The following is a 114,051-nucleotide window of genomic DNA, read 5'->3' on the forward strand; positions in this document are numbered from 1 at the left end:
GGAGAGTAGGACGCCGCCGAACAATTTTTAGCCTCAACCCCCGGACCTTGTCCGGGGGTTGAGGCATTTTTGCGTTCCGGGCCGGGCCGGCGCCCCCTGTGCATCGGGGTGTTGTGGCTGAGGGTAAGGTCAGGGGGCATCGTCCGTACGTTCCCAGCAGGAGGCCCCCGGGTGGAGGTCCAGGAGACTCGCGTTCAGACCGACCGGGTCCTCACCATCCCCAACATTCTCAGCATGGCGCGCCTTGCCGGCGTGCCGCTGTTTCTGTGGTTGATTCTCCGTCCGGAGTTCGGTGGCCCCAACAGTGACGGCTGGGCGCTTCTCGTCCTGATGCTCAGTGGCGTCAGCGACTATCTCGACGGCAAACTGGCACGGCGCTGGAACCAGATCAGCAACCTCGGCCGGCTGCTCGATCCCGCCGCCGACCGGCTGTACATCCTGTCCACTCTCGTGGGCCTCACCTGGCGCGAGATCCTGCCCTGGTGGCTGACAGCCGCCCTCCTGGCGCGCGAAGGCATGCTCCTGGTGATGGTGGCAATCCTTCGCCGGCACGGATACCCGCCGCCGCAGGTGAACTTCCTCGGCAAAGCTGCGACTTTCAACTTGATGTACGCGTTCCCGTTGCTGCTTCTCAGTGACGGAACGGGCTGGCTTTCGTCACTCGCTGAAGTTTTCGGGTGGGCCTTCGCCGGATGGGGTACAACTCTGTATTGGTGGGCAGGGATCCTCTACGTGGTCCAGGTCCGTCGACTCGTGAAGGCGGATACCGCGGCCGATTGAGCCCGTCCGTCCTGTGCCGAGCAGCGTCGCCGGCAACATCGAGGACGTCCGAGGGCCACTGAGCGGACAGGTGAAGTCGGCAGGACCGTCGTCTCTTCAAGGAGGACGCTTCCGACATGAAGGCCGTCGTGATGGCCGGTGGCGAAGGAACCCGACTTCGCCCCATGACCTCGAGCATGCCCAAGCCTCTACTGCCGGTGGTGAACCGGCCGATCATGGAGCACGTCCTACGACTGCTCAAGAGGCACGGTCTCAACGAGACCGTCGTCACCGTGCAGTTTCTCGCCTCCCTCGTCAGGAACTACTTCGGCGACGGCGAGGAGCTCGGGATGGAGCTCACGTATGCCAATGAGGAGAAGCCACTCGGTACAGCGGGAAGTGTGAAGAACGCCGAGGAAGCGTTGAAGGACGACGCCTTTCTCGTGATCTCGGGAGATGCGCTCACCGATTTCGATCTCACCGATCTCATCGCCTTCCACAAGGAGAAGGGCGCCCTCGTCACGGTCTGTCTCACGCGAGTGCCGAATCCGCTGGAATTCGGAATCACGATCGTCGACGAAGAGGGCAAGGTCGAGCGCTTCCTGGAGAAACCCACCTGGGGCCAGGTCTTCTCCGACACCGTCAACACGGGCATCTACGTGATGGAGCCCGAAGTCTTCGACTACGTCCAGGCAGACGCCTCGGTGGACTGGTCGGGTGATGTCTTTCCGCAGTTGATGAAGGAAGGCAAGCCGATCTACGGCTATATCGCCGAGGGCTACTGGGAGGACGTGGGCACCCACGAGAGTTATGTGAAGGCCCAGGCGGACGTCCTCGAGGGCAAGGTCCAGGTCGACATCGACGGCTTCGAGATCTCGCCGGGCGTGTGGGTCGCCGAAGGCGCCGAGGTGCACCCCGACGCCGTGCTGCGGGGACCGCTCTTCATCGGTGACTACGCGAAGGTCGAGGCCGGTGCCGAGATCCGTGAGCACACCGTCGTCGGCTCGAACGTCGTCGTGAAGAGCGGTGCCTTCCTGCACAAGGCCGTCGTCCACGACAACGTCTACGTCGGGCAGCAGAGCAATCTGCGCGGCTGTGTGATCGGGAAGAACACCGACATCATGCGGGCCGCCCGGATCGAGGACGGGGCCGTCATCGGGGACGAGTGCCTGATCGGTGAGGAATCGATCGTGCAGGGCAACGTCCGGGTCTACCCGTTCAAGACGATCGAGGCCGGCGCCTTCGTCAACACCTCGGTCATCTGGGAGTCCCGTGGGCAGGCCCATCTCTTCGGGGCCCGAGGGGTGTCCGGCATCCTCAACGTGGAGATCACCCCTGAACTGGCCGTCCGGCTGGCGGGGGCGTACGCCACGACCCTGAAGAAGGGCGCGACCGTCACCACGGCTCGTGACCACTCCCGCGGTGCGCGGGCGCTGAAACGGGCGGTGATCTCGGCGCTGCAGGCCAGCGCCATCGACGTAAGGGACCTGGAGAACGTGCCGCTGCCGGTGGCACGGCAGCAGACCGCACGGGGAAGCGCCGGCGGCATCATGGTGCGGACCTCGCCCGGAGTGCCCGACTCCGTGGACATCATGTTCTTCGACGAGCGTGGCGCCGACCTGTCGCAGGGCGGGCAGCGCAAGCTCGACCGGGTGTTCGCGCGACAGGAGTACCGTCGTGCGTTCCCCGGAGAGATCGGTGACCTCTCCTTCCCGGCGAGCGTCTTCGACTCGTACACCGGCTCCCTGCTGCGGAACGTCGACACCTCCGGGATCGCGGAGGCCGGGTTGAAGGTCGTCGTGGACGCGTCCAACGGCAGCGCCGGGCTCGTACTGCCCAGCCTCCTCGGGCGGCTCCAGGTCGATGCGCTGACGATCAACCCGGGGCTCGACGAGTCCAGACCCACCGAGTCGGTCGAGAGCCGGCGGGCCGGGCTCGTACGCCTCGGGGAGATCGTGGCCTCGGCGCGGGCCGCGTTCGGGGTGCGGTTCGACCCGGTCGGCGAGCGCCTTTCGCTCGTGGACGAGCGGGGGCGGATCATCGAGGACGACCGGGCGCTCCTGGTGATGCTGGACCTGGTGGCCGCCGAGCGGCGCTCGGGCCGGGTCGCGCTGCCGGTGACGACCACACGGATCGCCGAGCAGGTGGCCGCGTACCACGGCACGCAGGTGGAGTGGACGACGACCTCGCCGGACGACCTCACGAGGGTCGGGCGCGAGGAGTCGACGATCTTCGGCGGTGACGGGCGCGGCGGGTTCATCGTGCCCGAGTTCAGCAGCGTCTTCGACGGGGCGGCCGCCTTCGTGCGGCTCATCGGTCTCGTCGCGCGGACGCAGCTCACGCTGAGCCAGATCGACGCGCGGATTCCGCGGGCGCACGTCCTCAGGAGGGACATCGCGACGCCGTGGGCCGTGAAGGGGCTCGTGATGCGCCGGGTGGTGGAGGCGGCGGGCAGCCGCTCCGTGGACACCACCGACGGCGTGCGGGTGGTCGAGGCCGACGGGCGGTGGGTGATGGTGCTGCCCGACCCCGCCGAGGCCGTCACCCATCTGTGGGCCGAGGGTCCCGACGACGCCTCCGCCCAGGCCCTGCTCGACGAATGGGCCGAAGTGGTCGACAGCGCAGGTAGCTGAGCGGATCGGACCGGCCGGCGGGGAGCACCTCCGAGGTGCCTCCCCGCCGGCTGGAGGGGCCATTCGGCGGTAGGCCGTGCGACGTGCGACGATGTGCGGCATGTCGCAGCAGCCCCCCGTTCGGAGCACCGGATCACCGCCGGCGCGCCCGGACGCGTCGATGTCGCTGCTGAACAACGTGATAGACCACGCGCTCGACGACGGTTACGCGGAGGCGACCGCCCGGCGTGCCGCCGAGGGCGGTGGGCTGCCCCGTAGCCTGCGGGCCAAGCTGGGTGTCGCCGCGGGACTGGTGCTCGCCGCCGCCCTGGTCACCGTGGGCGCGGCCGAGGCACGGATCTCCGCGCCCGTCGTCGCCAAGGAGCGGCAGGAGCTGATCGACCGGATCGAGGCGGAGACGTCCTCGGCCGAACAGCTGGAGCAGGACGTCGAGCGGATCCGGTCCGAGGTCGGCGAACGCCAGCGGCAGGCGCTCCAGCAGCACGGCGGTGACCAGGCCGAGCTCGTGGGGCTGCTCTCGGGTGCGACACCCGTGCACGGCCCGGGCGTGAAGCTCGTCGTCAACGACGCCAAGAACACGGAAACCGGGGGAGGCGGGCCGCGGGAGAGCAGCGGCTTCGCCGACACGGGCCGGGTACGCGACCGGGACATGCAGCGCGTCATCAACGGGCTCTGGGAGTCCGGCGCCGAGGCCGTCGCCATCAACGGTCAGCGGCTTACCTCGCTGTCCGCGATCCGGGCAGCGGGCGACGCCATACTGGTCGACAACAAGCCGCTGGTGCCGCCGTACACCATCCTCGCGATCGGGGACGGGCAGCGGCTGAGCACCGCGTTCCAGGACAGCGCCGACGGGCAGTATCTGCACGCGCTGGTGGAGAACTTCGGGATCAGGAGCGGGATCACGGCCGAGGGCGACGTAAGCCTGCCCGCCGCGCCGAGCCTGACCGTACGTACCGCAGAGCCGAGGGGGGCCGGGGCGGCGACGCCGTCCGGTCGGGCCACGGCCGACACAGGGAAGGGCACATCGTGATCGCCGTACTGGGCCTGATCGTCGGAGTCGTGGTCGGACTGTTGGTCCGCCCCGAGGTTCCGGCGGTGGTCGAGCCCTATCTTCCGATCGCCGTGGTCGCCGCCCTCGACGCGGTCTTCGGCGGCCTGAGGGCCATGCTCGACGGGATCTTCGTCGACAAGGTCTTCGTGGTCTCGTTCCTCTCCAATGTGGTCGTGGCCGCCCTGATCGTCTTCCTCGGCGACAAGCTGGGCGTGGGCGCACAGCTGTCGACCGGTGTGGTCGTCGTGCTGGGCATCCGGATCTTCTCCAACGCGGCTGCCATCCGGCGCCATGTCTTCCGGGCGTGAGGCCGATGAGCGAGAACCCGCAGAACCCTGAGAACACCGGGAATCCCCGGAACCCCCAGAACCCCCAGAACTCCGCAGACTCTGAGCACTCTGAGCACTCTGAGAACTCCGCGGACGAGCGGGGTCCCGGGAGCCTCCGGAAGCCGGAGAGTGCCGGCAGGGCGGAGAGCGTCGGGAAGCCGGAGAGCGTGGGCGAGCCCGCGCGCGGCGGTGCGGCGGGAGAGCACGAGGCGCCCTCGGATTCCGTCCACGACACGACCGCGGACCACGACGTCCGCGTGCCCGTGCCGCCGGTCGCCCCTGCGGCCGAGCCGAGCGGGCGGCGGCGGCTTGCCTCCGCGCTGTGGCCGCCCCGGGTGACCCGGGCTCAACTCGTCGTCGCGCTGCTGCTGTTCGTCCTCGGTCTCGGCCTGGCCATCCAGGTCTCCTCGACCAGCGACAACAGCGCCCTGCGTGGGGCGCGCCAGGAGGACCTGGTCCGGATCCTCGACGAGCTCGACGACCGTACGCAGCGCCTGGAGGACGAGAAGTCCCGCCTGGAGAAGCAGCGCACCGAGCTGGAGTCCAGCTCGGACCAGGCCGAGGAGGCGCGCAAGCAGACCCAGGAGAAGGAGCAGCAGCTCGGGATCCTGGCCGGCACCGTCGCGGCCGAGGGGCCCGGCATCACGCTGACCATCGGCGACCCGACCGGAGCCGTCGAGTCGGACATGCTGCTCGACGCCATCCAGGAGCTGCGCGCCGCCGGTGCCGAGGCGATCCAGGTCAACGGTGTCCGGGTGGTCGCGGACAGTTATTTCACCGGTAGCGGTGATGACATGCGGATCGATGGAACGAAGGTGGCCGCTCCGTACGTCTTCAAGGTCATCGGCAAGCCGGAGGATCTCGAGCCCGCGCTCAACATCCCCGGCGGTGTCGTGCAGACCCTGGAGAAGGAGCAGGCCACAGCCTCGGTGGAGCGGTCGACGAAGATCATCGTCGATGCCTTGCGACCCGCGAAGCGGCCTGACTACGCTCAGTCGTCCTCGCAGTGAGAGGGAGACACAGGGGGTCCCGCGACAAGGGCAAGACGTTGCGGGGGGTCGGCGCACCACATCGGTGGTGCGTGGTGGAAACTGTCCGGAGGATACGGACGTTGTGAAGGTGTCCGGGTCGGCAGGTGTGATGGATCTCGGTTCGTCCTGCCCCACGGGCGGGTCTGTTTCGGTCAAGGGGAATCGCCCGTGAGTTTTTTTGCGAAGTTGTTCGGCAAGAGCGGACGCGAGGACGGCGGTAACGCCAAGCACCGCGCGTCGCGCCATGCCCAGAGCGAGGAGCAGGGCGGCGAACGCCCGCTCTTCCGCGATGAGGTCGGCGGCCAGGGCGGTGACGCTCCGGGCGCGTACGGCGCGTCGTCTGTTGACCCCGCCGGGGCTGCCCGCATAGGTTTCGGAGAACCATCAACCTCAAGTACGGGTGGAGGGTTTACCCCCGATCCGTACGCGACACAGACCTCGGCGGGGCAGCCGCGGCAGGAGGGTGCGTCCATGCCGGTGTGTACGAGGTGCGGTCACCGCAACGCGGCCGACAGCCGTTTCTGCTCCCACTGCGGCACGCCGCTGCGGGGCGGAGTCGCTCCCGAGCGGGCTTCCGAGACGACGTCCACGATCTCCATCTCGGGCCTCGAGGCCTACGACGCGGAGGTCACCGGCCAGACCCAGCTGCCCTCGCTCTCTCCCGAGGCGCTGGCGGCCGTCGAGGCCCTGCCGTCCGGTTCCGCGCTCCTCGTGGTGCGTCGTGGGCCGAACTCCGGCAGCCGCTTCCTGCTCGACGGTGAGCTGACGACGGCCGGACGCCACCCGCAGAGCGACATCTTCCTGGACGACTTCACGGTCTCCCGGCGCCATGTCGAGTTCCGGCGGGCCCAGGACGGCAGCTTCACCGTCGCCGACGTCGGCAGCCTCAACGGCACGTACGTCAACCGCGAGCCGATCGACTCGGTCGTTCTGTCCAACGGCGACGAGGTGCAGATCGGTAAGTACCGCCTGGTCTTCTACTCGAGCCAGCGGGGCATGTAGCGCCTCGGAGAAGCCTTCAGGGAAGGTCCATGCTGCGAACACCGACGGGCGGTGCCGGCTCCGGCACCGCCACCGCGGGCGACCGGCTGGTCAGCATCGGAACGGTGCTGAACCAGCTGCGCGACGAATTTCCCGAAGTGACCATCTCCAAGATCCGATTCCTGGAGGCCGAGGGGCTCGTGGAGCCCCGGCGTACGGCCTCCGGGTACCGGAAGTTCAGCCCGCAGGACGTCGAGCGGCTCGCTCAGATCCTGCGGATGCAGCGGGACCACTACCTTCCGCTGAAGGTCATCCGTGAGCACCTCGACGCCCTCGCCAGGGGAGAGCAGATCAAGCTCCCGGCCCCCGGGCGTCGGCGGGACCTGCTCGAAGGAGCCTGGGAGCAGGACTCCGAGCCCCCCACCGCCGCGCGGATCGGGCGGGCCGAACTGCTGGCCGCGGCCGAGGTCACCGAGACGGAGCTCCTCGAGTGGGAGTCGTACGGTCTGGTCTCCGAGACGGACGGCGGCGGCTACGACCCCGAGACCGTGACCGTCGCGCGGCTCGTCGCCGATCTGGGGCGCTTCGGACTCGAACCCCGGCACCTGAGGGCCGTCAAGGCCGCCGCGGACCGCGAGGCCGGACTGATCGAGCAGGTCGTCGCGCCGCTGCGCCGGCACCGTAACCCGCAGACCAGAGCCCATGCGGAGGCCACCGCCCAGGAGCTCGCCGCGCAGTCGGTGCGGCTGCACGCCGCACTCGTACAGACCGCGCTCGGGATTCGGCTGTAATGAGGCCGTGAGGGGCCTTCGGGGGCGGGTTCGCGCCCGTGTTCCTGTCGTATTCCTGCCGGGTTCGTGCCGAGTTCGAGGTGTGTCGGGGGTGGGCTTGGGAGGGCCCGACTATCCAAACCGGTCGGGCACGTCCTAGGGTTGCTGTGTGAACGAGCTCGACGTTGTGGGTGTCCGGGTGGAAATGCCCTCCAACCAGCCGATCGTGCTCCTGCGTGAAGTGGGAGGCGATCGGTACCTCCCCATCTGGATCGGACCGGGTGAGGCGACCGCGATCGCCTTCGCCCAGCAGGGGATGGCCCCTCCGCGGCCGCTGACGCACGACCTGTTCAAGGACGTGCTGGAGGCCGTGGGACAGGAACTCACCGAAGTCCGCATCACGGATCTGCGTGACGGGGTCTTCTACGCCGAGCTGGTCTTCGCCAGCGGCGTCGAGGTGAGCGCGCGGCCTTCGGACGCGATAGCACTGGCCCTCCGGACCGGAACGCCGATCTACGGCAGTGACGGTGTGCTGGACGACGCCGGCATCGCGATTCCGGACGAGCAGGAGGACGAGGTGGAGAAGTTCCGCGAGTTCCTCGACCAGATCTCACCGGAGGATTTCGGGACCAACAGCCAGTGAGTCGAAGCGGCGCGGCCGCAGGCCGTTCGCGGGGTGCTGTCAGAGCATTCGAGTAGCCTTTCCCCGGCGAGAGAGACGGGAAACCACTCTCAGGGTGATTATCACTCGGCGTGCCGAGTGTGGCGATCGTTGACGCACCCCGAGTGACTGCCTACCTTCGTGTGGGCAGGTCAAGGACGGAGGGTCGGCGTGATGAGCAGCGCGGACGGTACGGCAGGGAGCTCGCTCGGACGCGTGTCCGGAGAGAGCGGTCCGTATCCGCTTCACGGCAGTGTGGGCGACTTCGGGACGGGAACGGGTACGGACGCCGGTGCGGCGGGCGGCGCGGCCGCGGGGCCCGGGGGTGCTTCCGGTGCCGGTGTGGCGGGCGAGACGGTCGGCTATCGCGGCCCCACGGCCTGTGCCGCGGCCGGGATCACCTATCGTCAGCTGGACTACTGGGCGCGTACGGGGCTCGTGGAGCCGAGCGTGCGGCCCGCGTACGGGTCGGGGACCCAGCGGCTCTACAGCTTCCGCGACGTCGTCGTGTTGAAGATCGTCAAGCGTTTCCTCGACACCGGGGTCGCCCTCCAGAACATCCGGGCCGCCGTGCAGCACCTGCGCGCGCGGGGCTTCCGCGATCTGGAGCGGATGACGCTCATGAGCGACGGGGCCACGGTGTACGAGTGCTCCTCGCCGGACGAGGTCGTCGACCTGCTCCAGGGCGGGCAGGGTGTCTTCGGCATCGCCGTCGGGGTGGTCTGGCGGGACGTCGAGGCGGCGCTCTCGCAGCTGCACGGGGAGCGGGTCGACACGGGCGAGACGCTCGTGGGGCACAACCCGGGGGACGAGCTGGCGCGGAGGCGGCGGGACAGGGCGGTCTGAGGGGCGGCTCCCTTGGGCTCTCGTGGGCCTTGGGCCGTGGGGCTTGGGCTAGGGCTCGGCTTGGGCTTGGGCTTGGGCTTGGGCTGTGGGGCCGTGGACCGTGGGGCTCGGGCTCGGCTTGGGGACGTGGGCCCTGGGCTTGGGATGTGGCTTCGGCGCGTGGCTTGGGGCAGGGGTTTTGGCGTTTGCCTTGTGGGTCGGCCAGGGCTTGCGTCGTGCGGTGTGGTGGGGCTTGTTGTCAGTGGTGTGAGGCAGCATCGGACGTGTGAGAGCCGCGCCCACCATCCTGCATCTCGACATGGATGCCTTTTTCGCCGCCGCCGAGCAGGCGTCGAAGCCCAGCCTGCGCGGAAAGCCCGTGGTCGTCGGTGGCCTGGGACCCCGTGGCGTGGTCGCCACCGCCTCGTACGAGGCGCGCCGCTTCGGAGTCCACTCGGCCATGCCCATGGGCCAGGCGCGGCGGCTCGCGCCGAACGCGGCCTATCTCGTACCCCGCTTCTCGTTCTACCGGTCGATCAGCGAGCAGGTCATGGAGCTGCTCGGACGGCTCTCCCCGCTCGTGGAGCCGCTCAGCCTCGACGAGGCCTTCGTGGACCTCGAGGCCGGGGGTGTGGCCGACGACAGCGCGAGCGCGCGTGTGGCCGGTGAGCGGTTGCGGGTCGACATCCTGGCGACGACGGGGCTCACGGGGTCCGTGGGGCTCGCCGGATCCAAGATGATCGCGAAGATCGCCTCCGAGGAGGCGAAGCCCGACGGCCTTGTGCTGATCGAACCCGGGACCGAGCGGGAGCTTCTCGCGCCCCGCTCGGTACGGATCCTGCCCGGTGTCGGGCCGGCGACGGGGGAGCACCTCCGGCGTGCCGGGATGACCACCGTGTCCGACCTCGCTGAAGCGGGCGAGGACGAGCTCGTACGGCTCCTGGGGCGGGCGCACGGGGCCTCGCTGTACCTGATGGCCCAGGGGTACGACGATCGGCCCGTGGTGGCCGAGCGGGACGCGAAGTCGGTCTCGGTCGAGGACACGTTCGACGTCGACCTGCACGACCGGGTCCGGATCAGGTTGGAGGTCGAACGGCTCGCGGAGCGGTGCGTGGGGAGGCTGCGGGCTTCCGGGCACTCCGGGCGGACCATCGTCCTGAAGGTGCGGCGCTTCGACTTCTCGACGCTCACGCGGTCCGAGACGCTCCGGGGGCCCACGGACGATCCGAGTGTGGTGCGGGAGGCTGCGGGGCGGCTGCTCGAGGCGGTGGACACGACCGGGGGTGTGCGGTTGCTGGGTGTCGGGGTGAGTGGGCTCGCGGACTATACGCAGGAGGATCTGTTCGCTCAGGCGGAGGCGGAGGCGGAGGGTGCGGCGGCCTCGGCGGCCGCGGCTGCGGCCGCGTCGGCGTCCGCGTCGGCGTCCGTTTCGGGTTCGGGTTCGGCTTCGGTGGTGGGAGCGGGGGGTGATGCGGCCGCGACCGGCGCGTCGGTTGTGGCCTCTGTTGAGCCTGAGGTCCCTGAGCCCGTGGAGCGGCACTGGGCGCCCGGGCATGACGTGCGGCATGCCGTGTACGGCGCGGGGTGGGTGCAGGGGAGCGGGGTCGGGCGCGTGACGGTGCGGTTCGAGGAGCCGGGGTCGGAGCCGGGTCGGGTGCGGACCTTTGCGGTGGATGATCCGGAGCTTGAGCCGGGGGAGGCGTTGCCGTTGGTGGGGCGGGGGTGAGTGGGGGTCCCCGTGGTGGCGGTGGCTGGGCTGCGGGCTGCGGGCTGCGGGCTGCGGGCTGCGGGTGGGCGCGGGGCCTGTGGCTGCGGCCGGGCGTGGGTTCCCACCCGCACCACCCGTGCGAGTCGGTGGGCAGAGGTGCGGGAGTTCCCGTGGGGGGTTCGGGGGCGTTGGCGGCTGCCGGGTGGGGTGGGGGTGTGCCCGGCCTGGCGGCCGGGCTTGTGTTCCCACCCGCACCACCCGTGCTGCTGAGCCGGCAGAGGTGCCGGTTTTCCTGTGGGGTGGTAGCGCCGTTGGCGGCTGCGGCTGAGCGGGGGGTGGCTGCGGCGGGGTCGGGGCCGGTGGCCCCCGGCCTGGCTGTGGGGCGGAGCCCTGTCCGCCTCGGGCGGGCTGCCTCCCGTTGGCCGGTGGCCTTCTGCTCGGCTGCGCCGGTGGCCCTGTCTGGCTGCGGGGCGGTGGCCTTCCGCTTCGTCGGGTGGTCGCCTGACCGGCTGCGCGCCGGTGGTTCCGTCCGGGGTGGGCTCGTGACCCCGTCCGTGCTTGGGCGGGCGGGGCCCGGCCGGTGGCTTTCTGCTCGGCTGCGCGCCAGTGGCCCTGTATCGCTGCGGGGCGGTGGCCTTCCGCATCGTCGGGTGGTCGCCTGACCGGCTGCGCGCCGGTGGTTCCGTCCGGGGTGGGCTCGTAGTTCCGTCCGGCCTTGGGCTGGTGGCCCCCGGCTGGTGGCCCCCTGCCCGGCTGCGCGCCGGTGGCCTCGCCTGGTCGGTCGGACGGTCTCCCGCCTGCGGCGGGTGCGCCGTCCGCCTGTGGGGCGGGCGGCCACCGGCCGGTGGCCCGCCCTGCCGCTAAGCGTCGGTGGCCCTGTCTGGTCGGTCGGGTGGTCTCCCGCCTGCGGCTGGTGCCTCATCCGGCTGCGGGCGGGCGGCCACCCGGTCGGTGGCCACGCCCTGCTGCGCGCCGGTGGCCCTGTCCGGCTGCGGGGCGGTGGCCTTCCGCATCGTCGGATGGCCGCCTGTCCGGCTGTGGGCGGGTGGCCTTCTGTTGATCTGTGGGCTCTGCCTGGCTTCCGTCTGGGACCGGTGCTCTGGCCTTCCGCCCGGCCGTGGCTCACCGCCCGGCGTGCCCTCGTGGTGGCCGCGGGTCGGCGGGTGTGGTGCTACTGGCCTGCCAGGTGGCCGAAGTCTGTGTCCGGGGTGTCTGTGGGGGGCGGGGGGAGAGCCAGGCTGTAGTGGCGGTAGAGCTGGAGCTCTTGTTCCGGGGAGAGGTGGCGGCCCACGCCGAAGTCGGGGGCGTCCTTGATCAGGGCGCGCTCGTACGGGATGTGGAGGCCGTTGTCGATGAGTTCGCTCGGCTCCAGGGGGACGAAGGCGTCCCGGCTGAACAGGCCCGTGCGGACCGCCGCCCATTCCGGGATGCCGGTCGCGTCGTCCAGGTACACCTCGTCCACGGTTCCGATCTTGTGTCCGTTCCGGTCGTACGCCTTGCGGCCGATCAGGCTGCGCGGATCGATATCGGTCTGCACGGTCCCTCCAACTGGTCGCAACTGCTCTACACCCCTACGAAAGTGCACAACTGGGATGTCGGCCACTTGAGCGAAGGAAGTCGCAACCTCGCTGGTAGGCTGGCTGTGGCTGTCGACCCTGTGCGGGAGAGTCCCCCGGAGAAACCTTCCGGTGGGCGCCGAAGGAGCAAATCCTCCCCGGAATCTCTCAGGCCCCTGTACCGCGCGGACGAGGTCACTCTGGAAAGCAGAGCGGTGTCCGACGGCATGCGCTCTCACCGACGGTGAAAGCCGGCGTGCCGTGAGGCCTGCCGGTGAAACTCTCAGGTTGAGATGACAGAGGGGGAGGCCGTCCGGGTACCCGCGCCGTGGTGCCCCTCGCAGGTCGTGACGACCAGGAGGCCTCCGTACATGACCGCCAACCGCATTCCGCTCTCCGAACTCGAACAGGGCATCCCGTTCGAGCAGCGGCACATCGGGCCCGACGCCGAGGCGCGCGCCAAGATGCTCGCCCAGGTCGGTTACGGCTCCCTCGACGAGCTCACGGCCGCCGCGGTGCCGGACGTGATCAAGAACACCGAGGCGCTGGGCCTGCCGGCCGCGCGCACGGAGGCCGAGGTGCTCGCCGAGCTGCGCACGCTCGCCGACCGCAACCAGGTCCTCGCGCCCATGATCGGTCTCGGCTACTACGGGACCTTCACGCCGCCGGTGATCCTCCGGAACGTGATGGAGAACCCCGCCTGGTACACGGCGTACACCCCGTACCAGCCGGAGATCTCGCAGGGTCGCCTCGAGGCCCTGCTGAACTTCCAGACCGTCGTCGCCGACCTGACCGGGCTGCCCACCTCCGGTGCCTCGCTGCTCGACGAGGGCACCGCCGCCGCCGAGGCCATGGCGCTCTCCCGGCGCGTCGGCAAGGTCAAGAACGGTGTCTTCCTCATCGACGCCGACGCCCTGCCGCAGACGATCGCCGTCATCGAGACCCGCGCCGAGCCGACCGGTGTCGAGGTCGTCGTCGCCGACCTGAGCGAGGGGATTCCCGCCGAGGTCGCCGAGCGCGGTGTCTTCGGTGTGCTCATCCAGTACCCCGGCGCCTCCGGTGCCGTCCGCGACATCAAGCCGCTGATCGACGCCGCTCACGAGCTCGGTGCGATCGTCACCGTCGCCGCCGATCTGCTCGCGCTCACCCTGCTCACCTCGCCCGGTGAGCTCGGGGCCGACATCGCCGTCGGTACGACGCAGCGCTTCGGCGTTCCCATGGGCTTCGGCGGTCCCCACGCCGGTTACATGGCCGTCCAGGACAAGCACGCCCGCTCCCTGCCCGGCCGTCTCGTGGGTGTCTCGGTCGACGCCGACGGGAACCGCGCGTACCGCCTGGCCCTGCAGACCCGCGAGCAGCACATCCGCCGCGAGAAGGCCACCAGCAACATCTGTACCGCTCAGGTGCTGCTCGCCGTCATGGCCGGCATGTACGCCGTCTACCACGGTCCCGAGGGCCTCCAGGGCATCGCGCGCCGTACCCACCGGTACGCCGCGATCCTGGCCGCCGGCCTCACCGCCGGGGGCGTGGAGCTCACCCAGGGTGCCTTCTTCGACACCCTCACCGCCCGTGTGCCCGGCAAGGCCGACGATGTCGTGGCCGCCGCCCGCGAGGCCGGTGTGAACCTCTACCGCGTCGACGCGGACCACGTGTCCATGTCGTGCGACGAGACCACCGGGCGCGCCCAGCTCGCCGCCGTGTGGGGTGCCTTCGGTGTGACCGCCGACATCGAGGCCCTGGACGCCACCACCGAGGACACGCTGCCCGCCGGGCTGCTGCGCTCCGACGCGTACATGACCCACCCGGTCTTCCACGCGCACCGCTCCGAGACCTCGATGCTGCGCTACCTGCGCAAGCTCGCCGACCGCGACTACGCGCTCGACCGCGGCATGATCCCGCTCGGCTCCTGCACGATGAAGCTGAACGCGACGACCGAGATGGAGGCGGTGACCTGGCCCGAGTTCGGTCAGATGCACCCCTTCGCCCCGGTCGAGCAGGCGCAGGGCTACCTCACGCTCATCACCGAGCTGGAGGAGCGTCTCGCCGAGGTCACGGGCTACGACAAGGTCTCGATCCAGCCGAACGCCGGTTCGCAGGGCGAGCTGGCCGGCCTCCTCGCCGTCCGCGCCTACCACCGTGCCAACGGTGACGAGCAGCGCACCGTCTGCCTCATCCCGTCCTCCGCGCACGGCACCAACGCCGCCTCCGCGGTGATGGCCGGCATGAAGGTCGTCGTCGTCAAGACCGCCGACGACGGCGAGGTCGACGTCGCGGACCTGCGCGCCAAGATCGAGCAGTACCGTGACGAGCTGTCCGTGCTGATGATCACCTACCCGTCGACGCACGGCGTCTTCGAGGAGCACGTCGCCGACATCTGTGCCGAGGTCCACGAGGCCGGTGGCCAGGTCTACGTCGACGGTGCCAACCTCAACGCGCTCGTCGGTCTCGCCAAGCCGGGGCACTTCGGCGGCGATGTCTCGCACCTGAACCTGCACAAGACCTTCTGCATCCCGCACGGCGGTGGCGGCCCGGGTGTCGGCCCGGTCGGTGTGCGCGCGCACCTCGCCCCGTACCTGCCGAACCACCCGCTCCAGCCCGCCGCGGGCCCGGAGACCGGCGTCGGCCCGATCTCGGCCGCCCCGTGGGGCTCCGCGGGCATCCTGCCGATCTCGTGGTCGTACGTGCGCCTGATGGGCGGCGAGGGCCTCAAGCGCGCCACCCAGGTCGCCGTCCTCGCGGCGAACTACATCGCCAAGCGCCTCGAGCCGCACTTCCCGGTGCTTTACACCGGCCCGGCTGGTCTGGTCGCCCACGAGTGCATCGTGGACCTGCGCCCGCTGTCCAAGGCGACGGGTGTCACGGTCGACGACATCGCGAAGCGCCTGATCGACTACGGCTTCCACGCGCCGACGATGTCGTTCCCGGTGGTCGGCACGCTGATGATCGAGCCGACCGAGTCCGAGGACCTGACCGAGCTCGACCGTTTCTGCGACACGATGATCGCGATCCGGGCCGAGATCGAGAAGGTCTCCTCGGGCCAGTGGCCCGCCGACGACAACCCGCTGCGCAACGCCCCGCACACCGCGGCCGCGCTCGGCGGCGAGTGGAACCACGCGTACACGCGGGACGAGGCCGTCTTCCCGGCCGGTGTCTCGGCCGCCGACAAGTACTGGCCGCCGGTGCGCCGCATCGACGGTGCCTTCGGCGACCGGAACCTGGTCTGCTCCTGCCCGCCGCTGGACGAGTACGACAACTGAGCATGACGTCGGCCGCGTACGACGGTCGAGCGTGATTCGAGGGCCGGTTCGGAGGATGTCTCCGGGCCGGCCCTCGGCGTGTGCGCGCCGTCAGGCGGCGGTCGTCACCTGGCCCGCCGACAACGGCCGGTGCGGGGCGATGATCTGCCCGTCCGGCAGCAGTTCCCCGGTGTCCTCGAAGAGCAGGACGCCGTTGCACAGCAGGCTCCAGCCCTGCTCCGGGTGGTGTGCCGTCAGTCGGGCCGCCTCACGGTCGGCGGAGTCGGCGGTGGGACAGGCAGGCTGGTGCTGGCACATGGGTGGGTTCTTTCGCTGCGTCGTAGTGGATGTCCTGCGGCTCTTCGCGCTCATCGCCGCCCCCGTCGGTCGGTTCGGTTCCTATCCCAGTCTTGCCCCATGGACGGTCTTCCGCAGGGATTTCGCGGCAGCTCGTCCTTTCCTGGGAAGACGCATCACCCGCAGGGGCGGTTCAGGTCAACTGCACCGTCTCTTTGGGTGGTTCGGAGTGGTCCCAGTGGGCTAGTCCGTCCGGGAGGGGTGTTCGGGCGAGGCGTTCGGGCCGGGTTCTCGGACAGCAGTGCGCCCCGTGACCCTGGCGGGTCACGGGGCGGACGCTCGTGCGGTGGATCAGGCGGGCGCCGCCGAGCCCAGGAGGGGCGGCGGCGCGAGACGCGTACTGAGCACGGGCAGGAGGTCGGCGACCTGGTACGGGCGGTGGGCCGCGATCCCCGGCGGGGCGGGCGCCAGCGGCACCATCAGATCCGCCGCGGCCGGAGTGGTGGTGGCACCGTCCGCCTCCGGCTCGGCGTGCAGCCAGAGGGTCAGCATGTAGAGCTCCGGTACGGAGAGCAGCCGCGGCTGGTACGGGCCTGGCAGTGCCTCGGCCTGGAGCAGCGCCCGCTCCGTCGCGGTGACGTACGGCCCTTCGAAGAAGTGCGAGAAGGACCAGCCGTCCGGGGTCAGCATGGTGTCCGCCGCGGCGATGGCCCGGCCCCCGTTCCTGATCAGGAAGCGCCAGCCGGCGAGGCGGGTGCGGGGGGCCTGCCCGGGTGCCCCGGCGACGCCGAGGACATGTACGGGCAGGGGGAGTTCGGGGCTCAGTGGTCCCTGCGCGGCCCGCAGGGCGGGGGTTCGCGCCTCGCGGACGGCGGTCGGGGAGCCGAGGGCCGCGAGGACACTGCGGAGGGCCGGCGCAGGGGCCGGGGAGGGTCGGAGCATGGTGGGTCGCCTCTCACTCAGGAGACACGGTGATGCGTGGGCAGGTACGACGGCGCTGTCGGCGGCGGGGCCAGAGGAGGGCCATGAGGCCATGACCGGGCGCCAACACTCTGCCTCGTCCGCGGAGTTTATACGACACGTGTTCACGGAGTGTTTCCGCTAGACGCCGCCGATATTCCTGACAAGGCGTCATCAGGCCGTAAAACAAGGGTCGTAGAAGCGGAATCCGGGGGTGGCGGTGCTCCCACCTGCGTATTCCTCGCAGAGCCGGACGGCTGAATTCACGCCCCCGGTTCCGGGACAATAGGACATTGGTATATGTCGATTGTTCCATGCCCTGGGGATGTGACGGCGGGGCACAGCATCCAGCCTATCCTCCGACAGCCCTGCTTCGCAGGCGTTGTCGATCAGCCGGGTGGGCATCATCGTCCGTGACGCGCGGCCGTCCTGGCGGCCGTCCATTCGCGGAGGGACGCTTCGATGGGGGAGAAGGTCGTGGCCGACGGGTTCGGCCCGTCCGACCGGCAGCAGTACCGGAGAAAGCTCCAGCAGTGTCTCGCGGGGCTCGCGAGGCTTCTGGCGGAGAAGAGGTTCGACCGTCCCCGCAATCTCATGGGCGTGGAGATCGAACTCAATCTGGCCGGTGCCGACGGACTGCCCCGCATGCTGAACGGGCCGGTTCTCGAAAAGATCGCCAGCTCCGATTTCCAGACGGAACTCGGAATGTTCAATCTCGAAGTGAACATCGCGCCCCACCAGCTCGACGGGCGCGTTTTCGACCGGCTCGCGGAGGAGATCGGCACCGGAATCGGATACGCCGACCGCAAGGCCGCGGAACTCGACGCGGGCGTCGTCATGATCGGCATACTGCCGACCCTCACCCAGGACGACCTGGTCCCCGAGAACCTCTCCTCCGCGGACCGCTACACGCTCCTCAACGACCAGATCCTCGCCGCCAGGGGCGAGGACTTCACGCTCGACATCCATGGGGTGGAACGGCTCCTCTGCACCTCGGAGTCGATCGTTCCGGAGGCGGCCTGCACCTCGGTGCAGCTCCACCTCCAGGTCACGCCGGCCCGCTTCGCCGCCGTGTGGAACGCGGCGCAGGCGGTGTCGGGCGTCCAGATCGCGCTCGGCGCCAACGCCCCCTTCGTCTTCGGCCGTGAACTGTGGCGCGAGTCCCGGCCGCCGCTCTTCACGCAGGCCACCGACACCCGGCCGCCCGAACTCCAGGCCCAGGGCGTCCGCCCGCGCACCTGGTTCGGGGAGCGGTGGGTGGACTCCGTGTACGACCTCTTCGAGGAGAACCTGCGCTACTTCCCCGCGCTGCTGCCGATCTGCGACGAGGAGGACCCGCTCCTCGTCCTCGACCAGGGCGGGGTGCCGCGCCTCCAGGAGCTCGTCCTGCACAACGGCACGGTCTACCGCTGGAACCGGCCCGTGTACGGCTGGGTCGACGGCGTCCCGCACCTGCGCGTCGAGAACCGGGTCCTGCCGGCCGGGCCGACCGTCACCGACGTCATCGCCAACGCGGCCTTCTACTACGGACTCGTCCGTTCCCTCGCCGACGACCCCCGGCCCGTCTGGAAGCGGATGGCCTTCGAGGACGCGGAGGCCAATTTCGACACGGCCTGCCGGCACGGCATCGAGGCGGAGCTGCGCTGGCCCCGTTCCGGCCGGGCCGGCGGCATCGCGACCGTCCCCGCGGTACGGCTCGTCCTCGACGAGCTGCTGCCGCTCGCCGCGGCCGGGCTCGACGCCTGGCACATCGAACCCGCCGACCGGGACTTCTATCTCGGCGTGATCGAACAGCGCTGTCTGCGGAAGGTGAACGGCGCCTCCTGGCAGGCCGACACCTTCCACAAGGCGCTGGAGGCGGGGCTGGACCGCGAGGCGGCGCTCGCGGCGACCACCCGCCGCTACCGGAGCCTCATGCATGCGGGGGAGCCGGTGCACACCTGGCCGGTCGGGATCGACTGAGCGCGGCTCCCGGGGTCGCGGACGGGGGCGGTGGCCGATCATGGCACAGTGATCGGGATGCCGCCGGAACGGCGTCCGTCCGCGACCGGGAAGTGGAGACAGGTGTGGTGTCGGACCAACGAGTGAGTGACGCTTCCCTGCCTCCCGACGGGCTGTCGCGCCGGGTCCTGCGCAACGAGACGCTCATCGTCCTCGCGCTCTCGCTCGGGGCGAGCGCCGTATCGTCCCTCATCAGCTTCATCGGCTCGCTCACCAGGTCCGGGGCGCTGAAGGAGCAGGCGGCCACGCTCAACGGCTCGTACGCGCCGGGGCGGCCCTGGCTCGACCTGTCCTGGCAGCTCTTCGGCATCGCCTCGGCCCTCGTGCCGGTCCTGCTGGTCGCCCATCTGCTGCTGCGCGAGGGTTCGGGGCTGAAGGCCATCGGCTTCGACCGGACCCGTCCCTGGACCGACCTCGGGCGCGGGGCGCTGGTCGCGGCGGGCATCGGCAGCGCGGGGCTCGCCTTCTACCTGGCGGCTCGGGCGACCGGCTTCAACCTCACCGTGGTGCCCGAGTCGCTGCCCGAGGTGTGGTGGAAGTACCCGGTGCTGATCCTCTCGGCGATCCAGAACTCCGTTCTGGAGGAGGTCATCGTCGTCGGGTATCTGCTGCGCAGACTCGGGCAGTTGGGGTGGACACCGATGGCCGCGCTGGTGGCGAGCTCGGTGCTGCGCGGTTCGTACCACCTCTACCAGGGGATCGGCGGGTTCCTCGGCAATGTGGTGATGGGCGTGGTCTTCGTCCTGCTGTACCGGCGCTGGGGGCGGGTCGGGCCGCTGGTCGTGGCGCACGCGCTGCTCGACATCGTGGCCTTCGTCGGATACGGGCTGCTCGCGGGCAAGGTGGGGTGGCTGCCGACCGCGTGAGGCCTTGGCCTCGGTGAGCGTGAGCAAGGGGGGTACGGGTTCTCCGTACCCCCCTTCTTCATTCCGCGGCTGCGGGATCAGGCGTGCAGGTCGCCCTCGATGACCGTGACCGCGTGACCGTTCAGGAGGGTGCGGTCGCCGCGCAGCCGCGTACGGACGATGCCGGTGCGGGCGCCGCCCTGCAGGCCGACCAGGTCGTCGCGGCCGAACCGGGCCGACCAGTAGGGGGCGAGTGCGGTGTGGGCGCTGCCGGTCACCGGGTCCTCGTCGATGCCGACGGCGGGGAAGAAGCCGCGGGAGACGAAGTCGTAGCCGCCGTCCGGGTTCCGGGCGGCGGCGGTGGCGATGACGCCGCGGGTCGAGAGGGCCTTCAGGGCGGCGTGGTCCGGCGCGAGCGCGCGCACGGTGGGCTCGTCGCGCAGCTCGACGAGGAGGTCGCCGATGTGGTCGGCCGTGTCGTGGACGGCGACGACCTCGGCGCCGAGCGCCTCCTCCAGGCCGTCGGGGACGGGGGCCGGGGTGAGGGAGGAGGTCGGGAAGTCCATCGTGATCGTGCCGTCGGCCTCGGCGGTGGCGCCGAGGACGCCGCAGCGGGCCGCGAAGCGGACGGGACCGCTCGCCGTACCGGTGGAGTGCAGGACGTGGGCCGTGGCCAGCGTGGCGTGGCCGCACATGTCGACCTCGGTGGTGGGGGTGAACCAGCGCAGGGCCCAGTCGGCCTCGCCGCCGGCGGGCAGCGGGTGGGCGAAGGCCGTCTCGGAGAGGTTGACCTCCGCGGCGACCCGCTGGAGCCAGGCGTCGTCCGGGAAGGAGTCCAGGAGCAGGACTCCGGCCGGGTTGCCGGAGAAGGGCTGGTCGGTGAAGGCGTCGACGATGCGGATCCTCATGGCGCCGACCGTACCGGGGGCGGAATCGGGCGGGCCAAGGCCAATCGCGGAGAACTGGACCGGGTGGGCCCACACCGGCACTCCTTCGGCGGGGGCCGGTGACCTGGGCGGATGAGCTGCGTGGATCCCACGTCCGGCAGGCGGGGACATGGCCACGCCCTGCATCATCCTGCGCGCAGGTCGGCGGCAGGGCTGCAGCGGTGCAGTCGGCATCCTTGCTCGCCGAACAGTTCCGATATATCGTTGAGGCATCGCGACAGTTCAGAGAATGAAACCCGATGGAAGGAGCGTTGCGATGCGTTCACATGGACACGAGTACGGAAACGGACACGGAGCCGGCCGTGGAGGCTGCGGCCCCGGGCCTCGCGGTGACTTCGAGGGGCGGCGCGCGGCGTTCGGGCCCTTCGGGCCGGGCTTCGGTGGTGGCGGCCCCTTCGGGGGTGGGCCCTTCGGCGGCGGACGCGGTCACGGGGGCGGCCGGGGACGGGCGCGGCGCGGCGACGTGCGTGCCTCGATCCTGGCGCTCCTCAAGGACCGCCCGATGCACGGCTACGAGATGATCAGGGAGATCGGCGAGCGCAGCGACGGGGCCTGGCGGCCCAGTCCCGGCTCGGTCTACCCCACCCTCCAGATGCTGGAGGACGAGGGCCTGATCACCAGCGCGAGCGAGGGTGGCAAGAAGCTGTTCACGCTCACCGACACCGGACGCGCCGAGGCCGAAGAGGGCCCCGACGCACCCTGGGAGGACGCCGGGCGCGGCGTCGACTGGGAGGCCATGAACGAGATCCGGCAGGCCGGTTTCGGTCTGATGGAGGCGTTCGGGCAGGTCTGGAAGGCCGGCAGCGCCGAGCAGCGGAAGAAGGCGGTCGGCGTGATCAACGAGGCCCGCAAGAAGCTGTACCTGATCCTGGCCGACGAGCACTGAGCCCGCGCCCGTGAAGGGCCGGGAGGATCGAAGGGCCCCGTGGCGGTCGCCACGGGGCCCTTTCGTCCGCCTGGATCACGCCGTCGGTCGTCTGCCGGCTCAGGCCATCAGTCGTCTGCCCGGCTCAGGCCGCCGGTCGTCTGCCCGGCTCAGGCCACCAGTCATCCGCCCGGCTCAGGCCACCAGTCGTCTGCCCGGCTCAGGCCACCAGGCCCGAGAGCTTGCGCAGCGACTCGGTCAGGGCCGCCGTCGCCGAGTCCTTGAGCTTGCCCGCCATCAGGGAGACCGCCGCGCCGGTGAACTCGCCGTCGATCCGTACGGTCGTGGCGTCCCCGTCCGCCGCCAGCGAGTAGCGGGTGGTGACGAGCACGCCCATCGGGCCCTTGCCCTTGATGGCGAAGGCGCGCTCGGCCTCCAGCTCCTCGACCGTCCAGAGCACCTCGGCGGGGAAGCCCATCAGCTTCATGTTCTCCGTGAAGGTGGCACCCGCCTCGAGGGTTGCCGGGCCGCCGTTCGGGAAGTTGGTGTGGGTGGCGTTCCACTCGCCGTACGAGGGGAAGTCCACGAGCTGCGCCCAGACCTTTCCGGCCGGTGCCTCGATCCGTGCCTCCGCGCTGACTTCGGCCATGAGACCACCCCTTCACGCGTACTTACTGGGTTCCGGTGTCGCGGAACGTAGCCGGGTGGCCGTGAACATTCAATACTGATGAACCGTCAGTTCTGCGGCGGCCGGTCCCGCCCCGTCACCGATCCACCAGATCTCGGACGCGTCGAAGCTGTCGGAGGCGCGGGGTGCCCCGTCCTCCTCGTGACAGTGGAAGGCCGCCCAGAACAGATCGGCCGGCAGCGCCTCCCGGGGCGCGTACACCCGGTAGACGTACTGCCGCCCGTCGCGCGCGAGCAGAGCCACCATCCAGAACACGATCGGAAGACGTAAGGGGCAGGGCCTGTGGTTGCGTCGGGGGCGCAAAGCAAGGCGGCGCGCGCCCCGGGAGGGCAACACACGCGATCTCATCCATAAGGAGGAGGAACCGCGCGCGCGTGCCCAACTCCGGTGGGATGCGGACATGCTTCTCCCCGGCGATGCCCCGGCGGGCCGAGCCTGATGAGGTGGGAGGGTGCACCGTCCCGTCCCGATTCCCCAGCAGCCACTCCGGCAGGCCGCCGCCCCGCGCGCGGAACTCACGCCCTTTCTGACGCCGTCCCTCATGACGGTCGTGACGGGCGCGCGCCGCAGAGCCCTCCGGGACGGCGACCGGCAGATCGACACCGCCCACCTCCTGCACTCGCTCATCGAGTCCGACCCCGAGGCCGGCGCCGCCTTCGAGGGCGGTCAGCAGCTCGCCCGCGTCCTCGGCTACCTCGTGCAGCGTTCCATCGGATACGGGCTGCGCTGGCAGCGCTCGGTCGAGGAGTCGGGGGCCGGCCGCCGGATGCCCGCCATGCGCGGGGCCGAGGGGCAGGACGTTCGGGCCTCCGGCTGGTCGCCGGCCGCGACCGCGGCCCTCGAGGAGGCCTTCCGGCGGGCCGCCGAACGCGGGGACACCCAGGCGCGCGGCCTCGACCTCCTCGCCGTCGTCGCCGCCGACCCGGAGAGCCGGGCCGCCGAGGTGCTGCGCCGCGCCGGGGTCGACCCGGCCGCGCTGAGCGCCCGTGCCGGAGCCCCCGCCGGAGCCCGTGCCGACGCCGGTACGGCCGCTCTGGCGGAAGGGTCCGTTCCATGGCGGGACGGGGAACCGTCTCAACAGGTGTAACGGGGGTTACGCCCCTGACCGCGTCCTGTCATCATGGCCCGATGCACGCGTCTCAGGGGAGAAGCGCCGGCCTGGGACTAGCCCTGGCCTCGGCCTTCGCATTCGGTGGTTCAGGAGTGGCGGCCAAGCCGCTCATCGAGGCGGGACTCGACCCGCTCCATGTGGTGTGGCTCCGGGTCGCCGGCGCCGCGCTCGTCATGCTCCCGGTGGCCTGGCGCCACCGGGACCTCCTGCGCCGCAAACCCGCTCTCCTCGTGGGCTTCGGGCTGCTCGCCGTCGCAGGCGTCCAGGCCTTCTACTTCGCCTCGATCTCCCGTATCCCCGTCGGCGTCGCGCTGCTCATCGAGTACCTCGCCCCGGCCCTCGTCCTCGGCTGGGTCCGCTTCGTCCAGCGCCGGCCCGTCACCCGCGCCGCGGCCCTCGGCGTCGTCCTGGCCGTCGGCGGTCTCGCCTGTGTCGTCCAGGTCTGGTCCGGGCTCACCTTCGACCTCGTCGGACTCCTCCTGGCGCTCGCCGCCGCCTGCTGCCAGGTCGGCTACTTCGTCCTCTCCGACCAGGGCTCGGGCGAGGCCGAACAGGCCGACCCGATCGGCGTCATCGCGTACGGGCTGCTCATCGGCGCGCTCGTCCTCACCGTCGTCGCCCGCCCGTGGGGCATGGACTGGGCGCTGCTCGGCGGCAGTGCCGACATGGACGGCACCTCCGTGCCCGCGTGGCTGCTGCTCGGCTGGATCGTGCTGATCGCCACGGTGCTCGCGTACGTCACCGGCGTCGTCTCGGTGCGCCGCCTCTCGCCGCAGGTGGCGGGTGTCGTGGCCTGTCTGGAGGCCGTCATCGCGACCGTGCTCGCCTGGGTGCTGCTCGGGCAGTACCTCGACGCGCCGCAGATCATCGGCGGTGCGGTGGTCCTGGTGGGAGCCTTCATCGCCCAGTCGTCGACGCCGAAGGCGCCTGCGGCGGGACCTGTGGCGGGGTCGGCGGCGGACGCGGGTATGACGGACGCGGCGGGTGTGACGGACGCGGCGGGTGTGACGGACGCGGCCGGTGTAACGGACGCGGCTGTTGTGAGGAACGCGCCTGGTGTGACGGAGGCGGTCGATGCGACGGACCGCGATACCGAGTTGTCCGCCCGGCGCACCGGGGCCTAAGGTGCCGATCATGCATTCGACCGTGCTTCCGCCTCCCGCCGCCTAGCGCGCGGAGACTCTCCTCGACGAAGACCGGGCTCGGCCGGGCGACCTCTCGCCCCCGAGCGGTTCGTCGCTGCCCGCGCGCGGAGCCGAGCGACCACCTTTCCCTCCTGTCTTCCACGGAGAAGTCACGTGTCGAACTCTTCGGAATCCGCCCTGTCCGTCGGGCGGAGCCTCCTCTATCTGATCGTCGCCGGGATCGCCTGGGGCACGGCCGGTGCCGCCGCCTCGCTGATCTTCCGCATCAGCGACATGGGCCCGCTGGCCCTGTCCTTCTGGCGCTGCGTCGGCGGTCTCGTCCTCCTGCTCGGGGCGCTCGCCCTGCGTCCCCGGCGCGGGGTCGCCCGGACGGCCATGGAATCGCGCGGCCGCCGGACGGCCCGCATCCTCGGCACCGGGATCGGGCTGACCGTCTTCCAGAGCGCCTACTTCGCCGCCGTCGAGGCCACCGGCCTGGCGGTCGGCACGGTCGTCACGCTCGGCGCGGGACCCGTCCTCATCGCGGTCGGCGCCCGACTCACCATGGGCGAACGCCTCGGCCGCGGCGGCATCATCGCCGTCACCGGGGCGCTCGCCGGGCTCCTCGTCCTCGTCCTCGGCGGCGGAGCGGCCGAGGTCCGGCCGCTCGGTGTCGTCCTCGCGGTCGTCTCGGCGGCCGGATACGCGGCGATCACCCTGCTCACGCGCTACCTCGGCCGCGACGGCGGCCGCACGGACGCGCTGTCCACCACGACCTGGGCCTTCGCGATCGGGGCGGTCGGTCTGCTGCCCGCGGCGCTCGCGGAGGGGGTCATACCGCACACGGACGCGCCGGTGAGCGTGCTGCTCCTGCTCGTCTACGTCGCCGCCGTGCCGACCGCGCTCGCCTACGCGCTGTACTTCGCAGGGGCGGCGGTCGTCCGGGCCGCCACCGTCTCCGTGATCATGCTCCTGGAGCCGGTGAGCGCGGCCGTGATCGCCGTCTCGCTGCTCGGAGAGCGGCTCACCACCGCCATCGTGCTCGGCACGCTGCTGCTCCTCGCCGCCGTCACGGGCCTCGCGTTCGCCGAGGCGCGGACGGCGACGGCGGAACGGCGGCGGGAGGCCGTGGCGGTGTAGGCGGAGGCGGGGGCGTGCCCCCCCACGGATGTCAGCCGGTGGTGCGGCGGCGCAGTTGGTGGCCCCGCGCCGCCCGGTCGCGGGGGCCGTCGCGCTCGGCCAGCCGCTCGCTGACCCGGTCCTGGACCTCCTGCGGCTTGTTCCCCGCGTACTTGAACTTGGCCCGCACCTCGGTCACCTCCAGGCGCAGCACCCGGATTCCGGAGAGAAGGCGGCCGAACGGGGCCTCGCCGGGGACGGCCGGGGCCGTGCCACCGTCCGGCTGGAAGTGGGCGACCTGACGGTTGAGCAGCTCCGCCTTCTCCGCCGGATCGTCGACCACGTGCGCGGTGCAGCGCAGCTGGACGGAGGCGTAGTAGGAGGTGGGTGTGCCGTGCGCGGTCGGCGTGCCCTGGGGGGCCGTCCATGTGCCCGGTACGAAGACGTAGTCGTCGACCACGCCGAGGAGCACCGTCGGGTTCGCCTCCAGGGCGCGCCACAGGGGGTTCGGGCGGGCCAGATGGGTCAGCACCCGGCCGTACGGGCCGGGCTCGGCCTCGTACCGGAAGTGCATGGGCTGCACCCACGGCGGTTCTCCGGGCAGGCCGTTGACGGCGAGCTGGCCGAAGTCGTGCCGGGAGAGCCAGTCGCGCCACTCGTCCTCGTCGTGGGGGGCGTCCCAGGGGTGGATCAGCATGGTCCGTCCGTCCTCGGCATCGTCCGTCCGTCCCTTCGTCGTTCGTGGCTTCGCCATCCGGGGCTTCGCCGTTCGTGGCTTCTCTAGAGCGCGGCCAGGTAGTCGGGCAGGGCGACGGCCGGGTCGAGGTCGTCGGCCGGGACCGGCGCGCCGTAGCCGCCGCGCACCGGGACCACGCCGGACCAGTGGGGGAGGCCGAGGTCCTCGGCGTCGTCGTTGGGGCCGCCGGTGCGGACCTTCGCCGAGACCTCGTTCAGGTCCAGGCGGATCACGGCCGTGGCGGCGAGCTCCTTGGCGTTCGCGGGGCGGGAGTCGGCGGAGCGGCCGGGAACGACGTGGTCGACCAGGGCGTCGAGGGCGATGCGCAGCTCCTCGGGGTCGGTGACCTGGTGGGCGGTGCCGTGGACCACGACCGAGCGGTAGTTGAGGGAGTGGTGGAAGGCGGAGCGGGCGAGCACGAGGCCGTCGACGTGGGTCACGGTCAGGCAGACGGGCAGACCGGGGGCCGCCACGCCGTCGCCGGCCGCGCGCAGCGGCCGCGAGCCGGTCGAGCCGTGCACGTAGAGACGGTCGTCGACGCGGCCGAAGAGCGTCGGGAGCACGACCGGCGCGCCGTCCCGCACGAACCCGAGGTGGCAGACGTACGCCTCGTCGAGTATCGAGTGGACCAGGGCCTTGTCGTACGACGCGCGCTGGCGGGAGCGGGTCGGGACGGTCCGGTCGGTGGGCGTGTACGTGTCGGCGACGGCAGCGGTCTCGGAGGCCAGGGCGGAGGTCCTGTCGGCGGCCGTGTCGGCGGCGGTGCTCATTGCGTTCTCCATTGCACTAGTGCATACTTGCTTTTGTGCTAGGAGAGTATCGGATCGAAGGTCGTCGCGCATCGGACATCGCCGCGAGCGTGGAGCGGGGGGTGGGGCTCGGGGCTCTTGAGCCAGGGCGACTCCTGCCGCCGATGCGGGAGTTGGCCGGCGTGCTCGGCGTGAACCCGAACACCGTCGCCGCCGCCTACCGCACCCTGCGTGAACGCGGGGTCATCGAGACCGACGGGCGTCGCGGCAGCCGGGTGCGCCCGCGGCCCGCCACGACCGCGCGCGGCTCGATCCGGGTGGAGGCCGCCGCCGGGGTCCGGGACGTCGGCAAGGGCAACCCCGACCCCGTCCTGCTGCCCCCTCTCGGCGAGGCCTTCGCCGAGGTCGCGCGGAGGTACGCCGAACGCCCCGGTATGTACGGAGAGGCTCCCGTCGACGAGGAGTTCGGGCGCCTCGCGCGCGCCGCGTTCGACGCGGACGGGGTGCCGGACGGGCCCATCGGCGTCACGTCCGGGTCCCTCGACGCCATCGAGCGCGTGCTCGCCGTGCACCTCAGGCCCGGCGACGCCGTCGCCGTCGAGGACCCGGGCTGGGGCAGCCTGCTCGACCTGGTGCCCGCGCTCGGGCTGCGGCCCGTGCCGATCGCCGTCGACGACGAGGGGCCGCTTCCCGAGGCGGTCGAGCGCGCGATCAGGAGGGACGGGGCGCGGGCGGTGATCGTGACGGACCGGGCGCAGAACCCGACCGGTGCGTGTGTCACGGAGGCCCGCGCGGGGGAGTTGCGGCGCGTGCTCGCGGAGCATCCCGGTGTGCTGCTCATCGAGGACGACCACGGACACGGGATCGTCGCGCAGCCGCTCCACCCGCTGGCCGGGGGCAACGACCACTGGGTGCTGATCCGCTCGGTCGCCAAGGCCTACGGCCCCGACCTGCGGATCGCCGCCTTCACCGGCGACGCGGAGACCGTCGACCGGGTACTCGGCCGGCAGCGGCTCGGGCCCGGCTGGGTCAGCCGGCTCCTTCAGCGGACCGTCGCGCACCTCTGGGCCACGGATGCGGTGGACCCGGAGGTTGTCGCGCGCTCGTACGGGAAGCGGCGCGACGGACTCGTACGGGCGCTGGCCCGGCGGGGTGTCGAGGCCCACGGGCGCAGTGGCATGAACGTGTGGGTGCCGGTGCCCGACGAGACCGGGGCGGTGGCGGGTCTTGTGGCATCGGGGTGGGCGGTGGCGCCGGGGGCGCGGTTTCGGATGGAGGCGGGGCCGGCGGTGCGGCTCACGGTGTCGGGGCTTGCGGTGGGCGACGTCGAGGCGCTTGCGGAGGCGGTGGCGAGGGCGGTGGGGCCGGTGGTGGCGCGGAGCTATGGGTGAGGCGGGGGCGTGGCGCGGGGCGGGGCCTTGCTTGTGGGGCTGCGGATAGCCCGTGCGGGCCGGGCCTGCGCCGCGGTCGTGCGGGCTGTGCCTGTGCCCTCGCCGGCTCCGTGTGGGCAATCGTCCCGCTGGGCGGGACGGGTGGGCACACGGGACGGCGCGCTTGGCGGCGCCTCCGCCCCTCGTGCCTGGACCCGCACCCACAGTGCACCGTGCACCAGGGTGCGGGTTCAGGCGCGGAAGCCTAGGCCCGGCTGGGGGCGCCGTTCGTTGTGCCCGCGCGTTCCGCCCCTGGGGCCCCCTGGGCGAAGTCCTTGGGGGAGGGGCGAATGCCCGCAACGGGGGGTGAGGGGGGAGTGGTGCGGTTTGACGTGCGGGTTTGGGTGAGGGCTGCGCCCGCCAGGACGATCAGCGCGCCCACCGGAGTGTTCCAGGCGAGTTGTTCGTCCAGGAGGGCCACTCCCGCCGTCGTCGCGATGACCGGGATGAAGTACGTGACCATCGCGGCCGTCGTCGGGCCGACCTCCGCGACCACCCCGTACTGGAGCAGCATCGCGTACCCCGTACCAAGGGCGCCGAGTGCGATTACGGCGAGCAGCGGGAGTACCTCCACCGACTTCGGGACCGAGGTGAACAGCGGGGTGACGACCGCCAGTTGCAAGGTCGCGAGGCCGACCTGGGAGCCCGCGAGCGAGAGGTTCGAGGCGCCCGTGCCGCTCAGTGTCCTGCGGACGTAGATCCAGCCGACCGCGTAGCTGAACGAGGCGAGCAGGGCCAGCGCCGTGCCCGTCACGTCGACGCCCGAGAACCCCTGCCACGCGCCGAGGACCGTGAGCACGCCCATGAAGCCGATGCCCAGGCCTGCCGCGCGGACCCGGGTCGGACGGTCCTCGGAGAGCGCCACGAGGGAGAGCAGCATGCCCCACAGCGGGGTCGTCGCGTTGCAGATGCCCGCGAGCGTCGACGGGATGGTCAGCTCGGCGTACGCGAAGAGGGAGAACGGCAGCGCGTTGAGGAGGAAGGCCGCGACCGTCAGATGGCCCCAGACGCGGGCGCCGCGCGGCAGCCGGTCGCGCTTCACGACCAGGGCGACGGCGAGCACCGCCGTACCGAAGAGGAGCCGCCCGAAGGTCACCTGGAACGGAGCGAAGCCCTCCGTGCCGACCTTGATGAAGACGAAGCTGAAACCCCAGATCAGGGCCAGTACGCCGAAGCGGACGCGCCAGTCCAGCAGGCGTGAGGCGGAGGACGGGGCGGGGGGTGCGGTGGGTGGGGCTGCGGGGCTCATGCCACTCAGGGTGACCGTCCCGACCTCTTAGGACAAGCGAGAATTCCTCGACCCCTTCCCTTAGTATCGCTTACATGTTGAATCTGGAGCGCCTGCGCACCCTCGACGCCGTCGCCCGGCACGGCTCGGTCAGCGGCGCGGCCGACGGACTCCACGTCACCACCTCCGCCGTCTCCCAGCAGCTGTCCAAGCTGGAGCGCGAGGTGGGGCAGCAGCTGCTCGCCAAGAACGGCCGGGGGGTGCGGCTCACCGACGCCGGGCAGCTGCTCGCCGAGCACGCCGCCCGGATCCTCTCCCAGGTCCAGATGGCGCAGGCCGACATCGAGGCCCAGCGCGGCCAGGTCGTGGGCGAGGTGCGGGTCGCCGCCTTCCCGACGGCCGCCCGGGGCCTCTTCCCGGCCGCCCTCGCCGCCCTGCGCGAGGGGCACCCCGACCTCCGGGTCCGTACGACGGAACTGGAGCCGGAGAACGGCGTGCGCGCGGTGCTGCGCGGCGACGCGGACCTCGCGCTCGTCCTGGACTGGAGCAACAAGCGGGCGCCCGTGCCCGGCGGCCTCGAGCGCGCCCATCTGCTCGACGACTCCGCCGACGTGGCCCTGCCCGCCGGGCACCCGCTGGCCGGACGGGAGGAGGTGGACCTGGTGGACTTCGCCGACGAGGAGTGGGTCTCCTGGCCCGAGGGCGAGTTCTGCCACGACTGGCTCATGTTCACGCTGCGCTCGCAGGGCATCGAGCCGCGGATCGGCCACCTGGCGGGGGAGCACCACACGCAGCTGGCGCTCGTCGCGGCGGGACTCGGCGTGTGTGTCACGCCGAGGCTCGGTCGGCCCGTGCCGGAGGGGGTCGTGTTCGTGCCCGTACGACAGCAGGTGCGGCGCCACATCTACGCGACCTGGCGCGCCGACGCGGGCCGCCGGCCCTCCGTGCGTGCGGTCGTCGGCGCGCTGCGGGCGGCGGCCGAGCCGTTGGGGAGCTGACCCGGGGCTCAGGGGCCCGCGAGTTTGCGGAAGTCCCACGATGCGATCGCGTCCGGAGTCAGTCGCATCCAGGCGTGCCTGCCGTCGTGCGGCATCGCGTCCAGGCCGAAGTTCTTGGCGGCGAAGAGCTGCTCGGGCACGTCGAGGTCCGGGCACGGCTCGCCCGTACGCGGGGCCTCGCCGACGAAGGTGACGGTGCCCGACAGCTCCACGCCGCGCAGCTCGCCGTAGTCCTCGCCGTCGTCCACCACGACGGCGATCCTCGGGTCGGCGCGCAGCTCCGCCCAACGGCGGCTGCGCGTCAGCGAGTACAGCCAGAGCGAGGAGCCGTCCCAGGCGAACCAGAGCGCGCTCACGTGCGGGCGGCCGTCGGCGGAGACGGTCGCGACCCGGCAGGTGCGCTGTTCGGCGAGGAAGGAGTCGAGCTCCGCCGGGGTCATCATGATCCGGCGTCCACGGCGCTGTGCGACGGTCATCGTCCGCACCCTTCTGGATTTCTGATGAGACGTCAGAAAGCATGGAGGGCCATTCGCGCGCGTGCAAGGGGAGAGACCATGGAGCAGAGGGCGAGAGAGCGGCTCGGGGAGCGGATCCGGCCGGACGGCGGGGTCGTACTGCTCACCGTCGAGTGTCAGCAGGGGGTCGTCGGGCCGGAGAGCGCGCTGCCCGAACTGGCCGCCGTCGCCCGTGCGTCGGGGGCCCTGCGGAACGTCGCCCGGCTGGTGGCCGCCGCGCACGAGGCGGACGTCCAGGTCATCCACGCCGTCGCCGAACGGCGCCCCGACGGGCGGGGAGCCAACAGCAACGCCCGGCTCTTCCGGGCCGCCGCCCGGCTTCCCGTACAGCAGCACAGCGGGAGCACGGCGGTACGGATCGCCGAACCGATCGAGGTCACCGAGGAGGACCTCGTCGTACGGCGGCTGCACGGGCTCTCGCCGCTCGCCGGGACCGATGTCGACCCGCTGCTCCGCAACCTCGGCTGCCGGACGCTGATCGTCACCGGCGTCTCCGCCAACGTGGCCGTGCCCAACGCCGTCTTCGACGCCGTCAACCTGGGCTACACCGTGGTCGTGCCCGGGGACGCCATCGCGGGGGTGCCGGCCGACTACACCCCCGCGATGATCCGTCACACCCTCGCGCTCGTCGCCACGATCACCACGACCGACGAGATACTCGCCTGCTGGAAGTTCCCCCGGCGGTCCGGGGAAGCGGGGAGCGCGTCGGGCGGAGGAAGCGCCGGGAACGCCGGGAGCTCCGGGAGCGGCGGGGGTGTTGTCAGCCGAGGCTGATCGCGTCGCCGACCACCTGGATCGGTGTCGGCGGCAGGGGGGAGCCGGCCGGGCCGGACTTCACGCTGCCGTCCGACACGTCGAACTGGCTCTGGTGGCACGGGCAGACGATGACGCCGTCCTTGATGCTGCTCACGGCGCAGCCCGCATGGGTGCACTTCGAGGAGAAGGCCTTGAACTCGCCGGGCTTCGGCTGGGTGATGACCACGCCCTTGTCGGCGAGGATCTTCCCGCCGCCCACCGGGATGTCCGCGGTGCGTGCGAGCGTCTCGCCCTCCGCCGCCTCGTCCTTGTCGTCGGTGCCGCCGCCCCCGCAGGCGGCGAGTACCGCTACGAGCCCCGTGCCGCTCGCCGCCGCGACGACCGTCCGGCGTGCCACTCCGCTCATGTGCTGCCCCTCTTCCTCGTGCGTTCGGAGCAGTTGTGCTCCTGCCAGAAGGTACGTCCGTGACCTGTGTCCCGTTCACGGGATCGGGCGTTCGCTTCCTTACAGTTCTTGTCGGAGCGTCTGATCCTGGACATCTGGTGGCGCGGTACGCCAAGTTCGACCGGATCGTCGGCACCGCCCACCGGGACACCGGGCACCCCGTGATTCCCGGGCCGCCGCCCCGTCCGCCGGGGTCCGTATCTGACGGGCCGTGCGACCTGGCAGACTGCGGGCCTCACCGTCGTCTCCCCCGTGTCGTGAGCGGACCACTCCACCGGGGAAGCGGCAAGCGACTCCTGGAGGCCCACCATGGCGCAGCAGCCCGGACAGCCGGCGGTCCGCACGAGCGGACGGCCCCGTCGGCCACCGCACCGGCCCGGGAGCGGGGCGAGCGCCCGATGACGCTGTGCCCCACCCGGCGCGCCGATCCCGGCGCGTTCGTCGTCCGCAGCGCCCCCGCCGTGCCGACCGCGGCCGTGCTGCTGCTCCACGGGGGCCGCGCCGACGGCCCCGAGCCGCCGCCCGCCCTCAACCTGCCCGCGCTGCGCATGCGGCCCTTCGCCGCCGCCGTGAGCCGGGCCGTCCGGGGCCGGGACGTGCTGATCGCCGAGGTGCGCTACCGCCACCGGGGCTGGAACGGGGAGAGCGCCGACGCCGCCAGGGACGCCGAGAGCGCGCTCGTACGCCTCCGGGAACAGGCCGGGCCCGTCCCCGTCGTCCTCGTCGGCCACTCGATGGGCGGCCGCGCGGCACTCGCCGCCGCGGGAGACCCGGCCGTCCGCGGTGTCGTCGCCCTGGCGCCCTGGTGCCCCACCGACGAGCCCGTCGACCATCTGGGCGGCCGGCGCCTCTACCTCCTCCACGACGAGAGCGACCGCGTCACCTCGGCCCGCGCGTCCTGGGACTTCGTCCGCAGGGCCCGTGCCGCGGGCGCGGACGCGGCGGGCATCCCGATGCCGACGGGTGGCCACGCGATGCTGCGGGGCGCCCACCTGTGGCACCGGCGGGCGGCCGAACTCACGGCGGCGCTGCTGTCGCACGGGTGAGGGGGCACGAGCGGCACGACCTGGGCGAGGGCCGGGACCGGCTGGACTCTAGGCGGTGACCAGGCCCGCGCACGCCGCGCGCGTCGCCGCGTGAACCGCGCGGGCGAGGCGGGCGCCCCACAGGGAGCGTGGGCCGGTGAAGGGTTGGGGTTCGGTACCGGTGTCGGCGTGGGGGCCGATGTCGATGCCCGTGCGGGGGCCGGTGGGCGACGGGGCCGCCACGCAGACCGCGTCCGTCGGTGTGCCCGAGGCGTCCGCGCCGAGTTCCACCAGGGCCTGCACCTTGGCCTCGGTGGCGGTGGCCACCGCGTTCACCAGGGCGGCGTCCGTGAGGGGGACCGGCAGCGACACGATGATGTTGATCGTGCCGGGGTGGGGGGTCGTGATGCCACCGGCGCCCGGTGCCGCCGCCCAGCCCCGTACGCCTATCCCCGCGGTGACCACCGCCCGCACACCGCCGTCCTCGGCGTGGCACCGGTCCGCGACCGAGGCGGCCGTCATCAGGCCCACGCCCGCGCCGGTGAGCCCCGCCCCGGCGGCCAGGTCGCGGAGGTGGGCGACGGGATCGAGCCGGTCGTAGCCGGGCGGTACCTGGGCGTTGATCACCCACTCCCGCTCGCCGATGCCGCCACCGAGCACCGCGCTCGACACCATGCGGACGCCCGGCCCCGGCGCCCAGACGAGCAGAGGCCGGTCACGGCCCTGCTCCGTGTGGGTGAGCAGAGCGGCGTCGGCGAGAGACGCGCTGGTCAGGAGGGTTCGCGTAGGCACCCCCGCACCCTAGGGGGTGCCTCGTGGATCAGGCGAGGCCGTCCCAGCCCCAGCGCGGTGTGGGGCCGGGTTCGCCGAGGTCCGTGCCCGGCGCGGAGGCCGAGACGTCCTTGGCGATACGCGTGCCCCAGTCGAAGTACTCCACCACCCGGCGGCGCAGCAGGGCGTCGTCCGGCAGCTCCTTCTCCACGGCCGCAGTCATCAACTCCATCCAGCGCAGCCGCTGTTCCTCCGTGATGCCGAGCCCGAGATGGGCGCGGAGCAGGGCCTGGTGCCCGCCGAGATCCGCCGTGAACTCGGCGGGACCCGAGAACACCTCCGCCAGCCAGACGGCGACGTGCTCCACATGGGCGGCGGTGAAGTCGGCGAAGACGGGTGCGAGGAGGGGGTCGGCCAGGACGCCCTCGTAGAACGTCTCGGAGAGCCGGCGCAGCGCGTCGGCGCCGCCCACGGCCTCGTACAGGGTGTTCGTGTGCTCGGCGGTCATGGAGGGCCTCCGGATCCGGGATGTGGCCTCCCAGCTTTCACACAACACGGCCCGGATCCAAGGATGTTCGCTCTCGGCGGGGCGAGGCGATCCCCTCGGGTTCGCCGGTGACCCAGGTCTCCGGCGGCCAGCGGCGACTCAGATGCCTCAGCTCCACGGAGATGCCCGCCCGCATCAGCTCGCGGGCGTGGTCCAGGGTCAGGGCGCCGCTCAGCCAGCGCGTGCTGAGTCCCTCCGTGAGGGCGGTCATGCGCTCCGCGGACGCCGTGAGTGCCGGCGCGGGAACGGCCGGGCAGGCCTCGGCCAGCAGCGCCGCGACGTCGTGCACCCAGGTCAGGCCGGCTCTGGCGAGCTCGGTGCGCAGCTCCGGGTCGAAGACCGCGCTGGCCCGCAGCTCGCCCCACGCCGTGCTGTTCTCCCGTACCTCGGGAAGGTCCTGGAACTCCAGCAGCAGCGACCGTTCCAGTTCCTGATGGGCGTCCAAGCCTTCGGCGGATCCCTCGTCCGCCGCCGTGTACCGATCGGCCCGGTCGCTGATGAACTCCAGCGTGTGGCGCAGGATGCCCGCCCGGTCCTTGAAGTGGTAGTAGATCAGCGCGGTGGACACCCCGGCCTCGACCGCCAGCTCCTCCACCCGCAGTCCGCGGACCCCGCGCCGCGCGATGACCCGGGCGGCCCCTTCCAGGATCGCCGTTCGGCGGTCTGTGGCCACGTCGTGCCTCCTTGTCGTCGCTCGGAGTATCTCATGCTGACTGAATGTTCAGTTCATGTCGATGGAATGGGGCGACCGCCCCGGCCCGGGGAGGGCCGAGACGGTCGCACCCCGCTCGTGGTGCTCGTGGCACTCGTGGCGCCGCGTGGCGTCAGGCGGCGGGCTTGCCCGGCTGATCGTGGGTGGAGCAGTGGATTCCGCCGCCGCCGGAGGCGATGGTGTCGATCGGGACCATCACGATGTCGCGCTGCGGGAAATGCTCCTGGAGGATGCCCTTGGCGCGGTTGTCGGCCTTCCGGTCGCCAAACTGGGGCAGGAAGACGGCGTCGTTGGCGATGTAGAAGTTGGCGTACGTCGACACGAAGTCGTCGCCCTCGCCGGTGATCCGGTCGAGGTCGGGCTGCGGCAGGTCGATGATCTCGAAGCGGCGGCCGCGCGCGTCGGTGGCCTTGCCGAGCACCGAGCGGGCCTGGTCGGCCGAGCGGGACCAGGAGTCCGGGGGAGTGCCGGGGAACGCCTGGTCCAGGAGGACCACTCCGGGGGCGACGAAGCGGACGAGGCTGTCCACGTGCGCGTCGGTGATGTCCTCGCCGCGGACGCCCGCCAGCCAGACGACCTTCTTCACCCCGAGGGTCTCGATGAGCTCGTCCTCGATCTCGTCCCGGCTCATGCCCCGGTTGCGGTTGTCGTTGACGATCGAGCTCTCGGTGATGAGCAGGGTGCCCTCGCCGTCGGTCTCGAAGGAGCCGCCCTCGGCGACGAGGGGCGCCTCGACGCGGGAGATCCGGTACTTCGTGAGCAGGGTCTCGCCGACCAGGGCGTCGTTCTCGTGCTCCTGCTTGTTGCCCCAGCCGTTGAAGTTGAGGTCGACGCCGACGACCCTGCCCTCCTCCTCGACGAAGACGGGCACCGTGTCGCGGGCCCACAGGTCGTCGACGTCCAGCGGGATGACCTCCACCAGGGATCCGCACGCCCGCTGCGCCGCCTTCAGCTGCGCGGGCCTGGCCATCATGACGACCTCCTCGTACTCCGCGACCTCCCGCGCGATCCGCGCGATGTCCTTCCGTACGTAGGGCAGGTCCTCCATCCAGACCGACTCCAGGGCCGGCCAGGACATGAAGGTACGGGTGTGGCTCTCCCACTCGGCGCCCAGCCGGCGCTCTCGGCCGTTCCCGCCGTCCGGCTTCGCACCGCCGGCGGCGGCAGCGGACACTCCGGGCTCCGCGGGGCCGCATGCGGAAGCGCCGAGGACGAGCGCGCTGATCCCGGCGAAGGAACGGAGGGCGGAGCGTCGGGAGGGGAGAAAGGTCATCGTGGACTCCGATCGTGGACTGGCAGGACGGAGGCATCCGGCCGCGGCGGGGGCACGGAGGGAGGGCGGCAGGGTCGTCACGCGAGTCCTGCTTCAGAGGGTGCATCATCCGCACCGCGTACGCGCGTCACCGCGACAACGGGGACGGCCTCAGATCAAGAACTGTCGCACTGACTGAAATATCAGTCAAATCTCGCGATCGGGGTGCGGAGGCGTGGACGTGTGACGGTGCGCTTGTGTGGCGGTGGAGCGGTGGAGCGGTGGAGCGGTGGAGTGGCGGAGCGGTGGGGCGCCGTCGGGGCCGGCCGCTCACGGTCGCGCGTGCGCCGTCAGGTGTGCGAGTTCCACCTCGATGGCCTCGCCCAGCAGCTCGCGGGCGTGGTCCGGGCGCAGGACGCCGCTCAGCCGACGCGCGCCGAGTCCCTCGCGCAGCGCGGTCAGGCGCTCGGCGGAGGCGGTGCGCTCCTCCGCGCTCGCGGCCGGGCGCGCGAGGGTGAGGAGTCCTGCGACATGCCGGGCCCACGCCGCACCCGCCGTGGCGAGCGCCTCGCGGAGCTCGGGCTCGAAGATCGCGCCGGCGCGTAGCTCGCCCCAGGTCGTGGCGTTCTCGCGCTCCTCGGGGAGGTCCTGGAACTCCAGCTGGAGGGCCATCCCGAGCAGCTCCCCCGGGTCCGCCGGTCCGTCGGCGCCCTGCTGTCCCAGGGAGTGCCGCTTCGCCCGGTCGGTGATGAACTCGAGCGTGTGCCGCAGGATGCCGGCCCGGTCCTTGAAGTGGTAGTAGACCAGCGCGGTCGACACCCCGGCCTCGGCCGCCAGCTCCTCCATGCGGAGCCCGCGTACCCCTCGTCGGGCTATGGTGCGGGCGGCTGCTTCCAGGATCGCGGTTCTGCGGTCCGTCACCATGTGGTCCCTCCGTCCGTCAGGCATCGCCGGTCATGGTCCTCATCGTCTCATATTGACTGAAACTTTAGTTAGGGGCACGATGCGGGGAGCGTCGCTCGTCGCTCCGTTCCACCTGCCGAAAGAGCCACCGCATGTCCGCTCAGCTTCCCGGTGTACAGCCCGCCCACACGGCTCTGGCCTCCGACGACCCCCGCGAGATCGGCGGCTACCGGCTTCACGCACGTCTTGGCGCGGGCGGCATGGGCGTCGTGTACCTGGCGTACACCCCCGGAGGGCGTCCGATCGCCCTGAAGGCGGTGCGGGCCGAGTTCGCCGCGGACCCCGAGTTCCGCGAGCGCTTCGCCCAGGAAGTGGCCAGCGCGCGGCGGATCCACGGCCTGTTCACCGCGCAGGTGGTCGACTACGGCGTGGACGCCCGTACGCCGTGGCTGGCGACGGCGTACGTCCCGGGACCCACCCTCCAGCAGGTGGTCCAGCGGCACGGCCCGCTGCCGGTGCGCACCGTCCTGCTGCTCGTGGCCGGCATCGCCGAGGCGTTGCAGGGGATCCATGGCGTGGGCGTCGTCCACCGGGACCTCAAGCCCGCCAACGTGCTGATCGCCGCCGACGGTCCCCGGGTGATCGACTTCGGGATCGCGCGCGCGGCCGACGCCGCCGCGCTGACCGGGGCGGGACTGCGGATCGGCACCGCCGCGTTCATGGCGCCCGAGCAGGCACTGGGTCTCCAGGCGACGGCGGCGACCGATGTGTTCGCGCTCGGCGCGCTCGCCGTGTACGTCTCGGGCGGAGCGCCGCCCTTCGGGGGCGGGCCGGAATCCGCCGCGCTGTACCGCGTGGTCCACGAGGCGCCCGACCTGGCTCCCGTCCCCGCCGCCCTGCGTGACCTGCTCGGATGCTGCCTGGCCAAGCGCCCGGAGGACCGCCCCTCGACCGCCGAGCTGATCGCGGCCGTCCACGCCCATCCCGCCGTGGGGCCGCGGCCGGAGTTCGCCGACGGCTGGCTGCCCCACCCCGTCAGCGCCGACATCGCGGGGCACGGCACGGGACCGACGCCGCCGCCCCATGTCCAGCCCACCGTCACGGCCACCGCGTTCTCCTCGCGGAGTCCCCACCCGGGAGTCGGCGCGGTGATTGGCTCGCCCGGCGGCACGGGCCCCTCCGCCGGTACGGGCCCCTCCGCCGGTACGGGCCCCTCCGCCGGTCCGGGCTCCGTCGGCGGTTCGGGTAGGGCTCCCACGACTCCTCCCGGAGGACCGGAGGCGCACCCCGCCGGTGCCCGGGCGCACACCCCTTCCTCGCGCAGGGCGCCCCGTCGTGGTGGCCGACTGCTGCTCACGGCCCTCGTGGCGTTCCTCGCACTCGTCGTGGGCGGGGCGGCCGTCTACTATCTCGACCCTCCGCCGGAGGAGGGGACGGATCCGGCCGGCGCCACCGGCGAACCCCCGGTACGGCCGTCCGTCACGGTGCAGCCTTCCAGCGGCGCGCCGAAGCCGTCCGGCGCGACCGCCTACACGGCCGGATACGCGGGCGTCGAGCTCACCTCGCCCGACACCTCGTACGAGTTCGATCTCAAGGCGGGCAAGGTCGTTCCCGAGTCGACCGCCGCCTGGTATCTCGCCCGTACGGACAAGGGATTCGTCCTGCCCGAGGAGAGCGACGCCTTCATCGCGACCGGGGACGAGCTGAGTCCGGCCGACTGCGTCCGCGGGATCGAGTCGGAACCGGTGACGACGCTGCCGTTCGCCGAACTCGCCGACCAACGGCCCTTCTGCCTGCGCAGCGCGGACCAGAAGGAGGTGGTGATCGCGCGCCTGGTCGAAGTCGCCGAGGACGGCGGGTCCGTGACCGTCGTCGTCGACCACCATCGGCGCGACGGATGACGTGGGGATCCGTGTCCTTCGTCGCCAACAGTGCGCAGGTCGGCGGCCGGTCGGCCGCCCATGGGCCGCGGGACCGGCCGGATCACCGGCGGGTAGGGTTCGGGCATGGCATCTCGTAGTACTCAGATCCTCGAAGCGGCAGCGCGGGTCATCGCCCGTCGTGGGATCCGCGGGCTGCGGGTGGAAGAGCTCGCGGCGGAGGCCGGCGTCTCCACGGCCCTGATCTACTACTACTTCAAGGACCGCTCCGGGATCCTGCGGCACACGCTGGAGTTCATCAGCCAGCGCGCCGAGCGCTACACGAGCGACCGCGACCCGGACGCCCCGCCGCTGAGCCCCCGCGAGGAACTCGAGGGCACACTCCTCCTGGAGCTCCAGGACACCGTCGAGGTACGGGAGAACAGCGCGGCCTGGGGTGAGTTGAGGGCGAGTGCCGTCTTCGACGAGCTGCTGCGCGAGGACCTCGCCCGGGCCACCCTGATGTGGGCCCAGGACGTGGCCGTGCTGCTCGGCCAGGTGCAGCCCATGGCGTCCGCGTCGGCGCTCGCCGCCGCGGGGGAGCGGCTCACCGCTCTCCTGGAGGGGCTGAGCATGCGCTGGCTCGGCGGCGGGATCAAGATCGACCACGCGCGCGCGTTGCTGCTCGGCGCCGTCGAGGCGGAGCTGGCCGCGCTCCGCTGAGTCGGGGGGCCCGAACGCGTGCCCCTCCGCGCTTCCACGCGTTCGGTCCGCAACGCCGCAACGCCGCAACGCCGCAACGCCGCAACGCCGCAACGCCGCAACGCCGCAACGCGTCCGCGCCCTTCGTGCCGCCCGTGCCACAGTGGGCCGCCGCAGCCCTTCCCTGCCGTGAACCGCTCCTTCATGTCACCCCTCATCTGCTGAGGAGCGTTTACTCCCAGGCATTGACTGTTTTTTCAGTCAATGCCACAGTGAGGACATCGCCGAGAACGGACTGCTCTCGCATCCGTACCGCCGGCTTCCCTGCCTGCCGAGGTCCTCCTCGGCCCTCGCCGCTCCCGCGGCCTCCGGGGCCGTGACCCGGTCCGGCGCCCAGCGGCGGCCGTGCCGTCCAGGCATCTCGCCCACCTTCCGGAGAAGGAATGAACACCATGATGTCGACCGGCGCATCCGTCGGGATATCGGGTCGGGGGCCGTCATGCCACTGACTCCCACCGAGCGGGACCGCCTGCTGCTCTTCACCACCGCCGAGCTCGCCCGGGCCCGCCACGCGCGCGGTCTGCGGCTGAACGTCCCCGAGGCCACCGCGATCGTCGCGGACACGGTCTGCGAGGCGGCCCGCGACGGCCTGCGCCTCGCCGAGGCGATCGAACGGGGCCGCTCGGTCCTCGGCCCGGACGACGTGCTGCCCGGGGTCGTCGACGTGGTCACCGAGATCCAGGTGGAGGCCGTCTTCGAGGACGGCACCCGGCTCGCCGCCGTCGCCGAGCCGTTCGGCGCCCAGGAGCGCAACGACGGCGCCCCCGGCGCCGTGCTGCCCGCCTCGGACCCCATCGGTGTGCCGCAGCCGGAGCTCACGCTGGCCGTCCGCAACACCGCGGAGGTGCCCGTGAGCGTGACCTCGCACTTCCACTTCTTCGAGGCCAATCCGCGCCTGGACTTCGACCGGGCGGCCGCGTACGGCATGAGGCTCGCCGTGCCCGCCGGGTCGTCGTTCCGCTTCGACCCGGGCGCCGAGGCGGAGGTCGGGCTCGTGCCGATCGGCGGCGCCCGGGTCGCCATCGGCTTCGCGGGCCTGGTCGACGGACCGCTGGACGCGCCCGGTGCCAAGGAGGAGGCCCTGCGACGCGCGGCGGCCTGCGGCTACCGCGGCGTACACGACGAGGCATCCGGCGCCGCCGGTGCCACCGACGCCCTGGAAGGAGCCGTCCTGTGAGCAAGCCGACCAGGCACAGCGATCACTGTGCGCCGGGCGCCAGCAGACATGTCGACCCGTACGAATACGCCACCGTCCACGGTCCCCGGGCCGGTGACCGGGTCCGGCTCGGTGACTCCGGGCTCGTCGTCCGCGTCGAGTCCGACTCGCAGCGGCCGGGGGACGAGTTCCTGGCCGGCTTCGGCAAGACCGCCCGCGACGGGATGCACCTCAAGGCCGCGGCCGTCCGTGAGACCTGTGACGTCGTGATCACCAACGTCCTGGTGATCGACGCCGTCCTCGGCATCCGCAAGGTGTCCATCGGCATCCGCGAGGGCCGGATCCACGCCATCGGGCGGGCCGGGAACCCGGACACGCTCGACGGGGTCGACGTCGTCGTCGGGACGGGGACGACCATGATCCCCGGCGAGGGGCTGATCGCCACCGCAGGAGCCGTCGACACCCATGTCCATCTGCTCTCGCCCCGCATCATGGAGGCCTCGCTCGCGAGCGGCGTCACCACGATCATCGGGCAGGAGATCGGACCGAGTTGGGGCGTCGGGGTCAACTCGGCCTGGGCGCTCCGGCACGCCTTCAACGCCTTCGACGCCTGGCCGGTCAACATCGGCTTTCTGGCCCGGGGTTCGTCCTCGGACCCGGCGCCGCTGGTGGAGGCGCTCGCCGAGGGCGGGGCGTCCGGTTTCAAGGTCCACGAGGACATGGGCGCCCACACGCGTGCGCTCGACACCGCCCTGCGGGTGGCGGAGGAGCACGACGTCCAGGTCGCCCTGCACAGTGACGGCCTGAACGAGTGCCTCTCGGTCGAGGACACCCTGCGGGTCCTGGACGGCCGTACGATCCACGCCTTCCACATCGAGGGCTGCGGCGGCGGGCACGTACCCAACGTCCTGAAGATGGCGGGCGTGCCGAACGTCATCGGCTCCTCCACGAACCCCACGCTCCCCTTCGGCCGCGACGCCGTCGCCGAGCACTACGGGATGATCGTCTCCGTCCACGCGCTCAAGCCGGATCTCCCCGGTGATGCGGCCATGGCGCGTGACCGGATCCGGGCCGGGACGATGGGCGCGGAGGACGTCCTGCACGACCTCGGCGCGATCGGGATCACCTCCTCCGACGCGCAGGGGATGGGCAGAGCGGGGGAGACCGTCCGGCGTACGTTCGCCATGGCCGGGAAGATGAAGGCCGAGCTGGGGCCCATGGAGGGCGACGGGCAGGGCGACGACAACGCGCGCGTGCTCCGCTACATCGCCAAGCTCACCGTCAACCCGGCGATCGCCCACGGCCTCGCCCACGAGATCGGCTCGATCGAGGTCGGCAAGATGGCCGACATCGTGCTGTGGAGGCCGCAGTTCTTCGGCGCCAAGCCGCAGATGGTCATCAAGAACGGCTTCCCCGCCTACGGCGTGACGGGCGACCCCAACGCGGCCACCGACACCTGTGAACCACTCGTCCTCGGCCCCCTGTTCGGCGGACACGGCGCCACCCCCGCCGACCTCTCCGTGGCCTTCGTCAGCCGGGCCGCCGCCGAGTCGGGCAGCTTCGGCCGCCCGTACGACGCCATGGCGACGCGCCGCCGCCGGGTCGCCGTGCGCGGCACGCGGGGCATCGGGCCTGGCGACCTCCTCCTCAACTCCCGGACCGGCGACGTCCAGGTCGACGGCCGAACCGGGCTCGTCACGCTGGACGGGGAACCCCTGCGCTCGGAGCCGGCCCAGGAGGTCTCCCTCAGCCGCCTCTACTTCCTCTGAGCCCCAGCCGTCTCCGCCTCCCCTGATCCGCCCATCCGCTGATCCGTACCGTTCCGCTTCTGCGTGAACGACCCTTGAATTCTCTCTTGACTGAAATTTCAGTCGAGGAGAAGATTCCATCCACCACGTACTCGTCCGTGGCTTGATTCGGCCTTGCGCCGCCCTTCCGCCACCGACCGGTATCTCTGGCGAGAGAAGAGAGTTCTCGAATGACCGCATTCCGTATGCCTGCCGAGTGGGACGAGCACGAGGGCTGCCTGATGGCCTGGCCCACCCGCCCCGACCTCTGGGGCAGTGTGCTGAACGACGTCAAGGAGGAGTACGCGAACGTCGCCCGGGCCATCGCCGAGTTCGAGCCGGTGACGATGGTCGCCCCGCTCGGCCACGGCGACGACGCCCGCGCCCACTGCGGCAGCGGGATCACCGTCGTGGAGCTTCCCCTGGACGACTCCTGGTTCCGTGACTCCGCCCCGCTGTTCGTGCTCGACGGCGACGGGCGCCGCGCCGGCGTCGACTTCCGCTTCAACGCCTGGGGCCGCAAGCACCACCCGTACGACTCCGACGACCGGATCAGCGGTCTGCTCCTGGAGCACCTCGGCGTCGAGCGCATCGCCTCCGACATGATCCTGGAGGGCGGGGCGATCACGGTCGACGGCGAGGGCACGCTCATCACGACCGAGCAGTGCCTGCTGCACCCCAACAGGAACCCCGGCATGAACCGGGACGAGATCGAGGCCGAGCTGAAATCCCGGCTCGGCGTCGCCAAGGTTGTATGGCTGCCGTATGGAGGCCTCCTGGACACGGAGACGGACGGTCACGTCGACGGCGTCTGCGCCTTCGCCGCGCCCGGCAAGGTCGTCGTCTCGCTGCCCGAGGACCCCGCGCACCCCGACTACGCCCGGATGCGCGCCAACCGCGCGGTCCTGGAGGTCACCACCGACGCCCGGGGCCGGTCGCTGGAGATCGTCGACGTGCCGCAGGCGGCGTTCGTCGACGTGGCCGACGGCGAGGTCGAGGTGTCGTACCTGAACTACTACGTCGCCAACGGCGGCGTCGTCGTCCCCGTGGCGGGCCTGCCCCAGGACGACGACGCGCTCGCGGTGATCGCCGAGGCCTATCCCGGCCGCAAGGTGGTCGGCGTGCAGGCGCTCGCGATCGCGTTCGGTGGCGGGGGAGTGCACTGCATCACCCAGCAGATCCCCGTCGCCCGCCCCCTCGCGTAACCCGGACCGGACCGATCGCTCCTGCCGGACCGTCCCCGCGGTCCGGCAGCCTCCCCCATCGCGTACGCACAGCCCGTACGGAAAGAGAGCGCGACGATGACCACACCCGTACCCCGCACCGGCAGACGCGGCAGCGTCTCACGGGGCCGTCCGTCCGGCCGCCGCCGCGCCGCGGCGGCCGCCCTCCTGACGACGGCCGCCCTCGTCGTGTCCTGCTCGGGACCGCCCAAGAACGGGGCGAGCACCGGCGGTGTCACCCTCTCGAAGACCACGCCCGTCGCCAAGGGGGACATCGACTCCTTCACGTGGGCCGTGTACGCCGAGCCGCCGACGCTCGACTACACCGTGGCGTTCGACTACCCGCAGAACACGATCCTCTCCAACGTCTGCGAGAGCCTGATGCGCTGGACGCCGGGCCTCACCCTCGAACCGGGGCTCGCCGAGAAGGCGACCAACCCCGACCCGACCACCTGGGTGTACGACCTGCGGAGCGGGGTGCGCTTCCACGACGGCCGGACCATGAGCGCCGACGACGTCGTCTTCAGCCTCGGCCGGCAGCGGGACCCGGACAACGCGGCGGCCTGGGCGCAGAACTTCGAGAACGTCGCCTCCATACGGAAGACGGGCCCGCTCCAGGTCACCGTCAAGCTCAAGAAGCCCGACTCCCAGTTCCCCCAGTACATGGCGACGGCCGCCGGTGTGATCGCCTCCAAGGCCGGGGTCGAGGCGGCCGGCAAGAACTACGGCACCTCGGGCGGACTCGCCTGCACCGGACCGTTCTCCCTCGGCACCTGGAACAAGGGCCAGTCCGTCGAACTCGACCGCTTCGACGGCTACTGGGGGAAGAAGGCCAAGTCCGGCAAGGTCGTCTTCCGGTTCATGACCGACCCCTCCGCCCGTACGAACGCCATGCTCAGCGGCGAGGCCGACGGCGGCTACCTCATCCCGACGGAGAGCTACGGCCGCCTCAAGGGCAGCGGCGTCGGCACCCTCTACTTCGGCGAGGGCCTCAGCACCGTCAACGTCAACATCACGAACATGAAGGGCCCGCTCGGAGACGTCCGCGTCCGCCGCGCGCTCTCCCTCGCCCTGGACCGCTCCGGTTTCGTGAAGGCGGGACTCGGCGGCGCGGGCACCGTCACGAACTCGCTCACCACCCGCGCCGCCTGGGCGGCCGGCTCGGAGCCGACCAGGAAGAAGGCCCTCGACGGCCTCCCGCGGATCACGCCCGACATCGAGAAGGCCAAGGCGCTGATCAAGGAGGCGGGCGCCACCGGGAAGACCCTCACCGTCGCCACCAGCTCCATCGGCCAGGACGTCTCCCTGCTCGCCACCGCCGTACAGGCCGCAGGTGCCCGGATCGGTCTCGACATCCGGCTCAAGACCATCGCACCCAACGCGTTCACCGCCCTGTTCACCGACCCGGAGGCGCGCGAGGGCATCGACATGTTCCCGCTCACCTACTACGACTCGATCACCGACCCGCTCGACCTGTTGCAGAACTTCAAGACCGGCGCCTACATGAACTTCGCCGGCTACAGCGACAGGACGTACGACGCGGGCGTCGCACGGGCGACCGCCGAGTACGACCCCGACAAGCGCCTGGCGATCGAGTCGGAGCTGCAGAAGCACGCCGTCGAGAACCTGCTGTGGATCCCGGTCGCCGAGTGGCCCACCGCCGTCTTCCTCAACAAGAGGATCACCGGCGCCCCCACCACGATCTCGTACATGTACTACCCGTGGGCCGCCGACGTGGGGGCCGCGCCGTGAACTTCGCGAGATTCGCCGTCCGACGGGTGACGGAGATGGCCGTCACCCTCCTCGTGGCGTCGTTCGTGGTCTTCGGCGCGATGTACCTGGCGCCGGGCAGCCCCGCGAGCTTCCTGCTCTCGGGCCGCTCGGCCTCGCCGGAGGCGCTCGCCGCGATCAACGCCCAGTACCACCTGGACGACCCCTTCCTCGTCCGCTACCTCAGCTGGCTCGGGGACATGGTCCAGGGCGACTTCGGGCGGTCCATCACGTACCGCGTCGACGTGTCCCGGCTCCTCGCCGACCGGCTGCCGACCACGCTGCTGCTGATCGCGATGGCGCTGGTCGTGGTCGTGGTCATCGGCCTGGTGCTCGGCTGGGTCTCCGCCGTACGCGGCGGGGCGACCGACTCCGCCGTCCTGGTCACCACGACGTTCGCCGTCGGCACCCCGTCGTTCGTCGCGGCCGTCCTGCTCCAGGCACTGTTCGCGGTGAAACTCGGCTGGTTCCCGAGCGGCGGCGCCGGCGACGGCTTCCTCGACACGCTCTGGCACCTGACCCTGCCGGCGATCGCGCTCGCGCTCTATCTGATCGGCATGCTCGCCCGGGTCACCCGCTCGGCGATGCTGGAGGCCCTCGACAGCGAGCACGTCACCGTGGCCCGCAGCCGGGGCGTCCCGGAGCGCCAGGTGATCCGCCGCCATGTGTTCCGCAACTCCCTCGGCACCGTCCTGACCACCGGCGGACTGATCGTCTCGACCCTGCTGGTCTGCACGATCCTCGTCGAGACCGCGTTCAGCATCGGTGGTATCGGTCAGCTCCTCGAGCTGTCCACGACCACCAAGGACTTCCCGACCGTCCAGGCCATCTCGCTGATCATCGTCGCCCTGTTCATGATCGTGAACCTCATCGTCGACCTGCTGCTCCCGCTGGTCGACCCGCGGATCACCCTCGGATCGAGGAGCTCCTCCGCATGACCGCCGTCCTCACCCGAAGGCCCGGCCTCGCCAAGATCCGTACGGCCCGGTCGCCGCTCCACCTCGTCTGTCTGGGCTTCGTCGTCCTCGTCGTCGCAGGGGCGCTCCTCGCCTCCTTCGTCGTGCCGTACGACCCCAACGCCGTCGACCTCGGCAACGCGCTCGCCGGCCCCTCCGCCGAGCACCTCCTCGGCGTGGACGCGGCAGGCCGCGACACCTTCTCCCGGCTGCTCCTCGGCGCCCGCACCTCGCTGCTCGGCCCGCTCGGGGTGGTCCTCTTCTCCACCGTCGCCGGTGTCGTGGTCGGCACGGCCGCGGCCTGGCGGGGCGGCTGGCTCGACTCGGTCCTCTCCCGCAGCACCGAACTCGTCTTCGCCTTCCCCGGCATGCTGCTCGCGATCCTGATCATCTCGATCTACGGCGAGGGGCTCCTGGCCCCGGTCATCGCCCTCGCCCTCGCCTACCTGCCCTACGTCAGCAGGCTGACGCGCTCGCTGGTCCTCGCCGAACGCGAGCGTCCGTACGTCAGCGCCTATCTGGTCCAGGGGCACTCGGCGCTCCAGATCTGCCTGCGCCACATCCTCCCCAACATCGCCCCCATCGTCCTCGCCCAGTCCACCATCAACTTCGGCTACGCCCTCATGGACCTCGCCGGCCTCTCCTTCCTCGGCCTGGGCGTACCGGCGCTCACCCCCGACTGGGGTCGGATGGTCTTCGACGGGCAGACGGCCGTCCAGCAGGGCTACCCGCTGTCCGCGATCCTGCCCAGTGTCCTGATCGTGCTCACCGTCGTCGCGTTCAACGTGGTCGGAGAGCGCTGGGCCGACCGCGTCGCCAGGAGAGACCGATGAACACATCCGACAGGCCGGTGAACACGTCCGACGGGCCGGTGAACGCGTCCGACGGGCCGGTGAACCCGTCCGACGGGCCGGCGAGCACGTCCGACAGGCCGGCACTCGACATCCAGGGGCTCCGGATCACCCTGCCCGGCACGGCCCGACCCGTCCTCGACGGGATCGACCTCACCGTCGCCACCGGGGAGACCGTCGCGCTCGTCGGCGAGTCCGGCTCCGGGAAGAGCCTCACCTCACGCAGCGCCCTGCGCCTGCTGCCGCCGGGTGCCGTCACCGAGGGCACCGTCCTCGTCGACGGCCAGGACGTCCTCACCCTCGACGCCGACCGGCTGCGCGCACTGCGCACCGGCGCCGTGGCCATGGTCTTCCAGGACCCGCGGGCGGCCATCAACCCGCTCCGGCGCATCGGCGACTTCCTCACCGAGAGCGTCCGGGCGACCAGGACGATGACCGCCGCGCAGGCGACCGCGCGCGCCGTCGAACTCCTCGAAGCGGTGGGTCTGGACGACACGGCGCTCGCCAAGTACCCCAGCCAGGTGTCCGGCGGCATGCTGCAACGGGTCATGATCGCGGCTGCGTTGATGGGCGACCCGACCCTGCTGCTCGCCGACGAGCCGACCACCGCCCTGGACGTCACCACGCAGGCCGAGGTCATCGCCCTCCTCGGCAGGCTGCGCGAGCGGTTCGGCACCGGGCTGCTGTTCGTCACCCACGATCTCGATCTCGCGGCCGCCATCAGCGACCGCGTGTACGTGATGTACGCCGGGCGGATCGCCGAGAGCGGACCGGCCGAAGAGATCTTCGCGCGGCCCCGCCACCCCTACACGGCCGCTCTCCTGGCCTCCACCCCCCGCCTGGAGAACCCGCGGGGGCGGCTCGCCGCCATCGACGGGCAGCCCCCCGACCTCCGGGTGGCGCTCACCGGCTGCGCCTTCGCCGCCCGCTGCGCGCTCGCCACCGAACTCTGCGACCAGCAGGCCCCGGTGTCGCTGCCCGCCCCGGGCCGGCCGGGACACCAGGCCGCCTGTCACCACAGCGACCGGCTCGAAGGGAGCGCCGTCGATGCCTGAGAACGCCAAGACCGCTGTGAACGCCGAGAACGCCGAGAACGCTGTGACCGCTGTGACCGCTGTGACCGCCGGGACCGCCGCGATGGACGCCGAGGACGCGCGGTACGGCGAGAACGCCGGCGACGTCCTGGTCGTCAGGGGCCTGCGCCGGAGCTACGGAGCCGTACGGGCCGTCGACGACGTGTCCTTCACGCTGCCGCACGGCGGGTCCCTGGGCATCGTGGGGGAGTCCGGCTCGGGCAAGACCACCACGGCCCGGATCGTCGTCGGCCTGGAGAGGGCGGACGAGGGCGAGGTCCACGTACGAGGCCGGTCCCGGACCGTGCGACGCCGCGGCCGCGCGCAGCGCCTCGCCCGCGCCCGCGAGGTCCAGATGGTCTTCCAGGACCCCCTCCAGTCCCTCGATCCGCGAACCAGCGTCGACGCGGCCCTCCGCGAGACGCTACGGCTCCACTTCCCGGGGCGGGACCACGACCGGCGGGTGCGGGAACTGCTCGACCAGGTCGGCCTCGGGACGCGTGCCGCCGACGCGCTGCCCCGCCGGCTCTCGGGCGGCCAGCGGCAGCGCGTGGCCATCGCCCGTGCCCTCGCCGTGGAGCCGGCCGTCCTCGTACTGGACGAGGCGGTCGCCGCGCTCGACGTGTCCGTACAGGCGCAGATCCTCAACCTGCTCGCCGACATCCGGGAGCAGACCTCGATCGGCTACCTCTTCATCACCCATGATCTGGGCGTGGTCCGGTGCGTCACCGACGACGTCATCGTCATGCGTCACGGTGCGGTCGTGGAGGCGGGGCGGACCGCTGAGGTGCTCGCCGCGCCACAACACCCGTACACCCGGCTGCTCCTGGAGTCCGTGCCGCGCCCCGGCTGGGATCCGGAGCGGATCGCGGCCGCCCGCCGGGCGCTCTAGGGGGTGTCCTGCCGATCAGGCCGGGCTCGCCAGGACACCCGCTAGGGCGAGGCCGCCTCAGGCGCCGGCGGCGAGCGTGTGGACCAGGGTCCGGAGGACCGCCCCGGCGTCGACATCGGAGTCCAGGGACTCCACGGCGGCCAGACCGTCGACGGCCGCGGCGACGGCCTCGCCCAGCGGCCGGGGGTCGAGACCGCCACCGCGCTCGTCGGCGAGCACCTGGAACAGGGCGACGAAACAGGCGCGCCAGCGCCGGTACTCCGTCTCCAGGGACTCCCTGACCCGGTCGTCGTTCAACGCGTGCCAGTGCAGCGCGGAGTGGAGGTGGGCGAGGTCCGTCTTCTCCGGCCTGCCGAGCAGGTCGAGCACCCGCTCGGCGCGCTCGGCGAAGGTGCCGGGGGCGGCGACCGCCTCCTCAAGGGGCGAGATCCACTCGGGTCGGATGTCCGCGACGACCGCGAGGACGAGGTCGGTCCTGTCCTGGAAGTGGTAGTGGCACATTCCGTGCGACACCCCGCAGAGCGCGGCCACGTTGCGGGTGGTGAACCGCTCGCTCAACTCGCCCGCGAGCAGCGTGCGGGCGGCCGCGATCAACCGGGCCCGGGTCTGCTCGCCCTTCACCGAGGCCCGTGACCGTGAGGCCGGGCGGGCCGGGGGAGCGATGGGGTTCGGAGAGTCCTTCGCGGATGCTGCCATGGCTTCACTCTAGCCAGGCTCCACCCCTGCCATCTGCGGGTTTCGATGCTTCGTACACCCGGTGGCGGACGAGCTCCAGCGGTTCCGGGCAATGCTGCGCACAATATTGACCGAGCGCTCGGTCAGTTTTACATTTCTGGCCAACCGCGGACCCTCCGCGGGAAGTTGAAGCAGGAGGCACAAGTGAGCCGTCCCGAATCCAGCCGACACGCACGCAGTGGCCTGAGCCGCCGCGGATTCCTCGCCGCGGCCGGTCTGACCGCCGCCGGCGCCGCCCTCGCCACGACCCGCTTCCAGGCCGGGGCCGCCACGGCCGCGGGCACCTTCCGGGTCCCGGTCGAGGACGTCCGCCACACCCGTACGTGGATGGCCTGGCCGGACAGCACGTCAATCTGGGGCAACAAGCTGAGCGGCGTCCAGGCGGACATCGCCCTGATCGCCCGCACCGTCGCGAAGTACGAGCCCGTCGTGATGTGCGCCAACTCCGGCAGCGCCGCCAAGGCCCGCCAGCTGTGCGGCTCCACGGTCACCGTCATCAGCACCATCCCCGTCGACGACTGCTGGATGCGCGACTCCGGGCCCGTGTTCCGTACCGACGGGGCCGGCGGCCTGGACGCGATCGGCCTCAACTTCAACGGCTGGGGCAACAAGCAGACCCACGCCAAGGACGCCCTCGTCGCCGGACGCGTCGCCTCGTACGCGGGCGTGCCGATCACCTACGCCGACCTGGTCGGCGAGGGCGGAGCCATCGAGCAGGACGGCGCCGGCACCCTCATGGCCACCCGCAGCAGCCTCGTGAACCGCAACCGCAACCCCGGGACGACGGAGCGGCAGCTGGAGGCCGCCATGTGCGCGGCGTACGGAGCCTCCAAGGTCATCTGGTTCGACGGCGTCAAGGGCCAGGACATCACCGACGACCACGTCGACGCGACGTCCCGCTTCCTCGCCCCCGGCGAGGCCCTCGTCCAGATGCCGCTCGCGTCCGACAACGACGCCTACGCCCGGGACGCGCGCCAGCAGTTCAGCATCCTGTCCGCCTCGACGACCTCCAACGGCGTCCCGATGGACACGATGCGGCTCCAGGGCCCGGACTACAACAAGATCCGCTCCGCCAACCCGGAGTTCCTCGCCTCGTACGCCAACTTCTACCTCTGCAACGGCGCCGTCATCAGCGCCCACTTCGGCGACACCCGCGCGGACCAGGCGGCGAGGGCGACCCTGCAGAACCTCTACCCCGACCGGGTCATCGAGCAACTGAACATCGACCGCCTCGGCACCGGTGGCGGCGGCATCCACTGCGTCACCCAGCAGCAGCCCGTCCGCTAGCGAGCGGGCACGGCGGCCGAGGGCCGAAGCAGGCCCGCGGAGACCTCTGACGGGAGCTCATGTCGGCGCCCCTTCCTTGCCGGAGGGGCGCCGCTTCCTTGTCGGATCGCACGCGCCGAAGGGCGGATCGAGCAACGGGCTGAAGAGCGGGCGGACAGCGCGGGCGCCGTCGACGCCGTACGGCCGCCCTCAGGCTGCCACGTAGCGGAACTCCGGCCCGTACGCATTCCCACTGCCGTCGGGGAGTGCGCGTCGCATCAGGCTCTGTGCGGGCTCCTGTAGGCCGAACATCTCCCCCACGGCCTTGCCCAGCAGGACCTTCGCCTTCGCCGGAAGGTCCTGCTGCCAGGCCTGTTCCAGGAAGCCCAGCATCGCGCTGTAGGAGGTGTTGAAGCCGTCGAGGAGATTCCTCGTATCGACGTCGACCGCAGTGGGACCTTCCCTCGGCCAGCCCCCACTGGGCACGATTCCCATGGGGAGGGCGTGCGGCATCGGAATCTCCGCCCCCTGGAAGTCCCATTCGTCCGGATCGGTGGACACCTTGATCAGCTTGTGCCCGCGGTAGATCTCCCGGAAGACGTAGTAATGGGCGAGCTCGCCGACCTCGCCCGGGTGCGGGTTCTCCGGCGACGCCGAAGTGCCCTCGCCCTGTTCCTTGATGACCGCGATGGCCGATTCGACGGCGGCCGGCGAGTCGAGGGCCACGACGTCGTTGCCCGAACCGTGGCCCGCAGCCATGATCTTGACGACCTGTCGGGCGCCCGTGATCAGCTCCGGGTGCTCACGGAACACGTCGAGGATCGCGTTGTAGAAGGCACCGATCGACGTGGGTGGCGCCACGGCTTCCGCGAGCGGGTCGTCCGGCTCCTCGATCCGCGAGTACATCTCGAGTGAATCCTTCGTCAGTCCGCTGAGAAAGACGGTGAGTTCAGGCCGTACCCCTCCCGGCAGCGGGCCCGGGTACTTCGGCACCGCCCCCTCGTCGGCGAGACGGGGAGCGCCGCCGATCGTGGTGAGCAGGTTGCAGGCGAGGCCCAGATGCGACATCTCGTCGAAGACGATCGCGTGCACGGCGTCGAAGACGTCTCCGCCGCTCGCGTCGTCGATCGACCACATGCCGCACAAGTACGGGGGAAGGGTGGCGAGTTCCAGCAGAATCGCCTGCTGTACCGCGTCCTTCAACCAGCCGGCGTCACGATGCTGGGCCGGCTGTTCCATCAGTTCGATGATCCGGTTGCTCTCGGTATGCAGAAGCGCGTTCACCGCGTACCTCCTTCCGGGCGAGTTCCACCCGCGGAGCAGCCGCGAGCAGGAGGTCCGGGTGAGGGGTGAGGGGGAGGGAAAGGGGTTCGTTCTGCCGGCCCGCAGGGTGTGCTCGAAAGCGGTCTTCCGGTCTCCACAGTCACTTTCATGATACGGCGGAGGGCCGTTCCGGGCTCGCCGACAACCGTTCCCACCGGTGGCGCACGCAAGTGCTGAGGCGCACGCTGAATCTGGGGCGGAATCGATGGCCATCGTGGCTGGGACTCGGGAACACCAGGAGGAGATCGACATGGCCCAGAACATGATGAAAGGTCAACAGAATGACCTCAGTTCGCTGATGGAGCGCGCTTCGAAGCGTCGTGCGACCGTCGCGTTCGAAGGGTACGTCAGCGATGACGGCAATATTCCGGGCAACATCCTGGTGGTGGAGTCCGATGAATGCGTGTACTCATTCGCCAAGTCCGACATCATGGACCGGGAGAAGGTCGGCGAGGAGCGCGTCAGGGTCTGGGTGAGAGCGGGAGCGAAGGCGTTCCGTCTGAGCCGGATACTGGCCGGTGAATCCCAGGCTCCCTTCACCGTCGCGATGGAGAACATCGCACCTCCGGAACCTGTGGAGCTGCCCGGTATGCCGAGGCGGGCGGGAGGAGCCCCCCGCGTCGAGGAGATGGAGCACATCGCGCCTCCGCGGCCCGTCGAGGCCGCCGGCGCGCCGCGCTACGGGGCGGACTCATCACTGGCGGTCGTTCCCCCGGCCCTGATGCCCCTGCTCTCGTCCGTGGGCAGCCTCTACACCGAGCGATGCGTGGGAGGCGACTCGTACACGAACAACTGCGCGCACTTCCTCTCGGACGCGTTCATCCGTGCCGGCTATACGGAACTCGCCGTGGCCAACCCGCACATCAACGCCCGGTGCGGCACGACGGCCCGTCGCCCCGTCCGGGCACGGGACATGTGGTCGTGGTTCCAGTCCAAGGCGGTACGCACGAGCAACAGGCTGGACCCGTACACCGGGTGGTGGGCTGTCTTCCAGCTCGACGAATCCGTGTACTGGGGCGGTCACGTGGTCCTGTTCGACTCCGATTCGTGGTCGTACTACGGCACCGGATGGCACGGCACCTGGCACCAGTACCTCTACCAGTGGTAGCTCAGGACCGACACCGGCCGGCACCCCTCCCATGACGCCCTCCCATGACGACACTCACTTCGTGCGACGAGGACGCGTTCCGCCAGGCGGTTCTCAGCGGCGGAACGGTGCTGTTCGGCATCGACTGTCCGGCCCTGACGCTGTCGCGGAGTGTCGACATCCCGGCGTCCGTCACCGTCGTCATCGACGCCGGCGGTCACAAGGTCGTTCTCGACGGACGGGGTCTCACACGTCACTTCGTCGTCGACGGCGGTCGGTTGACCCTCAAAGGCGTGACGCTTGCCAACGGCCGTGCGCTCGGTGCCGACGGAGGTGCGGGAGTCGCAGGTGCCCCTGGGGCGGACGGTACGCCGGGAGCGTGGGGCCACGAGGGCGACAGCGGTCTGTGTCTGATCGGTGAGGATGCCGGCGGCCCTGGTGCTGTCGGGATCGCGGGGGCCACCGGCGGATCGGGTACGGCCGGAGGAGACGGCGGCGCGGCCCGGGGCGGCTCCCTCCTCATCAACAGCGGCACGGTCGTTCTCGACCACGTGGTGGTGACGGGCAATCGCGCGCAAGGCGGCGCCGGAGGGCGAGGAGCCTCCGGCGGTGCCGGGGGTGCCGGAGGCGCCGGCGGGGGCGGGGGCCGCGGGGCGGAGGGGCTTGTCCTGCCGCCGGTCAACTGCGCGAAAGGCGGTCCCGGCGGCCCGGGCGGGGACGGGGCCGCCGGGAGTACCGGCGGCGCGGGAGGGGCCGGTGGCCCCGGCGGAGAGGCGAGGGGCGGCGCCATCTGGAACGGCGGAACGCTCACCCTGATCGCCTCGACGGTGCAGCACAACACCGCGGCCGGCGGGGCCGGTGGTCAGGGGGGTGCGGGTGGCCACGGCGGAGCCGGCGGCGCGGGCGGCGACGGAGGCATGGGAGGTAAGGGCGCCGACGGCGATTCCCCTGGAGGGGGTGGCGCGGGGGGACCGAGCGGAAGGGGTCGTGAAGGGGGTGCGGGCGCGCCCGGCCAGAGCGGCGGGCTCGGTGGCGCCGCTCTGGGAGGGGCCGTCTACGACACCGGCACGCTCACCGTCGATGCGACGACCTCCCTCTCGTACAACCATGCGACCGGTGGGGCCGGGGGCCTCAGTGGGACAGGCGGCGCGGGCGGGCAGGGCGGGGCCGGCGGGCACGGCGGCGCCGGAGGCGTGGGCGGAGAGGGCGCGGAGGGGCCCGGGGCAGGCGGTGCGGGAGGGAAGGGGAACGTCGGGGGTACGGGGGGACAGGCCGGCGTGGCGGGGGGTGCGGGGCTCGGCGGTCAAGGGTCAGGAGGAGGTGTCCACAGCACCGGGACGATCATCTGGTCGGCGGCCACGGCCCGCGGCAACTGGGCCGTCGGTGGCAACGGCGGCAGGGGCGCTGCCGGCAACGCGGCGGGCGGCGGGGGTCTCGGAGGGGCAGGGGGGAACGGGGGAGGCTTCGGCAGTGCGGGTGGCGAGGGAGGCGCGGGAGGAGAAGGCGGCCACTCCGGGGCCGGTGGCCCGGGCGGTGCCGGAGGCGGCGGAAGCGGCGGCGGTGTCCGGAGCGGCGAGGCGTTCCACGCGGCGGGTGGAGAGATCGTGGGGAACCAGGCCGCAGGGGGACTCGGAGGGCCCGGCGGATCGGGGGCCGCCGGTAGCGGTGGTGCGAAGGGCGGAGGCGGTGGGACGGGGAGCGACGGTGCTGCCCCGGTCACGGCGGGCAGCGGGGGAGCGGGTGGTCCCAGCGGGTCCGGAGGCCAGGGCGGCAAGGGCGGAGCGGCCGGAAGTGGCGGCGAGGGCGGCGTCGGTGGCAGCGCGCGCGGCGGCGGGATCCATGCGAGCGGAGACCTGACCCTCGCCGCTGTGCGGTGGCAGGACAACGCCGTACAGGCCGGCTCCGGCGGAGGCGGCGGTGCCGGGGCCATGGGCGGCCAGGGCGGCCTGGGCCCCGTCGGCAGTGGCGCAGGCCGAGGCCGGCAGGGCCTCGGGGAAGGGACCGCGGGGGGTGTGGGAGGCGCCGGCGGCGGTGGCGGCGCCGGAGGTGACGGGGGCAGTGGTGCCGAGGGGGCCGGGGGCGGAGCCGGCGGCACGGGAGGCGGCGGCGCCCTCTTCACCTGGGGGGAGGCGACTGCCACGGACAACACCTTCGCGAACGACCGCGTGATGGGCGGGCAGGGCGGCGAGGGGGGCCGGGGCGGCGACGGAGGCTACGGCGGCCAAGGCTACGCGGCCGCGCCGTCCGGCTCGGGAGGCAGCGGCGGCGCAGGGCTCCCCGGTACACCCGGGGGCGGCGGAACAGGAGGCACGAGTGGCGACGGCGGGACAGGCGGTTCGGGCGGCCGGGGTGCTCCCGGCGGCACCGGCGGCCCGGGCGGGGACGGAGGCATCGCGACAGGCGGTGCGATCGTCAACGGCGCGAAGGCGAGTCTGCGGATCGACGGTGGCTGGTTCCACGCTGCCTCGGCTCGCGGCGGCCAGGGAAGCAGAGGCGGGGCCGGGGGATCGGGCGGGCAGGGCGGCCCGGCGGGAGCCGGCGGCAGCTCCGGTATCGCCGGCTACGGGGGCATGGGGGACGGCCAGCCACCCGGAGCAGGCGGCGCCGGCGGCGACCCCGGGACGGGAGGCCGCGGAGGGTCGGGCGGGACCGCCGGCCACGGTCAGACGGGGGGAGCCGGAGGCGCGGGCGGCAACGCGCTGGGGGGAGCCGTCCACAACGCCGGTGAGCTGTACGTCGACGGAACCATCACGTGGGCCTACAGCCAGGCCGCGGGGGGAGGAGGGGGCCAGGGCGGCTCCGGGGGCAGAGGAGGGACGGGAGGGCAGGGCGCGGGCGGTGGTCAGGGCGGCGGGGGCGGCATCGGAGGCAGGGCGGGGAGCGCCGACCGGGTCAACGGCAACGGCGGCCGAGGCGGCGGCGGTGGGGCCGGCGGGAGTGGAGGCTCGGGGGGCAACGGCGGCAGCGCCGGTACCGGTGGCAAGGGTGGCAGCGCCTATGGGGGCGCGATCCACAACCAGGCCGCATTCAGCCTGACGGGTGCCTCGTTCCGTCACGGCACGGTGAGCGGAGGCTCTGGCCAAGGCGGCGGTTCAGGGGGAGCCGGAGGGCCGGGCCAAGGCGGTGGTGCAGGGGGTGCGGGCGGACACGGCGGCGGCTCCGTGGGGCCGCTCGGTGCGGGCGGCTCCGGCGGGGGCGGAGGCAACGGGGGGAGCGGCGGTCAGGGCGGTGAGGGAGGAAGCGGTCGCGACGGCGGCCGAGGCGGTCGTGGCGGGGATGCCTCGTGCGGTGCCTACTTCACGACGCAGCCGCTCCTCGTCCAGTCCGGCAACACCTTCGCGTCGAGCACGGCCACAGTCGGCCCGGCAGGCGTGAACTACTGCGCCGCTTACGCCACGGGTTGTCCCGGCGGCGCGGGCGGGGGCGGCTTCGGTGGCCCCGCCGGCGTTCCGGGAACCGGCGGCCAGAACACCGAAGGTGTTCACGCGGCCGACGGCGGGCCCGGCGCTCCGGGCGGGTCCGGAAGCCCTGGTGCCGCAGGCCAGGGCGGACCCGCGGGCGCCCCTGGGGCCATCGGCGACGTCGACCACAACTGAATCACTGGACCGCGACCACGACCGAACCCAGGATCACTGGACCGCGACCACGACCACGATCACTGGACCGCGACCACGACCGAACCCTGGATCAATCACCGGACCGCGACCTAGACCGGTGCCGGCAGGTCTCGACCTCGTCCGAGCGCGCGTGCGATCGCCCGTGAGATCGGCTGACCGGTGTCCTCCTCGTAGTAGCTGAACGCCGGGCTGGGGTTGACCTCGAAGCAGAAGACCTCCCCGTCGTCCGCCAGAATCAGGTCGATGCCCGCGAGAGTGAGCCCCAGCCGGGTGACGAGGACGGAGCACCGGTCCGCGAGCTCATCGGGCAGCTCCCACGGAGTCAGCTCCGTCCGGCCGCCGTACCGGTGGGCGTAGCGGTAGTCCACCTGGTCGGTCTCGACCCGCGTGGCGAACAGCTCTCCGTCCACGGCGTGCACGCGGACGTTGACGCCCCGGACGTAGCGTTGGAACTGCACCGGGCACGAGCGTACGAGCGGAAGCCGATCCATGACCTCGTCGTCGAGGAGCCGGACGATCGACCGCGCGGAACTGATGGACTTGTAGATCACCTCCCCGTGCCGGGACCGGAAGGCGCGGACGAGATCCGGGTCGTTGGTGACCAGCGTCTCCGGGACGCGGAATCCGACCTGGCCGATCAGTTGGGCCTGATAGGGCTTGGACCGGTTCGTCGCCGTCGCCGCGGAGCGGTTCATCACGCACCCCGGCGCGATGTCGATCCAGCTGCCGAGGGCCTCGTGCCACGACTGGCAGTGCCGCACGGTCTCTTCGGATGCCCCGTGCATCTCCGGCAGCACGCGCCAGTCCATGAGCCGGGTGTAGATGCCGGTCACATCGGCGCACTCGATGGACCGGCCGTTGTCCAGCAGGCGCCCGTGGATCCCGGTGCCGTCGACCTCGATGTCGAGCGGGGCGTCCATGAAACGCCGTTGGTGCAGCACGGTGTAGGACAGGCCCAGCTGCCGGAGTTCCTCGGTCACCAGGGCGATCGGCGACTCACTCGCGATGCCGCAGATGATGATCACCGCGACCTCGCAGGCAGGTGGGTGAGGTGCTCGTGCAGCCGGTCGACGAGAGCGTCTCCGCCGATGCGCAGATCAGGCAGCGTCGTCGCCGCCGCGAAGCGGGCCGCATCGCGGGCGTCGGCCTCCAGGTCGATTCCCAGGAGGTCGGTGCCGGCGAGCTTCGCGAGCCGCCTGCAGGCCGGTACGAGTGCGCGCACCGGCTCCGCGCCGAAGACACGCTCGCCGAGGACCACCACGGTGCGGGCCGTCGTGGTCGCCGTCGCGTCGCCGTGGGGTCCCGCGGGGAGGCTGCTGGACAGCGGCAGCGGTGCCACCGGCAGCCCGGCCCTGGCCGCGAGCACGGTCCACTCCGCGGCGGAGCGCCATGCTCCGGACAGGCCACGCGCGCTGGGCCGGTTGACCGTGATCGGGGCGATGCACTCGAGCCAGCTCAGTACGAGCGCGCTCATCTCCTCCATGGCGTAGAGGGTGTCGGCCCGAGAGGTGAAGACGAGATGCTCGACGGGCGCGTAGGCGAGGCGGTTGAGCACACCGTCGATGTCGCCGCTGGCGAGGGCGCGGCCGTCGGGCAGACCGATCTCGAAGCTCGCCCCGTCCTTCTCGACACGGTGCGCTGACCGCTCCGAGCGGGTCAGCGACCGCGGGGCGACGAGCTCGATCGGGGCGAGACCACGCTTCTTCAGGCTCGTGTACGCCCACATCGCCGCCTTGTCCTCAGGCTCACACAGAACGAGCCACATGCCCGTGACCACCGATCGCTCTGCTTCTCGACATGTCCTGGCACCCTTCTCGTCGTGGCATCCTTCGCCTCCTTCTCCTTCGTCGCGTCCTAGCTCGTCTCGTCCTCCGCGGTCAGGGCGCCGGCCGACAGGTCGGGCCGCAGCTCCGGACGGATGAAGTGGACGAGCTTGGAGGCCGCCTCACCGAGGCCCGCCCAACGGTCCGTGACGCCGTGTGTGGCCCAACCGAGGAGCGGGCCCACACCCAAGGGAAAGTCGTCCGGGACCATCTGGAGCTCGTGCGGACTGTCTTTGTTCTCCTTTTCCTTCTGCTCCTTCTCCTTTTCCTTGAACTCCTTTTCCTTTTCCAGCTTCTCCTTCCCGGTCTTCCTGGATCGTGCCAGGTGGAGCGTCCTGTCCTCCGCGTCGCGGGTGTCGCACTTCAACGTGAAATCGATGGCGGGGGGATCCGGTGCGTTGAAGGGGAACGAGGGGATGGGCTCCACCTTGATGACGAGTCTCCCGCAGTCGTTCGGCGGGATGCTGTCGGGCCGCTCGTCCAGGAGGAAGCCGCCGCCCATGTCGGTTCCGGCGGGAGTGATGAAATGCAGCACTCCGGTACCGACGTTGGCGACCCCCACGACGATGTCCGCCATGGGATTGCCGGCCAACGCCGACCGTCCGTGGCTCCTCTCCATGGACAGTCGTGGCTGAAGGGTGTCTTCATCGAGGTCCGACGTCACCCAGACGAAGCCGAGCTCCCGCGATATGGTGTTCGTGATTTGCACGCGCCACATGCGCTCGTTCAGATCGTTGATTTCCAGCCGCACCAGGAAGACGTCGCGGAGTTCGCGGGTCCACGTGGCCGTGCCCACGAGTGTCCCGAACTCGTCGGTGATCGGCGGCGGCGGCTCGTCCTCCGTGGCGGGTGGCACGGTCGTGAGCGCGCCCTTCCCCGCCCGCAGCTCGATCGTCGGGGCCGCCCCGCCGTGCGGTTCGCAGCCCGGCCCCAAGGCGATGAGACGAAGGAACATGGCCGGCTTGGCGGCGCCCACGTCGAAGGGGACCTGGTCGCTCGACGCGCCGGGGGCGAGACGGAGCGGTCCATCCTTGGGGAACATCTCGAATACGGCAGCCATGTTCTCACCCGTTTCGCTCGGTGGGGCCGAGTCGCAGGTCGTCCGTGGGCATCACCACGTGCCCAGAGGGACGATGTCGGCGTAGACGAGCCGTCCGGGCCCGTCGACCGCCGAGCCCGCCTCGCTCGTGGAGGGAGGATGCGTCTCGTACTCCTGGACGACGATGCGCTGGGGCCGTGTCCCGCTGGCAGGAATGTCCAGGTTGCGGATCTCGCCCAGCGCGGCGGTGGTACGGAAGACGGTGGTCCAGCCCGCGCTGCCGAGTTCCGCGGCGTCCGCGGGTGCGTCGGGCGGTTCGTGCCGCGCGGGAGCGTCCGCCGACCGGGCGGCGTCGAGGACCTGGAGCTCGGTGCGGACGACGTTCGTTCGGGGGCCGGACGGCCCGAGACCCTCGACGAGCACGGTGCCGTGCCCCGACGTACGGGTGACGACGAGCTTCCGGTGGGGAGGGAGTTGGATCGGCTCCGTCTGGACCGAAGGGGAGAGCCCCGGCACGCCGGGGACGGTGTGCGACTGATAGCGGGCGAGGCCGAGCCGGACGAACGGGAAATAGGAGGCTGCGACGACCGGCGACAGATCGATGTCGGCGTACCAGCGGTCGCCCTCCTCGTCGAACTGGACGGGGTACGCGATCACGTCCAGCGAGTGCTGCAGTTCAGGCAGGTCCATCAGTCGGCCGGCCGGTGCGTTGACGTGCTCCTGTGTGAGGACCGCCGGCGGGCTGCCGGTGTTCCAGATCGGGTCGCGCCCCGCGACGCTGATGTACCGGAGCGCGTCCCCCGGGGCCGCCGTGTCGGGCCAGGTGAGGACGGCGAGCGCTTCGTCCTCACCGGACGTGAACCAGGGGCGTTCGAGGAAGACCCGCAGACCGCCACCGTGGCGCCACCGGGTGAACGACCGTTGGCCGTCGGTCGTCCGTGTCCAGCGGAACGTCGGCACGGTGTACTGGAGCTTCGGTGCGGGCGGCCGCGCCGAACTCGGCACGTCCGTGGTCTGCAGGACCGCGCGGACGAGACAGGCGTCGGGGTTCGCCGCGGTGGCCCGTGGGAAGCAGTCCTGGAAGCGGGACAAACAGGTCACGGCGTGGGTGACACGGCGACGACGTGTGTCGGCGAACTCCTGACGGATCGTCGGGAGCGCCTCGTGCGACGGCGCGTGCCGGACGTCGTAGGCGCCCACGAACACCTGCCGCTTCCGCAGGATGGGTGGATCGGGCCGGAGGTCCTCGTGATCGGTCCACTCCGCGCGCAGGTCGAGACGTCCGGTGCTGCGGATGTCGAACTGCAGGGCGCCGGTGCCCAGGACGGTGCTGGTGTCCCCGGCGATCCGCTGGGGGGTCAGCCGACCGGTGGGGTCCTTCAGGGGCCGCTGCACGGCATGGACGAGGGTGACCGACCGCGACGGCGTGATGAGCCGGACCCGACCGTTGGTGATGTCCTGGAACGTCGCGGGGTTGCTGGGGTCGACGCCCAGCCAGGCGCCGATTCCGAAGATCTGGACGTCGCGGTTCTTCATACAGGTCGGGATGTCGAGCGTCACCTGCTCGGCGGGACCGAGAGCGACCGTGAGGGTCTCCTGGTTCAGGGATATCGTGCAGCCCGAAGCGGCTTCCACCAGACGCAGCGTGATCGACCGGATGTCCGGCCAGGTCCCCCTCCATACGGCGATCCTGGGCAGGCCGACGACGGTTCCCGGAGTGCCTGTCAACGGGTCGATCGGCCGGGGCCGCGCGTTGAGGACGATGTGCGAGGCGGCCGGGTCCGGCAGCCACGGCGGTACGACGGCGGCCTCGGGGAGAACGATGTAGGGCGGCGGCTCGCCGGCACCGCCTCCCGCCGGCACCGCCCCGGAGACGTCGCGCACATCGAGGTCCGCGCGTGTGGCGACCTTGAAGAGCTTGTTCACCTCGCTCATCGGCGCATGGAGACCCAGCGCCGAGTCGAACCTGGCCGCATGCTGCATCGCCAGTTCGAGCGAGCACTTGGGGGCCAGGAGGTGACGGAGGTCGAACGCCCGATGTCCGTGTGCGGCCGCGTAGGCGCTCACCGATGTGTCGCGGTCGCTCCGGATGACCATGTACTCCTGGGTCTCGCCGTCGGCCAGCACGCGGGTCGGTACGAGTTCCGGTGGCAGCAACGGTTCGAAGCGGTGGTGCGTGAAGATCTCGGACTGTTCCTCGGTGGGACCCGCCTCGTCGAAGCGCAGGCCGCCGCCCGCGAGGTCGGCGATCCGGACGCGCAGCCGGTACTGATGACCGAACCGCAGTTTCGGCAACGAACCCGGCTCGCATTCGACGACCGCTTCGAAGGGCGAGGGGGACGTCTCGGGCATCGTGTCGCCGGTGTCGACGACCCTCTCGGGCCGCTGCGCCACGAGGCTCCAACCGTCCCAGCGCACGACGGCCTGGTGGATGTACAGCGCGTCCTCGTCACCGCCACCCGTGGTCGCCGGATCGGGTCGTACGCACCCCTCTTCGAGCCGACCGCTGCCTGAGGAGTCCTGCCCGATCGACACCCCGCCGATCTTGTAGCGCACCCTCCTCCGGCACAGCGGATACCACCGGTCGGTCTCCACGTCCTGGATGTCCACCCGGTAGCCGCCCAGGAGGGAGTCCGCCGTCAGAGGAGAGGCGGTGAGACCCGCGGACGTCGCGCGCTCCCGAGCCCGCTGCAGCTGACGTTCGTGCTCCTGCTCGCGGTCCCGCTCGACGAGGGCGAATCCCGTGGAACGCAGGGCGGGCAGCGCACCGATGTCGGCCGTGGCCTCGGACGGCGGCTCGGCGCGGTCCGATGCGGCGGCGCCGACCATCCGCAGAGCGGCTCCGTCCACATCGAAGGGCATCACCTCGTACCGCGCGTTGCCGGACGGCGCCACACCGGTCCCCGCCAGGGGGAGCATCCCCTGCTTGAACTCGGTCGCCCCCGGCCTCGCGACGGACGCGCTGACGAAGCGCTTTCCGTCCAGAACGTAGGCCGTCCTCGGGGACAGATCGTCCTGGGCCGCGCCGCTCCAGCCGGTCGGCGGGGCGGAGTCCGGATTCGGCCAACGCGGGACGACACGCAGTTCCTTGCTCGCTCCCTGGGCCAGCTGGGAGGCCGGCACCGCCAGATCGACGAGCAGTCCGAGCGCGCGAAGCAGCAGGGGATGGTCGGCGAGGCGGGCGACGGTCTCGTGGAACTCGCGCTGCGCCGCCTCCGGGGAAGGGGCCGCCAGCGGAGTGAACGTGGACTCGTCGCGCTGGTAGAAGGCGTACGCGGCGGCGATGGCCGACCGGTGGACCGATCCGTTCACCGGTTCGCCGTCCACCGGTTCGCCGTCCAGCGGCGCGAGGCCGGCCTGCCACATCTCGCGGACACGCCTCAGTGCCATCCGAAGGTCGTGGTCGGTCTCCGGTGCGTCGTCGCTGTGCCTCAGGTGCGTGAGGGCCGTGGCCGTGTACGCCTCGCGTACTTCCGAAGCGGCCTCGGAAGCCGGGAACTCACGGACGCCGCGCCCGCCGTAGGAGGTCGGTTCATAGGGGCGTACGGGCATGTCGTCGGTGAACAGAGCCCGCCAGGCGGACAACTGCTCCACCAGGGAGAAGGCGAGTTCCTTCCCGTCGTCGGTGACGTGGGAAACGCGGTGCGAGGAGACCGGCTGCGAGCCGCGGAGGACGTCGAACCGGATCGCGGTCAGTCGCTGCGGCCAGCTCTGCATGCCGAAGTCCCGCACCTTCATGGTCGCCGCGGGACCGAGCAGGCGGGGCGTCAGCAGGACCGACAGCAGAGCCATCGGCTCGGAGTGACCGGTGATCGTCCTGGTCCTCCCGGCAGGGATCGCGGTCCACACGAACTGTCGTTGTGCAGGGGTCACCGGCATGAGTCACTCCCCTGAGAAGGCCCGGCAATAGGTGAGCCACGGGTACGAATCGCCCTGCTGTCCGAGCGCGGCCTCGATGGACGAGGCCTGCAGAGCCGCCGACAGCGCCTGCTCCGGGGCGGAGCCGAGACTGGGGCCGGGGAAGCTCTTGTGGCATTCGAGCGTGACCGAGGTGGACCAGAAGGTGAGGTCCACGGTGATGACGAGCTTGGCCGATCCATGCAGCACATTGGTCTGTACGTCGTAGGTGAGGCTGATCGTCAGCTCCACCGAGACCCTGATCAGCCCCAGGACCGACACGCTGCCGCCGATCCGCAGGTACCCGGTGATCTCGATCGAGCCACCCTGCTTGACGAACACGACACCGCCGAAGACGTGCACCTCTCCGGACGCGATCCCGAAGTTCATGGCGACGGCGGCGCCGAACTCGATGCCGCCCACGAACCTCTGCAGGCCCGCGTCGTCGCCGCCGGCGCTCACACCGAGTTCCAGGTAGCCGCCACCGCCGAATCCGGAGACCGTCACGAGGAACGGCCGTTCCCGTGTGGCGAACGCGAAGTCGATCACGATGGGCCGGTTCTCCAGCGACAGGGCGAGGCCGATCTCCAGGGCGAGGTTCTGGATGGCGAAGATGCCCATGCCGATCGTCGGGACGGCGATCGCGTACGTCGCCTTGATGCGGGTCGCCGACACGTCGATGCGCGGCCCTCCGCGTCCGGCCTGCGGAATGTGATCCGCCAGCGTCTTGACGAAGTTCAGCTTTCCCGCGAGCCGTGCGTCCGTCAGGTCGAACGTGAGGCCGGGACGCTGACCGGAGTGGGCGGTGAACTTCACGCCGCCGAACGTGAGGATGACGAGCGCGGAGGCGCGCGAGGGGATCTCCAGCGTGAAGTTCTTGATCTCACCCGTCGTGCTGAGGGTGGGCTGATTGCCGACGGTCTTCGAGACGACTTCGAGGAACACCGTCGAACTCGCTCCCGGGTAGAAAGGCCCCACGGGGTTGGACAGCGTCTCCGTCCAGGTCAGTGTCGCCGACGGTGCGGCGGGTATGTCGCCCCACACGATCCGCGGACGCGTGGTGATCCGGGAGACCAGGGCGCGGAGGGGGACGACGCCGAACACCTTGGCGTCCGCGTCGAAGAGATCTTCGGGACGCGGAGGGAACGGGCCGCCGGCGATCGGTCCCATGGTCCGCGAGATCTCGTTCACGGTCATGTTCGGCGCTGCCAGCATTCCCGTCCGTGCCCCGGCCGCGCCGAAGTTCAGCGCCTGCGGCTTCAGCAGACGGAACAGCACTTCCGGCGGCTGGGCACCCGGGGCGGTCAGAGTGAACGCCTTCGAGAACTCGGCGGGCACCGTCGACGTGGACCCGAGCAACTGGCGCACCGCCGGCAACGCCATCTCCAGCTGGGTCACCCGAGGGTAGAACCCCACCCCGTTAGGGGCGGGCGCCGCGCCGAGCCCGCCGAAGCTCATCGACAGGACCTCCTGCACGGCGCCCTGGAGGGGCTGGGTCGCCGACTGCATGGCGAGCGGGATCAGGCGTCCGACATCCGACTCCGGGCGCCCCATGTCGCGGTGGATGCCCGAGAGCGGTCCCCGCGCGTAGTCCTCGTCGAGGGATGCGGCGCTGGACGTGCCGGTCGCCGCGTCGTCGACGAACAGCAACGGCAGCCGGAGGTCGACGACTTCGCCGCCCGCCCGCGCGCGGGCGGTGAACTCCACCGTCGCCCCGCCCTGTGTCGGCCAGAAGCTCTTGCTGGCCAGCCAGACCGGTGCGTCCAGTTCCGTGATCTGCCGTGGTTCGATCGTGACGTCCTGGAAGGGGAACACCCGCTCGTGGGAGCCGCCGGCACCGATGCCGTACTGGCGGGCCGGCTCGGTGACGATCAGCACACGCTTCCTGCGCAGAGCCGCTGTCGCAGGAGACTGGTCAAACCTTCGTTCGGTCATCTCGACGTAGGACGCGCGGTGTCCGAAGGGGAACAGCGCACCGCGCGTGAGGACCCGGACGTAGTAGTCCCGACCCATGGAGGCCTGGTGGCTCCAGTCCAGCGTCGGCCAGCTGGCCGACGCCGAGAACCACGCGCCGTACGCACTCAGGATGAGCCGGTCGACCGTCACGGGCCGGTCCGGGTACTGCACCGCGAGCGCGGCTATCGTCGCGACGTACTGCCCCAAGGGGGTCGCCAGCGCGGACTCGTTGGCCAGGGCCTTGGCGGGCTTCACCGCGAAGGTCTCGGCACCTCCGGGTCCCGTGATCCGGCTGTGCCACATTTCGGTCGTGCCGTCGCCGCTCGGCGCGGGCAGGGCGCGGTGCGTGCAGCGCGCACCCGGCGGCAGGGAGAGGAGCAGGCGCCAGGGCAGCTCCAGCGTGCTCGCCGGCTGCCCCGAGGTCGACGGTCCGGCGATCAGGGTCAGGCGTTCCATCGCGCTCAGCACTCCGTCGACGGTGAGCGGGACGGGATCCTGCCCCACGGCGAAGCGCAGACGTGACGGGCCCGCCAGACGGGCCTGGCTGGACGTTCCGGATTCGAGCACCGTCTCGGTGACGTGCTGTGGAGGAAGTTCCACGATCAACTGGGCGCCGGAGTGATCGGCCACGAGCTCGATCACTCCGTCGGAGCGCACGCGTTCCCTGAGACCGGTGCCCGTGACGGTGAGGGCGACGAGGTCCTCGGGGCGCAGAGCGTGGTAGCCCTGCGTGTCGGCCCAGATGTCGACCAGCTGCCAGTCGGACCACACACGATCGAACCACCGGTGCATCAACGCCACGCCTGCCCACACGGCGAACACGTCGGTGCGCTCACCGCCCGAGGACACCGCGGCGAGGTGGGTGGGCGTGCCGCCGTCCGCCGTGAGGTCTCCGCCCAGATCCTCCCAGTTCGGCGGCTCCGTCCCCGAGTTGTGCCACAGACCCTTGCTGCCCACGGTGAAGAGATTCCGGTCCGTCGCGGCGAAGCGGTGGGCCGGCTGCCCGTCCTCGGGTGCCGTTCCGAGCTCGTCCCACTCCGCCGACCAGCCCGCCGCGAAGCGGCGGCGCAGGAAGCGCTGCCGCTGTACGTCGGACACGAGGAGTTCGAACGCGCCGGCCGTCCCGGCTACGGCCTGGAGGGGGCCGGAGGCCCGAAGTCCCGGGCGGAGCAGGCCCGCCCCGCCGTTCATCTGCCAGTGCACGATCTCCGAGCCGTCGCCGTCGTGGAAGAGGACGTGCAGGGCTTCGGGGCCGGTCGCCACGGCCGCGCCACCGTACGGAGCGGAGCGCCCGGTGAGTGTCTCCCGCGGCGTCCACTGCGCCCAGCGCTCGTCGGCGAAGCGCCTGTGCACCAGTTCGCGTCCGCCCGCGACGGCGAACAGCTCGATCCGTCCGGGGCCGGACGACGTGGCGGTCAGCCACGCGGAGCCGTCCGGTGCCCGGGGTGACGACCACGGACGGCCGAGGGGGCGCCACGGCCCCCATACTCCGTCCACTCCGTCGAACGTCTTGTGCCACACGCCGCCGTCGTCGGCACCGAGAAATACGTCGATCCGACCTGGCTCGGAGGAGCAGGCGGCAAGTGCCCGCAGTGCGTGGGTCTTCATCGGTCGTGACCTCGTGCTGAGGTGGCGAGCGTCAGAGGAGACCTGGGCCGGGTCCGCTTCCCTCGGGCTGCTGAAAACGCCACCGACGGCTGCTGCGATACGGATGGCTCTTCCGGCTGATCTCCGGGCGTCTGATCCTCGGGCGTCGACGTGATCGTCGTGCAATGCCGGAAGTGCGACTTGGAAGGCGCTGAATCCCCACTGCCCATTTTCGCGCGCGGTGGTCGAAAGGACAACCCCGGCCCCGAGGCGGGCAGATGTCACATTCCGTGACGCCGCTTTCCGATCGGATCAGACGATGATGAACGGAGGCATGGTCGCGAAGCAGTTGTGGATCATGAAGTTTCCCTGCACCTTCGCGATGTTCTTCATCGCCGCCGTGGTGTTGACACCATTGGTGTAGAACCACCACAGGTAGTTGGTCTCGTAGGCCCAGGCACCGTCGTAGTCCCAGTTCGAGTCCGCGCCGCTGCCCGTGTAGATCGACCAGGACGGGAAGTTGGCGTTGTGCCCCTTGCCTCCCATGTGCCTGGCCTCGTGGAGGAGCGTGGACGCCCGTTCCGCGACCACGGTCGTGTACCAGAAGTCCTTGTAGAGCTCCACCCGGTCGTCGACCAGCGGCCCGTGCTCGGCGTGCGCCGCCGCCGTGCCGTTGCCGCAGAGGGCACGGAGGTCGTCGATGTTCTCCCGTACGTACCTTCGGGCGAAGTTGAGGATCGGGGCGGTGTACGCGTCGTTCTCCCAGTCCGGCGCCGAGTAGGTGAGCGCGTACAGAGCGGTGAACGTACGGGCCAGGGGCAGGTTCGTGTTGTACGGGTCCTCGTATCCCCAGCCGTTGTGCCATGTCGGGGCGGCCGAGGAGTCCTTGAAGCCGTAGGTGTTCCAGAAGAAGTCCACCATCGCCTGACTGGCGATCAGAGGGCCGTAGAAGTCGTCGCCGCTGAGGGCCATGCTCGGTACGGTGGCTCCGCACACTGCCATGTCCGTCACTTCCCAACCTGTGCGGTCGCGGTGGTGAGCACCGCTATCGGGTGCGAACTGCTCTCGCGTGATGCGGATGCGAACCGCTATCGCGTGATGCTCGGCGGCGAGATGTCCTCTCCGGCGCCGGGGTTGTTGACGTAGGTGCCGCCCTCGGGCTGGGGAACGTCCTCGATCCGTAGCCGGCGGATTTCCAGCAGGTCGTGGTCCTCCGGCGCGATGCGCTCCCGGAGCTGCTCCTCGTACGCTCCGCCCAACTCCTGAAGCGCGGCGACGGCTGCTGCTCTGACCGTTCGGTTCTCGTGGCCGACCGCTGCCAGCAGGCTCTCAGCGGCGCCGGCGGAGCCGTCCGCGGCGAGCCGCGCCAGTCCTTCGACGGCCACCATGCGGATGACGACCTCGCGGGCCACGGTGCTGAAGCCGTGGCCGTCGGCGGTCCCGCGTTCCGGTGGCAGTCCGGCCGCCACGACGGCCTGCAGGAAGTCCACCAGCGCGCCGTCGCGGATATCCGTGGCGACCTGGGCCAGCGAGATCCGCTCCAGGTAGGCGTCTTCCGGCAGCTCCCGTGCGGCCTCCGCGAGAGTCCGTGCGACCTCCGCGGCGGGCTGCGAGCGCACCAGGTCGAGCGCCTCCTGGTACGACCTCTCGGCTTGCGGCCCCGACGCCGACATGCGGCTGACGGCGAGGCGCAGGCCATCGGGAACGTCGCCGGTCCCGTTGAGCGGGAACTCGCTGCGGCGTCCTCGTAGGGCGAAGGACGGGTTCTCCACGGGGTATGCCCGACCGGATTGCGGGGGCGGGAATTCTGATCCGTCGGACGGTGTCATAGCGACCCCTGTCTCGAATTCAACATTTCTACAAGCCGGTTCACTCGACATCAGATTGGCATGGGCGGCGGAGGCGCGCACCCGAATGGGCGGTCCGCCGAGATGCCCGGCACCGGGCCGCGCAGTACGCTGGGCGCACTGGGCACTGTGCGCCCAGCGGCGGGGAGACCGGCGGGGGCGAGGGCGCAGGACAGGGCGGCCGTGCGAGACGCGGGCCGATACGCCGGACCGAGCCGACAGGCCGGAACAGGAAGTGCCGCCATGGCTGTACACACCGCTCTTCCCGTTTTCTCGGACTTCGTCGATGCGTTGTACGCGGCCGAGTTCGATACGTACCACTCCCGTCCGGACGCCAAGGTGAGGGATTCCGAGGCGTTCGAGGAAATGCGTCGCCATCTGATCGAGCGGAACGCCGGAATGGGGGCGGTGTACTCCTTCGCGGAATCCGACGGTGACATCGTCGACTGCGTACCCGCCGAGCGGCAGCCCGGCCTGGCGAGGACCGGGGCCGAGCTGCTGGCGACGCCGGCGGATCCGCCCTCCGCACCGCAGGCGTACGCGGATCTCCCGGAGTTCGTGACGGAGCCGCCGCAGTCGCCCCCGCCGCAGTTGAGGGCCGACCGCCGCGACCCCTACGACAACCAGATGCTGTGTCCGGAGGGCACCGTCCCCATTCTGCGGCTCACCTTGGAACAGCTCGTCAGGTTCCCCACGCTGGAGGACTTTCTGCGCGGTGGTCTGCAGGTACGGCGTGACGAGCAGGGAGTGGTGAGCCTGGCAGGGAAGTTCTGGGGAAACGCCTACGACACCCGTGACAACCTCGGCGGCGCCAGCGGGGTCAACGTGTGGGCGCCGTTGGTGTTCGGCGTCGAGTCCTCGGCGTCGCAGCAGTGGTTCACGTCGGGCACCGGCTCGAGCCCGTTCCAGTCCGTGGAGTGCGGCTACCGGCTGGGACCGCCCTTCGACAACAGGCCGCGGCTGTTCGTGTTCTACACGCCGGACACCTACGCCTCCCTCTGCTACAACGACTGGCATCCCGGTACGTGGGTCTACCGGACGGGCGCCTCGCACGTCCTCGGGACGGCGCTCACGGCTTCCCAGCCGGGTGCGCCCGTGCAGTACCGCATGGGCTTCTTCCTGACCGGCGGAGCGTGGTGGTTCAGCATCGGCGGCGACTGGATCGGCTACTACCCGGCCACCCTGTTCGGCTCCGGCACGCTGGCGACCAAGGCGGCAAGCGCCGGTTTCGGCGGCGAGGTGGGCGGGATCGGATCGTTCCCCGCGATGGGCTCGGGCAAGAAGCCGCCCGCGGGCTACGGGCTGGCCGCGTACCAGCACGACGTGATCGTGGCCCGGCCAACGGGCGCCGAGTCCGCCAACCTGGCGCCCGAGCCCACCTCCGCGAACTGCTACGGCGTCGACGTGACGAACCACTCCGGGTCGGCGTGGGGCAGTTACCTCTTCTTCGGTGGCCCGGGCGGACTCAACTGCTGACCCGCGCCGGGTGGTTCCTGCCTCGGACCTCTCCTCAGGGTCCGGACCGCCACGTCAGGGGAGGGCAGGGACGCGGCCCGGGCCGAGTGACTCGATAGCCTGGGGAAATGCTTACCGAAGTGACAGCGACCCGCTATGTCACGCCCTTGCGTGAGGGCGGCTCGCTTCCCGGGATCGTCGAGGCCGACGACCTCGGCACCTATGTCATGAAGTTCACCGGCGCCGGCCAGGGACGCAAGACCCTGGTCGCCGAGGTCATCTGCGGGCAGCTCGCCCGTCGGCTCGGTCTGCGGGTGCCCGAGCTCGTCACCATTCAGCTCGACCCCGTCATCGGACTCTCCGAGCCCGACGAGGAGGTGCAGGAGCTGCTCAAGGCGAGCGGCGGGCTCAATCTGGGCATGGACTACCTCCCCGGCTCGCTGGGCTTCGACCCGCTGGCGTACGAGGTGGACCCCGTCGAGGCCGGCAAGGTCGTCTGGTTCGACGCGGTGATCAACAACGTCGACCGTTCCTGGCGGAACCCGAACATGCTCGTCTGGCACGGCGACCTGTGGCTCATCGACCACGGCGCCACCATGATCTGGCACCACAACTGGCCTGGCGCCCAGGCGTCCGCCGCCAAGCCGTACGACGCCTCCGACCACGTGCTCGCCCGCTACGCGCCGGACATCACCGCCGCGGCCGCCGCACTGGCCCCGCTCGTCACCCGCGAGCTGCTCGACGAGATCGCCGCAGACGTGCCCGACGAGTGGCTCGTCGACGAGCCCGGCTTCGACAGCACGGACGAGGTGCGCGCCGCCTACGTCGCGGCGCTGCTGCCGCGCGCCGCCACCATCCACGAGCGGATCACGCTCGGCCCCCGGACCGAGAGCCGGCCGCAGCAGCCGCCGGGCTGGCTCGCCGAGCGCCTCGCGCCCCGGACGCACTCCACCGAGAAGGACAGCACCCCGTGACCGACCGTGATGTCTTCGAGTACGCGCTGCTGCGCGTGGTGCCGCGGGTCGAGCGCGGTGAGTGCTTCAACGCGGGCGTGGTCGTCTACTGCCGCGCCCGCTCCTACGTGGCCGCCCGTACGCACCTGGACGAGGCGAAGCTGTCGGTGCTGGACCCGGCGGCCGACGTGACCGGGGTGCGGGCAGCCCTGCGCGCGGTCGAGGGGGTCTGCCTGGGGGGTGACGCCGCCGGCCAGGCCGCGGGTGACGACGCCGGACGGCGCTTCCGCTGGCTGATCGCGCCGCGCTCCACGGTCGTCCAGCCGGGGCCGGTCCACACCGGCCTCACCACCGACCCGGAGGCCGAGGTGGAGCGGCTGCTCGACCTCCTCGTGCGCTGAGCGCCCTCGCCGCGCCCGAGAGATCGCCCCGCCTCGCCCGACGGATCGCCCCGTCCCGCCCGGCCGAGCCCGCCCGTGCCGAGCGGCCGGGCGGGCCGCGCGTCTCCGTGCCCGGCGACGGGGAGTGACCGGGTGCACCCGGTGGGCCGTTGACACCGGGTGCCAGGGCTTCTAGCGTCTCGTTCTGCGGACGATACTAAGCGGTCGCTCATGTGCGGGACGCAGGAGCGGGTGACCGGTTCGACCGCGACCAGGGACGATCCAAGGGCGAGGAGAACCAAGCATGTCCACCACCGAGCAGCGCGTAGCCGTCGTCACGGGTGCCGCACGGGGTATCGGGGCCGCCACGGCGCTCCGCCTCGCGGCCGAGGGCCGCGCCGTCGCCGTACTCGACCTCGACGAGGCGGCCTGCAAGGACACCGTCGAGAAGATCACCGCTGCGGGCGGCACCGCCCTCGCGGTCGGCTGCGACGTCTCCGACGGCGCCCAGGTGGAGGCAGCCGTCGCGCGCGTCGCCGCCGAGCTCGGCGCGCCGACGATCCTCGTCAACAACGCGGGTGTGCTCCGCGACAACCTGCTCTTCAAGATGTCGGAGTCCGACTGGGACCTCGTCATGAACGTGCACCTCAAGGGTGCCTTCCTGATGGCGAAGGCCTGCCAGAAGCACATGGTGGACGCGGGCTTCGGCCGGATCGTCTCGCTCTCCTCCTCCTCGGCCCTGGGCAACCGCGGCCAGGCCAACTACTCGGCCGTGAAGGCCGGTCTCCAGGGCCTCACCAAGACCCTCGCCAAGGAGCTCGGCAAGTTCGGCATCACCGCCAACGCCGTCGCCCCGGGCTTCATCGTCACCGAGATGACCGCGCAGACCGCCGAGCGCGTCGGCATGGGCTTCGAGGACTTCCAGGCCGCCGCCGCGTCCATGATCCCGGTGCAGCGGGTCGGCCGCCCCGAGGACGTCGCCAACGCGATCGCCTTCTTCGCCGGCGACGACGCCGGCTTCGTCTCCGGCCAGGTCATGTACGTGGCCGGCGGCCCGCTCAACTGACGACCGGCATCGAGAGGAGCACGGCAGACATGACCGCACAGGAACGGCCGGAACCGTCCGGCAAGGTCGCCCTCGTCACCGGCGCCAGCCGGGGCATCGGCTACGGCATCGCCGAGGCGCTCGTCGCCCGCGGCGACCGGGTCGTCATCACCGGACGCGGCGAGGAGGCCCTCAAGGAGGCCGTGGAGCGCCTCGGCGCCGACCGGGCGATCGGCGTCCCCGGCAAGGCCCACGACGAGGCGCACCAGGCCGCCGCCGTGGAGGCGGCGATGGACGGCTTCGGCCGGGTGGACTTCCTGATCAACAACGCCGGTACGAACCCGGTCTTCGGCCCCATCGCCGACCTGGACCTCGGGGTGGCCCGCAAGGTCTTCGAGACCAACGTGGTCTCCGCGCTCGGCTTCGCCCAGCGGACCTGGCACGCCTGGCAGAAGGAGCACGGCGGGGCGATCGTGAACATCGCCTCGGTCGCCGGTGTCTCCGCCTCGCCCTTCATCGGCGCGTACGGAATCAGCAAGGCCGCGATGATCAACCTGACCATTCAGCTGGCCCATGAATTCGCCCCGCTCGTGCGGGTCAACGCGATTGCCCCGGCGGTCGTGAAGACGAAATTCGCGCAGGCGCTGTACGAGGGCCGGGAGGCGGAGGCCGCCGCCGCCTACCCGCTGGGCCGGCTCGGCGAGCCCGAGGACATCGGTGGCGCGGCCGCCTTCCTCACCTCGTCCCAGTCGGAGTGGATCACCGGCCAGACCCTCGTGGTCGACGGCGGGATTTTCCTGAACGCCGGAGTCGGGTGACCGATAATCGGACACTTTCCGGATTTCGTGTCCGGATTGAACCCGGTTATACGTCGAATGCCTCAAGTGCCCCGTCAGGCTCGAACATTGACCTGACGGGGTGCTGCGGTATCGTCGGCCGACCCGTGGCTGAACGAGGAGCGTGCACGTGTTCAACCGGACCAGTCTGCAGGCCGCTGCAGCCCTTGTGTCCATATCCCTGGTAACCGGATGCAGTGTCTTCTCTGACAGTGATTCGGCCGGGGATCAGAGAATCGTCGTCGGTACGACGAGCTCTCCCACCACGCTTGACCCGGCTGCCGCCTGGGACAATTCCTGGGAGCTCTTCCGGAATGTCTTCCAGACCCTGGTGAGTTTCCCGACGGGCAGCACGACCCCGGATTCCGACGCCGCGGACTGCAAGTTCTCGGACACCTCCAGCCGGGTCTTCGAGTGCAAGCTCCTGGAGGGCCTCACGTTCTCCAATGGGCACAAGCTGGACGCAAAGGCCGTGCAGTACTCGATCGAGCGCATCCGCACGATCAACCACAAGGGCGGCCCGAACGGCATGCTCGGCTCGCTCGACAAGATCGAGACCGTCGGCGACCGGACCATCGTCTTCCGGCTCAACAAGTCGGACGCCACCTTCCCGATGGTCCTCGCCACGCCGGCGATGTCCCTCGTGGACCCGGCCGAGTACCCGGCCGACCGGCTCCGCACGGACGGCAAGCTCACCGGCTCGGGGCCGTACGTCCTCGACTCGTACACCGAGCGCGAGTCGGCGGAGCTGACCAAGAACCCCACGTACAAGGGCTTCGCCGACCGTAAGAACGGCGGCGTGACCATCCGGTACTTCGACGAGTCCGAGGCGATGGTCGCCGCGCTCAAGAAGAAGGAGATCGACGCCACCTACCGCGGCCTCACCGCCGAGGAGGTCATCGAGCTCCAGGACGACAAGCCCGAGAACCAGGGCCTGCAGATCGTCGAGTCGACCGGCGCCGACATCCGCTACCTGGTCTTCAACACCCAGGACCCCACGATCGCCAAGCCCGCGGTCCGCAAGGCCATCGCCCAGGTCGTCGACCGCGACGAACTGGTCAGCAAGGTCTACCAGGGCACCGCCGAGCCCCTGTACTCCATGGTGCCCAAGGGAATCGCCGCCCACACCACCAAGTTCTTCGACCGCTTCGGCGACCCGGACGCCAAGAAGGCCAAGAAGATCCTCCGCGAGGCCGGCATCACCGAGCCCGTCGAGCTGAAGTTCTGGTACACGACGGACCGCTACGGCTCATCGACGGCCGCCGAGTTCAAGGAACTCAAGCGCCAGCTGGAGGAGACCGGCCTCTTCGAGGTCGCCATCGAGGGCAAGCCCTGGAAGGACTTCCAGGCGGGCTACCAGAAGGGCGAGTACCCGGTCTTCGGCCGCGGCTGGTTCCCCGACTTCCCGGACCCGGACAACTTCGTGGCGCCGTTCGTCGGCAAGGAGAACGTCCTCGGTACGCCGTACCTGAGCCCCAGGATCACCGGCGAACTGCTCCCGAAGTCCCGCCGTGAGAGCGATCGCGGGACCGTCACGGACGAGTTCGTGGAGGCCCAGGAGATCATGGTCCAGGACGTCCGGCTGCTGCCCCTGTGGCAGGGCAAGCTGTACATCGCGGCCCGTGACGACATCGGCGGCGGCGAGGGCGCGCTCGACCCGCAGACCGTCATGCAGCTCTGGGAGCTGAGCCGCCGGGCCAGCTGGTAGGACCCGGGGCCGGCGGGGAGCCGGGAGCCTGTGGGGGCCACTGTCAGTGGCCCCCGGTAGGTTCGTGGACGGAGTAACAGGAACGTCCACCGGAGGTTGTTGACCGTGACCGACACCAGCATGCTGCCCGAGTCCTGGCGGGGTGTTCTCGGCGAGGAGCTGCAGAAGCCGTACTTCGCGCAGCTCACCGAGTTCGTCGAGGAGGAGCGCGCCAAGGGACCGGTCTTCCCGCCGAAGGACGAGGTGTTCGCCGCCCTCGACGCCACCCCGTACGACAAGGTGAAGGTCCTGATCCTCGGTCAGGACCCGTACCACGGCGAGGGGCAGGGTCACGGTCTCTGCTTCTCGGTCCGGCCCGGGGTGAAGACCCCGCCCTCCCTGCGGAACATCTACAAGGAGATGCAGGCCGAGCTCGGCCACCCCGTCCCGGACAACGGCTATCTGATGCCGTGGGCCGAGCAGGGCGTCCTCCTGCTCAACGCCGTGCTGACCGTCCGCTCCGGCGAGGCGAACTCGCACAAGGGCAAGGGCTGGGAGAAGTTCACCGACGCGGTGATCACCGCCGTCGCCTCGCGTCCCGACCCCGCCGTCTTCGTCCTCTGGGGCAACTACGCCCAGAAGAAGCTGCCCCTCATCGACGAGGAGCGGCACGTGGTGGTCAAGGGCGCCCACCCCTCGCCGCTCTCGGCGAAGAAGTTCTTCGGATCGAAGCCCTTCACCCAGATCGACGGGGCCGTCGCGGCCCAGGGACACGAGCCGATCGACTGGCGCATCCCCGACCTCGGCTGAGCCTCGGCCCGATCCGGCCCCGGTGCGGCTAGCGTCGGCTCTCCCAGTGGGTGAGCGGGTGGAGGTCGCGGTGACCGAGCAGCAGCAGGTGTCGGACGACGGGGTCATGACCAGGATCGGGCAGGCGATGATGCTGCTCCACGGCGGCGACCGCGAGGAGGCACGCAACCGCTTCGGACTGCTCTGGCAGCAGATCGGCCCGGACGGGGACCCCCTGCACCGGTGCACCCTCGCGCACTACATGGCGGACGCCCAGGACGACCTCGACACCGAGCTGGCCTGGGACCTGCGGGCCCTCAGCGCGGCGGAGGGGCTCGCGGAGGAGCGGCTGGCCGAGCACGGCTCCGCTGTCGCCCTCCGGGCGCTGTACCCCTCGCTCCACCTCAACCTGGCCGCCGACTACGTCAAACTCCAGCGGCCCGACGCCGCGCGGGTCCATCTGGACCGGGCCCGCGCCGCCTCGGACCACCTCGACGACGACGGCTACGGGAACGGTGTGCGGGCCGCGATCGAGCGCCTGGAGCTGCGGCTTCGGGGAATGTGAGGGCCGGGGGTCTGCGCAGGCCGCTCGCCCCGGAGCCTCAGCGGCCGTACGTGCCGTGGCAGATGCGTGACGGGTCGCTGCCGGGCGCCCAGCCGCCGTACCGCTCACCCAGGTCGCAGACGTCCGTCCGGGAGACCGGCAGCTTCTTCGGCAGCTCGGCCGGGCCCGCCGGCAGTCCGGGCAGCGGCGGCCGGGTCTCCGGGCGCGGACGCTCACGCTGCCGCGGTACGGACTCGGGGCGCGGCGCCTCCGGACGGGCTGGAGCCGCTGTCCGCCGGCGCATCTCGGGCGAGGGTGTCGCCCGGGGCGTGGCGGACGGTGGGGGAGCGGGGAGCGCCGCTTCTAAGGCTTCGAGGGCCGGCCCCTCGACGATCTGAGGGGCCACGCCCTGGCCGGGGCGTACGGTCTCCGCGGCGGGCGCGGGGTTGGGCGCCGTCGGCGGGGTGTCCACCGAGACGCAGCCCGCGAGGGCGACCACGGCCGCCCCGACCAGGATCTTCGCTGTTGTTCGGGTTCCATGCACCCGCGCAACTCTGCTGGCCCGGCGGTGATCTTCGCGCCCCTACCGGAGGGGAATGCCCCGCACGGGTGAGCGGCGCGGGACCGGCCTTGACCCCGTCGGCGCGCCGACGGGTATGCGGTCCCGGTCATGCGGTCATGCGGCCGTGCGGCCGTGGGATCACGCGGTCACGCGGTCGCGTGGTCGGATCCCGATCGGTCCGCGGGGCGTGGACGCTCAGTCTCCGGTCGCGCCGTCGATCCGCTCCCGGACGAGGTCCGCGTGGCCGTTGTGCCGGGCGTACTCCTCGATCATGTGCAGATAGATCCAGCGCAGGTTGTACTGCTTCCCGCTGTGGTGCTCGCCCTCGCCCAGGTCGTCGAGACCGCGCGTGGCGGCCACGGTGCGGGCGTGGGCGATCGCCGCCTGCCAGGTCGCGTGGGCCTCCTCGTAGGTGTCCTCGTCGGTGAGGTGGAAGTCCCGGTCGCGGTCCTCCTCGGTCGAGTAGACCCAGCCCGCCTTCTCGCCGGCCAGGACGTTGCGGAACCAGCCGTTCTCGACCTCCGCCATGTGGCGGACGAGGCCGAGCAGGCTGAGCTCCGACGGCGGGGCGGACAGGGTGCGCAGCTGGGTGTCGTCGAGCCCCTCGCACTTCCTCGCGAGGGTCACGCGATGGAAGTCGAGCCACTGCTCCAGCGCCTCGCGCTCGCCCGAGGTGGTGGACGGATCGACGCGGGGGGTGGTGTCGGTGCGTTCGGTGGTCATGCGCGGCATCGTCCCCCACGATCACCGGCCGCGCCAGTGCTTTCCCCGGGCCCCGGGCCGGTACCGCCGCCGAGCATGCCGCGCAGCAACTCGTCGAAGCCGGTGCGCAGTTCCGCGCGGCTCGGCACGGCCGCGTGGAAGGAGCCGGCGGCGCAGGAGAACATCAGCCCCTCGCACCAGGCGATGAGGGAGAGCGCGTGACGCTCGGGCTCGGGCGAGCCGGCCGCCGCCGTCATCGCGACCAGGGGGCCGTGGAAGACGGAACCGGCGGCGTCGAAGAAGGCGCGGAGCTCGGGGCGGCGGGTCGCCTCCAGGGCCAGCTCGTAGCGGGAGACCAGCAGGGCGCGGTGATCGGTGAGATAACGGTGCAGGGCGAGGGAGAGCGCGTCCACGAGGGTGTCGGTGTCGATGGGCACCCCCTCAAGGGCCCCGTCCGGCGCCCCGTCCGGTGCCCTGTCCCGTGTCCCTTCCGTCGCCCCGGGTCCGGCGGCGCCCGGCAGCTCGTCCGGGGTCAGGACCTGGGACTCCAGCTGTACCTGACGTCGTACGGCCGTCTCCAGGAGGGCCTGCCGGGTGCGGGCGTGGTTCGACGTCGATCCCTGTGGCAGTCCCGCCCGTTCGTCCACCGCCCGATGGGTCAGGCCCCGCATGCCGCGCTCCACGAGGAGGTCGAGGGCGGCGTCGCCGATCCGGTCCGCACGGGAGGCGGGGGAGCCGGAGGAACCGGGAGCGCCGGAAGCGCCCGGAGCGCCGGAAGCCCCGGGGGATCCGGCAGCGCCGGGAGGGGCGGCGGAGGGCGTCGCTGAGGTCATGAGGACAACCTACAGCCGGCCACTACCTGCATCACTACATCTGTAGTACGGTCATGCCGACGGATGTACTACACCTGTAGTTCCCCGATCCGAGGAGCAGCCATGGAACAGCACCGTGCCGTCGTCGTCGGCGCCGGCATCGGCGGACTCACCGCCGCCGTCGCCCTCCACCTCGGCGGCTGGCAGGTCACCGTCCTGGAGCGGGCCGCCGACCTCGCCCCCGTCGGCGCCGGCATCGGACTCGCCCCCAACGCCCAGCGCGCCCTGGACGTCATCGGCCTCGGCGACCGCGTCCGCGCCCTCGCCGCCTGGCAGGGAGACGGCGGCATGCGCGCCCCCGACGGCCGCTGGCTCGCCCGTACCAACGCCAAGGCCGCCGCCGCGCGCTTCGGCGGGCCGCTCGTCCTCCTCCACCGGGCGACCCTCGTCGACATCCTCACCTCGGCCCTCCCCGACGGGGCCGTCCGCACCGGAGCGGCCGCCACGCTCGTCGACCCCGGCGACGACCACCGCCCCGCCCGCCTCGCCACCCCCGACGGAGAGATCGAGGCCGCGCTCGTCGTCGCCGCCGACGGCATCCGTTCCGCGGCGCGGCACGCCCTCTTCCCCGGGCACCCCGGCCCCCGGTACGCCGGGTGCACCACCTGGCGAGTCGTCGTCCCGGCCCCCGAGCGGCCGTTCGCGCCGCACGAGACCTGGGGCGCCGGACGCCTGTGGGGGACGCAGCCGCTCAAGGACGGCAGGATCTACGCGTACGCGATGGCGGCCGCCCCCGCCGGCGGCCGGGCGCCCGACGACGAGAAGGCCGAACTCCTGCGCCTGTTCGGCGACTGGCACCACCCCGTCCCCGAGATCCTCGCCGCCGCGGACCCCGCGCAGGTCCTCCGCCACGACGTCCACCACCTGCCCGACCCGTTGCCGGCCTTCCACCGGGGCCGGGTCGCGCTCCTCGGCGACGCCGCGCACGCGATGATGCCGAGCCTCGGCCAGGGCGGAAACCAGGCGATCGAGGATGCTGTCGTCCTCGCCCACCACGCCGGCCCCGCGGCCGACGCCCACCACACCGGCCCCGCACCCGACTTCGTCCCGAGCCGAGCCCTCGCCGCGTACACCGCCGACCGCCTTCCCCGTACCACCGCCATCGTCCGCAGGGCCGCCCGCACCGGAGCCGTCACCCTGCTCGCGGCCCGCCCCGCCGTCGCGCTGCGCGCCACGCTCGTCAGCGCGGTCTCCCGGTTCGGCCCGGGGCTCGTCCTGCGCGGTTTCGACGGCATCGCCGACTGGCGGCCGCCGGTGGCCCCGGCCCGGTCCGCGTAAGCTGACCAGCGCGAACGGCCCACCCCTACAGGGCCTGGGGACACGACAAGGGAGAACCCGTGAAGGTTGGCTGCATCGGACTCGGCGACATCGCGCAGAAGGCCTACCTTCCGGTCCTCGCCACCCTCCCCGGGGTCGAACTCCACCTCCAGACCCGCACCCGCTCCACACTCGACCGGGTCGCCGACACCCTCCACCTGCCCGCCGCGCAGCGCCACGGCGACCTCGACTCGCTGCTCGCCGCCGGACTCGACGCCGCCTTCGTCCACGCGCCGACCGCCGCGCACGCCGAGATCGCCGGCCGGCTCCTGGACGCGGGCGTCCCCACCTACGTCGACAAGCCCCTCGCCTACGAGTACGCCGAGTCCGAGCGGATCGTGGAACTGGCCGAGAAGCGCTCGGTCGGGCTCGCCGTCGGCTTCAACCGGCGCCTCGCCCCCTCGTACGCCCAGTGCGCCGAGCACCCGCGCGAGCTGATCCTCCTTCAGAAGAACCGCATCGGCCTGCCCGAGGACCCCCGCACCTTCGTTCTCGACGACTTCATCCACGTCGTCGACACCCTGCGGTTCCTCCTCCCCGGCGAGATCGAGCACGTCGACGTGCGCGCCCGGATCCGCGAGGGGCTCATGCACCACGTCGTGCTCCAGCTCTCCGGCGACGGGTTCACCGCCATCGGCATGATGAACCGGATGAACGGCTCCACCGAGGAGATCCTCGAGGTCTCCGGGCAGGACACCAAGCGCCAGGTCGTCAATCTCTCCGACGTCGTCGACCACAAGGGCCAGCCGACCCTGCGGCGGCGCGGCGACTGGGTGCCGGTGCCCCGCCAGCGCGGCATCGAGCAGGCCGTACTGGCCTTCCTCGACGCCGTACGCGACGGGCGGGTGCTCAGTGCCCGGGACGCCCTGCAGACCCACGAGCTGTGCGAGCGCGTCGTGCGCGAGGCGCTGACCCAGGCCTCCTGAACGCGCCCGCGCCCTCGGCGGCGCACACCGCGCCCACCACGGCGAGCGCCCCGTACAAGGGCCAGTCGCCCCAGCGGACGTAGCCCGTCGTCGAGTCGGAGAGCGGCAGCTCGCGGACGGCGACGGCGCTCGCGTCCGTACCGAGCACGGGCCCGATCCTGCGCCCGTCGGGGCCGTACGCCGCGCTGACCCCGGTGAGGGTCGCGTGCGCGACGGGCCGGCCCGTCTCCGCGGCCCGCAGTGCCGCAAGGGACGCGTGCTGGGCGGGCGCCCAGCTCTCCTGGAAGGTGCTGGTCGACGACTGGACGACGAGGAGCCCGGCCCCGTTCCGCACGAGGTGCCGGCTCATGTCGGGGAAGGCGGACTCGAAGCAGATGAGCGGGCCGATCAGCGGTTCCCGGGCGCTGCCGCCGGTGACGTCCCCGCTGCCGTCGCGCGTACCGTCCCCGCTGTCGGCGCCCGTGGCGGGCAGCCTCATCACGACCGGTATGGTGCCCCGCCGGCGGTCCTCGTCGGCGGCCTTGCCGAACGACGTCACCCAGCCCAGGACGCCGCGCGCGGGGACGTACTCCCCGAACGGCACGAGCCGCATCTTGTCGTAGCGCTCACCCGTGAGCCCCGCCGGACCGACCAGGACGGCACTCTTGAAGATGCCCGGGCGGTCTGCCCGCCGCGCGTCCACATTGACCAGGAGCGGCGCGTCGACCTCCCGTGAGAGGGCGGTCAGCCGGGCGGCGAGATCGGGCCGGCCGGCCGGATCGGCGCCGACACCGCTCTCGCCCCAGACCACCAGATCGAGCCGCTGCCCGACGAGCGAGCGGGTCAGCTCCTCGGCACGGTCGAACCGCCGCTCCGCCCCGTCCGCCCCGTCCGCCCCGTCGAACACCCCCGGCTGTACGAGGGCCACCCGCACCGACCCGCTCACGCGCGGCGCCCCCACCCCCCAGGCGGCCGTACCCGCCACGAGCGCGCAGCCCGCGAGCCCCGCGACCCCGACGGTCCGCAGCCCCGGCGCGGCAAGCAGCAGGGCCACGGCCGTGTTCACCGCCACCACGAGCGCGGTCACCAGCCACACCCCGCCGACCGAGGCCAGCCGGAGCGCCGCCGGCACCTGCCACTGGCTCGCCCCGAGCAGCCCCCAGGGCCCTCCCAGCCCTTCCCAGGAGCGCACCAGCTCGATCAGCAGCCAGCCGGAGGGCACCGCGACCAGGGCGGTGGCGGCCCGCAGCGCCGACGGCACGCCACCGATCAGGGCCCGCACGAGCCAGGCCCACGGCAGCCACAGCAGGCCGAGCAGCGCCGAGAGCGGGAGGAGGAAGACGTGCAGGCTGGGCAGCAGCCAGTGATGGACGGCGAACACGAAGCCGATCCCGCCCAGCCAGCCGTCCAGGGCGGCCCGGCGCGCTCCCGGAGCCGTACGGATCAGGAGAAGCCAGGGGACGAGCGCCAGGTACGCCCACCACCAGAGTCCGGGAGCGGGGAAGGCGAACGCGGGCAGCGCGCCGCAGCCGACGGCGAGCAGAGAGCGGGCGAGGGTACGCCGACGGGTCCGGCCGCCCTGGTCGCGGCCCGGGGCCCGCTCACGGTCCCGGACCTTCTCCGGGTCCGGGTCCGGGTCCGGACCCGGGTCCTGGTCCTGCTTCCGGTCCTGGTCCCGTCGTACGAACGGATTTCGCATGGCATGCCTCCGCCCTTGCCTTCAGTGTCGGGCGTGACCGGGTTCGGCGCGGCTCGGGCGGTCCGTCGTGGTGACCCGGGCGGGAGGACCCCCGGAGATGGCGGCAGCGGGGGCCGGTGGTGGCGGTCAGCCGTGCCGGCGCCACCGTTCGTCGACGACGACCGAGGTCAGCCGCCAGCCGTCGGCGGTCCGCACCGCCCCGAACCCGTAGCGGCCCCCGCAGACGAAGTCCTCGCCGGAGGTGAAGCGCATCGGGTTGACGTAGTCGGCGCGGATCTCCGCCGTGTCCCCGTTCTCCGGGTACCCGGCCGGCCCGCGGAAGAGGACGCGGCGGTTCACGATGAGGTGCTGGCGTACGGGAAAGAGCGTCAGCGTCTCGGCGAGCCAGTCGGCCACCTCGGTCGCCGGGCCCTCGACGCCGCCCGAGCCCCGGTAGTCTGCCCTGCCGTCCGGGGAGAACAGGGCCCGGTAGGCGGTCCAGTCGGCGTCGTCCACGGCCGCCGCGTACCCGGTGATCAGGTCGTCGACGGCGAGTCGGTCCATCACGGTCGCGAGGTCCACGCGCTGCGTCATCGGATCAGTGTCGGGCAGGCCGGGCCACGGGCCAAGGGGCGTGCGCGGGGGAGTCACCGGACGCGGTCATACTGGCCGGATGCGCGTGAACATCGATCCCGAACTGAGCGACCGCACCTCCTTCTACCGGCTGCTCACCGCCACCGTCGTACCCCGGCCGATCGCCTGGGTCTCCACGTCCTCGGCGGACGGGACGGACAACCTGGCCCCGCACTCCTTCTTCACCATCGCCTCGGTCACGCCGCCGGTCGTGCAGTTCACCTCGGTGGGACGCAAGGACTCGCTGCGCAACGTGGAGGAGACGGGGGAGTTCGTCGTCAACCTCGCCCCCGAGGGACTCTTCGAGCAGATCAACGCGACGGCGACGGACTTTCCGCGCGGGGTCGACGAGTTCGACGCCTGCGGCGTCGAGCGCGAGCCGAGCCTCCGCGTGAAGCCGCCGCGTGTGGCGGCGTCGCCGGTGGCGCTGGAGTGTGAGCTGCACAGCACGCTGCGGATCGGCGACTCGACGGTCGTCTTCGGCCGGGTCGTCCACGCGGCGATCGACGAGTCGGTCCTCGTCGACGGCCACCCCGAGATGGCCCTGATGCGCCCGCTGACCAGGCTCGGCAAGAACGAGTGGGGCACCCTGGGCGGCATCAAGGAGATCGCCCGCGTGCCCTACCGGACCTGAGTGAAGAATGCCGGGCCCTGAGCAGGGTCCGGCATTCGGTGCGGCGGCGTCGTCGCCGGCTCGGGTCGGCCTTGCGCCTGTCCGGCGGATCAGGGTCGGACAGGCCCTAGCCGGCCGCGGCTTCGTCAGTCGCCGGACTCGCCCGCGTGCGGGCTCAGGACGTCCGTGCCGATCAGGATGAAGAGCAGGATGCCGAGCAGGATGCGGTAGATCACGAACGGCATGAAGGACTTCGTGGTGATGAACTTCATGAACCAGGCGATCACCGCGTACCCGACCGCGAAGGCGATGATCGTGGCGAAGATCGTCGGGCCCCAGGAGACGTGTCCCTCGCCCGCGTCCTTCAGTTCGTACGCGCCCGAGGCGAGCACCGCCGGGATGGCCAGGAGGAAGGAGTAGCGCGCGGCCGCCTCGCGGGTGTAGCCCATGAGCAGGCCGCCGGAGATCGTCGCGCCCGAGCGCGAGACGCCCGGGATCAGGGCCATCGCCTGGCAGAGGCCGAAGATCAGGCCGTCCTTCACGCTGAGTTCCTTGAGCGTCTTGCGCTCGCGGATCGCCCGGTGGCGGCCGCCGATCTCGTCGCGGGCTGCGAGCCGGTCCGCGACGCCGAGGACGATGCCCATGACGATCAGGGTGGTGGCGATCAGCCGCAGGTCGCGGAAGGGGCCCTCGATCTGGTCCTTGAGCGTGATGCCGAGGACACCGATCGGGATCGAGCCGATGATCACCAGCCAGCCCATCTGGGCGTCGTGGTCGGAGCGCATCGACTTGTCGGTGAGGGAGCGGAACCAGGCCGAGACGATCCGGGCGATGTCCTTGCGGAAGTAGATCAGCACCGCGGTCTCCGTGCCGATCTGGGTGATGGCGGTGAAGGCCGCACCCGGATCTTCCCAGCCCGCGAACGCCGCCGTGAGACGGAGGTGCGCGCTGGAGGAGATGGGAAGGAACTCCGTCAGCCCCTGGACGAGTCCGAGGATGAACGATTCGAACCAACTCATGGGGCTAGGGCCGTCCCGTTATGTACGTGTGCGGTCAGAAGGTCGTGCGCAGCGTACCTTCCCCAGATGACGGGCCCGTGCTCAGGCCTCCTGAGGGGCCGTCGGCCCCGCGGTCGTCCAGCCCGGTGCCCGGACGTGGGCGGTGAGGGTGTCGCGGTCGGCCTCGTCCCCGCAGTGGGCGCAGACGATCCGGGGGCTGAGGACCTCGCCGCACCGGTGTTCGAGGACGACCGGGCGGTCGTCGGCATTGAGGTGGCGGTCGCCCCAGGCCATCAGCGTCACCAGGACCGGCTGGAGCTCCTCGCCGGCAGCCGTGGCCCGGTACTCGAAGCGCTGGGGGCGTTCGCTGTACTGCACCTTCTCCAGGATTCCGGCCTCGACGAGCCGCTTGAGGCGGGTGGTGAGGATGTCGCGGGGCGCGCCGGTGTTGCGGGCGATCCGGTCGAAGCGTCGCACGCCGAGGGAGACCTCGCGGAGCACGAGCAGGGAGTACTTCTCGCCGACGAGCGCCAGGGTGTCGGCGATCGAGCAGGGGCGGGGTGCGGCCTTCATGGGGACAAGCCTAGGGCAGCGCGGGCCCAGTTGGTTGGGAAATCCAACTCACCATCTCTCATGAGTTTGAAAAGCAAACCTACTGGGCTATGTTACCGATGAGTGTTGGTCCACTTATCCAACTCAGGAGCCTGTCATGCGCGACGCCGTCATCGTCGAAGCCGTCCGGACGCCGATAGGAAAGGGCAAGACGGGCGGAGCCCTGTCCCATGTCCACCCCGTCGCCCTGCTCTCGCACACCCTGCGTGCCCTGATCGAGCGCAGCGGCATCGACCCCGCCCTCGTCGACGACGTGATCGGCGGCACCGTCGACCAGGTCGGCGAGCAGGCCATGAACACCACCCGCTACGCCTGGCTGGGTGCCGGGTTCCCCGAGTCCGTGCCCGCCACCACCGTCGACCGGCAGTGCGGCTCCTCCCAGCAGGCCGTGCACTTCGCCGCCCAGGGCGTGCTCTCGGGGGCGTACGACATCGCCGTCGCCTGCGGCGTCGAGTCCATGAGCCGGGTCCCCATGTGGTCCAACGTGCCGCCCGGCGCCGACCCCTTCGGCCCCGGAGTCGCCGAGCGCTACCCCGAGGGCCTCGTCCCGCAGGGCATCAGCGCCGAACTCATCGCCGCGAAGTGGTCGATCGACCGCGAGGCCATGGACACGTTCGCCACCTCGTCGCACATCAAGGCGGCGCGTGCCCGGGCGGCCGGACTCTTCGACGCCGAGGTCGCCCCGTACGAGGACGTCCGCCGCGACGAGTCGGTGCGCCCGGCGACCACCCCCGAGATCCTCGCCGGGCTCCGGCCCTCCTTCGAGGACCCCGGCTTCGCCGAGCGCTTCCCGCAGATCGACTGGTCCGTCACCGCCGGCAACAGCAGCCCGATCAACGACGGCGCCTCCGCCGTGCTCGTCATGGCCGCCGACACCGCCGAGAGCCTCGGGCTGCGGCCCCTCGCCCGGCTGCACAGCTTCGCCGTCACCGGCTCCGACCCGCTGCTCATGCTCACCGGCGTCATCCCCGCCACGGAGAAGGTGCTGCGGCGCTCGGGCCTCTCCCTCGCCGACATCGACCTCTTCGAGATCAACGAGGCCTTCGCCAGCGTCGTCCTCGCCTGGCAGCAGGAGACCGGCGCCGACCCTGCCAAGGTCAACGTCCACGGCGGCGCGATCGCCCTCGGCCACCCCCTCGGCGCCAGCGGCACCCGCCTCACGACCACGCTCGTCCACGCACTGCGGGCCCGGGGCGCCCGCTACGGTCTCCAGGCGATGTGCGAGGCGGGCGGCCTGGCCAACGCGATGATCGTCGAGGCGCTCTGAGCCCAGCGGCTCGACACCCCCTAGTGCGGGCTGCCCACCGTCTCGGGCGTCTGCTCCGGCTCCGGTGCCACCGCCGGAGCCGGTGCCCGCAGGTGGTGCCGCTTGCGCCAGGCGACCACGGCGGCCGCCACGGCGGACAGGGCGATGAACCCCGCAGAGACGAGGAACGCGGGGGAGCCGGGTTCTCCCGCCTGCGCCCCCGCCACGACGTACGCCGCCGTGTTGGGCACCGAGCCGAGCGCCGTCGCCACCAGGAACGGCACGTACCCCATCCGGGAGACGGCGGCGCAGTAGTTGGCCGCCGCGAACGGCACCCCGGGGAACAGCCGGATCGCCAGCATCGAACGGAACCCGTGCCGGCTGAGCTGTCCGTCTGCCGCCGTCAGCCAGCGGCCCCGCAGCATCGGCCGCAGCGCCTCCTGCCCCAGGAAGCGGCCGAGGGTGAAGGAGATCCCGGCGCCGAGCACCGTCCCCGCGATCGCCGCCGTCAGACCGAAGGCCGAGCCGAAGAGCGCGCCCGCCGCCAGATTGAGTACCGGACGCGGGACGAACGCCGCCGTGCACACGCCGTACGCCAGACCGAAGAGCATCACCGCGCCCGTGCCGTCCGTCTGCTCGGGCCAGCCCGAGGAGAGCAGCCGCTGCGGCTCGAACAGCACGACGAGGGCCGCCGCGGTGAGCAGCAGCAGCGCGAGCATCGAGAGCCGTGCGCGGGGCGCGAGCAGGGCCCGGGAGCAGCGGAGGGCGAGGGAGCCCGGCGGCCGGGGCACGGGAGCGAGCATTCGGGGAGAGTAACGGACGCGTCCGTATGATCGCCGTAATGTGCGTCATGTCCCGCCTGGCGAACAGCCCATGGCCTCGGCGCACAACTCACGACCCCGGGCGGCCAGCCCACGACCCGGGGAGGACAGCCCACGCCCCCGGGCGGACGGTGACCCAGGGCGGACAGCCCACGACACGGAGGGCCCCATGACCGAGACCGTGCCGACGGCCGGCGGCCCCGCCGGCATCCCCGACAGCGCCCTCGCCGACACCCTTCTCGAGCGGCTCACCACCGTCTACCCGGCCGCGGGGAACCCCTTCCGGGCGCAGGAGATGGTCGCGTACATGAAGGGTGTCGCCCCCTTCCTCGGGCTGCGCACCCCCGAACGCCGGGCCTTGTCCCGCACCATCCTCGACGGCACCCCCCGCCCGGACGAGCAGGACTGCGCCGCCGTCGCCCTGCGCTGTTTCGCGCTGCCCGAGCGCGAGTACCACTACTTCGCCGTCGACTATCTGCGCCGCCATGTGACGCGCTGCTCGTCCGGATTCCTGCCCGTCGCCCGCCGGCTCGTCACCACCGTCTCCTGGTGGGACACGGTCGACCACATCGCCGCCCATGTCGTCGGCGGTCTGGTCGCGGCCGATCCCGCCCTGGGCGACCGCATGGACGAGTGGATCGAGGACGAGGACCTGTGGGTGGCCCGGACGGCGATCCTCCACCAGCTGCGGTTCAAGGGTGCCACCGACGCGGACCGTCTCTTCGCCCACTGTCTGCGCCGTGCCGCCGACACCGACTTCTTCCTCCGCAAGGCCATCGGCTGGAGCCTGCGCGAGTACGGCAAGACGGCTCCGGCCGAGGTCGGCGCCTTCGTCGCCGCGCACACCACCCGGCTCTCACCGCTCTCGGTCCGCGAGGCCCTCAAGCACCTCTGAGCGAGCCGGGACCGTCCAGGACGACCCAGGACCGTCCAGGACCGCGGGGACGGCGCCGACCGTCTCCCCCCCCGTCTCTCCCACCACCCCGATCGTCTCTCCCACCGCCCCCTGCACAATGAGAGCGTGAACGAGCAGATTCCCGTCATCCGTGAGGTTGACCAGGGCACCGCGCGCCTCATGCCCGATGTGGACCGGGAGCGGGCCTGGCTGCTCACGGTCGACGGCGCGCCCCAGTCGTACGTCGACCTCGACGACCCGGCGTACCTGGAGTTCGAGTACGCGCGCCGACTCGCCCATGTCGTCGACGGTGCCGCCGACGACGGCGAGCCGCTGGACGTCCTGCACCTCGGCGGAGGGGCGCTCTCCCTGCCGCGCTACGTGGCCGTCAGCCGGCCCGGCTCGCGCCAGGACGTGGTCGAGGCCGACCGGGGGCTGCTCGCGCTCGTCGCCGAACACCTGCCGCTGCCCGAGGGGTCCGGGATCACCGTGCACGGTGCGGACGCCCGGCGCTGGCTGGAGGCGGCCCCCGCCGCCTCGGCCGACCTCGTCGTCGGCGATGTCTTCGGCGGCTCCCGCGTGCCCGCCCACCTCACGTCCGTGGAGTACGCGCGCGAGGTCCGGCGCGTCCTGCGACCCGACGGCATCTACGCCGCCAACCTGGCCGACGGGGCGCCCTTCGCGTTCCTCCGCTCCCAGCTCGCCACCTTCGCGGCCGTCTTCCCCGAGCTCGCGCTGGTCGCCGAACCGTCCGTGCTGCGCGGCCGCCGCTTCGGGAACGCGGTCCTGGTGGCCTCCGGCCGTGAGATCGACACCGCGCACCTCGCCCGCCGGGCCGCGGCGGACGCCTTCCCCGCGCGCGTGGAGCACGGGGACACGCTCGACCGGTTCACCGGCGCCGCGGCACCGGTCCTCGACGCCGGGGCCGTCCCGTCACCCGTTCCGCCGGAGGGCGCCTTCGGCATCGGCTGAGGCACCGGCTGAGGCATCGGCCGGGACATCGGCCGAAGCGGGGGCGGCTGCGAGAGGCACGGCTGTCGGAGCCGGTACGGAGCCGGAGGCGGCGGCCGGCGCGGTCGAGCCGACCGGCTCCTTCGTGTGCGGACGCCGGGTCAGATTCCGTACGTCCGGCACCAGCAGGACGAGCGCGGTGACCAGCACCATCAGCCCCGCCGCGCCCCACAGCGCCGTGCTCCGGCCGAAGGAGTCCTCCGCCGGGCCCGCGAGCGCCGTCGTCAGCGGCAGCAGGGCCGTCGAGCCGAACCAGTCGTAGGCCGACACCCGGGACAGCTTCTCCTCCGGGATCTCCTGGTGCATCGTCGTCATCCACGAGACGCCGAAGACCTCGATGGCCACACCGCTGACGAACATCGCCGCCGTGAGCCCCACCGCGTCGAGCGGTACGGCGAGCGCCGCCGACGGCAGCGCGATCGGGAAGACGCAGAGCGTGCCGACGAACAGCAGCCGGCGCGGTTTCCAGCGGGCCATCAGGACGGCGCCCGCGAGCGTTCCCACCCCGTACGCGGCGAGCGCGATGCCCCAGGGACGCGCGCCGCCCAGCTCGGCCTTGGCCACCAGCGGCCCGTACACCGACTCGACCGCCCCGATCAGCCCGACCACGACGGAGAACTGGGCGACGATCGACCACAGCCAGGGCCGGCCGATGAACTCGTGCCAGCCCTCCCGCAGATCGGCGAAGAGACCGCCGCCGGGAGCGCGCTCGGGGATGCCGCTCACGTCCAGGAACGCGCGCAGCCCGCCCGCGACCGCGAAGGCGACGGCGTCGATCAGGAGGACCCAGCCGGGTCCGACGAAGGCGACGAGGGCGCCGCCGAGCGCCGCGCCGCCGATGGACGCGCCGTGCATGGCCATCCGGTAGACGGCGAAGGCGCGGCTCGCCTGCTCCCCCGTGACGCTGGACATCAGCATGCCCTCGGCCGCCGGGTTGAAGAAGGCCTGCCCGGTGCCGCAGAGCGCGGTGAGCATCATCATCTGCCAGATCTGGGCCGTGCCCGCGAGCACGAGGGCGGCGAAGACGGCCTGTGAGACGCAGTTGAGGACGTTGGCGGCGACCATCACCCGGTGCCGGGGCACCCGGTCGGCGATCGCGCCGCCGATCAGCAGGAAGAGGACGAGCGGCAGGAACCGTGCCATCGCCACGAGTCCCACGTCGCCGGCGTCGCCACCGGTCTCGAACACCGCCCAGGTCGTGGCGATCAGCGCGCCGTGCGTGCCGAGGTTGGTCACGATGGTGGCGGCGGTCAGGAGGACGTAGTTGCGTCCGGCCCACTCGGGGCGGCGCGAACCGAGGGGGGCGCGGTGGGGGGCGGCGGGACTGTTCACCCCGGGACTATCCCTGGCGGGCCGCTCCTGTGCCAACCCGATATTCGGACGGGGCGCCCTGGGCGCCGGACCGGGGCCCGGAGGCGCCGGCCCGGGGCGGCCCGTAGGGAGTTCCGGACGGGGCGACCCCGGCGCGTGGACGGACCACGTGCCGGGGCCGCCCCGTCGAATGTCGCATCGGGTCCGGTCAGGACTGCGGCGCGAGCCGGACCGTCGACAGGATCTGCTTGATGGTGGCGTCCGGCAGCTCGTCCTTGACGCCGTCGGCCCCGTACAGCACCCAGGTCGAGAAGTCGCCCTTGGCGTTCTTGAAGGTGAAGGCGATCGACTTGCCGTCCGTCTCGCACTTGTTGCGCTTCTTGACGCCCGGCGCCGTCGCCATCGCCATGTGGCCGGTGAGGCCGGACTTCGTCTTGTACGGCACCGGCTTGGTGATCTTGATGGTGCTCTGCGGCATGTGCTGGGCGTAGCCGCCCCACACCCACGTGCCGGCTTCGCTGCGCGAGGCGTCCGCGGTGTTCTTGGCGCCCTGGCCGCCCTTGGTGCCGGCGGTGCTCAGGCCCCAGGTCTCCATCGTGCCGTTCTTGTCGGTGTCGTACGTGCACCACTCGCTCTTGAGGCGCGACGGCGACGACATGGTGACGAGCGGGCTGCCGTCGTTCTTCTTCTCGTCCTCGAAGAAGGTGATCATGCCCGGCTTCAGTACCTGCCACTCGGGCGGTACGTCGAAAAGGGTGCCGTACTTCGGGTTGTAGACGACCTTCCAGCCGGGGATCGTCGGCTGCTGGGCAGCCCCGTCACGCGGGTTGGCGATCCCGGACGGGGAGTCGCTCGGCTCCGTGGAGGGGACCGTCGACGGGTCGGCGGACGGGTCCACCGGTGCGGTGGGCGTCGTGGTCGGCTTCTGGTCGTCGGCGGTCGTCTTCTTGTCGTCGTCCTTGCCGAGGACGAGGAAGCCGGTGACACCGGCGGCGACGACCACGGCGGTCGCGGCGACGATGGCCACGAGCGTCGTCTTCTTCTTCCCGCCGTCGGGCCCGCCGGGCTGCACCGGTCCCGGCACCGCGTACTGCTGCGGAACGGTCGGCTGCTGGTACGGGTTCGGCTGGCCGTAACCCGGCTGCTGACCGTACCCCTGCTGCGGATAGCCGGGCGGCGCCGGCGGCTGCTGCGGGTAGCCGGGCTGCGTCGGCGGCTGCTGCGGATGGCCGGGCTGCGTCGGCGGCTGCGGATACCCGGGCTGGGCAGGCGGCTGCTGATACGGGTTCGGCTGCTGGTACCCCGACTGCTGATAGGGGTTCTGATTCTGGTCCTGCGGGTTCTGCTCGCCCCCGGGCGGCTGCTGTCCTGGCCACATGGCCAGTAACCATAGAGGTGCGGAGGCGCCGCGACCACGCCCGCCCCCCGCACGGCGTGCGCGCGGGGGGATGGCCAAGGCTGCTACTCGTGGGTAACATCACGGCCATGAGCGCAGACCAGATGACCGTCGGCGAGATGCTCGCCGCCACGGTGCCCATGGCCGGAACCCTGAACCTGGAGTTCCTGGAGACCACCGCCGAGCGCGCCGTCGTGCGCCTCCCGGACCAGCCCGCCTACCACAACCACGTCGGCGGCCCGCACGCCGGAGCGATGTTCACGCTCGCCGAGTCCGCCAGTGGCGCCATCGTGCTCGCCGCGTTCGGCGACCAGCTGAGCCGCGCCGTGCCGCTCGCCGTCAAGGCCGAGATCGGCTACAAGAAGCTCGCGATGGGCGTCGTCACGGCCACCGCCACCCTGGGCCGCCCGGCCGCCGAGGTCGTCGCCGAACTCGACGCCGGGCAGCGGCCGGAGTTCCCGGTGAAGATCGAGATCACCCGCGAGGACGGCGCCGTGACCGGCGAGATGACCGTCCTCTGGACCCTGCGCCCCAACGCCTGACCGCGGACGCCGTGGACCGCCCCCGCACCCCCTTCCGGAGTGCGGGGGCGGCCGCGTTCCCGGCGGCCGGCGGCACGGGCCGTCCGCCCCGACCGGGTAGGCTGCCCCGGCGTGCCCGCCGCGGTGCACGCCGGCGCCAGGGACCCCCGACCAGGGGCCGGGCGCGGCAGGGCAGTCGAAACGGGAGGAAGCCGCGTTGCACGTCCAGGAGTGGCTGGAGACGATCCCCGCGGTCGCGGTCTACGTCCTCGTCGGCGTGGTGATCGGGCTGGAGAGCCTGGGCATCCCGCTGCCCGGCGAGATCGTGCTCGTGAGCTCGGCGCTGCTCGCCTCGCAGCACGGCGACATCAACCCGTACGTCCTCGGCGCGTGCGCCACCGCCGGCGCGATCATCGGTGACTCGATCGGTTACGCGATCGGCCGCAAGGGCGGACGGCCGCTGCTCGCCTGGCTGGGGAAGAAGTTCCCCAAGCACTTCAGCGAGGCCAACATCGGGCTCGCCGAGCGCTCCTTCCAGAAGTGGGGCATGTGGGCGGTCTTCTTCGGCCGCTTCATCGCCCTGCTCCGCATCTTCGCCGGGCCGCTCGCGGGCGTCCTGCACATGCCGTACTGGAAGTTCCTGATCGCCAACGTCTTCGGCGGCATCCTCTGGGCCGGCGGCACGACGGCCGTCATCTACTCGGTCGGCATCGTCGCGGAGGCCTGGCTCAAGCGCTTCTCGTGGCTGGGACTCGTCCTCGCCGTGCTGATCGGCGTCGCCTCGATGCTGATCATCAAGAACCGCGCCAAGAAGGCGGCGGCGGAGCAGGCCGAGGCCCCGGAGCCGGCGCCGGTCGCGGTCGCCGACTGAGACCGGACCCGCCAGGAGGCATGTGAGGGAGGGCGGCACCCGTCGACGGGTGCCGCCCTCCCTCACGTACCGGACGCCGGACGGCTCACGATCCGAAGGCCTCCGCGTGGCCCTTGGCGAGGTGCAGATACATCTCGGCGTTCAGCCGGATGCCCGCCTGCTCCTCCTCGGTCAGCGGACGGCGGACCTTCGCGGGGACGCCCGCCACGAGCGAGCCCGGCGGGATCTCCATCCCCTGCGGGACGAGCGCCTGCGCGGCGATCAGCGAACCCGCACCGATCCGCGCACCGTTGAGGACGGTCGCGCCCATGCCGACGAGCACGTCGTCCTCGATGACGCAGCCGTGCACGGTCGCGTTGTGGCCGACGGTCACGCGGTCACCGATCGAGACGGGGAAGCCGGGGTCGACATGGACCGTGCAGTTGTCCTGGATGTTGGAGTCCTCGCCGATCGCGATGGGGCCGCAGTCCGCGCGCAGCACCGCGTGGTACCAGATGCTGGCGCGGGCGGCGAGCGTCACCTCGCCGAGCACGACGGAGGTCGGGGCGGTGAAGGCGGTCGGGTCGATCTGCGGCTCCTTGCCGCCCACACCCTTGATCAACGCCTCTGTCATGGTTCGCTCCTGATGGTCAGCCGTCATGTCACGCCCGGGGGTGCCCCCCGGGCGCAGCCTATGCCGTGCCCATGACGGACATCACAGCGCACTGCGGTGATCAGGCACGACGGTGCCGACTACGGTGTCCGGGTGCCCAGGAACAGAAACACGTTCTCATCCCTTGCCGCCTGGCGGCGCCGGATGCTCAACCGTGCCGTGCAGGGCGGCTGGCGCTGGGTGCAGGAGACCGGATCCGTCACGGCAGAGCACCCCGGGAAGCTGCGTTTCCGCCGGCTCGGCGCGGGCACCCGGCTCGCGTTCCCGCAGGGCACGGTCTTCGGCGAGCGGTGGATCGAGATCGGCGAGTGCTGCATCGTCGCCGAGCAGGTCACGCTGACGGCCGGGATGCTGCCGGGCCTGGACCTCGGGACGGACACGGTGCTGACGCTCGGCGACGGCGTCGTCCTCGGCCGGGGCAGCCATGTGATCGCCGACGCGAAGGTGACCATCGGCTCGGACACATACTGCGGTCCGTACGTCTACATCACCTCGACCAACCACAGTTACGACGACCCGGACGAGCCGGTCGGCCGTCAGTGGCCCCGCTCGGAGCCCGTCACGATCGGCCCCGGCTGCTGGCTCGGCACGGGCTCAGTGATCCTGCCCGGCGCCCGCATCGGCCGGAATGTGGTCGTCGCCGCGGGCGCGGTGGTGCGCGGCGAGGTGCCCGACCACTCGGTGGTCGCGGGCGCCCCGGCGAAGGTCGTCCGCAGCTGGGACAGGGAGAAGGGCTGGCAGCCCCCGCTGCGGACCCCGGCCCCGGTCCCGATCCCCGACCACGTGACCTCCGAACAGCTCGCGGCGCTCGCGGCGTGGGAGGTCGAGCAGGCGCGTTAGGCCGGCCCGCCTGGCCTGTCGGCCCGCCTAGCCCGTCGCGAGGAGGACCGTGCCCACCAGGGCGAGGCCCGCGCCCGCCGCCTGGATCGCGCGGAGGCGTTCCTTGAGGACGCCGTAGGCCGCGAGCGCCGTGACCACCGGGTAGAGGCTGGCGAGGACGGCGGCGACCGTGACCGGGCCCTGCTGGGCGGCGATCGCGTACGTACCGTTCGCGGCGACGTCGGCGAGGCCGACGAACGCGAGGGCCGGGAGAGCCGCGCGGATCACCTGCGGGCCGCCCTCGGGCAGGGCCCTGCCTCCGCGCTTCACCGAGGCGTAGAGGGCCCCGCCGCCCACCAGGACGTTGGTGACGCGCTGGACGAAGAGGGCCAGGAACAGGCCGGTGACCGTCGTGGAGGCCTCGGCGATCAGCGCCATCACCGAGCCGAAGCCGAAGGCCGCGACCAGGGTGAGCAGGACCGCCTGGCGCTGGACGGGCGCCCCGCGCAGCTCCGGTCCGCCGGCGAGGACCACGCCGAGGATCGCCACGCCGATCCCGGCGAACTGGACGAGCCCCGGCCGGTCTCCGACGAGCAGGCCGACCGAGACGGGGACGACGACGCCGAGCGAACCGAGCGGCGAGACCACGCCCATCGGGCCGAGCGCGAGCGCCTTGTAGAAGGCGAGCATGGCAGCCGGGCCGACGACGCCCGCCCCGACCGCGTACCAGAGCTGCGGTCCCGCCTCGGTCCACGCGCCGGTCGCGAGGACGACGGTGCCGAGGACGACGACCGCGAGCAGCTGGGAGACCACGACGACCGTGAGGGCGGGGATCCGGCGCGTCAGGAGCCCGCCGCCGAAGTCGGCGAGGCCCCACAGAAGGCTGGTGGCCAGGGCGAACAGGGCGGTCATGAGTCCTCGCAGTCACGGGCGGCAGTACAGTGCAGTGAACAATCGGGTGCACCCCACCGTAGTTCAGTGTATTGAACTCTGTCATCCAAAATATTGGACGGAATGTGTCGGACCTCGATCAGCTCACGCAGTCGCTCGCCCGGAACCTGAAGCGCTGGCGCAAGGAGCGGGGACTCACCCTGGACGCCCTCGCCGCACGGGCGGGCGTCAGCCGCGGCATGATCATCCAGATCGAACAGGCCCGGACGAACCCCAGCGTCGGCACCACCGTGAAGCTCGCCGACGCGCTCGGCGTCTCCATCACGACGCTGCTCGACTACGAGCAGGGCCCCCAGGTCCGGATCGTCCCGCCGGACCAGGCCGTCCGCATGTGGTCCACCTCCACCGGAAGCCACACCACCCTGCTCGTCGGCACCGAGGCCCGCGGCCCCCTGGAGCTGTGGTCCTGGACCCTCATGCCGGGCGACGGCAGCGCCTCCGACCCGCACCCCGACGGGACGATCGAACTCCTCAACGTCACCGCGGGAGTCCTCACCCTGGTCGTCGACGGCGAGGAACACCGCCTGCCGGCCGGCACCTCCGCCGTCTTCGAGGCCAACACGGGGCACGAGTACCGCAACGACGGCGACGAGCCGGCCGAGATGACGATGGCCGTCTCCATCCCGCCCGTACGCTGAGACGCCCCGAGTCCGCCCGCCCGTACCCTCGGCCGCCCGTACGTCGAGACGAGCGTCCGGGTCCCGGGCGGTCGTTGTTAGCGTGAGGCGTATGCGCGCACCCATCGGCACCTTCGACGACGCCCGGCCCGCCCCCGACTGCCTCGACCTGCTGACCGGCCCCGTCGCCGCCGCCGTCCGGGCCTGGACCGGGCCCGTACCGGCCGATCGGCTGCTGTACGTGGACACCGACCCGGCCATCGCCGACACCGCGGTCTTCGTCGAGCACTACGGGCCCGCCCTGCTCGACGAGTCCGCGAACTGCGTCGTCGTCGCGGGCAGGCGCGGCGAGACGACCACCCTGGCCGCGTGCGTCGTGAAGTCGGCGACACGGGTCGACGTCAACGGGGTCGTACGCAAGCACCTCGGCGCCCGCAAGGCCTCGTTCGCGCCGATGGACACCGCGACCGGCGAGACCGGCATGGAGTACGGCGGCATCACCCCCATCGGCCTTCCGGCCGACTGGCCCCTCCTCGTGGACGCCGCCGTGGTGGACACCGAGTGGGTCCTGGTCGGCAGCGGCCGCAGGCGGGGCAAGCTCATCCTGCCGGGCAAGGCCTTCGCGCAACTCCCGGGCGCCGTCGTCCTGGAGGGGCTCGGCGTCCCCGTCGCCTGAGGCCCCGAAGAGCCCCGAGGGCCTCAGCCCAGGCGCGGGATCTCGATCGCGGGGCAGCGGTCCATGATCATGTCCAGGCCCGCCGCGCGCGTGCGGGCGAAGGCGGACTCGTCGATGACGTCCAGCTGGAACCAGACCGCCTTCGCACCGACCGCGACCGCCTCGTCGGCGATCCCGCCCGCCTGCTCGCTGTTGACGAAGACATCGACGACATCGACCGGGAACGGGATGTCGGCGAGGGACGCGTACCCCTGCTCGCCGTGGACGGTCTCCGCCTTCGGGTGGACCGGGACGATCCGCTTCCCGAAGCGCTGGAGGACGGCCGCCACGCCGTACGCGGCCCGCCGCGTGTTCGTGGAGAGGCCGACCACCGCCCAGGTGTCGCCGGTGGACGTGAGGATCCGCCGTACGGTCTCCTCGGCGGAGTAGCCGGTCGGGTCGGCGGTCGTGTTCTCGACGCTCATCGCGCTCGCTGCCTCTCTTCGGTGTGGCCCGTCAGCCACGTCAACCGGCCACCACCTGCCGTGATTCCCGCCATCGCCCTCAGGCGTCCCAGGCCCGCCGTTCGGCCTCACGCGGGGCCTCGACCAGGGACGGGAGGCCCGGGCCGAAGGTCATCACCGGGCGGGCCGGATCCCACCGGCGCCAGCCCGGGTCGCCCGTCGCCGCGAAGGACACCCAGGCCGCGTGCATCGCCGCCGCCAGGTCGCGCGGCGCGTCAGGTCCCGCCAGCGCGCGGGTCTCCGGCAGGTCGAGCGTGTCGAAGACGAAGCCGAGTTCCAGAGCGTGACAGGCGCCGAGGCCGAGCACGGGGGAGCGCCAGCCGAACTCGTACAGATACGTCCCCGCGCGCGCGTCCGTCCCCAGACGACCGCCGGAGCGGAGCCGGGCGTCCGCGAGGTCGTTCAGCGGGATCCTGAGCAGCTTGTCCGTGGCGAGCGCGCCCAGGACCTCGCCCGGCTTCTCCTGCGGACGGCCCGCGCGGTACACCCGGGCAGTCCGGGACGGCACCTTCGTCCTCCACAGCAGGAGCCGCTGGACCACGGGGCCCACCCGGTCCGTGACCCCGCTCGGCACGAACCACAGCCGGTACTCCTCCGTGGTCGTGCCCATCAGCAGATCCACTTCGGCCGAGGCCCCGTCCGCGAGCGCCTCCGCCGGATCGCGCGGCACCACCTCGCCGTCCACGACGATCTGGAAGGAGTGACCGCCGGTCAGCGGCGACCCCTTGCCGGTCACCTCCGTCTGCGCCGCGAGCAGCCGATCCCGGTCCACGCGCGCGAAGGCATCCGCCGTGGCCGGCACCTTCAGCCGGGCGGCCACCGCCTCCGTGGTCCGGCGCGCCCTGTCGAGCGGCTGGGCGATGGGCGCCCCGCTCTGCACCACCGCCCGGCGGAACAGTCCCTTCGCGAGCGGCGAGGCGAGCAGCGCGGCGATCGAGATCGCGCCCGCCGACTCGCCGAAGACCGTCACCCGCTCCGGGTCCCCGCCGAAGGCCGCGATGCTGTCCCGTACCCAGGTCAGCGCCGCGATCTGGTCGCGCAGGCCGAGGTTGCAGGGGGCGTCGGGGAAGACCCCGAACCCCTCGATCCCCAGCCGGTAGTTGACCGAGACGAGGACGACTCCGTCGCGGGCGAAGGCGGTGCCGTCGTAGACGGGGACCGCCGAGGAGCCGTGGACGAGCGAACCGCCGTGGATCCAGACCATCACCGGGCGGCCGCCCTCACCGGGACCCCCGTCCGTGCCACCCGGGCGGTCCGGGGCGTCCCACGGGGCCCACACATTCAGGTTGAGGCAGTCGTCGCCCGCGATGTCGGGGTCGGGGAGCAGCGCGTCGAGCGGTGGGGCGTACGGGCGTTTCGGCGCCGTCGCGCCGAAGGCCGTGGCCTCCCGCACCCCGTCCCAGGGCTCGACCGGCTCAGGCGCCCGGAACCGCAGCGGGCCCACCGGGGCCTGTGCGTACGGCACGCCGAGGAAGGCGGCCACCCCGTCCTTCGCCGAGCCGCGCAGGGCTCCGTACCGGATCAGGACCTCGGGTCCCCGCTCCACCATCGATGCCGCCCTTCCTCGGAACGTCGGAGTATCAGGCCTGCGGCCCGGCCTGCGCCACCAGCGCGCGCTTCAGGATCTTGCCCGTCGGGCCCAGTGGCAGCTCCTCGACGAAACGCACGATCCGGGGGTACTTGTGGCGGCCGAGCCGCTCCCGCGACCAGTCGACCAGCTCGTCCTCGGAGAGCGGGGCGGCGCCCGCGCGGCGCACCACCACCGCGCAGACCTCCTCGCCCTTCGCGTCGTCGGGGACGCCGATCACGGCGACCTCCGAGACCGCGGGGTGGCGCACGAGCACCTCCTCGACCTCGCGCGGGTAGATGTTGAAGCCGCCGCGGATGACCAGGTCCTTCTTCCGGTCCACGATCCGCAGGAAGCCGTCCTCGTCCCGAACACCCAGGTCGCCCGTGCGGAACCAGCCGTCCACGACCGCCGCCGCGGTCGCCTCCGGGTCGTCGAGGTAGCCGGCGAAGACGTTGTGCCCGCGCACCACGACCTCACCGATCCCGCCGTCCGCGAGCAGCAGGACCTCGTCGTCCACGGCCGCGTCCGCGATGCCCACCTCCACACCCCAGACCGGGTGCCCGACCGTGCCGGGCCGGCGGCCGATGTGCGGCTGGTTGAAGGTCGCGACCGGCGAGGTCTCCGTCAGGCCGTACCCCTCCAGGACCTGCGTGCGGAAGGTCTCCTCGAAGCGCTCCAGGACGGCGACCGGCAGCGCGGCTCCACCCGAAACGGCGGCGCGCAGGGCCTCCGGCCGTACGTCGGAACCGGCCGCCGCCTCCACCAGGGCGTGGTACATCGTCGGTACGCCCATGAAGACCGTCACGCCCTCGTCGGCCAGCACCCGCAGGGCGGCCGGGCCGCTGAACCGGGGCATCAGCACGAGCGTCGCGCCCTGCCGGAGCGTCCCGTTCATCGCGCAGGTCTGGCCGTAGCTGTGGAAGAGCGGCAGACAGCCGAGGACCACGTCGCCCGCGCCGAGCCCGAGCAGGTCCTGCGAGGTCACCGAGGCGTTCATGACGATGTTGAGATGGGTGAGCAGGGCCCCCTTGGGGCGGCCCGTCGTTCCGCTCGTGTAGAGGATCACCGCGGTGTCCGAGGGCTCCGCCGGCTCGGCGGCGGCGAGCGGCCGCGCGGTCGAGGGCGCCCCCTGGAAGGCGCGTACGCCGGCCGCGCGCGCCGCCTCGTCGGCGACCGCCCACAGCGGCCCGCCGCTGACGATGCCCACCGCGCCGCTGTGCTCCAGGACGTACCGCACCTCGTCGGCGACGAGCAGCGCGTGCACCGGGACGACCGTCGCGCCGGCGGCGAGCGCGCCGTAGTACACCCGCAGGAACTCGATCGTGTTCGGCAGCAGTACGGCCAGCCGGTCGCCCGGCTTCACCCCGGCCTCGCGCAGCCCGGCGGCGCAGCGCAGCGCCTCCGTCCACAGCTCGCCGTAGGTCAGCCGGGTCGCGCCCTCCACGACCGCGATCCGGTCGGGGAAGTGGCGGGCGGACTCGCCGAGGACGCCGGCGACGCTCAGTGACATGGCACGCTCCAGATACGCGGAGTCAACAGCTCCGTTGACGATCGGTGACACGGCACAGAATCCGCCGCGACCCCGTCCGGACGCCATGTGCAGGTGCCCACCATGTGGCCCGTAGAGCTGGGCAGTGGCCCCGCCGTCCCGCCCGACCCGTGGCATTCGCCAAATCCCGGCGCTACCGTGCGAGCCATGACGCACAGCTCGGCCGCACCCGGAGAGCCCCCGGGGTCACGTCCCGGCGAAAGCCGCACCACTCCGGCGCGCGCGGGCGGCCCCGGCGCGCCCGCGACAGGCTCCGGCGGAATGCGCCCGCCCCTGAACGGCTCCGGTTCCGGGTTCCGCTCCGGCTCCGGGTCCGGGTCCGGCTCCGGTTCCGGGTCCGGTTCCGGGTTTGGTTCCGGTTCCGGCGGAACCCAGGCCGGCCCGACGGGCTCCGGCGCGCGCCCCGGTGGCTTCCACACGCCCCTGAGCGGCTCCGGTGGCTCCGGCGCGCTACGACGCGCGCTCGCCACGGCGATGCTCGCCGACATCGACCGGCTCACCGACCGCGCCGTCGACGACATCCGCGCCCACTCCGGTACGTACGCCTCCGGCGCACCCGTCACCCGCGAGGACCTCTGGGAGATCTGCCGCGACAACCTGCTGCGCGCCCTGGAGGACTTCGGCGGGCTCGCCGCGACCGGCGGCGACTTCGAGTGGGCGGCCCGCGAGACCGGCCGCCGCCGCGCCGAGCAGGGCGTGCCGCTCGACACCGTGCTCCAGGCCTACCGGCGCGGCGGCCGGGTCCTGTGGCAGGTCATGGCCGAGTACCTCCGGATCCGGGCCGGACGGGATTCCGACAGCCGGGACGTCGAGCTCGACATGGCGAGCGGCGTCTGGGAGACCATCGACCGCTACTCGGTCGCGATGGCCGACGCGTACCGGATCGCCCAACTGGAACTCCAGAGCCGCCAGGACACCCGGCGCGTCGCCCTCTTCGAGGCCCTGCTCGACGGGCGCGCCGACGACCCCGCCGTCGCCTCCGCCGCCGCGGCCGCGCTCGGCGTCCCCCCGGTCGACCGGTACGTCGTCGTGGTCGCCGCCCAGGACCCGGCCGCCCCGCCGCACCCCTCGCCGGTCCTGGAGGCCCAGGGCATGTGGTCGTACTGGCGGCCCCGCTCCGGCCGGTACGCCGGGATCGTCCGGCTGCCCCGGCGCGACGCGCCCGCCGGGCGGGCCGCGGCGGCCGCCCCGCTCGGCGGCACCGACCCGGCCACGCGCGCGCTCCTCGCGGCCCTGCGCGAGCGGACCGGGGCGACCGCCGGGGTCTCGCCGGAGTTCGACCGCCTCTCCCAGGCGGGGCGGGCCCTGCGACTCGCCGAGCAGACCCTCCGTACCCTCCCCGCCGGCAGCGGTGAGGTCGGCGTCTTCGACGACCGGCTCGCCCAGGTGCTGCTCAGCGGGCGCACCGACATCGCCGAGCGGATCGTCACCGTCCACCTCGGCTCGGTGCTCGCCACCGGCGGCGAGCGGGCCGCGCTCCTCACCACCCTGCGCGCCTGGCTCGACCACGGCTGCTCGGCCTCGCGGGCCGCCGACCAGCTCTACTGCCACCGCAACACCGTCCTCAACCGCATCGGCCGCATCTCCGAGCTCACCGGCCGCTCCAGCGAGTCGGGCGAGGCCCGGCTCGGCTGGGCCCTCGCCCTGCGCGCCCTGCCGTACGCCGGCCTCGCGACCCCGCCCGAACCGGCCGCCGGGGAGCGCGAGCCGGAGGCGATGTAGCCGGGGCTGCCGTGACCGCCGGAATGGGGCGGCGGTCGCGGAACGTAGGCTGGCCGGATGCAGGAGCAGTACGTCACGTTGGCCCGCGAGGGTGTGCACGAGTCCGAGATCAACCGCTCGCGCTTCCTCTGCGCGCTCGCGCCCGTCGCCGACGAGCGGGAGGCGCAGGAGTTCGTCGCGCGCATCCGCAAGGAGCACCCGACCGCCAGCCACAACTGCTTCGCGTACGTCCTCGGCGCCGACGCGTCCGTCCAGAAGGCGAGCGACGACGGCGAGCCCGGCGGCACGGCCGGTGTCCCGATGCTGCAGATGCTCCTGCGCCGCGAGATGCGGTACGTCGTCGCCGTCGTCACCCGCTACTACGGCGGCGTGAAGCTCGGCGCGGGCGGGCTCATCCGCGCGTACGGCGGGGTGGTCGGCGAGGCCCTCGACGCGCTCGGCACGGTGACCCGGCAGCGCTTCCGGCTCGCCACCGTCACCGTGGACCACCAGCGCGCGGGCAGACTGGAGAACGACCTGCGGGCGACCGGGCGCGCCGTCCGTGACGTGCGCTACACCGACGCCGTCACGATCGAGATCGGCCTCCCGGACTCGGACGTCCCCGCCTTCCGCGCCTGGCTCGCGGACGCCACGGCGGGCACGGCCTCCCTCGAACTGGGCGGCGAGGCGTACGGGGACGCGTGAACCGTGACGGGGGACACAGGGAGGCGTGAACCGTGACGGGGGAGACAGGGAGGCGTGAACCGTGACGGAGGCGTACCCGGGGACGCGTGAACCGTGAGGGGCCCCACGGGCCGGCGCGAAGCGTGACGGACGCCCGCAGGCCCGCGTGAACCGTGACGGGCAAGGCCTGATCGGCGCCCTCTGACGGACGAGCCCGTACGGACCCGACCACACCCCCCGGCGGGATAGCGTGGTGGGCGCACACGGACGGGAACCAGCGGCGAGGAGCGGCGCACATGCGGGGTGGGACGGCATCGTGAGGCTCCTGCACACCTCGGACTGGCATCTCGGCCGGTCCTTCCACCGCGTCGGCCTCCTCGACGCCCAGGCCGCCTTCCTCGACCACCTCGTGGCCACCGTCCACGCGTACGAGGTCGACGCCGTCCTCGTCGCCGGTGACGTCTACGACCGGGCCGTGCCTCCGCTGCCCGCCGTCGAGCTGTTCGACACCGCGCTGCACCGTCTCGCCGAGGCCGGTGTGCCCACAGTGATGATCTCCGGCAACCACGACTCGGCCCGCCGTCTCGGCGTCGGCGCCGGACTCATGGAGCGCGCCGGTATCCATCTCCGTACCGACCCGGCCGGCATCGGCACCCCCGTCGTCCTCACCGACGCCCACGGCGACGTCGCCCTCTACGGCCTGCCCTACCTCGAACCGGCCCTCGTCCGGGAACGGCTCGGCGCCGAGAAGGCCGGGCACGAGGCCGTGCTCGCCGCCGCCATGGACCGGGTCCGCGCCGACCTCGCCGACCGGCCCGCCGGCACCCGCTCCGTCGTCCTCGCCCACGCCTTCGTCGCGGGCGGCGCGCCCAGCGACAGCGAGCGGGACATCACCGTCGGCGGCGTCGCGGCCGTCCCCGCCGGGACCTTCGACGGCGTCGACTACGTCGCCCTCGGCCACCTCCACGGCAGCCAGACCGTCACCCCGCGCGTCCGGTACTCCGGTTCCCCCCTCGCGTACTCCTTCTCCGAGGCCGACCACCGCAAGACCATGTGGCTCGTCGACCTGGGCCCGAGCGCCCCCGGCGGGGCGATCACCGGCGCCGAGCGGCTCGACTGCCCCGTCCCGCGCCCCCTCGCCCGGCTCCGGGGACGGCTCGACGACCTCCTCGCCGACCCCGCGCACACGCGCCACGAGCAGTCCTGGGTCGAGGCCACGCTCACCGACCCGGTGCGCCCCGCCGAGCCGATGGCCCGGCTCACCGCGCGCTTCCCGCACACCCTGAACCTGGTCTTCGACCCCGAGCGGACGGGCGACGACCCCGGCGCCTCTTACGCCCAGCGGCTCAGGGACCGCACCGACCAGCAGATCGCGGAGGACTTCGTGGCCCATGTGCGCGGCGGCTCGGCCCTCGACGGCGCCGAGCGGACGGTGCTCTACGGCGCCTTCGACGACGTACGGGTCGACACGGCCGAACGCGAGGTGGGCCGGTGAGGCTGCACCGTCTGGAGATCACCGCGTTCGGACCCTTCGGCGGCACCCAGACCGTCGACTTCGACGCCCTCTCCGCCGCCGGTCTCTTCCTCCTCCACGGACCGACCGGCGCCGGCAAGACCTCTGTCCTCGACGCCGTCTGTTTCGCCCTCTACGGGAGCGTGCCCGGCGTCCGGCAGACGCCCGGCGCGACGCTGCGCAGCGACCACGCCCCCGTCGGCACCTCCACCGAGGTCGTCCTCGAACTGACCGTGGGGGAGCGGCGCCTGGAGATCACCCGGCGCCCGGCCCAGCAGCGCCCGAAGAAGCGCGGCGGCGGCTTCACCACCGAGAAGGCCCAGACCTGGCTGCGCGAGTACGACCCCGCCACGCGCGCGTGGAACGGCCTCAGCCGCTCCCACCAGGAGATAGGGGAGGAGATCACCCAGCTCGTCGGCATGAGCCGCGAGCAGTTCTGCCAGGTCGTGCTCCTCCCGCAGGGCGACTTCGCCCGCTTCCTGCGCGCCGATGCCGAGGCCCGCGGCAAGCTCCTCGGCCGGCTCTTCGACACCCGCCGCTTCGCCGCCGTGGAGGAGCGCCTCGCCGAACTGCGGCGCGCCGCACAGCAGCAGGTCGAGGAGGGCGACGAGCGGCTCCTCGCCCTCGCCCACCGGATGGGCCAGGCCGCCGGGGGGCTCGCCGTCGCCCGTACCGCGGTCGAAGGACGGCCCGGCGACCCCGGCGTCGCCGGCGCCGTCCTCACCTGGGCCGCCGTCGCCCGTACGGAGGCTCGTGAGGCACTCGACATCGCGCGCGTACGGCTCGACGCGGCCGAGGCACGGCAGGGCGCGGCACGCGCCGCGCTCGACGCCGAGAACGACCTGGCCGCCCGCCAGGCCCGACACGCCGACGCGCTGCTCCGCCACGAGCGGCTCACCGCCCACGCCCCCGAGCGGGACCGCCTCCAGACCGCCCTCGACCGCAGCCTGAAGGCGGACCGGGTGGCCCCCGCGCTCGGACTGCGCAAGGACGCCGAGCGCGAGCACACCACCGCGCACGCCGCCCGCGCACGCTCCCGCGCCCAGCTGCCCGCCGACCTCGCCGACGCCGGGGCCGAGCACCTCTCCGCCCTCGAACACCGGTTGCGCGAGGAGCTCGGCGGCCTGGAGGCCGCCCGCCGCGCCGAGCGCCGCGCCGCCACGATCGCCGACGAACGCGCCGCGCTCGCGCGCGAGGCACGCGCCGACGACGACGTCCTCCGTGACACCGCCGACTGGCTCGCCGGCTGGGAGCCGCGGCGCGCCGCGCTCAGCGAGCACGTCGAGGCCGCCCGCGACGCCGCCGCCCGTGCCGAGCACCTCGCCGGCCGTCTCGAACCCGCCCGCCGCCGCCGCGACGCGGCCCGCCGCCGTGACGCCCTCGCCGAGGACACCCGGGCGGCCGAGGCGCGCCTCGCGGACGCCCGGGAGCGCCGGAACACCGCCCACGAGAGCTGGCTCGACGTCAAGTCCCGCCGCCTGGAGGGCATCGCGGCCGAACTCGCGGTGACCCTCGCCCCGGGCGACCCCTGCCAGGTCTGCGGCTCCACCGCCCACCCGGCCCCCGCCCGCACCACCGCCGACCACGTCGACCGCGCCACCGAGGACGCCGCCTACGCCGCCTACACCGGCGCCGAGGAGACCCGTACGGCCGCCGAGCGTGCGCTCGCCGTCACCCACGAGTCCTGGTCCACGGCCCGCGCGGAGGTCCAGGCGGGCGCCCCGACCGGATCGCCCGAACCCACCGTCGGTGAACTCGCCCATGAGGTCGAGGAGTTGACCGGCCTCCACGCCGAGGCGCACGCGCTCGCCGGACAGACCCACAGCGCACGGGAGACGCTCGCGCGGGCCGAGCGCGAGTACGAGAAGCGGGTCGCCGCCCAGCGGGAGGCGGAACGGCGGGTCGCCGCGCGGACCTCGCGGCGCGAGGCCCTGGACCGCGAACAGCTCGCCCTCGACGAGGAACTCACCCGGGGCCGCGGCGCGTTCGCCACCGTGGCCGAACACGCCACCCGCCTGGAGCGGCGGATCGCCCTCCTGGTCGACGCCACCGGCACCGTGCGGGCCGCCGAACTCGCCGCCCAGCGCCTCAAGGAGGCCGACGACCGCCTCGCCGACGCCGCCTACCGCGCGGGCTTCGCCACCCCGGCCGAGGCCGCCGCCGCCCTCCTGCGCGAGGGCGAGCGCCGCGACCACCAGCAGCGCGTGGACGCCTGGCAGGCCGAGGCCGCCGCCGTCGCCGACCGGCTCGCCGAGCCCGGTACCGCGGCCGCCGCCGCGCTTCCGCCGGCCGACCCCGCGGCGGCCGGCGCCGCCCACAGCGCGGCGGAACGCGCGCTCCGCGAGGCCGACTCGGTCCTGTCCGCCGCCCGCGAACGCGCCACCGGCCTGGCCGGCCTCTCCCGGTCGGCCCTCACCGAGGTCCGCCGCCTCGGGCCGCTCCGCGAGGAGTACGACCGGGTGGCCCGCCTCGCCGCCCTCACCGCCGGCACCTCGGCCGAGAACGAGCGCCGGATGCGCCTGGAGTCGTACGTCCTGGCCGCCCGCCTCGAACAGGTCGCGGCCGCCGCGACCGCCCGACTCCAGCGGATGTCCTCCGGCCGCTACACCCTGGTCCACTCGGACGCACGCTCCGGCGGCAAGCGGGCCGGCCTCGGCCTGCACGTCGTCGACGCCTGGACCGGCAACGAGCGCGACACCGCCACGCTCTCCGGCGGCGAGACCTTCTTCGCCTCGCTCGCGCTCGCCCTCGGTCTCGCGGACGTCGTCACGGACGAGGCGGGCGGCGTACGGCTCGACACCCTCTTCATCGACGAGGGCTTCGGCAGCCTCGACGAGCAGACGCTCGACGAGGTCCTCGACGTCCTCGACTCGCTGCGCGAGCGAGACCGCAGCGTCGGCATCGTCAGCCACGTCGGCGATCTGCGCCGCCGGATCCCGGCCCAACTGGAGGTCGTCAAGGCGCGGCACGGCTCGGCCGTACGTCTCCGCACCGGAGGGGACGCGCTCAGCGGCTGAGCGAACGCCTCGGCAGCGGCGAGGAGTAGACCACGCTGGTGGTCACCGAACCGAGCGTGGCGATCTTTCCGGAGATCTCCTCAAGGTTCCGCATGGACCGCGCGGCGACCTTGAGGACGAAGCAGTCGTCGCCGGTGACGTGGTGCGCCTCCAGGACCTCCGGGGTGGTACCGAGCAGATCGTGGAACGGCTTGTAGTTGCCGTGCGGGTAGCGGAGCCGTACGAATGCCAGGATCGGCAGCCCGAGCCGGTCCTGGTCGACGATCGCCGTGTACCCGGTGATCACCCCGGCCTCCTCAAGGCGCCGCACCCGCTCGGTCACCGCGGACGGCGACATCGACACCGTACGGGCGAGCTCGGCGAAACTGGCGCGGCCCTCGGACTGGAGGGCTTCGAGAATGCGCCAGTCGGTGGCGTCGGGGGTGTACTCGGAGGTCATGTACGAGAGATAGCAGGGGATTCCCCGGCCGATCAAGCGATCGACCGGGGATCTCGGTGCTCGGTCCTCACAGCCGCGAGAGCTCGTCGACCAGGTCGTCGAGGCCCAGCGGGCCCTGCGAGAGGGCCGCCATGTGCCAGGCCTTCGCGTCGAACGCGTCACCGTGCGCCGCCCGCGCGTTGGCGCGGCCGAGCAGCCAGGCGCGCTCGCCCAGCTTGTAGCCGATGGCCTGGCCCGGCATCGACAGATAGCGGGTCAGCTCGCTCTCCACGAAGGACGGCGGGCGGCTGCTGTGCCGCTGGAAGAACTCCTGGGCCAGCTCGGGCGTCCACCGCTCGCCCGGGTGGAACGGCGATTCCGCCGGGATCTCCAGGCCCAGGTGCATGCCGATGTCCACGATCACCCGGCACGCGCGCATCATCTGCCCGTCGAGGTAGCCGAGGCGCCGCTCCGCGTCGGGCAGGAAGCCGAGTTCGTCCATCAGGCGCTCCGCGTAGAGCGCCCAGCCCTCACAGTTGGCGCTGACCTTGCCGATGGTCGCCTGGTAGCGGGAGAGGCGGTCGGCGACGTGCACCCACTGGGCGAGCTGGAGGTGATGGCCGGGTACGCCCTCGTGGTACCAGGTCGACACCAGGTCGTACACCGGGAAGCGCGTCGTGCCGTCCACCGGGAGCCAGGTGCGGCCGGGCCGGGAGAAGTCCTCGGACGGGCCGGTGTAGTACGGCGCGGCGGCGCCGCCCGCCGGGGCGATGCGGGACTCCACCCGCCGTACCCGCTCCGCGAGTTCGAAGTGGGTGCCGTCGAGCGCCTCGATGGCCTCGTCCATGAGCTGCTGGAGCCAGACCCGCACCTCGTCGACCCCCTCGACATGGGCGCCGTGCTCGTCGAGGTGGGCGAGCGCCTCCCAGGGGCCGGCGCCGGGCAGGATCCGCTCGGCCTCGGTCCGCATCTCGCCGAGCAGCCGGTGGTACTCGGTCCAGCCGTACGCGTACGCCTGGTCGAGGTCCAGATCGGTGCCGTTGAAGTAGCGGGTCCAGCGCTGGTAGCGCTCCCGGCCCACCGTGTTCGGGGCGTCGGCGACGGCCGGGGCGTACACGTCCCGCATCCAGTCCCGCAGGTCCGTCACGGCCTCGGTGGCGCCCCGGCCCGCCTTCGCGAGCCCGGCGCGCAGATCCTCCGGCAGGGTGTCGGGGGCCGCGGTGGCGAACTCCTCGAACCAGCCCGGCTTTCCGCTCTCCGCGCCCGCCCACTCGGTGAGCTGCTCGACGAAGGTGGCGGTGGGGCGCGGCCCGCCGAGGAGCTTGCGCTCGAGACCGAGCGCGAGCGCGGACCGGTAGCCCTCGAGCGCGGCCGGGACCGCGCGCAGCCGGGCGGCGACCGCGGCCCAGTCCTCCTCGGTCTCCGTCGGCATCACCGTGAAGACGATGCGGACGCTGTGCGCCGGCGAACGCATGTTGCTGACCGTGCAGAGGCCCTCCTCGGCCTCGAGCATGGCGAGTTCCGCCGTCAGGCGCTCCCGCAGCAGACGGGCACACCGCTGCTCGGCCTCGCTGTCCGCACCCGGGACGCGCTCCGCCGCGTCGAGCCGGGCGAGCGTCCGGCGGGCGAGGTCGGCCACGGCCCGCTGGCCGGCCGGCGAGAAGTCGGGCAGCAGTCCGGCGCTCTCCTTGACTCCCAGGTACGTACCGGTGATCGGGTCGAGGGCGATGAGTGCGTCGACGTGTTCGTCGGCGACCTGGCGGGGCAGCGGGCTGCTGGAAGTCTCTGGCATGGGGGCCATCCTGGCGCCTCCGGCAAGCCCGCGTCACCCTCGTCGAGGGTCAGTCGGCTGACAAGGACGGGCTCGAAACGGGCGGCAGAAGCGGGCCGCACTCCCACTCCTGGAAGATCAGCCGGGTCTCGACGCGGGCCACCTCACGGCGCGAGGTGAACTCGTCGAGGACGAGTCGTTGCAGGTCGGCGGGGTCCGCTACAGCCACGTGCACCAGGTAGTCGTCGGGTCCCGTCAGATGGAACAGCGCCCGGGACTCCGGCAGGGCCCGGATCCGGTCGACGAACGGACCGATCAGTTCCCGCCGGTGCGGCCGGACCTGGACGAGAAGGAGCGCTTCAAGCCCTCGGCCGAGTTTGGCCGGATCCAGTCGTAGCTGGTGTCCGAGGATCACGCCCGTGCGGCGAAGACGCGCCACCCGGTCCAGGCAGGTGGACGGTGCCACTCCGACCTCGGCGGCGAGTTCGCGGTAGGTGGTCCGGGCGTCGTTCTGCAGGAGGCGAAGAATGTGCAGATCGACCGCGTCCAGTACGACAGAATCGGCCATCTGGCGAACGTAGCACGGCGATTTCCCGCTACTTCCCGGTATCCGTTCACAGTGCCGCCATGGACGCCATGGACTACGGCCCCTCGGACACCCCGAGAGCCCTTGCCACCGAAGCCGTGCACGCCGGCCGCGAAGACCTCGCCTCGCTCGGTCTGCACGCCCCGCCGATCGACCTGTCCACCACCTACCCCTCGTACGACGCCCGGGCCGAGGCCGCCCGGATCGACGAGTTCGCCACCACCGGAGCCCGGCTCGACGGGCCCCCGGTCTACGCCCGGCTCGACAACCCCACGGTCGCCCGCTTCGAGGAGGCCCTCGCCCGCCTGGAGGGCGCCGAGGCCGCCGTCGCGTTCGCCAGCGGCATGGCGGCCCTCACCGCCGTCCTCCTCGCCCGGGCGAGCCAGGGCCTGCGCCATGTCGTCGCGGTCCGTCCGCTGTACGGCTGCAGCGACCACCTGCTCGACGCCGGTCTGCTCGGCACCGAGGTGACCTGGACCGACCCGGCGGGCGTGGCGGAGGCGATACGGCCCGACACCGGCCTGGTCATGGTGGAGTCGCCCGCCAATCCGACCCTCGCCGAGGCGGACATCCGCGCCCTCGCCCACTCCTGCGGCTCCGTGCCGCTCCTGGTCGACAACACCTTCGCCACGCCCGTGCTCCAGCGCCCGGTCGAGCAGGGCGCCCGCATCGTGCTGCACAGCGCGACCAAGTACCTCGGTGGCCACGGTGACGTCATGGGCGGCGTCGTCGCCTGCGACGAGGCGTTCGCCCGTACCCTCCGCCAGGTCCGCTTCGCCACTGGTGGAGTGCTGCACCCGCTCGCCGGCTACCTGCTGCTGCGCGGTCTCTCCACCCTGCCGGTACGGGTGCGGGCCGCGTCCGGCACGGCGGCGGAGCTCGTACGGCGCCTCGCCACCGACCCCCGGATCGCGCAGGTCCACTACCCGCGGATCGGCGGCGCCATGATCGCCTTCGAGGTCTACGGAGACCCGCACGACGTCATCGCCGGCGTCCGGCTCATCACCCCCGCCGTCAGCCTCGGCAGCGTCGACACCCTCATCCAGCACCCGGCCTCCATCAGCCACCGCATCGTGGCCGAGGGCGACCGGCGCTCGGCGGGCGTCAGCGACCGCCTGCTGCGGATGTCGGTCGGTCTCGAGGACGTCGAGGATCTCTGGCGGGATCTGACCTGGGCGCTCAGCGCTCCGCCCGCCGCACCCCTTCGCGCGGCTGTTCCTGCTGCGTCTCACGGTGCTGGGGCCGGGCGGCCGGCCGCGTTGCCGAGGCCAGCCGGGCTGTGATCACCAGGGTCCCCTCCTCGATCTGGTAGTCGAGGGGAAGGTTGAGCGCCCGCATCGCGGCCACCATTCCGGTGTTGGACGACTGCGTCACCGCGTACACGCTCGCGCAGCCGGCCTCCTCGGCCATCGCCACCAGCCTGCCGAGGAGCTCGGAGCCGATGCCGCGCCGCTGCCAGTCGTCCTCCACCATCAGCGCCACCTCGGTCTCGTCGCCGTCCCAGAGCAGATGCCCGAGGGCGACGAGCCGGCCGGAGGCCGTCTGGACGGCGAGGGTGCGCCCGAAGCGGGGGCTGAGCAGATGGTCGAGGTAGCGGTCGGCGTCGCCGACGGGACCGTGGTAGCGCAGGCCGAGGGTGCGTGCCGAGCAGCGGTCGTGCATGGCGCGCGCGGCGGGCAGGTCGCGCTGATCGGCGCGGCGGACGGTGATCTCGTTGCCCTCGGGGAGGGTCAGTACGTCCTGGCTGCGCGGGACGCGGGGGCCGAGCCGGGCGTCGAGCTCCACGAGGGCGCGGGCCCGGGCGAACTCGGTCGGGGTGAAGGGGAGGTAGGGCCGCTCCACGATGAGCGTGCCGCCGTTCGGGTCGCGCAGTCGCATCACGGTCTCCTCCAGGACGCCCTCGACCGGGGCGGGTTCGCCGGTGGGGCGGCCGGTGAGCGAGACGGCGGGCACGGAGTGGAGGGTGCAGCGGCCCAGGAGCTGGCGCAGCGCGAGCGGCAGCTCGGCCGCGTCGAGCGCCGTACGGGTGGCCAGGCCGAGGACCCGGGTCGGGGTGTCCACCAGGTCGTGGGCGTCGGCCCGCTCGGTCCAGGTGTCGCGGCCGCCGGCCGCCGCCGTCTCACGGGCGAGGGCGTGGGCCGAGAGATCGGCGGGGGCCCGCAGCAGGAACTCGTCGACCGTTCCGTCGGCGAGCGGATGCGTCTGGAGGGTGAGGATGTCCACGCCCAGGCGGGCGAGGACCGTGCACAGGGCGGCGAGGCTGCCCGGCGTGTCCGCGACGGTGGTCCGCATCCGCCACAG

General features: G+C 72.0%; 102 protein-coding genes and 1 riboswitch (1 of these 103 only partly in view). Of the genes, 57 read left to right on the forward strand and 45 right to left on the reverse strand.

The window, feature by feature from the left end:
• Positions 1-171: 171 nt before the first annotated feature.
• The 10 genes from E0F75_RS18080 (at position 172) to E0F75_RS18125 (ending at position 10,766) form a co-directional block, all read left to right on the forward strand.
• Positions 172-780 carry a CDP-alcohol phosphatidyltransferase family protein gene (locus tag E0F75_RS18080; protein WP_187623554.1) on the forward strand — a complete coding sequence of 203 codons (609 nt, stop codon included), beginning with the start codon at positions 172-174 and terminating at the stop codon, positions 778-780.
• Between the two features lie 116 nt (positions 781-896).
• Positions 897-3,392: a mannose-1-phosphate guanyltransferase gene (locus E0F75_RS18085; RefSeq protein ID WP_187623555.1), complete on the forward strand. Its 2,496-nt coding sequence runs from the start codon at positions 897-899 to the stop codon at positions 3,390-3,392.
• 100 nt (positions 3,393-3,492) lie between these two features.
• A complete protein-coding gene (locus tag E0F75_RS18090; RefSeq protein ID WP_187623556.1) occupies positions 3,493-4,422 on the forward strand; it encodes a DUF881 domain-containing protein in 930 nt (309 codons plus the stop codon).
• Positions 4,419-4,751 carry a small basic family protein gene (locus E0F75_RS18095; protein WP_015032176.1) on the forward strand — a complete coding sequence of 111 codons (333 nt, stop codon included), beginning with the start codon at positions 4,419-4,421 and terminating at the stop codon, positions 4,749-4,751. Before E0F75_RS18090 ends, E0F75_RS18095 begins: the two co-directional genes overlap by 4 nt.
• 5 nt (positions 4,752-4,756) lie before the next feature.
• Entirely contained in the window at positions 4,757-5,782 is a 1,026-nt protein-coding gene (locus tag E0F75_RS18100; RefSeq protein ID WP_194481172.1) for a DUF881 domain-containing protein, read from the forward strand.
• 60 nt (positions 5,783-5,842) lie between these two features.
• A complete protein-coding gene (locus E0F75_RS18105) occupies positions 5,843-6,805 on the forward strand; it encodes an FHA domain-containing protein (protein WP_187623838.1) in 963 nt (320 codons plus the stop codon).
• A 29-nt stretch (positions 6,806-6,834) separates the two neighbouring features.
• Positions 6,835-7,575, forward strand: coding sequence for a MerR family transcriptional regulator (locus E0F75_RS18110; RefSeq protein WP_187623558.1), 741 nt, complete (start codon positions 6,835-6,837; stop codon positions 7,573-7,575).
• A gap of 148 nt (positions 7,576-7,723) precedes the next feature.
• On the forward strand, positions 7,724-8,197 hold the full coding sequence (locus E0F75_RS18115; RefSeq protein WP_015032172.1) for a bifunctional nuclease family protein: 474 nt from the start codon (positions 7,724-7,726) through the stop codon (positions 8,195-8,197).
• 192 nt (positions 8,198-8,389) lie between these two features.
• A complete protein-coding gene (locus tag E0F75_RS18120; protein ID WP_187623559.1) occupies positions 8,390-9,061 on the forward strand; it encodes a MerR family transcriptional regulator in 672 nt (223 codons plus the stop codon).
• Positions 9,062-9,326: 265 nt separating this feature from the next.
• Complete coding sequence (locus E0F75_RS18125; protein ID WP_187623560.1) at positions 9,327-10,766, forward strand: DNA polymerase IV; 1,440 nt, start codon at positions 9,327-9,329, stop codon at positions 10,764-10,766.
• Between the two features lie 1,153 nt (positions 10,767-11,919).
• Here E0F75_RS18125 and E0F75_RS18130 read toward each other — a convergent pair.
• Positions 11,920-12,285, reverse strand: coding sequence for a PRC-barrel domain-containing protein (locus E0F75_RS18130; protein ID WP_073901970.1), 366 nt, complete (start codon positions 12,283-12,285; stop codon positions 11,920-11,922).
• A 113-nt stretch (positions 12,286-12,398) separates the two neighbouring features.
• A riboswitch (glycine riboswitch) is annotated at positions 12,399-12,498 on the forward strand.
• Between the two features lie 177 nt (positions 12,499-12,675).
• Between E0F75_RS18130 and gcvP the strand changes: the two genes are divergently transcribed.
• Entirely contained in the window at positions 12,676-15,561 is a 2,886-nt protein-coding gene (gcvP, locus tag E0F75_RS18135) for an aminomethyl-transferring glycine dehydrogenase (protein ID WP_187623561.1), read from the forward strand.
• 90 nt (positions 15,562-15,651) lie between these two features.
• Here the strand turns inward: gcvP and E0F75_RS18140 are convergent, their stop codons facing one another.
• Together E0F75_RS18140 and E0F75_RS18145 are read right to left on the reverse strand one after the other, a co-directional pair.
• On the reverse strand, positions 15,652-15,858 hold the full coding sequence (locus E0F75_RS18140; protein ID WP_030316472.1) for a DUF5999 family protein: 207 nt from the start codon (positions 15,856-15,858) through the stop codon (positions 15,652-15,654).
• Positions 15,859-16,188: 330 nt separating this feature from the next.
• On the reverse strand, positions 16,189-16,779 hold the full coding sequence (locus tag E0F75_RS18145; RefSeq protein WP_187623562.1) for a hypothetical protein: 591 nt from the start codon (positions 16,777-16,779) through the stop codon (positions 16,189-16,191).
• A 480-nt stretch (positions 16,780-17,259) separates the two neighbouring features.
• On the opposite strand from E0F75_RS18145, the gene E0F75_RS18150 reads away from it, so the two are divergent.
• The gene (locus E0F75_RS18150) at positions 17,260-18,759 is read left to right on the forward strand and encodes a glutamate--cysteine ligase (protein WP_187623563.1); all 1,500 of its coding nucleotides are present in this window, start codon (positions 17,260-17,262) and stop codon (positions 18,757-18,759) included.
• A gap of 122 nt (positions 18,760-18,881) precedes the next feature.
• The gene (locus tag E0F75_RS18155) at positions 18,882-19,664 is read left to right on the forward strand and encodes a CPBP family intramembrane glutamic endopeptidase (RefSeq protein ID WP_187623564.1); all 783 of its coding nucleotides are present in this window, start codon (positions 18,882-18,884) and stop codon (positions 19,662-19,664) included.
• 77 nt (positions 19,665-19,741) lie between these two features.
• Here E0F75_RS18155 and E0F75_RS18160 read toward each other — a convergent pair whose 3' ends face one another.
• A complete protein-coding gene (locus E0F75_RS18160; protein WP_187623565.1) occupies positions 19,742-20,551 on the reverse strand; it encodes a PhzF family phenazine biosynthesis protein in 810 nt (269 codons plus the stop codon).
• Between the two features lie 295 nt (positions 20,552-20,846).
• Here E0F75_RS18160 and E0F75_RS18165 point away from each other — a divergent pair, with 295 nt between their 5' ends.
• Positions 20,847-21,476 (forward strand): PadR family transcriptional regulator, encoded by a 630-nt coding sequence (locus E0F75_RS18165; RefSeq protein ID WP_187623566.1) that lies wholly within the window; start codon positions 20,847-20,849, stop codon positions 21,474-21,476.
• Between the two features lie 199 nt (positions 21,477-21,675).
• Here the strand turns inward: E0F75_RS18165 and E0F75_RS18170 are convergent, their stop codons facing one another.
• Together E0F75_RS18170 and E0F75_RS18175 are read right to left on the reverse strand one after the other, a co-directional pair.
• Positions 21,676-22,104: an SRPBCC family protein gene (locus E0F75_RS18170; protein ID WP_187623567.1), complete on the reverse strand. Its 429-nt coding sequence runs from the start codon at positions 22,102-22,104 to the stop codon at positions 21,676-21,678.
• A 69-nt stretch (positions 22,105-22,173) separates the two neighbouring features.
• Entirely contained in the window at positions 22,174-22,398 is a 225-nt protein-coding gene (locus tag E0F75_RS18175) for a hypothetical protein (protein ID WP_055604039.1), read from the reverse strand.
• A 286-nt stretch (positions 22,399-22,684) separates the two neighbouring features.
• Here E0F75_RS18175 and E0F75_RS18180 point away from each other — a divergent pair, with 286 nt between their 5' ends.
• The 3 genes from E0F75_RS18180 to E0F75_RS18190 all read left to right on the forward strand — a co-directional run bounded on the left by E0F75_RS18180 (position 22,685) and on the right by E0F75_RS18190 (position 25,518).
• Positions 22,685-23,230, forward strand: a complete 546-nt coding sequence (locus tag E0F75_RS18180; RefSeq protein ID WP_187623568.1) for a Clp protease N-terminal domain-containing protein — start codon at positions 22,685-22,687, stop codon at positions 23,228-23,230.
• Between the two features lie 41 nt (positions 23,231-23,271).
• Positions 23,272-24,378 (forward strand): DMT family transporter, encoded by a 1,107-nt coding sequence (locus tag E0F75_RS18185; protein ID WP_229312723.1) that lies wholly within the window; start codon positions 23,272-23,274, stop codon positions 24,376-24,378.
• A 174-nt stretch (positions 24,379-24,552) separates the two neighbouring features.
• Positions 24,553-25,518, forward strand: coding sequence for a DMT family transporter (locus tag E0F75_RS18190; protein ID WP_187623569.1), 966 nt, complete (start codon positions 24,553-24,555; stop codon positions 25,516-25,518).
• A gap of 31 nt (positions 25,519-25,549) precedes the next feature.
• Here the strand turns inward: E0F75_RS18190 and E0F75_RS18195 are convergent, their stop codons facing one another.
• Positions 25,550-26,194 (reverse strand): FMN-binding negative transcriptional regulator, encoded by a 645-nt coding sequence (locus E0F75_RS18195; RefSeq protein WP_187623839.1) that lies wholly within the window; start codon positions 26,192-26,194, stop codon positions 25,550-25,552.
• A gap of 83 nt (positions 26,195-26,277) precedes the next feature.
• Positions 26,278-27,003, reverse strand: a complete 726-nt coding sequence (locus E0F75_RS18200) for a pyridoxamine 5'-phosphate oxidase family protein (protein WP_229312724.1) — start codon at positions 27,001-27,003, stop codon at positions 26,278-26,280.
• Between the two features lie 35 nt (positions 27,004-27,038).
• Between E0F75_RS18200 and E0F75_RS18205 the strand changes: the two genes are divergently transcribed.
• A complete protein-coding gene (locus tag E0F75_RS18205) occupies positions 27,039-28,373 on the forward strand; it encodes an aminotransferase class I/II-fold pyridoxal phosphate-dependent enzyme (RefSeq protein WP_187623570.1) in 1,335 nt (444 codons plus the stop codon).
• Positions 28,374-28,617: 244 nt separating this feature from the next.
• Here the strand turns inward: E0F75_RS18205 and E0F75_RS18210 are convergent, their stop codons facing one another.
• On the reverse strand, positions 28,618-29,661 hold the full coding sequence (locus E0F75_RS18210) for a DMT family transporter (protein WP_187623571.1): 1,044 nt from the start codon (positions 29,659-29,661) through the stop codon (positions 28,618-28,620).
• Between the two features lie 74 nt (positions 29,662-29,735).
• Here E0F75_RS18210 and E0F75_RS18215 point away from each other — a divergent pair, with 74 nt between their 5' ends.
• The gene (locus tag E0F75_RS18215) at positions 29,736-30,638 is read left to right on the forward strand and encodes a LysR family transcriptional regulator (protein ID WP_187623572.1); all 903 of its coding nucleotides are present in this window, start codon (positions 29,736-29,738) and stop codon (positions 30,636-30,638) included.
• 8 nt (positions 30,639-30,646) lie between these two features.
• On the opposite strand, the gene E0F75_RS18220 is transcribed toward E0F75_RS18215, so the two are convergent.
• Complete coding sequence (locus E0F75_RS18220; protein WP_187623573.1) at positions 30,647-31,114, reverse strand: pyridoxamine 5'-phosphate oxidase family protein; 468 nt, start codon at positions 31,112-31,114, stop codon at positions 30,647-30,649.
• 78 nt (positions 31,115-31,192) lie between these two features.
• Between E0F75_RS18220 and E0F75_RS18225 the strand changes: the two genes are divergently transcribed.
• Entirely contained in the window at positions 31,193-31,927 is a 735-nt protein-coding gene (locus E0F75_RS18225) for a cysteine hydrolase (RefSeq protein ID WP_187623574.1), read from the forward strand.
• On the opposite strand, the gene E0F75_RS18230 is transcribed toward E0F75_RS18225, so the two are convergent.
• On the reverse strand, positions 31,914-32,315 hold the full coding sequence (locus E0F75_RS18230; RefSeq protein WP_187623575.1) for a Rieske (2Fe-2S) protein: 402 nt from the start codon (positions 32,313-32,315) through the stop codon (positions 31,914-31,916). The two genes, E0F75_RS18225 and E0F75_RS18230, sit on opposite strands and share 14 nt — an antisense overlap.
• A gap of 437 nt (positions 32,316-32,752) precedes the next feature.
• Here E0F75_RS18230 and E0F75_RS18235 point away from each other — a divergent pair, with 437 nt between their 5' ends.
• A complete protein-coding gene (locus E0F75_RS18235) occupies positions 32,753-33,400 on the forward strand; it encodes an alpha/beta fold hydrolase (protein WP_187623841.1) in 648 nt (215 codons plus the stop codon).
• Positions 33,401-33,448: 48 nt separating this feature from the next.
• Here E0F75_RS18235 and E0F75_RS18240 read toward each other — a convergent pair whose 3' ends face one another.
• The 5 genes from E0F75_RS18240 to E0F75_RS18260 all read right to left on the reverse strand — a co-directional run bounded on the left by E0F75_RS18240 (position 33,449) and on the right by E0F75_RS18260 (position 37,585).
• A complete protein-coding gene (locus E0F75_RS18240; protein ID WP_187623576.1) occupies positions 33,449-34,171 on the reverse strand; it encodes an adenosylcobinamide amidohydrolase in 723 nt (240 codons plus the stop codon).
• Positions 34,172-34,199: 28 nt separating this feature from the next.
• Positions 34,200-34,658 (reverse strand): group II truncated hemoglobin, encoded by a 459-nt coding sequence (locus tag E0F75_RS18245; protein ID WP_187623577.1) that lies wholly within the window; start codon positions 34,656-34,658, stop codon positions 34,200-34,202.
• A gap of 37 nt (positions 34,659-34,695) precedes the next feature.
• Positions 34,696-35,370, reverse strand: coding sequence for a TetR/AcrR family transcriptional regulator (locus E0F75_RS18250; protein ID WP_187623578.1), 675 nt, complete (start codon positions 35,368-35,370; stop codon positions 34,696-34,698).
• A 151-nt stretch (positions 35,371-35,521) separates the two neighbouring features.
• Entirely contained in the window at positions 35,522-36,682 is a 1,161-nt protein-coding gene (locus E0F75_RS18255; RefSeq protein WP_187623579.1) for an agmatine deiminase family protein, read from the reverse strand.
• A gap of 309 nt (positions 36,683-36,991) precedes the next feature.
• The gene (locus E0F75_RS18260; RefSeq protein WP_187623842.1) at positions 36,992-37,585 is read right to left on the reverse strand and encodes a TetR/AcrR family transcriptional regulator; all 594 of its coding nucleotides are present in this window, start codon (positions 37,583-37,585) and stop codon (positions 36,992-36,994) included.
• Between the two features lie 131 nt (positions 37,586-37,716).
• Between E0F75_RS18260 and E0F75_RS18265 the strand changes: the two genes are divergently transcribed.
• The 10 genes from E0F75_RS18265 to E0F75_RS18310 all read left to right on the forward strand — a co-directional run bounded on the left by E0F75_RS18265 (position 37,717) and on the right by E0F75_RS18310 (position 49,893).
• Positions 37,717-39,465, forward strand: coding sequence for a serine/threonine-protein kinase (locus E0F75_RS18265; RefSeq protein WP_187623580.1), 1,749 nt, complete (start codon positions 37,717-37,719; stop codon positions 39,463-39,465).
• Positions 39,466-39,570: 105 nt separating this feature from the next.
• On the forward strand, positions 39,571-40,146 hold the full coding sequence (locus tag E0F75_RS18270; RefSeq protein ID WP_187623581.1) for a TetR/AcrR family transcriptional regulator: 576 nt from the start codon (positions 39,571-39,573) through the stop codon (positions 40,144-40,146).
• A 478-nt stretch (positions 40,147-40,624) separates the two neighbouring features.
• Entirely contained in the window at positions 40,625-41,362 is a 738-nt protein-coding gene (gene ureA, locus E0F75_RS18275; RefSeq protein WP_187623582.1) for an urease subunit gamma, read from the forward strand.
• Complete coding sequence (locus E0F75_RS18280) at positions 41,359-43,110, forward strand: urease subunit alpha (protein WP_187623583.1); 1,752 nt, start codon at positions 41,359-41,361, stop codon at positions 43,108-43,110. Before ureA ends, E0F75_RS18280 begins: the two co-directional genes overlap by 4 nt.
• A gap of 209 nt (positions 43,111-43,319) precedes the next feature.
• A complete protein-coding gene (locus E0F75_RS18285) occupies positions 43,320-44,333 on the forward strand; it encodes an agmatine/peptidylarginine deiminase (RefSeq protein WP_187623584.1) in 1,014 nt (337 codons plus the stop codon).
• Between the two features lie 96 nt (positions 44,334-44,429).
• Positions 44,430-46,103: an ABC transporter substrate-binding protein gene (locus E0F75_RS18290; protein ID WP_187623585.1), complete on the forward strand. Its 1,674-nt coding sequence runs from the start codon at positions 44,430-44,432 to the stop codon at positions 46,101-46,103.
• Positions 46,100-47,059 (forward strand): ABC transporter permease, encoded by a 960-nt coding sequence (locus E0F75_RS18295; RefSeq protein WP_187623586.1) that lies wholly within the window; start codon positions 46,100-46,102, stop codon positions 47,057-47,059. The genes E0F75_RS18290 and E0F75_RS18295 overlap by 4 nt, the downstream gene beginning before the upstream one ends.
• Positions 47,056-47,910 carry an ABC transporter permease gene (locus E0F75_RS18300; protein WP_187623587.1) on the forward strand — a complete coding sequence of 285 codons (855 nt, stop codon included), beginning with the start codon at positions 47,056-47,058 and terminating at the stop codon, positions 47,908-47,910. Before E0F75_RS18295 ends, E0F75_RS18300 begins: the two co-directional genes overlap by 4 nt.
• Entirely contained in the window at positions 47,907-48,983 is a 1,077-nt protein-coding gene (locus E0F75_RS18305) for an ABC transporter ATP-binding protein (protein WP_187623588.1), read from the forward strand. Before E0F75_RS18300 ends, E0F75_RS18305 begins: the two co-directional genes overlap by 4 nt.
• An 82-nt stretch (positions 48,984-49,065) precedes the next feature.
• Positions 49,066-49,893 (forward strand): ABC transporter ATP-binding protein, encoded by an 828-nt coding sequence (locus E0F75_RS18310; RefSeq protein ID WP_187623843.1) that lies wholly within the window; start codon positions 49,066-49,068, stop codon positions 49,891-49,893.
• Between the two features lie 57 nt (positions 49,894-49,950).
• Here E0F75_RS18310 and E0F75_RS18315 read toward each other — a convergent pair whose 3' ends face one another.
• Complete coding sequence (locus tag E0F75_RS18315; protein WP_187623589.1) at positions 49,951-50,589, reverse strand: TetR/AcrR family transcriptional regulator; 639 nt, start codon at positions 50,587-50,589, stop codon at positions 49,951-49,953.
• Between the two features lie 183 nt (positions 50,590-50,772).
• Here E0F75_RS18315 and E0F75_RS18320 point away from each other — a divergent pair, with 183 nt between their 5' ends.
• Positions 50,773-51,915, forward strand: coding sequence for an agmatine/peptidylarginine deiminase (locus E0F75_RS18320; protein WP_187623590.1), 1,143 nt, complete (start codon positions 50,773-50,775; stop codon positions 51,913-51,915).
• A gap of 189 nt (positions 51,916-52,104) precedes the next feature.
• Here E0F75_RS18320 and E0F75_RS18325 read toward each other — a convergent pair whose 3' ends face one another.
• Positions 52,105-53,178, reverse strand: a complete 1,074-nt coding sequence (locus E0F75_RS18325) for a ferritin-like protein (protein ID WP_187623591.1) — start codon at positions 53,176-53,178, stop codon at positions 52,105-52,107.
• A gap of 196 nt (positions 53,179-53,374) precedes the next feature.
• Here E0F75_RS18325 and E0F75_RS18330 point away from each other — a divergent pair, with 196 nt between their 5' ends.
• A complete protein-coding gene (locus tag E0F75_RS18330; protein WP_187623592.1) occupies positions 53,375-54,325 on the forward strand; it encodes a hypothetical protein in 951 nt (316 codons plus the stop codon).
• A gap of 1,289 nt (positions 54,326-55,614) precedes the next feature.
• Here E0F75_RS18330 and E0F75_RS40055 read toward each other — a convergent pair.
• The 8 genes from E0F75_RS40055 to E0F75_RS18380 all read right to left on the reverse strand — a co-directional run bounded on the left by E0F75_RS40055 (position 55,615) and on the right by E0F75_RS18380 (position 69,995).
• Positions 55,615-56,529 (reverse strand): hypothetical protein, encoded by a 915-nt coding sequence (locus E0F75_RS40055; RefSeq protein WP_187623593.1) that lies wholly within the window; start codon positions 56,527-56,529, stop codon positions 55,615-55,617.
• A gap of 1,481 nt (positions 56,530-58,010) precedes the next feature.
• Entirely contained in the window at positions 58,011-58,946 is a 936-nt protein-coding gene (locus E0F75_RS18350; RefSeq protein WP_187623594.1) for a RimK family alpha-L-glutamate ligase, read from the reverse strand.
• Positions 58,943-59,686, reverse strand: a complete 744-nt coding sequence (locus E0F75_RS18355; protein WP_187623595.1) for a hypothetical protein — start codon at positions 59,684-59,686, stop codon at positions 58,943-58,945. Before E0F75_RS18355 ends, E0F75_RS18350 begins: the two co-directional genes overlap by 4 nt.
• A gap of 89 nt (positions 59,687-59,775) precedes the next feature.
• Complete coding sequence (locus tag E0F75_RS18360) at positions 59,776-60,720, reverse strand: hypothetical protein (RefSeq protein ID WP_229312725.1); 945 nt, start codon at positions 60,718-60,720, stop codon at positions 59,776-59,778.
• Between the two features lie 135 nt (positions 60,721-60,855).
• Positions 60,856-64,662: a hypothetical protein gene (locus E0F75_RS18365; protein WP_187623597.1), complete on the reverse strand. Its 3,807-nt coding sequence runs from the start codon at positions 64,660-64,662 to the stop codon at positions 60,856-60,858.
• 3 nt (positions 64,663-64,665) lie between these two features.
• Complete coding sequence (locus tag E0F75_RS18370) at positions 64,666-68,244, reverse strand: hypothetical protein (RefSeq protein WP_187623598.1); 3,579 nt, start codon at positions 68,242-68,244, stop codon at positions 64,666-64,668.
• Positions 68,245-68,535: 291 nt separating this feature from the next.
• The gene (locus E0F75_RS18375) at positions 68,536-69,195 is read right to left on the reverse strand and encodes a hypothetical protein (RefSeq protein WP_206706129.1); all 660 of its coding nucleotides are present in this window, start codon (positions 69,193-69,195) and stop codon (positions 68,536-68,538) included.
• Between the two features lie 116 nt (positions 69,196-69,311).
• Positions 69,312-69,995 (reverse strand): hypothetical protein, encoded by a 684-nt coding sequence (locus E0F75_RS18380; RefSeq protein ID WP_187623600.1) that lies wholly within the window; start codon positions 69,993-69,995, stop codon positions 69,312-69,314.
• 318 nt (positions 69,996-70,313) lie between these two features.
• On the opposite strand from E0F75_RS18380, the gene E0F75_RS18385 reads away from it, so the two are divergent.
• From E0F75_RS18385 to E0F75_RS18420, 8 genes are all read left to right on the forward strand, one after another.
• Positions 70,314-71,546: a neprosin family prolyl endopeptidase gene (locus E0F75_RS18385; protein WP_187623601.1), complete on the forward strand. Its 1,233-nt coding sequence runs from the start codon at positions 70,314-70,316 to the stop codon at positions 71,544-71,546.
• Positions 71,547-71,653: 107 nt separating this feature from the next.
• Positions 71,654-72,499: a HipA family kinase gene (locus tag E0F75_RS18390; protein WP_187623602.1), complete on the forward strand. Its 846-nt coding sequence runs from the start codon at positions 71,654-71,656 to the stop codon at positions 72,497-72,499.
• A complete protein-coding gene (locus tag E0F75_RS18395) occupies positions 72,496-72,879 on the forward strand; it encodes a DUF3037 domain-containing protein (protein ID WP_030316525.1) in 384 nt (127 codons plus the stop codon). The genes E0F75_RS18390 and E0F75_RS18395 overlap by 4 nt, the downstream gene beginning before the upstream one ends.
• A gap of 283 nt (positions 72,880-73,162) precedes the next feature.
• Positions 73,163-73,924: a 3-oxoacyl-ACP reductase FabG gene (gene fabG, locus E0F75_RS18400; protein ID WP_187623603.1), complete on the forward strand. Its 762-nt coding sequence runs from the start codon at positions 73,163-73,165 to the stop codon at positions 73,922-73,924.
• Between the two features lie 29 nt (positions 73,925-73,953).
• The gene (locus E0F75_RS18405; RefSeq protein ID WP_187623604.1) at positions 73,954-74,721 is read left to right on the forward strand and encodes an SDR family oxidoreductase; all 768 of its coding nucleotides are present in this window, start codon (positions 73,954-73,956) and stop codon (positions 74,719-74,721) included.
• 148 nt (positions 74,722-74,869) lie between these two features.
• Positions 74,870-76,447 (forward strand): ABC transporter substrate-binding protein, encoded by a 1,578-nt coding sequence (locus E0F75_RS18410; protein ID WP_187623605.1) that lies wholly within the window; start codon positions 74,870-74,872, stop codon positions 76,445-76,447.
• A gap of 105 nt (positions 76,448-76,552) precedes the next feature.
• Complete coding sequence (gene ung / locus E0F75_RS18415) at positions 76,553-77,236, forward strand: uracil-DNA glycosylase (RefSeq protein ID WP_187623606.1); 684 nt, start codon at positions 76,553-76,555, stop codon at positions 77,234-77,236.
• A 70-nt stretch (positions 77,237-77,306) separates the two neighbouring features.
• Positions 77,307-77,780 (forward strand): tetratricopeptide repeat protein, encoded by a 474-nt coding sequence (locus E0F75_RS18420; RefSeq protein ID WP_187623607.1) that lies wholly within the window; start codon positions 77,307-77,309, stop codon positions 77,778-77,780.
• A gap of 37 nt (positions 77,781-77,817) precedes the next feature.
• Here the strand turns inward: E0F75_RS18420 and E0F75_RS18425 are convergent, their stop codons facing one another.
• The 3 genes from E0F75_RS18425 to E0F75_RS18435 all read right to left on the reverse strand — a co-directional run bounded on the left by E0F75_RS18425 (position 77,818) and on the right by E0F75_RS18435 (position 79,856).
• Positions 77,818-78,063 (reverse strand): hypothetical protein, encoded by a 246-nt coding sequence (locus E0F75_RS18425; protein WP_229312726.1) that lies wholly within the window; start codon positions 78,061-78,063, stop codon positions 77,818-77,820.
• Positions 78,064-78,516: 453 nt separating this feature from the next.
• Complete coding sequence (locus E0F75_RS18430; RefSeq protein WP_187623609.1) at positions 78,517-79,053, reverse strand: DinB family protein; 537 nt, start codon at positions 79,051-79,053, stop codon at positions 78,517-78,519.
• Complete coding sequence (locus E0F75_RS18435; RefSeq protein WP_187623610.1) at positions 79,041-79,856, reverse strand: TetR/AcrR family transcriptional regulator; 816 nt, start codon at positions 79,854-79,856, stop codon at positions 79,041-79,043. The genes E0F75_RS18430 and E0F75_RS18435 overlap by 13 nt, the downstream gene beginning before the upstream one ends.
• A 102-nt stretch (positions 79,857-79,958) precedes the next feature.
• On the opposite strand from E0F75_RS18435, the gene E0F75_RS18440 reads away from it, so the two are divergent.
• Together E0F75_RS18440 and E0F75_RS18445 are read left to right on the forward strand one after the other, a co-directional pair.
• Positions 79,959-81,173 (forward strand): FAD-dependent monooxygenase, encoded by a 1,215-nt coding sequence (locus E0F75_RS18440; protein WP_187623611.1) that lies wholly within the window; start codon positions 79,959-79,961, stop codon positions 81,171-81,173.
• A gap of 59 nt (positions 81,174-81,232) precedes the next feature.
• A complete protein-coding gene (locus E0F75_RS18445; RefSeq protein ID WP_187623612.1) occupies positions 81,233-82,138 on the forward strand; it encodes a Gfo/Idh/MocA family protein in 906 nt (301 codons plus the stop codon).
• Here the strand turns inward: E0F75_RS18445 and lnt are convergent.
• Both lnt and E0F75_RS18455 read right to left on the reverse strand, forming a co-directional pair.
• Positions 82,062-83,816, reverse strand: a complete 1,755-nt coding sequence (gene lnt, locus E0F75_RS18450; RefSeq protein WP_187623613.1) for an apolipoprotein N-acyltransferase — start codon at positions 83,814-83,816, stop codon at positions 82,062-82,064. The two genes, E0F75_RS18445 and lnt, sit on opposite strands and share 77 nt — an antisense overlap.
• Positions 83,817-83,942: 126 nt before the next feature.
• The gene (locus E0F75_RS18455; RefSeq protein ID WP_187623614.1) at positions 83,943-84,389 is read right to left on the reverse strand and encodes a nuclear transport factor 2 family protein; all 447 of its coding nucleotides are present in this window, start codon (positions 84,387-84,389) and stop codon (positions 83,943-83,945) included.
• A gap of 79 nt (positions 84,390-84,468) precedes the next feature.
• On the opposite strand from E0F75_RS18455, the gene E0F75_RS18460 reads away from it, so the two are divergent.
• Positions 84,469-85,062: a flavin reductase family protein gene (locus E0F75_RS18460; protein WP_187623615.1), complete on the forward strand. Its 594-nt coding sequence runs from the start codon at positions 84,469-84,471 to the stop codon at positions 85,060-85,062.
• A 125-nt stretch (positions 85,063-85,187) separates the two neighbouring features.
• Here E0F75_RS18460 and E0F75_RS18465 read toward each other — a convergent pair whose 3' ends face one another.
• Both E0F75_RS18465 and E0F75_RS18470 read right to left on the reverse strand, forming a co-directional pair.
• The gene (locus tag E0F75_RS18465; RefSeq protein WP_187623616.1) at positions 85,188-86,060 is read right to left on the reverse strand and encodes an undecaprenyl-diphosphate phosphatase; all 873 of its coding nucleotides are present in this window, start codon (positions 86,058-86,060) and stop codon (positions 85,188-85,190) included.
• A gap of 81 nt (positions 86,061-86,141) precedes the next feature.
• Positions 86,142-86,612: a helix-turn-helix domain-containing protein gene (locus tag E0F75_RS18470; protein ID WP_187623617.1), complete on the reverse strand. Its 471-nt coding sequence runs from the start codon at positions 86,610-86,612 to the stop codon at positions 86,142-86,144.
• A gap of 136 nt (positions 86,613-86,748) precedes the next feature.
• Between E0F75_RS18470 and E0F75_RS18475 the strand changes: the two genes are divergently transcribed.
• Positions 86,749-87,918, forward strand: a complete 1,170-nt coding sequence (locus E0F75_RS18475) for a thiolase family protein (protein WP_187623618.1) — start codon at positions 86,749-86,751, stop codon at positions 87,916-87,918.
• A gap of 20 nt (positions 87,919-87,938) precedes the next feature.
• Here E0F75_RS18475 and E0F75_RS18480 read toward each other — a convergent pair whose 3' ends face one another.
• Complete coding sequence (locus E0F75_RS18480) at positions 87,939-88,700, reverse strand: TVP38/TMEM64 family protein (protein ID WP_187623619.1); 762 nt, start codon at positions 88,698-88,700, stop codon at positions 87,939-87,941.
• A gap of 187 nt (positions 88,701-88,887) precedes the next feature.
• Between E0F75_RS18480 and E0F75_RS18485 the strand changes: the two genes are divergently transcribed.
• Together E0F75_RS18485 and E0F75_RS18490 are read left to right on the forward strand one after the other, a co-directional pair.
• The gene (locus tag E0F75_RS18485) at positions 88,888-89,613 is read left to right on the forward strand and encodes a DNA alkylation repair protein (protein WP_187623620.1); all 726 of its coding nucleotides are present in this window, start codon (positions 88,888-88,890) and stop codon (positions 89,611-89,613) included.
• 126 nt (positions 89,614-89,739) lie between these two features.
• Positions 89,740-90,585 carry a spermidine synthase gene (locus E0F75_RS18490; protein ID WP_187623621.1) on the forward strand — a complete coding sequence of 282 codons (846 nt, stop codon included), beginning with the start codon at positions 89,740-89,742 and terminating at the stop codon, positions 90,583-90,585.
• Here E0F75_RS18490 and E0F75_RS18495 read toward each other — a convergent pair.
• A complete protein-coding gene (locus tag E0F75_RS18495; protein WP_187623622.1) occupies positions 90,547-91,956 on the reverse strand; it encodes an MFS transporter in 1,410 nt (469 codons plus the stop codon). The two genes, E0F75_RS18490 and E0F75_RS18495, sit on opposite strands and share 39 nt — an antisense overlap.
• A gap of 187 nt (positions 91,957-92,143) precedes the next feature.
• A complete protein-coding gene (locus E0F75_RS18500) occupies positions 92,144-93,313 on the reverse strand; it encodes a hypothetical protein (protein ID WP_187623623.1) in 1,170 nt (389 codons plus the stop codon).
• Positions 93,314-93,435: 122 nt separating this feature from the next.
• Here E0F75_RS18500 and E0F75_RS18505 point away from each other — a divergent pair, with 122 nt between their 5' ends.
• Together E0F75_RS18505 and E0F75_RS18510 are read left to right on the forward strand one after the other, a co-directional pair.
• Positions 93,436-93,873, forward strand: a complete 438-nt coding sequence (locus E0F75_RS18505) for a DUF4442 domain-containing protein (RefSeq protein WP_187623844.1) — start codon at positions 93,436-93,438, stop codon at positions 93,871-93,873.
• Between the two features lie 196 nt (positions 93,874-94,069).
• Positions 94,070-94,723, forward strand: coding sequence for a DedA family protein (locus E0F75_RS18510; protein WP_187623624.1), 654 nt, complete (start codon positions 94,070-94,072; stop codon positions 94,721-94,723).
• Between the two features lie 85 nt (positions 94,724-94,808).
• Here E0F75_RS18510 and E0F75_RS18515 read toward each other — a convergent pair whose 3' ends face one another.
• Complete coding sequence (locus E0F75_RS18515; RefSeq protein WP_187623625.1) at positions 94,809-95,336, reverse strand: gamma carbonic anhydrase family protein; 528 nt, start codon at positions 95,334-95,336, stop codon at positions 94,809-94,811.
• A gap of 132 nt (positions 95,337-95,468) precedes the next feature.
• On the opposite strand from E0F75_RS18515, the gene E0F75_RS18520 reads away from it, so the two are divergent.
• The gene (locus E0F75_RS18520; RefSeq protein ID WP_187623626.1) at positions 95,469-96,215 is read left to right on the forward strand and encodes an acyltransferase; all 747 of its coding nucleotides are present in this window, start codon (positions 95,469-95,471) and stop codon (positions 96,213-96,215) included.
• Between the two features lie 27 nt (positions 96,216-96,242).
• Here the strand turns inward: E0F75_RS18520 and E0F75_RS18525 are convergent, their stop codons facing one another.
• The gene (locus tag E0F75_RS18525) at positions 96,243-97,106 is read right to left on the reverse strand and encodes a DMT family transporter (RefSeq protein WP_187623627.1); all 864 of its coding nucleotides are present in this window, start codon (positions 97,104-97,106) and stop codon (positions 96,243-96,245) included.
• A 104-nt stretch (positions 97,107-97,210) separates the two neighbouring features.
• On the opposite strand from E0F75_RS18525, the gene E0F75_RS18530 reads away from it, so the two are divergent.
• Both E0F75_RS18530 and E0F75_RS18535 read left to right on the forward strand, forming a co-directional pair.
• Positions 97,211-97,783, forward strand: coding sequence for a helix-turn-helix domain-containing protein (locus E0F75_RS18530; protein ID WP_187623628.1), 573 nt, complete (start codon positions 97,211-97,213; stop codon positions 97,781-97,783).
• Positions 97,784-97,874: 91 nt separating this feature from the next.
• Positions 97,875-98,438 (forward strand): YbaK/EbsC family protein, encoded by a 564-nt coding sequence (locus tag E0F75_RS18535; RefSeq protein WP_187623629.1) that lies wholly within the window; start codon positions 97,875-97,877, stop codon positions 98,436-98,438.
• Positions 98,439-98,461: 23 nt separating this feature from the next.
• On the opposite strand, the gene E0F75_RS18540 is transcribed toward E0F75_RS18535, so the two are convergent.
• The 3 genes from E0F75_RS18540 to E0F75_RS18550 form a co-directional block, all read right to left on the reverse strand.
• Entirely contained in the window at positions 98,462-98,902 is a 441-nt protein-coding gene (locus tag E0F75_RS18540; protein WP_187623630.1) for a CoA-binding protein, read from the reverse strand.
• A gap of 79 nt (positions 98,903-98,981) precedes the next feature.
• Positions 98,982-100,490, reverse strand: coding sequence for a carboxylesterase/lipase family protein (locus tag E0F75_RS18545; RefSeq protein WP_187623631.1), 1,509 nt, complete (start codon positions 100,488-100,490; stop codon positions 98,982-98,984).
• A 31-nt stretch (positions 100,491-100,521) separates the two neighbouring features.
• Positions 100,522-102,021 carry a long-chain fatty acid--CoA ligase gene (locus tag E0F75_RS18550; protein WP_187623632.1) on the reverse strand — a complete coding sequence of 500 codons (1,500 nt, stop codon included), beginning with the start codon at positions 102,019-102,021 and terminating at the stop codon, positions 100,522-100,524.
• Between the two features lie 300 nt (positions 102,022-102,321).
• On the opposite strand from E0F75_RS18550, the gene E0F75_RS18555 reads away from it, so the two are divergent.
• The 4 genes from E0F75_RS18555 (at position 102,322) to E0F75_RS18570 (ending at position 108,975) form a co-directional block, all read left to right on the forward strand.
• Positions 102,322-103,782: a CdaR family transcriptional regulator gene (locus E0F75_RS18555; RefSeq protein WP_229312727.1), complete on the forward strand. Its 1,461-nt coding sequence runs from the start codon at positions 102,322-102,324 to the stop codon at positions 103,780-103,782.
• A 57-nt stretch (positions 103,783-103,839) separates the two neighbouring features.
• The gene (locus E0F75_RS18560) at positions 103,840-104,466 is read left to right on the forward strand and encodes a YigZ family protein (RefSeq protein WP_187623633.1); all 627 of its coding nucleotides are present in this window, start codon (positions 103,840-103,842) and stop codon (positions 104,464-104,466) included.
• 295 nt (positions 104,467-104,761) lie between these two features.
• Positions 104,762-105,940, forward strand: a complete 1,179-nt coding sequence (locus tag E0F75_RS18565) for an exonuclease SbcCD subunit D (RefSeq protein ID WP_187623634.1) — start codon at positions 104,762-104,764, stop codon at positions 105,938-105,940.
• Positions 105,937-108,975, forward strand: coding sequence for an AAA family ATPase (locus E0F75_RS18570; protein WP_187623635.1), 3,039 nt, complete (start codon positions 105,937-105,939; stop codon positions 108,973-108,975). Before E0F75_RS18565 ends, E0F75_RS18570 begins: the two co-directional genes overlap by 4 nt.
• Here E0F75_RS18570 and E0F75_RS18575 read toward each other — a convergent pair.
• The 3 genes from E0F75_RS18575 to E0F75_RS18585 all read right to left on the reverse strand — a co-directional run bounded on the left by E0F75_RS18575 (position 108,965) and on the right by E0F75_RS18585 (position 111,732).
• Positions 108,965-109,414 (reverse strand): Lrp/AsnC family transcriptional regulator, encoded by a 450-nt coding sequence (locus E0F75_RS18575; protein ID WP_187623636.1) that lies wholly within the window; start codon positions 109,412-109,414, stop codon positions 108,965-108,967. The two genes, E0F75_RS18570 and E0F75_RS18575, sit on opposite strands and share 11 nt — an antisense overlap.
• 67 nt (positions 109,415-109,481) lie before the next feature.
• Positions 109,482-111,185 (reverse strand): DUF885 domain-containing protein, encoded by a 1,704-nt coding sequence (locus E0F75_RS18580; protein WP_187623637.1) that lies wholly within the window; start codon positions 111,183-111,185, stop codon positions 109,482-109,484.
• A gap of 49 nt (positions 111,186-111,234) precedes the next feature.
• The gene (locus E0F75_RS18585) at positions 111,235-111,732 is read right to left on the reverse strand and encodes an Lrp/AsnC family transcriptional regulator (protein WP_187623638.1); all 498 of its coding nucleotides are present in this window, start codon (positions 111,730-111,732) and stop codon (positions 111,235-111,237) included.
• 59 nt (positions 111,733-111,791) lie between these two features.
• On the opposite strand from E0F75_RS18585, the gene E0F75_RS18590 reads away from it, so the two are divergent.
• Positions 111,792-113,033 (forward strand): PLP-dependent aspartate aminotransferase family protein, encoded by a 1,242-nt coding sequence (locus tag E0F75_RS18590; RefSeq protein ID WP_187623639.1) that lies wholly within the window; start codon positions 111,792-111,794, stop codon positions 113,031-113,033.
• On the opposite strand, the gene E0F75_RS18595 is transcribed toward E0F75_RS18590, so the two are convergent.
• Positions 112,930-114,051, reverse strand: the 3' portion of a protein-coding gene (locus tag E0F75_RS18595; RefSeq protein WP_187623640.1) for a GNAT family N-acetyltransferase. The gene runs 333 nt beyond the window's last position; the window shows 1,122 of its 1,455 coding nt (coding positions 334-1,455); its start codon lies off the right edge, out of view; it ends in the stop codon at positions 112,930-112,932. The genes E0F75_RS18590 and E0F75_RS18595 overlap by 104 nt on opposite strands.

Source organism: Streptomyces sp. CB02980 (assembly GCF_014451325.2).
GTDB lineage: Bacteria > Actinomycetota > Actinomycetes > Streptomycetales > Streptomycetaceae > Streptomyces.

Bases quoted from the DNA above. Each gene is read 5' to 3' on its own strand.
- E0F75_RS18085 (WP_187623555.1), top strand. From the start codon at position 897: ATGAAGGCCGTCGTGATGGCCGGTGGCGAAGGAACCCGACTTCGCCCC.
- E0F75_RS18090 (WP_187623556.1), top strand. From the start codon at position 3,493: ATGTCGCAGCAGCCCCCCGTTCGGAGCACCGGATCACCGCCGGCGCGC.
- E0F75_RS18100 (WP_194481172.1), top strand. From the start codon at position 4,757: ATGAGCGAGAACCCGCAGAACCCTGAGAACACCGGGAATCCCCGGAAC.
- E0F75_RS18110 (WP_187623558.1), top strand. From the start codon at position 6,835: ATGCTGCGAACACCGACGGGCGGTGCCGGCTCCGGCACCGCCACCGCG.
- E0F75_RS18120 (WP_187623559.1), top strand. From the start codon at position 8,390: ATGAGCAGCGCGGACGGTACGGCAGGGAGCTCGCTCGGACGCGTGTCC.
- gcvP (WP_187623561.1), top strand. From the start codon at position 12,676: ATGACCGCCAACCGCATTCCGCTCTCCGAACTCGAACAGGGCATCCCG.
- E0F75_RS18140 (WP_030316472.1), bottom strand. From the start codon at position 15,858: ATGTGCCAGCACCAGCCTGCCTGTCCCACCGCCGACTCCGCCGACCGT.
- E0F75_RS18145 (WP_187623562.1), bottom strand. From the start codon at position 16,779: ATGCTCCGACCCTCCCCGGCCCCTGCGCCGGCCCTCCGCAGTGTCCTC.
- E0F75_RS18150 (WP_187623563.1), top strand. From the start codon at position 17,260: ATGGGGGAGAAGGTCGTGGCCGACGGGTTCGGCCCGTCCGACCGGCAG.
- E0F75_RS18160 (WP_187623565.1), bottom strand. From the start codon at position 20,551: ATGAGGATCCGCATCGTCGACGCCTTCACCGACCAGCCCTTCTCCGGC.
- E0F75_RS18165 (WP_187623566.1), top strand. From the start codon at position 20,847: ATGCGTTCACATGGACACGAGTACGGAAACGGACACGGAGCCGGCCGT.
- E0F75_RS18170 (WP_187623567.1), bottom strand. From the start codon at position 22,104: ATGGCCGAAGTCAGCGCGGAGGCACGGATCGAGGCACCGGCCGGAAAG.
- E0F75_RS18180 (WP_187623568.1), top strand. From the start codon at position 22,685: ATGACGGTCGTGACGGGCGCGCGCCGCAGAGCCCTCCGGGACGGCGAC.
- E0F75_RS18185 (WP_229312723.1), top strand. From the start codon at position 23,272: ATGCACGCGTCTCAGGGGAGAAGCGCCGGCCTGGGACTAGCCCTGGCC.
- E0F75_RS18195 (WP_187623839.1), bottom strand. From the start codon at position 26,194: ATGCTGATCCACCCCTGGGACGCCCCCCACGACGAGGACGAGTGGCGC.
- E0F75_RS18200 (WP_229312724.1), bottom strand. From the start codon at position 27,003: ATGAGCACCGCCGCCGACACGGCCGCCGACAGGACCTCCGCCCTGGCC.
- E0F75_RS18210 (WP_187623571.1), bottom strand. From the start codon at position 29,661: ATGAGCCCCGCAGCCCCACCCACCGCACCCCCCGCCCCGTCCTCCGCC.
- E0F75_RS18215 (WP_187623572.1), top strand. From the start codon at position 29,736: ATGTTGAATCTGGAGCGCCTGCGCACCCTCGACGCCGTCGCCCGGCAC.
- E0F75_RS18220 (WP_187623573.1), bottom strand. From the start codon at position 31,114: ATGACCGTCGCACAGCGCCGTGGACGCCGGATCATGATGACCCCGGCG.
- E0F75_RS18225 (WP_187623574.1), top strand. From the start codon at position 31,193: ATGGAGCAGAGGGCGAGAGAGCGGCTCGGGGAGCGGATCCGGCCGGAC.
- E0F75_RS18230 (WP_187623575.1), bottom strand. From the start codon at position 32,315: ATGAGCGGAGTGGCACGCCGGACGGTCGTCGCGGCGGCGAGCGGCACG.
- E0F75_RS18235 (WP_187623841.1), top strand. From the start codon at position 32,753: ATGACGCTGTGCCCCACCCGGCGCGCCGATCCCGGCGCGTTCGTCGTC.
- E0F75_RS18245 (WP_187623577.1), bottom strand. From the start codon at position 34,658: ATGACCGCCGAGCACACGAACACCCTGTACGAGGCCGTGGGCGGCGCC.
- E0F75_RS18255 (WP_187623579.1), bottom strand. From the start codon at position 36,682: ATGACCTTTCTCCCCTCCCGACGCTCCGCCCTCCGTTCCTTCGCCGGG.
- E0F75_RS18260 (WP_187623842.1), bottom strand. From the start codon at position 37,585: ATGGTGACGGACCGCAGAACCGCGATCCTGGAAGCAGCCGCCCGCACC.
- E0F75_RS18265 (WP_187623580.1), top strand. From the start codon at position 37,717: ATGTCCGCTCAGCTTCCCGGTGTACAGCCCGCCCACACGGCTCTGGCC.
- E0F75_RS18270 (WP_187623581.1), top strand. From the start codon at position 39,571: ATGGCATCTCGTAGTACTCAGATCCTCGAAGCGGCAGCGCGGGTCATC.
- ureA (WP_187623582.1), top strand. From the start codon at position 40,625: ATGCCACTGACTCCCACCGAGCGGGACCGCCTGCTGCTCTTCACCACC.
- E0F75_RS18285 (WP_187623584.1), top strand. From the start codon at position 43,320: ATGACCGCATTCCGTATGCCTGCCGAGTGGGACGAGCACGAGGGCTGC.
- E0F75_RS18290 (WP_187623585.1), top strand. From the start codon at position 44,430: ATGACCACACCCGTACCCCGCACCGGCAGACGCGGCAGCGTCTCACGG.
- E0F75_RS18300 (WP_187623587.1), top strand. From the start codon at position 47,056: ATGACCGCCGTCCTCACCCGAAGGCCCGGCCTCGCCAAGATCCGTACG.
- E0F75_RS18305 (WP_187623588.1), top strand. From the start codon at position 47,907: ATGAACACATCCGACAGGCCGGTGAACACGTCCGACGGGCCGGTGAAC.
- E0F75_RS18310 (WP_187623843.1), top strand. From the start codon at position 49,066: ATGGACGCCGAGGACGCGCGGTACGGCGAGAACGCCGGCGACGTCCTG.
- E0F75_RS18315 (WP_187623589.1), bottom strand. From the start codon at position 50,589: ATGGCAGCATCCGCGAAGGACTCTCCGAACCCCATCGCTCCCCCGGCC.
- E0F75_RS18355 (WP_187623595.1), bottom strand. From the start codon at position 59,686: ATGTGGCTCGTTCTGTGTGAGCCTGAGGACAAGGCGGCGATGTGGGCG.
- E0F75_RS18365 (WP_187623597.1), bottom strand. From the start codon at position 64,662: ATGCCGGTGACCCCTGCACAACGACAGTTCGTGTGGACCGCGATCCCT.
- E0F75_RS18370 (WP_187623598.1), bottom strand. From the start codon at position 68,244: ATGAAGACCCACGCACTGCGGGCACTTGCCGCCTGCTCCTCCGAGCCA.
- E0F75_RS18375 (WP_206706129.1), bottom strand. From the start codon at position 69,195: ATGGCCCTCAGCGGCGACGACTTCTACGGCCCTCTGATCGCCAGTCAG.
- E0F75_RS18385 (WP_187623601.1), top strand. From the start codon at position 70,314: ATGGCTGTACACACCGCTCTTCCCGTTTTCTCGGACTTCGTCGATGCG.
- E0F75_RS18390 (WP_187623602.1), top strand. From the start codon at position 71,654: ATGCTTACCGAAGTGACAGCGACCCGCTATGTCACGCCCTTGCGTGAG.
- fabG (WP_187623603.1), top strand. From the start codon at position 73,163: ATGTCCACCACCGAGCAGCGCGTAGCCGTCGTCACGGGTGCCGCACGG.
- E0F75_RS18405 (WP_187623604.1), top strand. From the start codon at position 73,954: ATGACCGCACAGGAACGGCCGGAACCGTCCGGCAAGGTCGCCCTCGTC.
- E0F75_RS18425 (WP_229312726.1), bottom strand. From the start codon at position 78,063: ATGCGCCGGCGGACAGCGGCTCCAGCCCGTCCGGAGGCGCCGCGCCCC.
- E0F75_RS18430 (WP_187623609.1), bottom strand. From the start codon at position 79,053: ATGCCGCGCATGACCACCGAACGCACCGACACCACCCCCCGCGTCGAT.
- E0F75_RS18435 (WP_187623610.1), bottom strand. From the start codon at position 79,856: ATGACCTCAGCGACGCCCTCCGCCGCCCCTCCCGGCGCTGCCGGATCC.
- E0F75_RS18440 (WP_187623611.1), top strand. From the start codon at position 79,959: ATGGAACAGCACCGTGCCGTCGTCGTCGGCGCCGGCATCGGCGGACTC.
- lnt (WP_187623613.1), bottom strand. From the start codon at position 83,816: ATGCGAAATCCGTTCGTACGACGGGACCAGGACCGGAAGCAGGACCAG.
- E0F75_RS18455 (WP_187623614.1), bottom strand. From the start codon at position 84,389: ATGACGCAGCGCGTGGACCTCGCGACCGTGATGGACCGACTCGCCGTC.
- E0F75_RS18460 (WP_187623615.1), top strand. From the start codon at position 84,469: ATGCGCGTGAACATCGATCCCGAACTGAGCGACCGCACCTCCTTCTAC.
- E0F75_RS18465 (WP_187623616.1), bottom strand. From the start codon at position 86,060: ATGAGTTGGTTCGAATCGTTCATCCTCGGACTCGTCCAGGGGCTGACG.
- E0F75_RS18470 (WP_187623617.1), bottom strand. From the start codon at position 86,612: ATGAAGGCCGCACCCCGCCCCTGCTCGATCGCCGACACCCTGGCGCTC.
- E0F75_RS18475 (WP_187623618.1), top strand. From the start codon at position 86,749: ATGCGCGACGCCGTCATCGTCGAAGCCGTCCGGACGCCGATAGGAAAG.
- E0F75_RS18480 (WP_187623619.1), bottom strand. From the start codon at position 88,700: ATGCTCGCTCCCGTGCCCCGGCCGCCGGGCTCCCTCGCCCTCCGCTGC.
- E0F75_RS18485 (WP_187623620.1), top strand. From the start codon at position 88,888: ATGACCGAGACCGTGCCGACGGCCGGCGGCCCCGCCGGCATCCCCGAC.
- E0F75_RS18500 (WP_187623623.1), bottom strand. From the start codon at position 93,313: ATGTGGCCAGGACAGCAGCCGCCCGGGGGCGAGCAGAACCCGCAGGAC.
- E0F75_RS18505 (WP_187623844.1), top strand. From the start codon at position 93,436: ATGACCGTCGGCGAGATGCTCGCCGCCACGGTGCCCATGGCCGGAACC.
- E0F75_RS18515 (WP_187623625.1), bottom strand. From the start codon at position 95,336: ATGACAGAGGCGTTGATCAAGGGTGTGGGCGGCAAGGAGCCGCAGATC.
- E0F75_RS18525 (WP_187623627.1), bottom strand. From the start codon at position 97,106: ATGACCGCCCTGTTCGCCCTGGCCACCAGCCTTCTGTGGGGCCTCGCC.
- E0F75_RS18535 (WP_187623629.1), top strand. From the start codon at position 97,875: ATGCGCGCACCCATCGGCACCTTCGACGACGCCCGGCCCGCCCCCGAC.
- E0F75_RS18540 (WP_187623630.1), bottom strand. From the start codon at position 98,902: ATGAGCGTCGAGAACACGACCGCCGACCCGACCGGCTACTCCGCCGAG.
- E0F75_RS18545 (WP_187623631.1), bottom strand. From the start codon at position 100,490: ATGGTGGAGCGGGGACCCGAGGTCCTGATCCGGTACGGAGCCCTGCGC.
- E0F75_RS18550 (WP_187623632.1), bottom strand. From the start codon at position 102,021: ATGTCACTGAGCGTCGCCGGCGTCCTCGGCGAGTCCGCCCGCCACTTC.
- E0F75_RS18555 (WP_229312727.1), top strand. From the start codon at position 102,322: ATGCGCCCGCCCCTGAACGGCTCCGGTTCCGGGTTCCGCTCCGGCTCC.
- E0F75_RS18560 (WP_187623633.1), top strand. From the start codon at position 103,840: ATGCAGGAGCAGTACGTCACGTTGGCCCGCGAGGGTGTGCACGAGTCC.
- E0F75_RS18575 (WP_187623636.1), bottom strand. From the start codon at position 109,414: ATGACCTCCGAGTACACCCCCGACGCCACCGACTGGCGCATTCTCGAA.
- E0F75_RS18580 (WP_187623637.1), bottom strand. From the start codon at position 111,185: ATGCCAGAGACTTCCAGCAGCCCGCTGCCCCGCCAGGTCGCCGACGAA.
- E0F75_RS18585 (WP_187623638.1), bottom strand. From the start codon at position 111,732: ATGGCCGATTCTGTCGTACTGGACGCGGTCGATCTGCACATTCTTCGC.
- E0F75_RS18590 (WP_187623639.1), top strand. From the start codon at position 111,792: ATGGACGCCATGGACTACGGCCCCTCGGACACCCCGAGAGCCCTTGCC.